We start from the raw sequence: 111,453 nt of genomic DNA, 5'->3' as shown, positions 1-111,453 counted from the left end.
TCGTCAACCTGATCCTGGACAAGACCCGGCGCATGCTCGCCGCCCAGGACATCGATCTCGAGATCAGCGAACCGGCGGTGGACTGGCTGGGTGAGCGCGGTTTCCAGCCCGAGTTCGGTGCGCGGCCGCTGCGGCGCACGGTGCAGAAGGAGCTCGACAACCGGATCTCGCGGCTGCTGCTCGACGGTGGGCTGACATCGGGTGCCACGGTGCGGGTCGAGGTGGTCGACGACGACCTGGTCGTCACCGCCGCGGAACCGGCGGGCACGGCGGGCACGGCGGGCACCAACGGGTCGGACCCGAAGAAGCCCGCGAAGAAGGCGAGCAAGAAGAAGGCCGACGCCAAGAAGTGATACCTGGTAGACGACAACCGGCCCGGTCCGCGAGGGACCGGGCCGGTGGTGGTGTGCCGGATCAGCCGCCGGTGACCACGCAGTTCTCGCCGAAGTGGTAGCCACGGCCCACCGACACCGTGGCGCTGCTGCCGATGCCGTCCTGGTAGGCGGTCAGCGTGTGGACGCCCTCGTAGGCTGGCACCCAGTTGTACATGGCGACACCGTCGGTGGGGGCGACCACGGCCAGCAACTGGCCGTTGTCGTAGTAGGACACGGGGACGATCCCGATACTGAGCCGCGCCAGCAACTGATAGGTGCACCCGGTGCCGTAATTGGTCGACGACCCGACACTGATATTCGGTTTGACGGTCAACTGCGAAACACCCGCCGAGGCGTCGGGTGCGCCGATCGTCATCGCCAGTACCGTCGCGCCGGTGGCCGCGATGGCGAAAGCGAACTTCCTGTCACTCATCTCTCACGTCCCTTCGAGTCGTCCCAATCCTCACCCCATCGGCGCGTTCATGGTGGGAGAACACACACGATTCATGCGCGCGACCAGAGGGCGGGGGTGTTCGGGGGCGTCCAGTTGGGGTCGTGCACAGTGTGCGCCTGTCGGCAGGTGTAGGTGACGCCCTGATAGGTGACCTTGTCGCCGACGGCGTAGGTGGCGCCCTGGCGCCACGCGGAGGAGGCGGGCGCGGTGGTCGTCGGGTGGTGGTGACCGCCGCCGGGTGTGGTGGTGGCAGGCGGATTCGTGGTGGTGGCAGGGGGTTTCGTGGTGGTCGGCGGAACCGTCGTGGTGGGCGCGGGCGTGGTGGTGGTCGGTGTCGGGCTGGTGGTCGGGGTGCTGCCGCCGCCACCGATCTCGAGGTCGACGCAGCTGTAGAACGCGGCGGCGGTGTCGCCGATGTTCCAGACCGCGCGCAATTTCTGGCGCCCGGAATACGGTGAGAGATCGATGGTGTGGGTGACTTCCATCGGCGGCTGTTCATTGCGGCCGTCGATCACGGCGATCCTCGTGTTCCCGAGGAAGTATTCCCAATTCAGGGTGCGGTGATTGGCCGTGTTCTTCCACGTGAAAGTGGTGGCGCCGGAGACTTTCTGTGGTATCCAGCCGAGCGAGTCGTCGTCGAGTTCGGGATATTTGTTCGCGCTGCACGAGGTGAGCCCCTTGGGACCTTCCACGCTCTGGGGTTCGTATTTCACCGCACCGCAGGACACCAGTCCGCGGGCACACTGTTCCTGCCTGCTGGCGGGGCCGGTGACCCAGCCGTGCGCCTGGGCATTTCCGACGGGGACGAGCAGCGTCGCGAGGGGCGCCACCACCATCGCACCGGCGAGGAACAGAAATCGACTTCTCACGTGAATACTCCTTGGAAACGCATACGGGGGACGGCAGGGGCCGGCGTGCCGTCCGGAAACATTTCGAGCGAGTGGGACAGTAGGGCGGCGAAGATCAACCGTCAAGGGTCGCTTTCGCTCCGAAATGCCGTTACCAACCGGTATTCCGGGGCCGAATCACCACGGTGCGAATTCGGCGAATCATCGCCCGCCGAACCAACCGGTATCCACCCACCGCAATCCTCCGGTTAACCCCGCTGCTCGGAGCGTTCCCGGGATTTGCCGGAGTTTGCGGATAGGACCACCGGTTCGCAACAAGAGCACTTTTCGTGGTTGTGGTCGGGGCGGGCGGGTCGCCGCGGCGAACTTGCGCGACCCGCGCCGAATTCGTCGGGTTCGGTGCCCCGGCTCAGCGTGGAGTGACCAGCAGTGGCAGGCTCGCGTGCCGCCGGACGAACAGGCTCGGCACCCAGCGCGGTGGGGCGTCGGCGCGCAGGCAGATGTGCGCGGTGCGCTCCAGCAGCAGGGTGATCGCGGCGGTGGCTTCCAGGCGGGCCAGGGTCGAGCCGATGCAGAAGTGCGCGCCGGCCCCGAACGCGGTGTGGGATCGTCCGCGCGGGCGGGTCAGGTCGACGGTGTCGGGATCGGGATACCTCGCCGGATCGCGGTTGGCCGCACCCCACAGCAGGAGCAGGTGGCTGCCCGCGGGCAGGTCGACACCACCGAGGCGGGTGTCGGCCACGACGTGCCGGTGATGACCGCGGAACGGCGATTCCAGGCGCAGCGCCTCGTCCAGGAAGGCCGGGACCAGGTCCGGGCGCGCGCGCAGCGTGGCCTGCAGCGCGTGGTCGGTGGCCAGGATGCGTGCCGCCGCGGCGATCAGGCCCGCGGTCGACTCCCCGCCCGCGCCGATCAACTGCACCAGGATCAGCACCGCCTGCTGCTCGTCGATACGCCCGTCCGCCACCGCCGCCACGAGGACGGCCAGCAGCGTATGCGGTTGCGCACCACGCGCTGTCGCCTCCTGCAGGGCCAGGTAGGCGTAGTGGGCGAGTTCGGCGGCCGAGGTGACCAGCGCGGCCATCCGGCCCTCGGCGACCACCCCGCCCAGCATCTCGGTGGAGTCGTAGGCCCAGGTGAGCAGCCGGGGCACGTCCCGGGCCGGGAATCCCACCAGTTCGGCGATCACGGCCAGCGGCAGGCGGTCGGCCATGCCGGTGGCCCAGTCGATCCGGTCGCCGTCGAGTTCCTCGGTCCAGAGCCGGTCGGCGAGCGCGGTGACGACGGGCCCCAGCGCGCGAACGCGTTTGGCCAGGGCCGGGCCGACGAGGCCGCGATGCGCGGCGTGCGTGCCGCCGTCGGCGGTGGCCAGGACATGGACGGCCTCGCCCGCCGCGTCCAGGTCGAAGGTCACCGGCGCCGCACCGGGGTTCGCGACGAGCACGCCGGTCAGGTGCGAGGAGAAGTCCGTGGTGCGGGCGGCGGCCTCGGCGACCGCCGCCCAGGAGGCGACGAGGAAGAAGTCCGTGCCCGGTACCCGGTACACCGGCGCGTGGGTGCGCAGGGCGCGATACAGCGGAGCGGGGTCGTCGAGGACGGCCGGGTCGAACAGGTCGAACGCCGCGAGGTCGGTGGTCATGGCGGCCTTTCCGGGTCTGGGGTGTCGGCGCCCACCGTGCGCCGCCGCGGTCATCCGGTCAACGACTGTCTCGCACTGAGACGGCGCCGCCACGACCACCATCCGGCGGTTTCCGCGGAAACGCCGACCTTCCAGCGCTGATTCGGCTAGACAGATTCGCGAATGCGTCTCATCTCGAGACACGAGGAGGACCGATGACCGGACACGACGACTGGCTGACCGGTGGTGACCGCCGGGCCGCGGCCGTCGACCGCATCGAACGCGTGGCGCTGGCGCTGTTCCTCGAACACGGCATCGACAGTGTCACCGCCGAGGACATCGCCGCGGCGGCGGGCTGCTCGCGCGCCACGCTCTACCGCCACGTCGGCGGCAGATCCCAGCTCGTGCGCGCGGTCGTGCTGCGCGCCGCGGGCGGCGTGGTCGCGCGCATCGACAAGGCCGTCGACAAGGTTCCCGCGCAGCGCAGGCCGGTCGAGGCGATCCTGGCCGCCGTGGCCGCCCTGCGCGCCGATCCGGTGCTGCACCAGTGGCTGACCCGGCACCGCTCCCCCGGCACCGACGGATTGCTGGCGTCCGCACCCGAACTCGGGCACCTCGCGACCACGCTGACCCGCATCGCCCCCGACGACGCGGCCGCGGGCTGGATCGTGCGGGTCGTGCTGTCGCTGCTCACCTGGCCGCTGCCCGACGCGGCCGCCGAACGCGCGCTGGTCGAACGCTTCGTCGGTCCGGCGCTGCGTCCACGGTGACGGCTCAGGGCATCGGCAGCGGCGGCGTCTTCGGGAACTCCACCGGCAGCGCGGCCAGCGAACGATGGAACGGACCGGGCCGCCACACCAGTTCCTCGGCGGGCACGGCCAGGCGCAGTTCCGGCAGCGCGTCGAGCAGCTGGTCGATCGCGTCCTGCACGATCAGGTAGGCCACCGACTTGGCCGGGCACCCGTGCGGGCCCGCGCTCCAGGCCAGGTGCGCCCGGTTGTCGACCACGTCGCGGCCCGCGATGGCCGGATCGTTGTTGCACGCCGACATGGAGATCACGACGGGTTCGTTGGCGGGCAGCCACATCTCGTCGATCAGGACGGGCTGGCGCGGATAGGTCATGCAGAAGTTGGCCAGCGGCGGGTCGGTGAAGAGCACCTCGTCGAGCGCGTCGCGGGTGGACAGGCTGCCGCCCAGGACGTCACCGGCGAAGCGGTCGTCGGTGAGCATCAGCCGCAGCGTGTTGACCACCAGGTTGAGCATCGGCTCGATCCCGGCGCCGTAGAGCACCAGCAGCTGGTGCACCATCTCCTCGTCGGTGAGCGCGGCGGGGTGGTGCAGCAGCCGGGTGGCGACATCGTCGCCGGGCTCGCGCTGACGCAACGCGACCAGGTCCGACAGCGCGCTGGCCAGCAGATTGTTGCCCGCCTCCGCGTCGTCGCCCTCGAAGATCTGGGCCATGCCGGTGGCCACCTGCTGACCGATCTCGGGCGTGCACCCCAGCATCGAGTTCAGCGCCTGGAAGACCAGCGGAAACGCGTACTGGCTCAGCAGATCCGCCGAGCCGGTGGCGCAGAAGCTGTTGATCAGCGGGATGGCGAACTGTTCGATGGTGGCGTGCATCGCGTACAGGTCGACCCCGGCGATGCCGGCCACATTGGCCTGCCGGTAGCGCGCGTGCTCGGCGCCGGTGGTGCGCAGCGCGGCAGGCCGGAACTGCAGCATGGGCAGCACCGGGCAGTCCTGCGGGATGTCGCGCTGCCACAGCCGCGGGTCGGCCGGGAAGTGCTCGGGATCGTTGAGGATGCGTACCGCGGTGTGATAGCCGATGACCAGCGTCGCCCGGATCCCCGGCGAGAGCTCCACGGGCACCACGGAACCGAAGCGGCGCCGCATCTCGCGGTAGGCCGCCTGCGGATCGGCGGCGAACTCGGGCGCGTACATCGGCACGCGCTCGTCGATCGAGAGATCCAGCGTCATGACGCCGCCACTTCCTGCCGGTGGAACAGGAACTCCGCCAGCGTGATCAGCGCGCGCAGGCCGTGGTCGCGGCGGCGCGCGTCGACGGCGACCACCGGCGTCTCCGGCGCCAGGTCCAGCGCCTCGCGGATCTCCTCGAGCGGATAGCGGCGGAAGCCCTCGAACTCGTTGACCGCCACCGCGTACGGCACGCCACGCTGCTCGAGCGCGGAGAGCACGTCGTCGGCCTTCTCGATGCGGCGGGTGTCGACCAGTACCAGCGCGCCCAGCGCGCCGCGGGCCAGTTCCTCCCACAACGGGGCGAAACGTTCCTGGCCCGGGGTGCCGAACAGATACAGCGCCAGCTGCGGATTCAGGGTGAGCCTGCCGAAGTCCAGCGCGACGGTGGTCTGCACCTTGGTACCCAGGCCCGCCATGTCGTCGACGCCGATACTGGCCTCGGTGATCGTCTCCTCCGTGCGCAGCGGCCTGATCTCGGACACGGTTCCGACGAAGGTGGTCTTCCCGACGCCGAAATTGCCTGCCACCAGGATCTTCACCGAGCGCGTCACGGTATCCGCGACGTAATCGACCTCAGCCCGCGAGGGCACGGAGCCCATGCAGCACCTCCTTGATCAACGCTAGTTCCGGCTTCACCTCGGCCGGAGTGGGGCACTGTAGATGTCCGCTGTCGAGCAGATCGGACACGAGGATCTTCACCACCGAGGCGGGCAGATCGAGATAGGCCGACAGCTCGGCGATCGAGAGCGCGCCGCGGCGGCTCAGCAACGCCAGCACCCGGCGCTGGTCGGGCCGGTGGTCGGGCCGCGGGTCGGCGACCGCGCGGATCAGGGTCACCAGATCCAGTTCCCGCGCGGCCTTGACCCGTCCACCGGCCCGCACATAGGACCGGACCAGGTCGGGATCACGCCTGCCGCGCGTCATTACCTGCCACCGTGACGGGGCGCGCTGCCGATCTCGTGGCCGACCCGGGAGGCCAGCTCGTTCATCCGGTGGGCGACCAGCGCGACGTCGACGTCGAGCGTGGTCGCCACGCCTAGGAGCGCACCGGTTCCGGCGGCGGTGATCATGATCATGCCCTCGTCGTACTCGGTCATGTTCTGGCGCACCGCGTTCTGCGAGCCACCGCAGAACTCGCCGAGCGCCTTGCCGAGCGAGCGCAGGCCCGAGGCCGCCGCGGCGAAGCGTTCGGCGTCGTCCTTGGCCACACCACGGGAGTGGGCGATGCGCAGTCCGTCCTCGGACAGCAGCACCGCGAAGCGGACGCCGGGGATCTCCAGATCCCCGAGCAGCCACGCCAATCGGTTCGTGCTATCGGCCACCGGTGTGCTCATCGGCTGTTCCTTCCGTGGTTCGCTCGGCCGCAGCGGTACGACCGCTGCGGGAACCGCTGTGCCAGGCAGCGGCGAGTTCGGGGCGAGCCTGCCCCGATTCGGTGACTGCCCCCGCCGAATCCGGGGCAACCGGCCTGCGGCGGCGCTTGGGCAGCCCGCCGCTGGTGATCTCGTGCACCTCGGCGCCGCGTTCGGGCTCGACGAGGTCGGGCACCGGCACCGGAACGTGCGCCGGCGCGGTGAGTTCGGGTTCGGGCAGGCGCGGGGCCGCGCCCGAGACCAGCAGCGCGGCGGGCACATACACCATCGCCCGCATTCCGCCGAAGATGTTGGGGCCGTCCACGTGCACGGAGAAGCCGTAGCGCCGGGCCAGCGCGGCGATGCCGGGGAAGCCGACCTTGGGCGCGGGGCCCAGATCGTGGATGTCGACGGGCCGTTCACCGCTGAGCACCTGACGGGCGTCCTCGAGCTGTTCGGGACTCATCCGCATGCCCGCGTCGTCGATGATCACGGTGACACCGTGGTGGCCCTCCTGGAACCCGACCTCGACGAACGACGACGGCGGCGAATACCGCAGCGCGTTGTCGAGCAGGGTGGCCAGCGTGTGCACCAGCGGTTCCACCGCGCGGCTGATCACCACCCGGTCGGACTGGCCCGAGCGCACCCGCAGGAATTCGCGGACCCGGCCGGTCGCGCCGCCGACGACGTCGGTGAGCGACTGCTGCGGCCACCGGCGTCCGGGCAGGCCGCCGGAGACGATCACATAGGACTGCGCCTGGCGGATCATCTGCTGCACGGTGTGGTCGATGCGGGTCAGCGTCTCGTAGATCGCGTCGTCGCGGTGCTCGCGCAGCGCGGTGCTCACCACCTGACCGAGGTCGGTACCGAGGCTGACCACCGAGGTACCGAACGAGCGCACCGCGGCGCTGGTCGCCGCACGCGAGGCGGCCGAGAGTTCGTTGCCCGCCTGCTCGTGGGCGGCCTGCACCTCGGCGGTGCGGCGCTGTTCGCTGTAGCGCTCGACCATCGCCCTGGTGTCCTCGGCGACGGCACGCAGGTCCTCGGCGTGCCCGGTCGCGATCCACTGCAGCGCCTGTCCGGGTCGCGATTCCGCCAGCTCGGCGGGCATCTCGACACCGACCTGCGGGATCTCGTGCCTGCGCACGGCGTCGGTGATGGCGGGCAACGTGGTCTGCGCCAACCCGACCACGGCCTCCTCCATCGCGAGGCGTTCCCGGACGGCGGCATCGGTGCGCAGCCGTTGCTGGCGTTCGTTGCGCATCGCCAGGACGGCGACACCCATCGCGAGCAGTAACAGCGGAGCCCCGATGATCAGTAACAGCACCGCGATTCCTGAGTTCATCAGATCTTTCGTCGTCATCGACCACTGGGCACCCTGGTCGGTGGGCCCTCACCGGCCGGCCCGGGAGGCATTCGCGGAGCCGGGCGATGTATCGGTTACCCGATACACACACTCCGGTTCCAGCGACCCGCACACCCTAGCAGCACCATGATCGTTCCCGAGGCCGGATCGTCCTGTCCGCCATCAGATTTCCGGCCGAAAGCCGCCCGTGGTATTGGGCAACTGATCTATTCTGGTTTGCTATGCCTCGAGCCGCCCGGAACGGAACCCCGGGTACCGGATACTATCCGGGCGTGGCGAAACTCCAGCTCTCCGTCGATGTCCCCGTCCCGCCGGACGAGGCATGGGCCCATGCCTCCGACCTGCCCCACCTGGGCGACTGGCTGACCATTCACGAGGCGTGGCGCGGCACGCTGCCCGAGGAACTGACCGCGGGCACCGTGCTCGTCGGCATCGCGCGGGTCAAGGGTTTCCGCAACAAGGTCACCTGGACCGTGCGCACGGCCGAACCGCCGCGGCGCCTGGAACTGCGCGGCACGGGCATCGGCGGCACCAAGTTCGGTCTCGGCATGATCGTCGAGCCGCACGGCAGCGGCTCCAAGGTGAAGGTCGACATCGACCTGGGCGGCGCACCGCTGTTCGGCCCGATCGGCTCGGCGGTGGCCAAGGCACTGCGCGGCGACATCGAGCGCTCGCTGGAAGCCTTCGTCAAGCTCTACGGCTGACCCCACCGACGACGAAAGCCCGGGCCGAACTGCGCTGTTCGGCCCGGGCTTTCCGCGATGTCCGGGGTCAGACCATCATCGCGGCCTCGGGGTCGACCGGGGCCTTCGGTTTGGTGCGGGGCAGGAAGAACGCGGGGATCAGGGTGAGCGCCGCGAGGATCACCGTCACCCAGTAGGTGTTGCTGAACGCCTCCGCGGCCAGCTGCCTGCCCTGCTCGATCACCGCCGCCGGGAACTGCGACGCGAGTTCGGGATTCACGGTGGCCGCGATCCCGATGCCCGCCTCCTCGTGATTGTTGAGCTGGGAGGCCAGCACCACCGACATGGTCGCGGTGCCGATCGAGGCGGCGGTCTGGTTGATGATGTTCATCAGCGTCGAGCCGCGGGCCACCTGCGCGTGGGTGAGTGTCTGGATCGCGGCCGTCATCACCGGCATCATGGTGCAGCCCATGCCCAGACCCATCACGAACAGCGCGCTGCCGATCATCAGGTACGAGGTGTCCGCGCCGAGCTGGGTGAACCCGGCCAGGCCGATGGTGATGAAGGTGATGCCGAACATGACGATCTTGCCGGGGCCGATCTTGTCGACGAGGAAGCCCGCGACCGGCATGGTGAGCATCGCGCCGATACCCTGCGGTGCCATCAGCAGACCGGAGTCGAAGGCGGTCTCCCCGCGCACCTGCTGCAGGTAGTTGGGCAGCAGGAAACCCGCGCCGAAGAACGCGGTCGCGAACAGCGACATGGTCAGCACCGAGAAGCGCAGCGACGGGTTGCGGAACAACCGCAGATCGATGAGCGGGTGCTCGGTGCGCAGTGCGTGGAACACGAACGCCACCAGCAGGATCGCGCCGACGATCACCGGGATCAGGACCCGCGCGGCGAGCACGGTGCCCTTCTCCGGGATCGAGGAGACACCGAACAGGAACAGGGCCAGGCCCGGTGAGGCCAGCAGCATGCCGACGAAGTCGAACGATTCGGAGGGCTTGGGCTTGTCGGCGGGGAACACCACGAACGCCAGCACCAGCGCGAGCAGGCCCAGCGGCAGGTTGATCAGGAAGATCCAGTGCCAGCTGAAGGAGTCGATCAGCCAGCCGCCCAGGATCGGGCCGCAGATCGGGCCGAGCAGCATCGGCACGCCGAGCACGGCCATCACCCGGCCGATCCGCTGCGGGCCCGCCGCGTGGGTCATGATCGTCATGCCCAGCGGCATGAGCATGCCGCCGCCGATGCCCTGGACGACGCGGAAGGCCACCAGCGACTCGATGCTCCACGCCATCGAACACAGCACCGAGCCGAGGATGAAGAACGTCAGCGCGGCCATGTAGAGGCGTTTGGTGCCGAAGCGGTCGGCGGCCCAGCCGGTCATCGGGATGACCGAGGCCAGGGCCAGGGTGTAGCCGGTCATGGTCCAGGCGACGACCTCGACGGAGGCGTCGAAATCCGCCATGAAGGTCGGGATCGCCACGGTGACGACGGTGATGTCGAGGATCGACATCACCGCGCCGAGGACGACCACGCCGGCGACCTTCAGTACGGCGGCGTCCAGTTTGTCGGAAGTGGGATCGGCGGCGCCGATATCCGGAGGTTTCGTCACCGCTTGAGCCTGACACCTTTCGGCGCCGATGACCAGCGAAATCTGATGTTCGTGGTCAGACAGGGTGCTGACCAGCGAAGATCGTGTCATCGCTGACGAGTGCCTCCGCGACGAGGGCAGCCGTCGTCGCGGACTCGGAGGCGGGCAGCAGGGGCAGCCGAACCGCGGGACTGGGGATGTACCCCTGGGCGGCCAGGACCGCCTTGACGACCGTCGGGTTGGGTTCGGCGAACAGCGCCGCCCCGAGCGCGTCGAGACGGTGACCCACCTCGCGAGCCCTGAGCAGATCCCCGGCGCGCCAGGCGGCCACCAGCTCGGAGTAGGCGGCGGGAGCGACATTGGCGGCGGCCAGGATGCCGCCGTGGGCGCCGAGGCCGAGCAGGGCGGAGGCGAAGCGGTCGTCCCCGGCCAGCACCGTCGTGGTGGTTCCGGCGCGGGCCATCAGTTCCACGGTGGCCGCATCGATACCGCCGACGCTGTGCTTGAACCCGGCGATGTTCGGGATCGCGGCCAGGCGCACCAGGGTGTCGCCGGCGAGCGGGCGGGCGGTGCGATACGGGACGTCGTAGACGAGCACGGGAACGGGGCTGTGCGCGGCGAGTTCGGTGAAGTGGGCGATCACGCCCTCCTCGCTGGGCCGCACGTAGTACGGCACCACCGAGAGCACCGCGGCCGCGTCGACGGGCAGCGCGGTGATCGCCTCGACCGCCGCCGCGGTGGCGGCGCCGCCCACGCAGACGACCAGCGGCGTGCCGCGTTCGGCGCTCACGGTGGCGCAGATGTCGAGGACCCGCGCCCGCTCGCCAGGGGTGAGCGCGCCGGGCTCGGCGGTGGTGCCGAGGGCGACCAGGCCGGTGGCGCCCGCGTCGAGGACGCGGTGGGCGTGGCGGGTCAGCGCGTCGGCGGCCAGGGCGCCATCGGCGGTGAACGGGGTGATCAGCGGGACGAAGAGTCCGTGGAGCGAAGTCATGACTCCTATGCTCGACCCCGTGATACATCAGGTCCAGTTCACATTCTTGACGAAACACCTAAGCTGAACTGATGCTCGATGTCCGCAAGCTGCGCCTGCTGCGCGAACTCGCCCACCGCGGCACCATCGCCGCCGTCGCCGACGCGCTCAGCTACACCCCCTCGGCGGTCTCCCAGCAGCTCACCGCCCTCGAACGCGAGGCGGGCGTCCCGCTGCTCGAACGCACCGGCCGCCGGGTCGCCCTCACCCCCGCGGCGCACCTGCTGGTCGGCCACACCGAGACCATCCTGGCCGCGCTCGAACACGCCGACGCCGAATTGGCCTGCGCCCGAGACGATCTCGTGGGCACCCTGCGCATCGGCGCCTTCCCCACCGCAGCCCGCGGCCTGCTCTCCCCCGCCCTGGTCGCGCTGAGCACCGAACACCCCCACCTCGAACTCACCGTCACCGAGATCGACCCCGCCGACGCTCCCGACGCCCTGCGCGCGGGCACCCTCGACATCGCCCTCACCCACGACTACGACCTGGTCCCCGCCGACCCCGGCCCCGCCCTCCAGACCGAACCCCTGCACACCGACACCGTCCACCTGGCCACCCCCCACCCCGTGTCCGCCCCCGACCCCCTGCTCGCCCAGCGCACGGCCCCCTGGATCGCGGGCACCGCGGGCACCCTCTGCCACACCATGACCCTGCGCGTCTGCCAGGCCGCCGGGTTCACCCCCCACATCCGCCACCACGCCGACAACTTCGACACCGTCCTGGCCCTCGTCGCCGCAGGCGCAGGCACCGCCATCGTCCCCGGCATGGCCCTACCCACCCACCCCCTCGACGTCACCCTCACCCCCTTGACCACCCGCCGCCGCACCCACCTCGCCTACCGCAACGGCACCGCCACCCACCCCGCCATCCACGCCGCCCGCCGCGCCCTCCACACCGCGGCACGAGCCCACCCGACCACGACCTGACAACGGCCGACACCGGTGTGGCTTCGATCACCGGACGCGAGTAGCCATGCGGGCGCAGGGTTTCCGGGCCTAGCGTCTGAGGGATGAGCTGGTCTCCATCGATCTCCTCGTCGGGCGACTCGTACTACACGCTGCCGAACACGTGGGAGCTCGCGGACGAACGCCTGGCCCTGCTCGGTGCGGCCTACGACCCGGCAAGCATCGCGCTCGCTCGACGGCTGGGCGTGCGCGCGGGATGGCGGTGTCTGGAAGCCGGTGCCGGTGGCGGGTCGTTCGCGCGCTGGCTGTGCGGTGCCGCATTGCCGGGCGGCCGTGTCCTCGCGGTGGATGCCGACCCGCGCCACCTCGCCGATCTGCCCGGTCTCGGTGGCGAAGTCGCCGAGCTCGATCTCGTCTCCGGCGACATTCCCGAACGCGCCTTCGATTTCGTCCATACCCGGTTCGTGCTTCTGCACATCGCCGAGCGCGAGGACGTGCTGGAGCGATTGGTCCGCGCGCTGGCACCCGGCGGCGTTCTCCTGCTGGAAGAAGGCGACGGGCTCGGTGTGCTCGACGTGATGCCCGGTGCGTTCGGCGCGGTCTGGCGCGCGTTCGCGCGTTCGACCGAGCAAGCCGGTGCCAGCCAGTCGTGGGCCAGGAACCTGCCTGCGCGCTTGGCGTCGCTCGGGCTCGTCGACATCCACGCCGAAGCCGACATCCCGATCTTTCGCGGAGGTTCGCCGATGGCACGGATGTGGGACCTCACCTGGACGCAGGCACAGGACACACTGGTCGGCCTCGGTGTCGCGCCGGAGACGATCACCACCGCGCACGCGGAGCTGGCGGACGAACAGGGATGGTTGTACGCCCCGCCCACGATTCGGGTGTGGGCCCGCAAGGGCGACTCGCCCTCATCGTGAGGTCGTAGACTCGGCGCCGACCGCACTCACCAAGTCCGGCGGCACCCGGGGTCGACGGCATCGGAACGGAAGTGGGCTCTGGCGATGACCGCACTCACCGAGATCGACGGCATTCATCTGCGGCGGGCTGTCGAGCTCGCGGGGCAGGCTCTGGCGCTCGGGGACCGGCCGTTCGGGGCGGTGGCCGTGGATGTGGACGGGAAGGTGCTGTCGGAGGGGGTCAACGCGGTCAACACCACCGGGGATGTGACCACGCACGCCGAGCTGGTCGCGATCACGGTGGCGACGGCGGCGGGCAAGGCCGAGGGGCTGCGGGGTGCCACCGTCTACGCCAGCGGGGAGCCGTGCCCGATGTGCGCGGCGGCGATGGTGTGGGCGGGGGTCGGGCGGATCGTGTTCGGCGCGGCGGCCGCCGAGTTCGGGCGGATTCTGCCGGGTGGGCCCGCGTTCACGATCACCTGTGCCGAGCTGGTGGCCACCGCGACGGTGCCGGTGGAGGTCAGCGGTCCGCACCTGGGTGAGGACGCGCTGACCGTCTTCCGTGCCGCCGCGCGGCTCTGACTACTTCACCGGGGTCAGTTCGGGCTCGGGCAGATCGCCCAGTTCCTTCTGTTCCTCGATGGCCTCCGGCGTACCGGGCACCTGGGTGCCGCGCAGCGAGACACCCTTGGTCTCGATCAGGAAGAACGCCGCGATCAGGCCGATGAGGCAGGCACCGAACATGTAGTACGCGGGGATCAGGTGATCGCCGGTCGCGCTGATCAGCGCCTCGTTGATGACCGGGGCGGTGCCACCGAACATCGAGGTCGCCACGTTGTAGCCGATCGCCACACCCGCGAAGCGCACGATGGTCGGGAACATCGCGGGGAAGGTCGCCGAGATCGTCGCCAGCTGCGGCGCGTAGAGCAGGCCCAGGATCGCGAAACCGACGATCGCGCCGGTCAGCGAGGTACCGATCAGTTTGTAGACCGGGATCACCGCGATCATCATGGCCGCGCAGGAGAACATCCACATGGGCCTGCGCCCGATCCGGTCCGACAGCGCGCCCAGGAACGGCAGGGTGAACAGCATGACGGCCTGGCCGATCAGCGGCACCAGCAGCGCGTCGGACTGTTCCATCCCCAGCGCGGAGCCGAGGTAGGTCGGGGTGTAGCTCAGCAGCGAGTAGTTGACCACGTTCAGGGCGATGACCAGGCCGAACAGGGTCAGCACCGGACGCAGGTACCGGGTGAGCAGGTCGCGGTAGACGCCGACGGTCTCCTCGGTCTCGTCCTTGCTCTCGACCTCGCGGAAGACCGGGGTGTCCTCCACCCGGCTGCGCAGGTACATGCCGATCAGGCCCAGCGGCGCGGCGATCAGGAACGGGATGCGCCAGCCCCACGAATGCATGGACGCGTCGTCGAGCAGGTTCACCAGCAGCAGTGCCACCAGGTTGCCGAGGGTGAAACCGGCGAGCGTGCCGACCTCGAGGAAACTGCCGTAGAAACCGCGTTTGCGGTCGGGCGCGTATTCGGCCATGAATGTCGCGGCGCCACCGTATTCACCACCGGCCGACAATCCCTGGATCATCCGCAGTGCGTAGAGCAGAATCGGCGCGGCGATGCCGATCATGTCGAAACTCGGGATCAGGCCGACACAAAGCGTGGAGCCTGCCATCAGGATGATCGTGGTCGCGAGCACCCGCTTGCGGCCGATCCGGTCACCGAGCGGGCCCCAGATCATGCCGCCGATCGGCCTGATCAGGAACGAGAGGGCGAAACCGAGAAGGGTGAACACCATTCCCGACTCGCCGTCGCCGGGAAACAGTGCGGTGGCGATATAGGTGGCCAGATAGGCGTAGACACCGTAGTCGAACCATTCGACCGCATTTCCGATCGCCGATGCACCGATTGCGCGGTGCAGCACCGATTTCGATTCCTGTGACATGCACATACCTCTCGTCGTCGCCTATTCGGACTACCCGGACGACATCCCGGACAAACGTGACGACTGCGCGAAGATCGCTGTGGAATAGCTCTACACTGCGGAAATGGTGCTGCGACACGGGGTGTATCTACCGCCGTTCGGGGAGCTCGCCGACCCTCGGGTGCTGGCCGAGATCGCGGCCGAGGCCGAGGCCGCCGGATTCGACGGCGCCTTCGTCTGGGACCACGTGGCCAGGCCGAACGACCCCGGTCTGCCCGTCGGCGACGCCTGGATCGGGATGGCCGCCATCGCCGCGGCGACCACCCGGCTGGTGTTCGGCCCGCGGGTGACCCCGCTGTCGCGGCGGCGCCCCCAGGATGTGGCCCGCGAGACCGTCGCCCTGGATCTGCTCGGCGCGGGCCGCTTGGTGCTGGGGGTCGGCCTGGGTTCCGACGAGACCGGCGAGTTCACCCGCCTGGGCGAGATCATCGCCCCCGGTGAGCGCGCCCATCGGCTCGACGAGGCGCTCGAGGTGCTCACCGCGCTGTGGTCGGGCGAGGTCGTCGAGCACGACGGACCCGCCTACCGGATCGACGGCGTGCAGTTCCTGCCCCGCCCGGTGCAGCGTCCGCGGATCCCGATCTGGGTGGGCGCCCAATCGGTCCGGCAGGCCCCGCTGCGACGCGCGGCCCGCTACGACGGCCTGTGCCCGGAGGCCACGCCGGGCGAGCTGGTCGACATGCTCGGGATCGTCGCCGAACACCGCGGTGACCTCACCGGATTCGAGGTGGCGATCGCGGCGGCCACCGACGAGCAGCGCGATGCCTACGAGAGCGCGGGTGCCACCTGGTGGCTCGTCGCGCTGCCCAAGATCTGCTCGCGCGCCGAGGCACTCGACCGGGTGCGTCGCGGTCCCGCCTGATCAGTCCGGGCCACGAGTCAGTCCAGGGCTGCGAGTTTGCCGCGCAGGACCGAGCATTCCCGGTCGTTGCCGCACAGCCGCACGGCCGCGGCCAGTTCGCTCCTGGCCTCCTCGACCCGCCCGAGCCGGGTGAGCAGTTCGCCGCGCACGCTCGGCAGCAGGTGCGAGTTGGCCAGCGCGCCACCGGCGACCAGCGCGTCCACCAGGGGCAGTGCCGCGGCCGGGCCGCTGGCCATCGACACCGCCACCGCGCGGTTCAGCTCGACGACCGGCGAGGGCGCCAGCCTGCCCAGCGCCTCGTAGAGCACCACCACCCGGTCCCAGTCGGTCTCCGCGACCGAGGGCGCGACGGCGTGGCATTCGGCGATGGCGGCCTGCAGCCCGTAGGCACCGAGCCCACGGCCCACGTCCCCCGCCTTGACCAGGGCGGCCCGGCCGCGCCGGATGGCCGAGCGGTCCCAGCGCCGCCGGTTCTGCTGCTCGAGCAGCACCGGCTCACCGTCGGGGCCGGTGCGGGCCGGGAACCGCGCGGCGGTCAGTTCCAGCAGGGCCAGCAGCCCGTAGACCTCCGCCTCGGCGGGCATCAGCCGCGAGAGCACCCGCGCCAGCCGCAGCGCCTCCCCCGCAAGATCCACCCGGATGAGGTCGCCGCCGCTGCTGGCCGAGGAGCCCTCGGTGAAGATCAGGTAGATCACCCCGAGCACCGACCCCAGCCGCGCGCCCCGCTCGGCCGCGGGCGGTACCGCGAAGGGCACCCGGGCCGCGCCGAGCGTCTTCTTGGCCCGGGTGATCCTGGCCTGCACGGTCGCCGTGGGCACCAGGCACGCCCGCGCGATCTCGTCGCTGGTCAGACCACCGACGACGCGCAGGGTGAGGGCCAGCCGCGCCTCCCGCGACAGCACCGGATGACAGGAGACGAAGATCAGCGCGAGCACATCGTCGTCGATCTGGTCCGGGTCCCACAGCACCTCCGCCGCCGCCCGCGCCGGATCGGCGGGCTCGCCCCCGGTCAGCACGCCGCCCTCGCCGAGGGCACCGGCGAGGGCGGCGTAGCGCTCGTCGAGCGCGGCGCGGCGGCGGAACGCGTCGATCGCGCGCCGCCGCCCGACGGTGAGCAACCATCCGGCCGGGTGCCGGGGCACACCGGTGCGCGGCCAGGTCACCAGGGCCTCGGCCAGCGCCTCCTGGGCGAGATCCTCGGCCAGCGCGAAATCACCGGTGTAGCGGGCCAGCGCGCCGACGATGCGGGCCGAGTCGATCCGCCACACCGCGGCGACGGCCTCGCGGCCGGTGCGCTCGCTCATCGCTCAGAGCTGGCCGGTGGCCTCGCGCCAGGCGCGTTCCTTCTGGATCCAGACATTGTCCTGCGGGAACTCGTCGATGCTGCTCACCCGGCGGATCTCGGTCTTGGTGCCGGGTCCGGCATAGGGCATGCGCTTGGCCCACTCGACCGCCTCCTCCTGGGAGGCCACATTGAGGATGTAGTACCCGCCGAACAGTTCCTTGGTCTCGCCGTAGGGTCCGTCGGTCACCACGGGCGTCTCCGAGGAGTAGTCCACGACCACGCCCTCGGCCGCGTCGGCGAGCCCCTCGGCGGCGACGAGCACCCCGGCGTTGATGAGCTCGTCGTTGAACTTGCCCATGGTCTCCAGGATCTCGTCGAAATCGACGTTCGCCATGGCGGCCCAGGCCTCGTCGGTCGCGCGCATGATCAGCATGTACTTCATGATGGTCTCCCTCGGATCGGTGCGGACCCGCGTGCCGGGCCCGGTGTTCATCCCTAGGTCGAACGGGCACCCGCACGGATCGACACCCGGCCGAATCTTTTTTCGCGACGTCCCGGCAGCCTACGACGCCACGGCGGGACGAGCCCGCTGACCGGGACGAACGGCCTGTCCGCGCGGAGCGCGTGGTAGATGTCGAAGACGCCCGTCCCCCGGCGGGCCGCCCGTACGGACAAAGGAGTCGTTTCGTGAGCGCAGTTCTGGTCGAGCAGCGCGAGCATGTGCTCGTCATCGTCATCAACCGGCCGCAGGCCATGAACTCCGTCGACGCCGAGGTCAGCGCCGGGGTGGGCGCCGCGCTCGAACAGGCCGAGGCCGACCCGGCGGTGCGCGCGGTGATCATCACCGGCGCCGGTGACCGATCCTTCTGCGCCGGTGCCGATCTCAAGGCGATCGGGCGTGGCGAATCGATCCTGGCGCCGGGCCATGAGGAGTGGAATCTGGCGGGCTATGTCCGTCATCCGATCAGCAAGCCGACCATCGCCGCGGTCAATGGTTTCGCCCTCGGTGGTGGCACCGAACTCGTGCTGGCCAGCGATCTCGCCGTCGCCGCCGAGACGGCCACGTTCGGCCTGCCCGAGGTGGCGCGCGGCCTGTTCGCCGCCGCCGGTGGCGCGTTCCGGCTGCCCGAACAGCTGCCGCGCAAGGTCGCCATGGAGATGATCCTGACCGGCGAGCCGATCACCGCGGCCCGCGCGCTGGAACTGGGCATGATCAACCGCGTGGTCCCCGCCGACCAGGTCCTCGACGCCGCGCTCGCGCTGGCGAGCCGGGTCGCGGCCAACGCGCCGCTGGCGGTGCAGGCCAGCAAGCGGGTGGCGCTGGGCATCGTCGACGGCAAGCTCGCCGACGACGCCTCCTGGGATCAGAGCAACCGCGAGATCGTCGCCGTCGCGGGCACCGAGGACGTCCGCGAGGGCACCCTCGCCTTCATGCAGAAGCGCAAGCCCGAATGGCAGGCGCGCTGAACCACACCCGCCGCCGGCGAACTCAGCGGGGTTCGCCGGCCTGGGCGCTGATCGCGGTGCCCATCCACCGGCGCAGGTAGCGCCGCAGCTCGTCCTCGCCACGCGGCGGATCGCCCGGCGAGAGGAAGAACGACTGCATGGTCCGCAGCGCGTATTCCACCAGTTCGCGCAGCGCGGGCTCGTCGTAACCGGCGCCCGCCCAGTCGACGTCGAAACGCCCGATCATGGTCATGCCGAACGCCTGCGCCTCCTCGGAGGTCAGGCTGTCGGTGTGGGCGCTGGCCGAATACGAACTCGACAGCAGGATGCCCAGGTGCGGTGTCCGGCGGACCTCGGTCAGCGTGTAGACCACCGCCTCGGTCATCGCCTCGGCCGGATCGCGCAGGCCCCGCACATGCGCGGCCAGGCGGTCGAGGAAACCGTCGACCGAGGCGATGGCCGCGGCCGTCATCAGCGCGTCGGCGCTCGGGAAATACCGGTAGACCGTCTGACGGATGACGCCGAGCGATTCGGCGACGTCGGCGATGCTGATCTCCGCGCCGGTGCGGCCGATGAGTTCCACTGCGGCACCGATGATCCGGCGCGCGGCTTCCTCGTCGTCCCCCGGCGGACTCCCGCCCCATCCACGTCTACGCGCCACCGCCTGGACGCTAGCACAACCCCAGGTCAGGGCGAATTCCGTCAAAGTGATCATACACTCAGTGGCCCATTCGTATGATTGCCTCACCATCCGAGCAGCACCGTGCGCGCCCGACAACGAGGTACACCACCGTGACCGATCTCCATGTCCGCAAAATGGACTTCGCCTTCTCCGACCACGACGTGCCGTTCCTGTGGAATCCACAGAACCCGGCCTTCTCCTCGATGGCCAACGCGGTCTCGTTCCTGGCCATCGGCTTCGAGAAGATGATCGTGCAGCTCATCACCCAGGCGAAGCCGCAGATCACCGACCCCGAGGTGGCCGAGGAGGCCGACGCGTTCATGCGGCAGGAGGGGCAGCACTCGACCGCCCACCGCCAGCACGTCAAGGCGCTGATCCGCCGCTACCCCGGCCTGCAGCAGACCCTCGACGCGGTGATCGGCGAGTTCGACAAGCTCACCGCGAGCACGCCGGTGAAGTACCGGCTGGCCTACACCGCCGATCTCGAGGCCACCTTCACCCCGGTCTTCAAACTCATGCTCGACAACGACTCCACCCTGTTCGCCCCCGGCGACGACCGGGTGGCCTCGCTGTTCATCTGGCATTTCGTCGAGGAGGTCGAGCACCGCAGCTCGGCACTGATCATCTTCAACTCCGTGGTCGACAGCGAGCTGTACCGGATGCGGGTGGCGCCCTCCATCTTCCGGCACGTCTTGCAGGTCATCCGGGTGGCGTGCGAAGGCTTCAACGAGCATGTGCCCCTGGAAGACCGGCAGGTCGACGCGCTGTCGATGTTCGCCAACTACCGCCGCGGCCAGACCCTGCGCCGCTGGCTGCCCGGCCTGCGACCCGCCGACAACGGCACCATGCCCCGCGCCTTCGACGACCTGGGTCTGGGCGAACAGCTCGTCGCACTGGGCGGCATCATCCGCAGCCAGATGCCGCATCACAATCCGGCGCACGAGAACCTGCCCGCTCTGGCCGACGAGTGGTTCCGCCGCTACGACGAGGGCTACGACGTGACCCGGTGGTACACCGCCGATTCCGTGAACTCCTGAGGAGCGCGCCATGGCCGAGCACTGCTCCCCCACCTTCGCCGAACTCGCCACCCGACTCGGTTTCTCCTGCGAGGAGGCGGGCGGTCTCGTCGAATTCCGCAGCCCGTTCGCGCTGGAGAACTGGACGCTGCCGGTGCTGGAACTCACCATCGTCGTCGGGGCCGTGCTGGCCCTGTGGTTCGCGATCGCGCGGCTGCGCCGCCAGGGCGACCCCACCGATCTGGTGCTGTGGTTCGGCGCGACGGCGTATCTGTTCGTCATCGAACCGCCGCTGTACTTCCCGGCCGCGTTCGGCATCGAGGACCACGTCGACACGATGTTCGCGCACAACGTGTTCACCGTCGACTTCCTCTGGGGCCGCCTGCCCCTCTACATCGTGGCGATCTATCCGCTGATGGCCACGATGGCCTTCGGCCTGGTCCGCATGCTGGGTGTGTTCCGGCAGTACGGCACGCTCGTCGGTGCCGCCTGTGTCGGATTCGTGCACCACGCATTCTACGAGATCTTCGACCACCTCGGTCCGCAGTTGCGGTGGTGGGAGTGGTCGCTGGACAATCCCGTCAACCAGCCCATGTTCGACTCCGTGCCGATGGGCTCGGTGGTGGTCTTCGCGGCGCTGTGGCCGATGTCGCTGGCCTTCTGCGTGCAGTACTTCGTCGGCCGTCACGTCGACGCGGGCAGGCATTTCGGCGGCGGCGAACTGGTCTGGCGCACACTGGTCATCGGCCTGCTGGCCTCGGTGGGCACCTTCCTGCTGCCGCTGCCCGCGACGGTGATCGGGCTGGCCGGTGACACCGTGCGCGGTGTGGTCTACGCGCTGGAACTGCTGGCGTTGTCGGTGGTCGCGGTCGTGGCGCTGGTCCGCCGGTGGCGGCAGTTGCGCGCGGGCGCGGCGCCGGTGGCCTACGTCAACCGGTTCGCGCAGCGCTACAGCGCGGTGTATCTGCTCGTGTTCGCGGTGCTCTGGATCGCTTCGCTGCCCGCGTATCTCGGTGCCGTCGACGGCGTGACCACGCACGGCGATCCCATCGGCAATCTCTGGTACACCCTGGCCTGTTTCGTGGTCGCCGGGCTGACGGTCCTCGCGACGCTGACGGTGCCGCGGACCGCGCCGAGCGCACCGGCGACGGAAGTGGCCGCCGTCCCCGGATAGACCTCACCCACCCGACACACGACACAGCAGCGCCGGCGCAGGAACTTTCCCGCGCCGGCGCTGTCGTGTGTCACCAGGGGCCGGGTGACCAGCTATTAAGTTACTGTTCATTTCAGCTCTGAGTGTCAGAATGCCCCGAAGTGCTCCACCGCCTTGCGGTTCGCACGTCCTCGAAGATCTCCTGTCAGTGGGCATTGATCGGTCCTGACGTGCGAGTTCTCCACCGAATGCCGGAACCGCGGCCGACCGACCACCCCCGGTGTTAAGTTACTCACCATTCTCAGGTTGACGGAGAAGGTCGCAGCCTTCCCGCCCGGCCGGACACCGTACTCGACGAGGAGTGGCGTCATGGACGCGATCAACAGGCGCAACGCAATGAAAATCGGCGGAATCCTGGGCGCGGCAGGCGCCTTCGCCGCCACCGGACCCGCCCGCGCGCAGCCGTGGACCTGGTCGCCGGACGGCTCGGTCGCCGGCACCGGGACGGGCGCCGATCCGATGACGGTGTGGGACCCCGAGGCCGACGCCCTGGTGGCCGGCCTCATCGACCGGGGCGAGGTCCCCTCGATCAACGAACTGTTGCGCACCTGGAAGACCAACGGCCAGCCGCTGCCCGCCGGACTGCCCTCGGACCTGCGCGATTTCATGGAGTACGCCCGGCGGCTGCCGCAGTGGACCGACCCCGCCCAGCTCGACGCCGCCATCCGGTTCAACAAGAAGCGCGGCCTGTATCTGGGCGTGCTCTACGGATTCGCCAGCGGCATGATGAGCACCGTCATCCCGAAGGAGGCCCGCGCGGTCTACTATTCCAAGGGCGGACACGATCTCAAGGACCGTATCACCAAGACGGCCAAGCTCGGATACGACATCGGCAATGCGAATGCCTATGCCGCCGACGGGGAGATGATCGTCACCTGTGTGAAGACCCGGCTCGTGCACGCGGCGGTGCGGCACCTGCTGCCCCAGTCACCGCACTGGGTGAACTCCGCCCAGGAAGACGTGCCGATCAGCCAGAACGACATCATGGTCACCTGGCACAGCCTGCCGACCACCGTCATGAAGCACCTGACCGCGTGGAACGTGCCCATCCCGGCCGACGAGTCCGCGGGCTTCCTGCACTCCTGGCAGGTCGCCGCGCACTTGCTCGGCGTCCGCGACGAGTACATCCCCCGTTCCTGGCCCGCCGCCGACGCGCAGGCCGCGCAGGTCCTCGACCCGATCATCGCCGTCACCCCGGAGGGCGTGAAGCTCGCCGACCGGCTGCTGGGCCTCGGCGCGAACATCGACTTCGCCCTGCTGAGCAAGCCCGTCCTCGGCGCGTTCACCCGGTTCCTGCTCGGCGACACCATCGCCGACGGCCTCGCCATCCCCCGCGAACCCGTCTGGGACCCGCTGCTGCGGCTGAGCTGGGGCCCGTTCATCGCCGTCCGGGAGGGACTGCTCACGGCCGTCCCGCCGATCGGCGATCCGTACTGGCTGCTCGACGAGTTCCTGCGCAAGGCCGCGCTGATCTATCTGGCCGAACTGCGCATGCCGATCAGCATCGAGATCCCGACCATGAACCGCGACATGACCCAGCCCCACCGCTGACAAGGACACCCATCATGCGTACTTCGATCACCCTCGCCACGGCGCTCACGGCCGCGACCCTGCTCGCGAGCGCACCCGCCGCCGCGGCACCCACCGACGCGGTCCGGCCGGGTCTCGTCGCCGAGGCCGGAACCGGTTCCGCGGCAGCCGATTCCGGCTCGGCCGCCGCGCGTTCGGCCGGGGAGCTGGCGCAGCGCGGTGACGTCATCGGGTTGCTCGTGCTGCTGGCCATCACCCCGGTCCAGATGCTCACCGGTGGCATCTGCGACCTGGTCACCGGGGCGGGCTCGGCCAACCCCTGTAGCCCGACCCGTTACTGACCGTCCCACGACGAAAGGGGTGGTACCGCAATCGCGGTACCACCCCTTTTCGGCTACGGATCAGATGAGCGCCTTCTGCTTCCGGATGCGGCGGCGCACATCGCGCATCATGGCGTGCGTGCCCGCGAACCGGATGAACTTCGGGATGAAGCGGTTGACGAAGCCGACGAACAGGAACAGGTGCTCGAAGCGGCGCTGATCCGACTCGCCCCACTCGATACCCATCTCGTCGCGGAAATGCGGCGGCAGGAAGCCCGCGGTGAGGAACTCGAGCAGACTGCCGAACAGGATCCGCAGCGACCAGTGGATCATCCGCAGGTGCACGAGATCGTCGATGTAGGCACGGAATTCGTCGTCGCACACCACGCCCTTGCACGCCTCGAGCCAGTAGGCGTCGAAGTCGGCACGGGTCTTGGGCCACATGTCCGGGTGGACCTGCAGGGTGGTGCCGAAGGTGTCGGCGCCCTGGTAGAAGGCCTCCAGCTCGTCGTCGGTCATCTTGCCGTGCAGCAGCTGGTGGGTGTCCTCGAAGCCGATGTAGATGGCGGCGGCCACATACATCTGCAGGTGGCGGTCGAAGGCGTTGTACTTCACTTTCGACCCCGGGCGCGAACGCACCTGGCGGTGCGCGACATTGACGGCCTCGCGCATGGCCTTCTTGTCCTCGTCGGTGCCGAGCACCGCCGTGGCGAGGTAGGCCGCGGTGGTGCGCAGCCGTTTCCACGGATGCACCATCAGCGCGCCGGACTCGACCTGGCTCTCCATCACCCCGGCGGCCACACCCTGGTGCGCGAACTGCATCGCCACATTCGCCGCCGCGCCGGCGAACATCCAGAAGTCCAGCGCCTCGGCCAGATGCGCGGGCTTCTTGCGCGGGGAGCGGTAGATGTCGGGGATGTGGATGCGCACGCGATCGAGAGTCAGTTCCGTGCCCGCGGGCCGCGCCGCGGGGTCCTGCGCGAATCGCCACTGTGGCGCAGGACCCTCCTCGACGTAGCCCGCACTGGACGGGTCGCTGTACTCGGGGTCGCCGGGCTTCGTTGCCGTGGTCATCGTCATCCTTTCCCTTCAGGGGTCCGCGCCCCCCGGATCTCGCGAACGCGGATCGACGCCAAGTACTCATCGACCCCATTATGTTACCGCCCATTCTCGCGATTGACAGGGAGATTCGACAGAAGCCGACGATCCTATGTTGGTGTCAGTTCACAGATGTCGCCCTCAGATGAGCCGTGCTCCCCTGCCGCGGCGCTTGCGCATATCGCGGAGGTAGAAGTCGAAGGGCTGCATGCGCACCGAGGCGGGCAGCACCGCGAGCAGACGGCCCGCCGTGCGCAGCAACCCTTCGAAGACCCGCTGCCTGCGCGGGCTCCATTCCAGGCCCAGCTCGTCGCGGAACCACTGGGGCAGGAATCCGGTGGTGAAGAACCGATTCGCGCGCCGGAACACGAACCGGGTGTGCCTGCGATACGGCCCGAGGCCGACGACCTGTTCGAGCAGATAGGCCCGCACCTCCTCGTCGAAGGACAGACTGTCCTGCATCGAATCCCAGTACTGGGCGAAGGCCGCGCGGTCGGCGGGCCACAGCTCGGCGGGCATCTGCAAGGTGGTCCCGAAACGGGCCGCGTCGCGATACAGCTCTTCGGCGAAGGTGTCGTCGAGACCACCGTAGAGCCAGGTCAGCGAGTCGAGGGTGCCCCGGTACAGGCACGCGGCCACCCACAGCTGCAGCCGCGGGTCGAAGGCGTTGTAGCGCACCGGACTCCGCGGCCCGGAGCGCACCTGACGGTGCGCGGTGCCGACCGCGGCCCGGTAGGCGGCGCGGTCCTCGTCGGTCCCGACCATCGCGACGGCGAGATAGGTGAGCGTGGTGCGGCCGCGCTTGACCGGATGGGCGGTGAAGCTGCCGGATTCGACCACGCTCTCCACCACGCCCCGGCCCACCGGCGGCAGGCTCAGCTGCATGATCACATTGGCCGGGCCGCCGAGCGCGGCCCCGAATCCGGTGAGATAGCGGCGCCGGCGCGCCAGATCGGCGGCCATGTCCTGCGGCTCGGCCGCCTGCTCCGAACGGGTCACGACCGACCTCCACGCTGAGGTGATGAGAGATTCATTCACCCATACTCTCATCGCGCCCGAGGTGAGACAACGATCGACCCGGCACAAGTTACCGAATATTCCGCTACTTCACGCAAGACATCGCCCGAGCAGACATCAACCACCTCGGACTACTCCGCAATAAGTTACCAATGATTCTCACTCCGGCTATGCTCGGCGGCGAGGCGTCGGCGCACTGCTCCGACCGCGCCCTCCCCCGCTGCTCCCTCTCGGAGGTATCCGTGTCGATCGTCCCCGCCGCGCCGACCGCCGTCGTCCGCGCTGTCGCCGATGCCCTGTCGGCCACCCTGGTCCTGCACCGGCGCGGCGCCCTCGAGTTACGGCGTCCGATCGAGCTGGTCCGCACCGCGCGCGACGCCACCACGCTGGGCCCGGTCGTCACGACCCTGGCCCACGCGACCCGTGGCGCGAGCACGGCCACCGCCCTGATCGACGACCGCGGGCCGATCACCTTCGAGCAGCTCGACCAGGCCTCCAACCGGCTCGCCAACGGCCTTGCCGCCCAGGGCGTCACGCCGGGGACGGTGATCGCGGCACAGTGCCGCGATCACCGCGGCTTCGTCCTGTCGCTGCTGGCCGCGGGCAAGCTCGGCGCGCGCATCGTCCTGCTCGACACCGCCATGTCCGGGCCACCGCTGACGAGCGTGCTGGCGCGCGAGCGGGTCGGCATACTGCTGGTGGACGCGGAATTCGCCGATCGCTTCGACGATCTCCGGCCCGGCCTGCCGATCGTGCTCACCCGGGCGGGCGACACCAACCGGCGGGGGCTGCCCACCGTTCACGGCATCGCGGCCTGGCGCTCGGCGCTGCCGCTGCCCCCACCCGAGGACCCGGGCGGCATCGTCGTGCTCACCAGCGGCACCACCGGAACACCGAAAGGCGCTCCGCGCGGGAAGGTCTCGCCGCTGCAATCGGCCCAGTTCCTCGACCGGATCCCGCTGCCGAAGGCGAGCACCATCGTGCTGGCCGCGCCGCTGTTCCACGGCACCGGGCTCTCGCAGCTCATCCTGGGCTGGGCCCTGGGCAACACGATGGTCGTGCTACCGGACCGGTTCGATCCGCATCGCACCCTGGACGCGGTCGCCCGGCACCGCGCGAGCGCCCTGGTGCTGGTGCCCGCCATGCTGCAGCGGATCGTGGACCTGGGCGCGCAGGAGCTGGCCCGCTACGACACCGCCGCGCTGTCGGTGATCTTCTCGGCGGGTTCGGTGCTGTCGCCGGAACTGAGCAGGCGTACCGCCCTGCTGTTCGGCGAGGTGCTCTACAACCTCTACGCCTCGACCGAGGTGGCCGTCGCCGCGGTCGCGACCCCGCGGGATCTGCGCGAGGCGCCCGGCACCGTCGGCCGTCCACCGGTGGGCTGCCGGGTCGCGCTCTACGACGAGCACCGCCGCCGGATCACCACACCGCACGTGGTGGGCACCGTCTTCGTGGCCAGCGGCCTGAGTTTCACCGGGTACACCGACGGGTCCGGGGCCGAGGTCGTCGACGGCATGCAGTCCAGCGGGGATCTCGGGCATTTCGACGACGATGGCCGCCTGTTCGTCCACGGCAGGCTCGCGGACGGCCACCGATCGTGACACCGCCACCCGCCGCGGGCGAACTGCTGCGCCGTCACCTGGGTGATCGCCGGTTCCTGCTCATGCTGCCGCGCGCGGTCGGCCTGCAGGTCCTGCACCCCGCCATCGCGTCCGCCCTCGTCGAGCATTCGCCGACGCGGCTGTGGGAGCACAAGAAGCGGGCGGTATCGCAGATGATCTATCTGGCCTGCGCCTCGCACGACACCGCCGCCGCGATCCGCTTCGCGCACGAGCACATCAAGGGCCACGACGACCGCGGCCACCGCTACCACGCCCTGCATCCCGGGACCTTCCTGTTCCAGCACGCGACCTACGTGGACACGCTCATGACCGCGGCCGAGGTCTTCGGGCCACCGCTCACCGGCGAGACCCGCGCGCAGCTCTACGACCAGTGCTGCCGCTGGTACCGCAGCTACGGAATCAGCGACCGCGGACTGCCGGAGACCTGGCCGGAATTCGTCGCCTACTTCGCCGACGCGTGTGCCACGAATCTCCGGATGACACCTGCCGCAACGGAACTCGCCACCCAGGTGCTGCGCCCCGACGCCTGGATCGTCCGGCGTCTCCCGGCCGGCGCGGTCCGGGCCATGCAACACGAGCGAGCCGCCGAACTCTACGACCTGGCACCCCGATCCGGCGACGCGGCGGCTCTCCGCGTCGTCGCGCTGGCCACCCGCGCGGGCTTCACGGCGGCACCGCGCCGTCTCCGGGTCGTCGCTCAGGCACGCTGACCCAGGCAGCCGGAAACATCCGAGCAGACAGGGCGAATCCAGTCGCGTGTGCTCACAGCAGGTGACGCACGGCTTCGACGACCGCGCGGCGGCGGTCCTCGGCACCCGTGCCGACGGTGGCGGGCAGGCCCGCCACATTGCTCGGGTTCCATGCCAGCGCGATGCCCAGGACGAAGGTCAGCAATTCCTCGGGTGAGAAGTCCGCGCCGAGCCCGTTCTTCTTCTGCACCGCGGCGAGCGCTTCCAGCTTGGCCTCGCGCGCCGGTGACGCGCCGCCGGTCAGGTCCAGGTCGGCACGCTCCAGGCGGTGCCAGGTGGCCAGGCGGATGACCTCGGGGTGCTCCGTGCAGTAGTCGAAGATCCGTCCCGCGTATCCGGGCAGGTCGTCGGGGGTGAAGGGGACCGAGTCCAGGCCGTGGGTGACGTGGGCGTCGAGGACGGCGTCGAAGAGTTGTTCCTTGCCGCAGAAATAGACGTAGATGAGGTTCTTGTTGGCCGAGGCCGCCTTGGCGATCCGGTCCACCCGGGCCCCGGCGATGCCGTACGCGGCGAACTCGTCGGTGGCGGCCTGGAGGATGCGGGCCTTGGTGGCGTCGGCGCGGGACATGGGGCAATCGTAATTCCGGCCCGGTGTCAGCCGATTCCGAAGACGGCGAAGGCCGCGTTCGACGCGAACAGCAGCACCGTGCACCACAGCGCGATCCCGGCCGTCAGCCAGCGGATCAGCCGCCAGCGCGGGATGCCCAGCGCGGCACCGAGCAGGGCCGAGCCCCAGGTGCCGAACAGGGCGGGTCCCGCGATACCGAAGCCCACCACGCCGTACCGGTCGAGAACCCGCCGGGCCCGCCGCCCCGCCCCGCCGGAGAGGCGGGCATCATCGCCGGTCGCCACACCGACGGCGGGTGGACCGTCCCCACCTTTCGCGAAAACCACTGGTGCCGCAGCCGAATTCCGGCGGGCACGCCAGGACTGCCACCGCAACCGGACGCGTTCCATGGCGAACACCGCGAAGACGACGCAGCACGCCGCCCCCACCAGCACCGCGACCAGGGTGACCGGCCCGGGCAGCGACAGCGAGAGGCCGACGGGAACGGCGGGGGTGCCCAGGGCGAAGCCGGCGAGCAGGGTCCAGACGAATCGCCCCAACGGATTCCCTCCACGGCCTCGTACGCACGACAGAATTAACTAACTGGTTAGTATCATGCCATGGAACGCATCGACACGGCGCTGAGTCAGTTGGCGGCCGGAAAATATCTGCTGCTCACCACCTTTCGCCGGGATGGCACCGCGGTCCCCACCCCGGCCTGGGTGATGCGCGACGGCCGGACACTGGCGGTGTGGAGCGCGGCGGACACCGGCAAGGTGAAGCGGATCCGCAATGGCGGCCGGGTGACGGTCGCCCCCTGCGACTGGCGCGGAAAGCCGCTCTGCGCCGCGATACCCGGATTCGCCGAGGTGCTGACACCGGACGCGAGCGCGCACTTCCCCGCGCTGATGACACGCAAGTACGGGCTGGTCGCGCGGGTCGGACTGTGGGGCAGCAGGCTGCGTGGTGGTCCCGAGCGCATGGCGGGCATCCGGATCCGGCTGGACGAGTAGGGCCGGCGGAAGTCCGGTGCGGCGACTTCCACCGGCCGGGTCTCACAGCCGTTCGATGATGGTGGCGTTGGCCAGTCCGCCTGCCTCACACATGGTCTGCAGGCCGTAGCGCCCGCCGGTCTGCTCGAGGTGATTGACCATGGTGGCCAGCAGGCGGGTGCCCGAGGCGCCCAGCGGGTGCCCGAGGGCGATGGCGCCGCCGCGCGGGTTCACCCGCTCCGGGTCGGCGCCCAGCTCGTGCTGCCAGACCAGCGGGACCGGGGCGAACGCCTCGTTCACCTCGAAGGTGTCGATGTCGTCGACGGTCAGCGAGACGCGATCGAGGGCCTTGCGGGTCGCGGGGATCACCGCGGTCAGCATGAGCGTCGGGTCGTCGCCGGTGACGGCGAAGGAATGGAAGCGGGCGCGCGGGGTGAGGCCCAGCTTCGAGGCCATCGCCTCGCTCATGATCAGCGCGGCCGAGGCGCCGTCGGTGAGCGGTGAGGAGTTGCCCGCGGTCACCGACCAGCCGATCTCCGGAAAGCGTTCCAGCGCGGCGGGATCGGTGAACGCCGGGCGCAGGCCCGCCAGTCCCTCGACCGTGGTGCCGGTGCGGATGGTCTCGTCGGCGGTGAGTTCTCCGGCACCGACCAGTTCGGCGTCGAAGCCGCCCGCCGCGGCGGTCGCGGCGGCCAGGCGGTGCGAGCGGGCGGCGAACTCGTCGAGGGTGGCGCGGTCCAGTTTCCAGCGCGCGGCCAGGATCTCCGCGGCGATGCCCTGCCCGATCAGGCCGTCGGGGTAGCGGGCGGCCAGCGGCGCGCGCAGGGAGTCCTTGCCCTGGGTGTTGGAGAACATCGGCGCGCGGCTCATCGACTCGACACCGCAGGCGATCGCCACATCGTAGGCACCGGCGAGCACTCCCTGCGCGGCGAAATGCACGGCCTGCTGGCTGGACCCACACTGCCGGTCGACGGTGGTGGCGGGAACCGACTCGGGGAATCCGGCGGCCAGTACGGCCGTGCGGGAGATGTTGTTGGCCTGTTCGCCGCTCTGGGTGACGCACCCGCCGATCACGTCGTCGACCAGGGCCGGGTCGATGCCGGTGCGCGCCACCAGCTCGGCCAGCACGCCGGCCAGCAGCGTGGCCGGATGCACGGACGAGAGCCCGCCGCCGGGCTTGCCCCGGCCCGAAGGGGTGCGAACCACATCGACGATCACTGCGGACATTGCGTTCCTCCTGCACCGTCGCCGACCGTCGGCGACGCCGGAATTAAGTTACTCATGATTCTCGCCGTCGACAACCAGCCCGGGTTTTCTTCCCGCGACCTGTAGGCAATCGGAGATCCATGCGCTATGTTACCCGTAATTCTCGTCACATCGGCGAGAATTTAGAGTAACTTAGCCCGAGTGCGCCCGGCAGATCGCCGCAGGCAGCACGTAGCAGTCCGGGGATCACGGGGAGGATCGACGGACGTCAAGCACCCTTCCCCAAGAATGCTCGGCAACATCACCTGACCGTCGACGACGATGTCGGCCACCGCCGCCTCGCCACGAACGGTCCCCGCAGGAAGGAACACCGGTACCGCCATGTTGCGACGGCTGGACAGGTTTCTCAGCTACGAGATGAAGGTGTCCGAGTTCCTCGGCACGCTCATCATCATCGGCATCCCCTACGGCCTCGTCGGGGTCGTCTGGTCACTCACCCACACGAGCCATCTCGGCGATCTGCACGGCGTCGATCTGGTCGTCTCGTTCCTCGGCTCGATCGTGTGCTGGCCGGTGCTGCTCTTCGCGAACGTGACGATGACCTGATGATGGCGCTGGTCTGGGTCATCGATCTCGTGGTGATCATCGTCAAGATCCTCGGCGGGCGCACGCGGGTGAATCCGGTGCTGCGCTTCGGCATGTGGCTGGCCGTGCTGTGCGTGCTCGTCCTCGGCCTGGCGGCCCTCGCCGGCCTCGTCGCCCTGCTCCACCACTGGCTGAGCACGCTCTAGCCCAATCCCCGCAGCAAGAAAGGATCGGTGCAGCGTGACGCCGCAACCGGCCACCGAACCGTCCGAACTCGGGCGGATCATCGACAGCGCCACCGGGCTCTGGCGACGACATCCCCAGCAGTCGGTCGAGACACTGGGCAGGCAGGTCCTGCTCGGCCGGGCCGCGCTCGCGCAGCTGTTCCTGTCGCTGGTGCGACGGCGATTCCCATTCCAGGAGTTCGTCAAACAGTGCGCGTTCATGGCCAATGTCTCGGCCCTCCCGACGGTCTTCGTCGCCATCCCGGTCGCGGTGGTGGTCTCGATCCAGGTGGGCGCGCTGGTCAACCAGGTCGGTGCCACCACGTTCATCGGGGCGGTGGCCGGGCTCGGGATCATCCGCCAGGGCGCGCCGCTGGTCACCTCGCTGATGATCGCGGGCGCGGTCGGCTCGGCCATCTGCGCCGATCTCGGCTCGCGCACCATCCGCGAGGAGATCGACGCGATGAAGGTGATGGGCGTGGACCCGGTGCGCAGGCTGGTCGCCCCGCGGCTGGCGGCGGCGGTGCTGGTGAGCATGCTGCTGTGCGGGTTCATCGTGTTCGTCGGCTTCGCGACGGCGTACATGTTCAATGTCTACGCCCAGCACGGCACGCCGGGCTCGTTCATCAGTTCCTTCGCCTCCTTCGCCGTGGCGAACGATCTACTGGTGGCGCTGTTCAAGGCCGCGATCTTCGGCGCGCTCACCGCGATCATCGCCTGTGACATCGGCCTGCACACCAAGGGCGGCCCGGGCGGGGTGGCCAATTCGGTGAACTCCGCGGTGGTCACCTCGGCGCTGATGCTGTTCGCCACCAACATCATCGTCACCCAGCTCTACAACAGCTTCTTCCCCTCGAAGGTGGTGTGAGATGGCCGCCGAATACATTCCGCCGGCACTGCGGCCGGTCCGCGCGATCGGCAACACCGCCAAGATCCCCATCGAGGTCAATCAGCGCATCGGCCACCAGGCGATCGTGTTCTTCCAGGCGCTGCTGGCCATTCCGTTCACCCTGCGCCACTACCGCAAGGAGGTCGCGCGCCTGGTCGCCGATGTCGGCTGGGGCAACGGGTCACTCATCGTGGGCGGCGGCACGGTCGGCGTGGTGGTCGTGCTGTGCGCCTTCGGTGGCATCACCGTGGGCGTGGAGTCCTACACCGCGCTGAACCTGCTGACCATGGGACCGCTGACCGGTGCCATCTCAGGCTTCGCCACCACCCGCGAGATCGCGCCCATCCTGGGCACCCTGGCCTTCGCCATCCAGTCCGGCTGCCGCTTCACCGCCCAGCTCGGCTCGATGCGGATCTCCGAGGAGATCGACGCGCTCGAGTCCATCGCCATCCGGCCGCTGCCCTACCTGGTGACCACCAGGATGCTCGCGGCCACCATCACCATCATCCCGCTCTACACCCTGGGCCTTGCGGTGGCCTATGTGGCGACCAAGCTGTCGGTGCTGTTCCTCGGTGGCACCACCGCGGGCACCTACGACCACTACTTCTTCCAGTTCCTGCTGGGCGGAGACGTGTTCTTCTCGCTGTTCAAAGTGGTGGTGTTCGTGCTGATCGCCGCGTTCATCCAGTGCTACTACGGCTTCGTGGCCACCGGCGGCCCCGAAGGCGTCGGGGTGGCGGCCGGACGCGCGATCAAGATGGTCATCGTCGTGATGGTCTTCACCAATCTGTTTCTCACCCTTGCGATCTGGGGCATCGACCCCGGATTCCGGATCTCGGGATAGGTCGATCGAATGATTCTCGATCCCAGCGGCCGCGGCCCCAAACCCCTGCAGCTCACGCTCGCGGGGCTGGCGGTGCTCACCGCCTTCGCGGTCGCGCTGTATCTGCTCGCGCTGCGCTACAACGGCGAGTTCGAGGACACCGTCGTGGTCGGCGCCGACCTGACCAGCACCGGCGACGGGCTACCCCAGCGCGCCGACGTGAAGTTCCGCGGCATGGTCGTCGGGGTGGTCGGCTCGGTGGAGATGGTGGCCAAGGGCGAACGCCAGCGTGCCACCTTCGAACTGAAACCCGGCCTGGCCGAGACGATTCCGGATACCGTGACCGCGCGCGTGGTCCCCGACAACATCTTCGGTGTCTCGTCGATCCAGCTGGTCGACAACGGCACCGCCACCTCGACGCTGCGCGCGGGCGCCACCATCGCCGAGGACACCAGCGAGGCCACCGTCCAGCTGCAGTCCACCCTCAACACCCTGCGTGACGTGCTGGCCACCATCCAGCCCGAGAAGCTGGGCCGGGTGCTGGCGACGCTGTCGGCCGCGCTCGATCCGGGCGCGCGGGTGCCGGGGTCGACCATCGAGCGGCTCGACCAGTGGCTGACGACCGTGCACCAGATCCCCGAGATCGGCGGCCTGCTCGGCGATCTCGGCCGCGCCGCGACGGCGCTGAGCGCGTCGGCACCCGAGCTGGTCGGTGTGCTGGCCGATTCGGTGACCTCGGCGCGCACGCTCAACGAGCACCGCGCGCAGCTGGTGGACCTGCTGGTGCAGGGCAACGCGACGATCGACTCGGTGAACGCGCTGTTCGCCGCGAATCCGGATTCGGGCAAGGAACTCGTCGCCGGGCTGGACGGGCTGATCGGCGGTATCGCCAAGGACCCCGGCGCGTTGCAGTCCACGGCGGCCAATCTCAATGCCTCGTTCCGAAAACTGCAGCAGACCTTCACCTTCGGTCCGCGCAAGCAGATGACCTGGCGCATGGACGTGACCTTCACACCGTTCCAGCAGTACACCGCGCAGGACTGCCCCCGCTACGGCGAGATGACCGGCCCGCGCTGTGGCGGCCCGACCGTGCCCGAAGTCGCTCCGCCGCAGGAGTATCCGGCCTCGATGCTGCCGCAGTGGCTCGATGCCGCCGGGCCCGCGCCGGTGGCCCCCACGGTGACACTGCCCGGCCTGCCCACCCTGCCCGGGATCACCCTGCCGACGCTGCCCGGCCTGCCCGCGCTCCCCGGTCTGCCCGCCATTCCGGGCATCACCGCTCCGGCGGCGGCCGTCGATCCCGCGCCCGCCGCCCCGGCCTCGCAGCCCCGGCTGACCGGCATCGCCGCGGTGTCGGCACTGGTCGGTGGCACACCGACCTTCAGCCAGCTGCTGCTGCTCGGATCGATCCTGGGCAATGTTCCCGTCGTCCCCGACACCGAAGGTGGTGTCCAGCAGTGAGATACGGCAAGTCACTCATCGGTTTCAGCCTGTTCGTCGTGCTGGCGACCGTGCTCACCTACACGATCTGGTCGACGTTGCAGCGCAGCGTCCCGGGCAACACCTCGAGCTATTCGGCGGTGTTCACCGATGTCCTGGGCCTGCGGGTCGGTGACGACGTGCGGATGGCCGGGGTGCGGGTCGGGCGGGTCGACGGGATCGACTTCACCGACGACTATGCCGCCCGGGTCGAGTTCCGGATCGAGTCGCGGCAGCATCTGACCGACACCACCAAGGCCCTGGTGCGCTACCAGAACCTGATCGGTCAGCGCTATCTCGCGCTGGCGCCCGGCACCGAGGCGGGAGCGGTGCTGGCGCCGGGCACGGAGATCCCACTGGAGCGCACCGAGCCGTCCTTCGACGTGTCCGCGCTGCTGTCCGGGTTCGAGCCGCTGTTCAGCGTGCTGCAACCCGACCAGATCAACTCGCTGTCGGAGACGCTCATCCAGGCCCTGCAGGGCAACGAGGTGTCGCTGTCGGCGCTGATCACCCAGGCCGCGCAGCTGGCGGGCACCTTCGGCGAGCGCGATCAGATCCTCGGCGACGTGCTGAGCAATCTCAGCTCGGTCATGGCCGGTCTGGCCAATCGCAGCGGCGAACTGGAGACGCTGATCACCCAGACCCGCAGCCTCATGGACGGGCTCTACGCCGAGGGCGAGGCACTGAAGAGCTCGGTGGAGCGGGTGGCCGGGGCGACGGATTCGCTGGTCTCGCTGATCGGGCAGGTCAAACCCGGTATGGCCGATGCCCAACGCAACGCCACCACCGGCGTGATGATGCTGCTCTACAACGGGGCCGCGCTCGATCGCATGGCGCTCGAGTTCCCCGACTTCCTCAACGGCGTGGCCCGGTTCACCCAGTACGGCACCTACGGCAACGCCTACATCTGCCGCCTCGACGTCTCGCTGTGGGGCGTCCTCCTGCCGGAGGGTCTGTTCTCGCAGGTCGGCGGCACCTCGCAATCGGGAGTGTGTCGATGATCAAGCCACGCGTTCCAGCGTTCCTGCTGCACAACCGGCATCTGCGGCTCGGCCTGATCGCCGCGGCGTCCGTGCTGGTCCTGCTGGGGGCCTCCAGCCTGCTCACCCAGATCCGGCTCGGTGATGTCACCGTGCACGCCGAGTTCGCCCAGGCCGCCGGCCTGCAACCGGGCGCGACCGTCGACATCTCCGGCATCGAGGTGGGCGCGGTGCAGTCGGTGAAACTGGTGAACGACCGGGTCGATGTCGCGCTGCGCATCCGCCACGACATCCGCCTGGGCGCCGACGCCCGCGCGGCCATCGAGATGTCCACCATTCTCGGGCGCCTGCACATCGACCTCGATCCCGGTGACGGAAAAGGGCTGCCCGGCAAGCGGATCGGGATCGAGAACACCTCGGTGCCCTACAACCTGAGCAAGGTCATCCAGGACCCGAAGTACACCTCCTCGTTCGAACGGATCGAACGCATCGACCCGGCCAAGCTGCGCACCGCGCTGGATGTGTTCAGTGCCCAGCTCGGTGACTCGCCGGCGATGGCGGTGCAGGCGCTCGACAGCATCGGCGCGCTGGCCCAGGTGATCAACAGCAGGCGCGACGAGGTCGACTCGCTGTTGAAGAACATGGACCAGGTCTCCCAGCTGGTCTCGGACAACCGCAACAGCGTGCTCGTCCTGCTCACCAGGGGCGAGGCCATCGGCGCGGCGGTCCAGCAGCGGCAGACGCTGCTGGCCCAGCTGCTCGACAACGTGGCCGAGATGTCGAAGCTGCTGCAGGACATGGGCATCGAGAACAACGGTGAGCTCGGTCCGCTGATCACGAACCTGAACACCATGTCGGACGGGTTGACCGCGAACAAGGAGAACCTGGACCGGCTCTACGAGATCGCGCCGGTCACCTTGCGCCAGTTCAACAATCTGCTGGGCAACGGCCCGTACGGCGAGATCTGGGCGCCGTGGATCCTGCCGGACAACTGGCTGTGCTTCGCGCAGGCCGTACAGGGGTGCAACTGATGAGGACAGGCAAACTCGCGGCGCTGTGCCTGACGGCGCTGCTCGCGTCGGGCTGCGCGCTGCTGCCCGACAGCGTCACCGGGCTCGGTGACCGGATGCTGAGCGAACAGAAACGCATCAGCGCCGATTTCGAGAACGTGGCCGGGCTCTACGCGGGCAACGAGGTCTCCGTCCTCGGCGTGCCGGTCGGCGTGGTCGACTCGGTGACCCCGCGCGGCAGTTACGTCGAGGTGGTGATGTCGGTCGATCGCGACGTGCGTATTCCCGCCGACGCGATGGCGGCGCTGATCTCGCCCCAGCTGATCACCAACCGACACGTCGAGCTGGCCCCGGCCTACACCGGGTCGGGCCCCGAACTCGCCGACGGCGCGCACATTCCGCTGGCCCGCACCAGGACACCGGTCGAACTCGACCGCATCCTGGCCAATTTCGATCAGCTGGGCGAGGCGCTCAAAGGCGACAGCGAGAACGGGCCGATGGCCAGCCGGGTGCTGTTCCCGCTGCTCGACGGCAACGGCGACCGGTTGCGCGAGACCCTCGATCAGCTCTCGGCGGCCTTCGAGGTGACCTTCGCCAACAAGGACCAGATCGCCAACACGATCGTGAAGCTCGGCGAGATCACCCAGGTCATCGCCGAGAACGACCAGACGGTCCGGGATTTCAGCGGACGCATCACCGAACTGGTGGCGCTGTTCGGGCAGCAGTCCCCCGGCCTGCAGGCGGTGCTGGCCCAGCTCGACGGCTTCATCACCAACACCTCCTCGGTGGTCGGGCAGAACCAGGACCAGCTCGCGGGCGCGCTCACCAAGTTCGTCGCGATCGCGGCCCAGATGCGGGCCAACGCGCGCAATCTCACCGAGATCATCGACGTCGGCCCGCTGATGTTTCAGAACTTCGACAACGCCATCAGCCGCGAACACCAGGCGCTGCGCCTGCACGGACTGCTGGACAAGATCGTGCTCGACAGCGAGGTGATCGCCACCTTCTGTGAGCGCGTGCAGATGCGTCTGGACGGCTGCCGCACCGGCAAGATCTCCGATATGGGCCCGGATTTCGGGTTGACCGCCGCGCTGTTGGGACTGACGAAATGACCCTGCGCACCACGCTGGCCGCGGCCCTGTGCGCCGCCGCCGTCACCGTGTCGGCCACCGGCTGCTCGATGACCGTGGCCGAACTGCCGATGCCCGAACCCGGCATCGGCGGCCCCGGCTACACCCTGCACGCCACCTTCCGTGACGCGCTCAACCTGCCCGACCGGGCCCACGTGAAGATCGGCGGCACCGATATCGGGGTGGTCACCGGGATCTCGACGACCTCGTTCCTGGCCGATGTGGAGATGCTCATCCGCACCGACATCCAGCTGCCCGAGGGCACCACGGTGGAGCTGCGCCAGGCGACCCCGCTCGGTGACATCTTCGTGGCCGTCACCCTGCCCAGCGCCGAGCAGGCCGGGCCGCCGCTGCGTCCGGGCGCGACGATCGGCGCCGAGCACACCGCCTCGGCGGCCTCGGTCGAACAGCTGATGATGTCGGTGTCGATGCTGATCAACGGCGGCGGCCTCAACCAGGCCGCCCGGATCACCGCCGAGCTCGACTCCATCTTCGCGGGCAAGGCACCCCAGCTCCAGCACCTGATCGGCGAGATGACCTCGGTGATCACCGCGCTCAACGAACGCACCGGTGACCTGGACGCCACCCTGCACGGGCTGTCGGTGCTCACCGGCGAACTGGCCCGGCGCAAGGCCGAACTCGGCGCGGCCGCCGACAGTTTCCCGCAGCTGATCGGGTTGTTCGCCGAGAACAACCAGGCCATCGTCGATCTCATCACCAAGGTGGCGGTGACCATGGACGCGCTGGGCGATTTCAGCGCGAGCAACGGGCCGCAGTTCGTCAGCCTGTTCCAGAGCATCCAGAACCTGATGAACGGGTTCGTGCAGATGGGCGACGATCTCACCGGCGCCCTGGACGGCTTCCACCAGATCTATCCCTCGGTGATGGACAGCATGCGCGGCCCGAACCTGTCGGTCGGGGCGATCCTGTCCTACCTCGACATCGGCGCGATCACCGATCCGGCCGGCAGCCGCTGGCCCGACGGCACCGACATCCCCGCCTTCGTCGGCAGCATCACCGACGTGATCGCCAAGGTGACCGGCCGCCTCAACAGCACCCCGCAGCAGCCGCCGCAGGAGGGACCCCGATGAACTCACCGTTGTGGCAGTGGCTGGTTCGCCGCCGCGTGGCGGTCGCCAATGCCGGACTGGTCGTGGTGCTGGTGCTGGGCAGCCTGTATCTGGGTGGCGCGGTGCTGCGGATCGACCCGACCGGGTCGCGGTACGCGGTCACGGTCGAACTGGCGACCTCGGGTGGGCTCACCACCGGCAGCGATGTCACCTTCCGTGGGGTGCGGGTCGGCCGGGTGAAGGACGTGCGCGTGGACGGCACGGGGATCGTGGCCGTCGCCGAGATCGAGGCGGGCACCCGGATTCCGGTCGGCGGCACGGTCGCGGTCGCGCGCCTGTCGGCGGCCGGTGAGCAGTATCTGGACTTCCGGCCCGACACCGACACCGGGCCCTACCTGCGCGAGGGCGCCGTGGTCGCCCGTGCCGACACCGCGGTGCCGGTGCAGGTGCAGTCGGTGCTGGGCAATATGGCCGGACTGGTCGGCGGGATGAATCCCGAACGGCTCAATGTCATCGTCGACGAACTCGACAAGGCACTGGCCGGTGGGCCCGACGGCCTGCGCAACATGATCTCCGGGCTCAGCCGCGCGATGGCCGGGCTCACCGAGCTGCTCCCGCAGACCGAGCACCTGCTGCGCAATCTCGTGGTCATCGCCGAGACCACCTCGCACGCCCAACCCGACCTGGGCACCCTCACCGGCGCGGGCAGTGCCCTGTTCCAGCAGTTCACCGTCGCCGACGCGGAACTACGGCACCTGCTCGAGCAGGGTCCCGGCCAGCTGGCCACCCTGGGCGGGTTCATCTCCCGCACCCACGATCCGATCACCGATCTGGTGACGAACTTCGTCGCGATCACCCGGGCCGCCAAGCTGCGCCAGCCCGCCATCGAGCTGCTGTTCCCCACCCTGAGCCGCTTCGCCGAGGCGGTCGGCGTGCCCGCCCACGACAATGCCTTCTTCACCCTGGTCGATCCGTGGCCGCGCCCGACCTGCGACTACGACACGGTGCCGATCGTGCCGACCACCGTCACCACCGACACCAGGGTGCGTCTCTACAACTACTGCGTCACCGACAATCCCGCGCTGCAGGTGCGCGGTTCGGCCAACGCGCCCCGCCCGCCGGGCCCCGACAACGGCGCGGGCCCGCCGCCCGGGGTGACCGGCGACGAACTGTCCCAGCCCGCTGTCCCCGCACCCCGATGAGGAGCCAGACAATCATGAGCAACGACGAAACACCCACCACCGACGACACCACCGAGCCCCCGGCACCGGCCGGGCGCAGGTGGTGGGCCGTGGATCGCCGGACCCTGGGCCTGCGCGGCGCCGCGGCCGTGGTCCTCGGCGCTTCGGTGGCGACCTCGGTGTTCCTGTTCGTCGAGAACAAGGACAGCAAGGATCTGCTGGCGGCCCAGCAGCAGGCCCGCGAGGCCGCCTGCCGGTACGGGCCGGTGCTGGCCGACTACGACAGCAAGAGCCTCGACACCTACTTCGCCGCCGTCCTCGACGGCGCGACCGGCGACTGGAAGAAACAGTTCGAGGCGACCAGCACCGAACTACGCGACGCGCTCACCCAGGGCGAGGTGGTCTCCAAGAGCACCGACACCCAGTGCGCGCTGCGCGGCGGTGACGAGTCCTCGGCCGAGGCCATCGTGGTGATCGGCACGACCATCTCCAGCCTCGGCACCGAGCACAAGGCCAAGCCCGGCCAGCTGTCGATGGTGTTCAGCCTGCGCCACGACGACGACCGCTGGCTGGTCGAGAAGGTCAACTCCCCACTACCGGCGGTGCCCGCCCAGTGACGGAATCCGGTGCGCCCGGCCTACCGGGGCAGGCGATAGCATGACGGGCAAGATCATCGGGAACGTGCGCTCCCCGCGAGGAACAAAGGGCAAGACGACGAGCAAGCAGGCAGACGAAGCAGCGCCGCAGACACCGGCCCGCCCGATCCGGCGCAGGCCGAAGAACCGGCGTGCGCAGATCGCGGCGGAATCGGCGGCCGCGTTCGGCGCGCACGGCTATCACGGCGTCAGCATGGACGACATCGCCCGCAGGCTCGACATCAGTTCCACCGCGCTCTACCGGCACTTCCCGAGCAAGTACGCGCTGTTCCGCGAGGAACTGCTGCGGCTGTCCGGGCTGGCGCTCAGCGCCACCGAGCTGCCTGCCGAAGCGGCCGACTGGTCAGCCCGTGAGCGCGTGGACCACGTCGTCGACGCCATCATCTCCCTGACCATCGCGAACCGGCCGACGGTGGCGCTGGTGCGCTGGGAGCGCCGGTATCTGGAGCCCGCCGATTTCGACGAGCTCAACGCGCAGTTCACCGCGGCCATCGCGGCCCTGCGCACCCTCATCGGGGACGTGCGGCCCGAACTGGATCGCCGCGACCTCGCCATCCGCGCGGTCTCGATCTTCGCCGTGGTGAGCAGCATCGGCGACCACCACGCGACGGTGCCCGCCAAGGCTCTCGCGCCGTTGCTGAAGGCGACGAGCCGGGCGCTGATCGACGCGGATCTGGTCCGCCTCGACGCCACCACGGCGACCGGGTCCACCAAGGAGCGCTACCAGCCGTTCAAGCACGATCTGCTGCTGCGCAAGGCGGTGGAACTGTTCCACGAGCGCGGGTATCCGAATGTCAGCATGGAGGACATCGCCGGCGCCGCGGACCTGTCGGCCGCCTCGGCGGTCTACCGCTACTACCGCAGCAAGAGTGATCTGCTGGTGGCCGCGTTCCGGCGCGCGGCCGACCGGGTCTCGGCGGCGATCGCCCCGGCCATCGCGGCCGCGGACACCCCGGCCGGGGCGTTGGCGACGCTGATCGAGCTCTATGTGGCCGGTTCGTTCGACGAGCGCGCGCTGACCTTCGTCTACTACGCGGAGTTCAGCCACGTCGACCACGCCGATCAGGTGACGCTGCGGCACCTGCAGCAGCTGATCATCGCCGAGTGGGCCAAGCTGGTCGTCGCGGCCCGGCCGGAACTGTCGATGGGTGAGGCCCGGATTCTGGTGCACGCCGCGTTCAGCCTGGTCGTCGACCTGGGCCGCGCCTTCGGCGACGACACGGTCTGCCCGCAGGAGACGGTGGTGCAGTTGCTCGAGACGATTCTGCTGGGTCAGCCGCTGCCGCGCTAGATCTCCACGGGCGCCCGGCCGGAATCTCCGGCCGGGCGCCCGTCCCCCTCCTGGATCAGAGGCCGAAGGTCTTGCCGATGATGTCGCGCTGGATCTCGCTGGTGCCACCGAAGATGGTGGAGACCAGGGCCCCGCGCACGTGCTTCTCCATGTCGAACTCGCGGGCGTAGCCGTAGCCACCCATCATCTGCATCCCGGCCAGGGCGACCTGCTTGGCGGTCTCGGTGGCCTTGAGCTTGGCCATCGACGCCTCGCGGGCGAAGGTCTTCTTCGGGTCGGCGTCGACGGCGGCCGCCACGCTGTAGACCAGCAGCTTGGTGCATTCGATCTCGGTGGCCAGGTCGGCGACGCGATGACGCAGGGCCTGGAAGGAACCGATCGGCCTGCCGAACTGCTTGCGCTCGCGGATGAACTGCAGGGTGTCCTCGAAGGCGCGCTCGGCGGTGCCCAGGCTCATCGCGGCCAGCACCAGCCGCTCGAAGTTCAGGCCCGTCATGAGCTGGCGCCAGCCGTTGCCCACCTCGCCGACCACCGCGTCCTCGGGGAGCACGCAGTCGGTGAAGTACAGGTCGTTGGTCTCCTTCTGGTTGCCCATCAGCTCGATCGGGCTGATCTTCAGGCCGGGGGTGTCGGCGGGCACGTGGAACATGGTGAGTCCCTCGTGCTTGCCGCCGCTGCGGTCGGTGCGCGCGACCAGCAGGATGTTCTCGGAGATGTGCGCGTTGGAACACCAGGTCTTCTGGCCGTTGATCAGCCAGCCGTCACTGGTCTTCTCCGCGCGGGTGGTGATGTTGCCGACGTCGGAGCCCGCCTCCGGCTCCGACATCGAGATCGACTGGGAGGCACCGCGCACGATGCCGCGCAGCACGCTGTCCTTCTGCGCCTCGGTGCCGAACTTGGCGTAGGCGCCGCCGGTGATCAGGGTCGGGCCGATGGCCCCGATCGGCAGCAGCCCGCGCAGGCTCTCCTCGAGCAGGATGCACATGTCGACCATCGAGGCGTCCGAGCCGCCGTACTCCTCGGGCACGGTCAGGCCCAGCCAGCCCAGCTCGGCCATCTTGGCGTAGACGCCGGCGTTGTGCTGCTCGGCGTCGTGGTCGGTGAGCGCGTCGCGCTTCTCCCTGGTGCCCGCCTCACGCTTGGCGAACGCGGCGACCGCCGCGGCGAAATCCTGCTGTTCCGGGCTGAATTCGACGCCCATGAGTGTGTTCCTCTGCTTTCGTGGGTGGTGGGTGGACTACTTGGCGCGCCCGAAACGGCGGGCGGTGAGCGTGCGGACCATCGACATGGTCGATGCGGTGCGGGCGAACGACAGCAGCGCCATGCCGGGGACGGCGAAGCGCTGTCGCGCGATCGAATGCGGCCGGGTGAAGCCGAGCAGCCCGGCCGCACCGTGAATCCGGCCGATGCCGGACTCCCCCACCCCGCCGAAGGGCAACGCCGGGATGGCGGCGTAGGCGGCCGCGCTGTTCACCGAGGTCGCGCCGACGCGCAGCTGCCGGGCGATCTCCATGCCGCGCCTGCGGGAGAACACCGTCGAGGCCAGGCCGTAGCGGGAGGCGTTGGACAGCCGGATGGCCTCCTCGACATCGCGGACACCGCGGATCGTGAGGGTGGGTCCGAAGGTCTCCTCGGTGACCGCCACCGAGTCCTCGGGGGTGTCGAGCAGCACGATCGGGCTCACGAACGGCGCCTTGATCGCCTCACGACCGCCGACTACGGCCTTTGCACCCTTGGCCAGGGCGTCCTCGACGTGTTCGGTGACGATGTCGAGCTGGGCGGGCAGGGTCATCGGCCCGTAGGCGGCGTCGGGGCCCGAGCCCGGCGTCAGGTCGGCGACGCGGCGGGTGACCTCGGCGACGAACTCGTCGAGCACCGAGTCCACCACGTAGCAGCGTTCGGTTCCGACGCAGGTCTGCCCGGAGTTGGCGATGGCCGACCAGACGATGGCGTCGGCGGCCGCGGCGACATCGGCGTCCTCGGCGACGATCGCCGCGTCCTTGCCACCGCATTCGAGGACCACCGGGGTCAGCTTCTGCGCGGCGGCGGCCATGATCCGCTTGCCGGTCGCGGTGGAGCCGGTGAAGGCGATCATGTCGACCTCGGACTCGACCAGCGCGCGCCCGGTCGCGCCGTCGCCGCTGACCACGCTCAGGATGCCCTGCGGCAGCTCGGGATTGGCCTTGGTGAACGCGTCGGCGAACCAGTGCCCGACCCCGAGGGTGAGCTCGCTGGGTTTGAACACGACGGTGTTGCCCGCGGCCAGCGCGTAGGCGATCGACCCGTTCGGCGTGTACACCGGGTAGTTCCACGGCCCGATCACACCCACCACGCCGTGCGGGCGCTGTTCGATGACGGCCTCGTGGTTGGCCATCATCAGGCCGGGGTAGACCTTCTTCGGCTTCAGCACCTTGCCCGCGTTCTCGGCGGCCCAGTTCAGGTGCTCGACGGCGGTGATCACCTCGAGGTAGGCGTCGTCGAGCGGCTTGCCGTTCTCGGCCTTGATCAGCGCGCAGAACTCGTCGATGTTGTTCACGATGCTCGCGGCCCAGCGCTGGAGTGCCCGCTTCCGCCCGGTGAACCCGAGTTCACTCCACGTCTGCGCGGCCGACCGGGCCCGGGTGACCGCGGCGGCCACGCTCGCCGCATCGTCGACGGCCCAGCTGCCGACCTGCTCGCCGGTGGCCGGGTCGACGGTGTGGATCATTGTCGCAGAAACAGGGGCGGTAGTGGGGGTTTCGGTCATTCTCGACCATCCTTCGGATTGCTCGGTGGCAGCCCCGCACCGCGCAGCTCAGGCAGGGCGACCACGGGACCCGGCGAACCGCGCGGCCTATTGACACGCCGCGCCGGCCACCGTTAAGTTAATCGTAATTCTCAATAAGTTAATCATGATTCTCCTCGGTTGCAAAGAGCTGTCGCGGCACGGCGCCACCGCGGGGAACGACGAATCCGGAGGGAGAGCGCAAATGCTGCGCACCCGATTCACCGAGGCCTTCGGTGTCGAGCACCCGATCGTGCAGGGCGGGATGATGTGGGTCGGCCGGGCCGAACTCGCCGCCGCCGTGTCCGAGGCGGGCGGCCTGGGCATCATCACCGGGCTGACCCAGCCGACGCCGCAGGCGCTGCGCGAGGAGATCGCCCGCACCAGGGACCTCACCGACAAGCCGTTCGGGGTGAATCTGACGATCCTGCCGTCCATCACGCCGCCGCCCTACGAGGAGTACCGGCAGGCGATCATCGACGGCGGCGTCCCGATCGTCGAGATCGCGGGCGGCAATCCGGCCACCCATCTGCCCTTCCTCAAGGACGCGGGCATCAAGGTGCTGCACAAGTGCACCAGCGTCAAGCACGCGCTCAAGGCGCAGCAGGTGGGCGTCGACGCGGTGAGCATCGACGGCTTCGAATGCGCCGGGCACCCCGGCGAGAACGACACCCCCGGCCTGGTCCTGATCCCCGCCGCGGCGCGCGAGCTGGAGATCCCGATGATCGCCTCCGGCGGGATCGCCGACGCGCGCGGGCTGGTCGCGGCCATGGCACTGGGCGCCGACGGGGTCAATATGGGCACCAGGTTCCTGTGCACCGTGGAGTCGCCGATCGCGCACGCCGTGAAGGAGAAGATCGTGACCAATACCGAGCTCGACACCAAGCTGATCTTCCGCACCATGAACAACACCGCCCGGGTGGCCGACAACGCCGTGAGCCGCGAGGTCGTCGAGATCGAGCGCGCGGGCGGCACGTTCGCCGATGTGCGCGAGCTGGTCGCGGGCGCGCGGGGCCGCAAGGTCTACGAGAACGGCGATCTCGACGCGGGCATCTGGAGTGTCGGCCAATGTCAGGGGTTGATCCACGACATCCCCACCTGCGCGGAGCTGGTGGGCCGGATCGTGCGCGAGGCCGAGGATCTCATCGCGGGCCGTCTGGCCGGTGCGCTGGTCGGGGCGGTGGCCCGATGAGCGAGAGCGTGCTGATCGAAGAGGAACGCGGGGTCCTGCGGATCACCGTCGACCGCCAGGCCCGGATGAACGCCATCGACCTGGCCACCATGGACGAGCTCGGTGAGCTCATCACCGCGGCGCACACCCGGCCCGACACCCGGGTGATCGTGCTGACCGGCGCGGGCAAGGCGTTCTGCACCGGCGCCGATCTGGCCGCCGCGGCCGCGGCCGGGGGCAACGAGGCCGCGCCCGAGCGGGTGATGGACAGCGCCAACGCGGTGATCCGCGCGATCGTGGCCTCCCCGCTGCCGGTGATCGCGCGCGTCAACGGACCGGCCGCCGGGGTGGGCACCTCGATCGCGCTGGCCGCCGACCTGATCTACGCGGCCGAGACCGCCTACCTGCTGCTGCCGTTCACCTCCATCGGCCTGATGCCCGACGGTGGCGCCACCGCCATGGTCGCCGCCGCCATGGGCCGCGTCCGGGCCGCCGAACTGGCGCTGCTCGGAGCCCGGCTGCCCGCGCCCGAGGCGGCCGCGGCGGGGCTGATCACCCGCAGCCTGCCCGCCGATCAGCTCGACGCCGAGGTCGACGCCGTGGCCGCCAAGCTCGCCGCCGGTCCGCGCCGTTCGCTGGAGTTGACCAAGGCCGCGATCAATGCCGCGACCCTGACCGAACTCGACGCCGCGCTCGACCGGGAGAAGACCGGTCAGTCCGAGCTGCTGGTCTCGCCCGACTTCCTCGAGGGCATGACCGCCGTGCTCACCCGTCGCCCACCGCGTTTCGCCGGTGCGCCCGCTCCGATCACCGACCCGGCCTAGTCCCGCTCCCGAGGAGACGCTTTCCATGACCACTGCCGTCGAACCGCTGCGCTCGCGCCGCAATCACTGGATGAACCAGATCGCCCTGCACGCCACCACCATCCCGGACGCGCCCGCGCTGCGGTTCCTGGGCACGACCACCACCTGGGGCACCCTGCACGCGCGGGTCCAGCGCCTGGCCGACGCGCTCGCCCGCCGCGGCGTCGAGCCCGGCGACCGGGTGATGATCCTGATGCTCAACAACACCGAGTACATCGAATCGGTGTTCGCCGTGAACACCCTCGGCGCCATCGCGGTGCCGGTGAACTTCCGGCTCACCCCGCCCGAGCTGGTCTATCAGGTGAACGACAGCGGCAGCGCGGTCCTCATCACCGACGCCGTGCTCGCGCCACTGGCCGCCGCCGTCGCGACGGGCACCGACACGCTGCGCACGCGGATCGTGGTCGGCGCGCCCACCGGCGACGGTGTGCTCGGCTACGAGGACCTGATCGCCGAAGAGGGCCTACCGCACGAACCCCGTGACGTGCCCGAGGACTCGGCCGCGCTGATCATGTACACCTCCGGCACCACCGGCAGCCCCAAGGGCGCGGTGCTGACCCATCTCAACATGCAGGCCCAGGCACTGACCTGTATCCGGGCCATGCGCTACACCGACGACGACATCGCCTTCTGCGCCTCGCCGCTGTTCCACATCGCCGGATTGGGCAGCATCGCCTGCTGTTTCGTCCTCGGCGCGCTCACGGTGATCCACCCGCTGCAGGCCTTCGACGCCACCGAGGTGCTCGACGCGTGGGAGCGCGAGCGGGCCACGTCGGTGTTCCTGGTGCCCGCGCAGTGGCAGATCGTCTGCGCCGATCCCAGTGTGGCGCAGCGGGATCTGCGGCTGCGGGTGATCAGCTGGGGTGCCGCGCCCGCCTCCGACACGGTGCTGCGGGCGATGGCCGAGACGTTCCCGCGGGCGCTCAATGTCGCGGTGTTCGGGCAGACGGAGATGTCACCGATCACCTGCGTGCTCGACGGCGAGGACACCATCCGCAAGCTGGGCTCGGTCGGCAAGCCGATCCCCACCATCGCCACCCGCATCGTCGACGACGAGATGAACGATGTGGCGCCGGGCGAGATCGGCGAGATCGTCTACCGCGGACCGACTCTCATGCGCGAGTACTGGAACAACCCGCGCGCCACCGCCGACGCGTTCGCCGGCGGCTGGTTCCACTCCGGTGATCTGGTGCGCCGCGACGAGGAGGGCTTCGTCTACGTCGTCGACCGCAAGAAGGACATGATCATCTCCGGCGGCGAGAACATCTACTGCGCCGAGGTGGAGAACGTGCTGTTCGCCCACCCCCGCATCCGCGAGGCCGCGGTGATCGGGCGGCCCGACGAGAAGTGGGGCGAGGTGCCGGTCGCCGTCGTCGCGGTGGACGACGCCGAGGCGATCGAACTGGCCGACCTCACCGAGCACCTCAACGCCCATCTGGCCCGCTACAAGCACCCCAAGGCGCTGGTCGTGGTCGAGGCGCTGCCGCGCAATGCCGGAGGCAAGGTCGTCAAGCACGAGCTGCGCGCGCGGCACGGCGCGGCGACCGCGATCAGCGGCTGAGGAACTCCTCGATCGCGGGGTAGGTCGATGCCGCGGCGGTCGCACTGGCCAGCAGGCCCAGGTGACCGCCGCGGACCTCGACGAAGCGCGCCTCGGCGGCGTGTGGCAGCACGTCCAGGCCGCGGCGCACCGAGGTGGCGGGCACCACCACATCACCGCGGCTGCCGATCAGCAGCACCCGGCAGGTCACCTTGGCCAGCTCGATCACCAGGTCCGAGCGCAGCCGCACCGAGCCGGTGGCGAGTTCGTTGCGCAGCACCAGGCTGCGGTGGATCTGCCAGTACGAGCGGCCCGGATAGCCGGGCATGCTGGACATGAAGCGGTCGGTGGCCTCCATCCGGGCCAGCGCCTCGGTGTCGAGGGCGTTGCGCGCCAGGAACATCGGCCGCGCCAGTTCCCGGTCGAAGGCCTGCAACCGGAACCCGATCCGCACGAATTCCTGCGGGATACCGCCCATGATCCGGGTGGCCAGGGCCATCTCCCGGCCGCCGGTGACCTTGCCGACCAGCCGCAGCGGGGTCAGCATGGCGGTGCGGCGCTGATCGATGGGCGGGGCCAGCGCGGTGATCGAGGCGATCGGCAGGTCGGCGTGGGCGGCCGCGGTCAGCAGCGACATCACCCCGCCGAGCGACCAGCCGATCAGGTCGACCGGGCCGTCGTGGTCCTCGGCGACCCGGCGGACGGCCTCGGGCAGGATGTCGTGGGTCCAGTCCTCGATGCCGAGATCCCGGTCGGCGTAACCGAAGTGGCCGTAGTCGATGACATACGGCTGCCTGCCCTGCCCGAGCAGGTAGCGCACCAGGCTCTGCCCGGGACGCAGGTCGAAGCAGGACGGGGTGACCGCCAGCGGCGGCACCAGCAGCACCGGGTTCCCGGTGGCCGGGGCCGCGCGGTCGTAGCGCTTCAGATGACGGTGACTGCCCTGGTAGACCGTCGTCGACGGCGCCGGGTCGTCCGGCTCTATGCCACCGCCGAACGACACCGACCACACATTGCGCACCGCGCGCGGCACATCGGCAACGAACCCCACGAACCTGTCCCCTCACTCCACACCACAACGCACCTGCCGGGCGGCAGGCTCCGAAACTCGTTGCCCGCTCAGGCGGCCGGGCGGGCCGATTCCTTGCGCACCACGTCGTCGCGACGGCTCGCCGACGGCGTGAGCGGGCGCGCGAACAGCGCCTGGGCCGCACCACGCACCAGGTCGCCCAGTCCGCGGTTGCCCGCGGGCAGGCGCAGCAGGCTGCGCACCGTGGTGGTCGCCGAGGGCGTCGGCCGCTGCCCGGCGAACCGGTCGGCCAGCCAGTTCAGGCTCAGCGGGGCCGAGATCGGCAGCAGGCTCAGGTGCTCGCTGCACCGGTCGCGCAGGTAGGTCACCTGGGCGCCGTGCGCGCGGTAGCGGTCCACGAGCGTGTCGATGCCCTCCGCGGCGATGATCTGGTCGTGCACCGACTGCACCACCAGCAGCGGCACCTCGGGCGCGACGGTTCCCATCTCCAGGTCCTCGAACATGGCGACGAGTTCCGCGAGCGCGAGGACCTCGGTCAGCGGGAGCGAGGTGGTGTGCAGGTCCAGGTTGTACCGGATCAGCCGCAGCACCGCGGCGCCGGTGGTGCTGCGCGCCGCGCGGTCGAGGATCGCGCGCCCCTGGTCGGAGATGTGCGCCTCGATGGCCGCGTCGAAGGCGGGGTAGACCCGGCGCAGTGCCGCGACGACCAGCGTCGGCAGGCCCGCGTGCAGGCCGCCGTTGAGCCGGTGGAAGGTCTCGACCAGATCGCCCACCGGCGAGCCGAGCACGGCGCCGGCGATATCGAGCTCGGGTGCGTAGGTGGGCGCGACCTCGGCCGCCCAGGAGGTGGCCAGGCCGCCGCCGGAGTAGCCCCACAGGCCCACCCGGCAGTCGGCGGCCAGCCCCAGCGGGGCGAATCGCTGGGCGGCGCGCACGCCGTCGAGGGTGCGGTAGCCGGGTTCGCGCGGGGCGCCCCAGGCGCCGAGCATGCCCTCGTGATCGGGGATCGACAGCGCCCAGCCGCGCTTGAGCGCGTCCACGAAACAGAGCATTTCGACATGGGCGAAGGTGCCGATCGCGCGCGAGCCCCGCTGCAGCGAGTAGGACGGGAAACCGCGCGTGGAGATGGCGTCGATGGCGCACTGGAACGACAGCAGCGGGGTGTCGGCGGTGATGCCGCCCACCGGCGCGATCACCGTGGTGACGGTCGCGTCGGGCTGTCCGTTGAGGTCGGTGGTGCGGTAGAGCAGCTGCCAGGCGGTCGCCCGCAGCGGCACCAGGCCGAACGCGGCGAGTTCGACCGGTCGCCAGCGCAGCACGGTGCCCTCGGGCGCCTGCTCGTAGCCGGGCGCGGGCCGGTAGAACGGGTCTTCGTCGGGCAGGGTCGCGCGGGTGGGCGCGGGCCAGCTCTCGGCGCGCAGGTCAGCCGAGCCGGGGGCGGACAGCGTCATCGATGTCTCCTAATCGCGGGTACATCGACCAGATTAATGGTACCCGGGGTACCACACAAGCTTAGCCGCTACTTCTTGTCACATCTATTTCGCGGGAGCCGAGACGAGATCGGCGATCGGGGTCAGCGGATTGAGCATGACACCGGCCTTGCGCAGGCTGTTGTCCACGATCGCCCAGATGGCCTCCTGCAGGTAGGACGACAGTTCCGCGGCTGCCATCGGCTGCATGGACTGGCTCAGCCACCGGTTGACGCTGCCGTCGACGAAGCCGACCAGGCCGAAGGCCATCGGTTCGGCGATCGTGGTCGGGGCGCCCTGAGCCCGCAGCGCGTTCTCGAAGACCTCGCGCACGGTGCCCGCGATGGCGATCTTGGTGCCGGACACCAGCGGCGAGTTGCGCCGCCCGTCGCGGCCCTCCGACCCGGCGCCGAGGAAATAGTGCAGCCGCGGATTCACCGCGATCCAGCCCACATAGGTGTCCACCGAGCGCGCGATCGCCTCGGCGACGGTGCCCTCGGGGTTCAGCGTGGGTTCCAGCACGGCCATCAGGTCGTCGAGGATGCGGGCGCGCAGCTGCTCGTCGAGATCGCGGCGGTCCTTGAACAGCCGGTAGAGCACCGAACGCGGGACTTCGGCGAGGTCGGCGATCTCCTGGACGCCCACCGAGGCGCCCTTGGCCTGCACCGCGGTGAGGGCGGCGGCGAGGATGCGTTCGCGGCGGTCGGCGCGATGCCGATCCCACCGGCTCGCCCGCCCGTCGGCGTGCTGAGTGGTCACATTCCTCCTGTGTTCTCGGAGCGCTGGTGCGCTCGGGCGGGGCCCTTCGGGCCCCTGCGAAAAACACTAGACACATCAGGTTTCGCGGTGGTTCCCGGCTCCCGGGGGCGTGTCCGGGAGCCGGGGCTCAGCTAGTTGTTCACCGACTAGCTGTTCACCGATGCGTCGCGTGGCAGGCCGAGCATCCGCTCACCGATCACATTGAGCTGCACCTCGGTGGTGCCGCCGTAGATGGTGGTGGCACGACCGGCGATGAGCTGTTCCATCGCGTGGTCGCTGCGCTCGCCGGGCACCGAGACCACCCCGGCGATGCCGAGCTCGGCGACGACGAACTCCGAGATGGCCTGTCCCAGCGCCATGCCCAGCAGCTTGCCGACACTCGAGGTGGTCGACACGTCGATCCCGGACAGCTGCTTGAGCACCACCCGCGAACCGATCACGTCCACCGCGCGGCTCTCGGCCATGAGCTCACCGACCCGGTCGCGCGCCACCGGCGACAGTTCCCGGCCCACCGCGAAGCGCAGCAGGTCGGTGTCGGTGGCGTAGGCCTCCATCTTCTGGCTCAGCGCCACCCGCTCACCGGCCAGCGTGGTGCGGGCCACGTGCCAGCCGTCGTCGACGGCCCCGACCACGTTCTCGTCGGGGATGAACACGTCGTCGAGGAAGACCTCGTTGAACAGCGCGGAGCCGGTCATCTCGCGCAGCGGGCGCACGGTGATCCCGGGCGAGGACATGTCCAGCACGAAGTAGGTGATGCCCTCGTGCTTGGGCTTGTCCGGGCTGGTCCGCGCGATGAGCATGGCCCACTCGGCGAACTGCGCGACCGTGGTCCAGATCTTCTGGCCCGTCACCTTCCAGCCACCGTCGACCTTGACGGCCTTGGTGGTCAGGCTCGCCAGGTCCGACCCGGCACCGGGCTCACTGAACAGCTGACACCACACCACCTCACCGCGCAGGGTCGGCACGACCAGGTCGCGCTTCTGCCGCTCGTCGCCGTGCGGCACGATCGCCCCGACCGCCCAGGTGCCCATGAGCAGCTGCGGCATCGGGATGCCGGAGGCCTTGATCTCCTGGGCGATGACGACCTGCTCGAGCGGGGAGGCCGAGCGGCCGTAGGGGCGCGGCAGGTGCGGGAGGTTCCAGCCGCCGTCGCCCAGGGCGACCAGCTGGTCGTCCTCGTCGTCGATCGCCGCGATCACCGCCAATTCGGCCCTGACCTCGGCCCGGATGCGTTCCGCCTCGGCGGGCAGCTCCAGTTCGCTCGACAGGGTCAGCCCCGACAGCGCGTACCCCGCCACCGCCTCGGCCCGTTCGTCGCGTGCGCCGAGCAGGCCACGCAGTGCCAGGGTGCGCCGGTAGTACAGGTGCGCGTCGTGCTCCCAGGTGAACCCGATGCCGCCGTGCACCTGGATGCAGTCCTGCGCCACCTGCACCGCGGCGTCGGGAATGATCAGCCCGGCGATCGCGGCGGCGTAGTCGGCGGTCTCGTCGGCCCGGTCCAGGGCGAACGCCGCGTCCCACAGCACCGCGCGCGCCTTCTCCAGCGCGATGCCCATCTGGGCGCACTTGTGCTTGACGCCCTGGAACTGGCCGATCGGACGGCCGAACTGCACGCGGGTCTTGGCGTACTCGGCCGCGGTCGACACACACCACGACATGACGCCGACCGCCTCGGCCCCGAGCACCACCGCGGCCACCGAGCGCACCCGCTCCGCGGAGACGGCGAGCACCCGTTCCCGCGGGACCTCGACCGCATCCGCGTGCAGCCGGGCCGAACCGCGCAGCACGTCGATGCCGTCCTGGGCGGTCACGGTCAGGTCGGTGTTCTCGAACGCCACCCACCGCTGCTCGCCGTCGACGGTGACCGGCGCGAGGACCACATCGGCCCCGAGCACGCCGAGCACGCCGTCGGCGGTGCCGTCCACGACGAGCACCCCGTCGCGCGCGGTGCCGGTCAGCGCCGAGGAAGTCGCGACGGCGCCGGTGCGCGAGCCGTCGGTGAGCCCGGGCAGCTGCGCCGCCGCCCATGCCCCACCCGCCTGGGCGAGCACGGCGCTCGCCAGCGCGGTCGGCACGAACGGGCCGGTGTGCAGGCCGCGGCCGAGCGGTTCGAGCGCGACGGCCAGGGTCAGCAGGCCCGCGCCCTGCCCGCCGGATTCCTCGCCGACGTGCAGGCCGAGCAGATCCTGCGCGACCAGCGCGTCCCAGTAGGGCAGGCGCTTGCCCGCGTCGCTGGATTCCACGGCGGCGCGGACACTCTCGGGGGTGATGGTGCGCTCGACGAAGCCACGCACGGCCTCGGCGAGGGCCAGGTGGTCCTCACTGACGCCAACGCCGAGCTCATAGCTGGTGCGCGCCATGGCTAGCTGGTCTCCTTCAGCCGCGCCGCGACCTCGTCGATGGTCCACGGGCCGTCGGTCTCCACCGTGCGCACGTCGTGCCACCCGGCCAGTTCCACGATCGCCCCGCCCTGCACCGCGAACACCTTGCCGGTGATCGGGCAGTCGGCCTCGGCCAGGTGGGCCACCAGCGGCGAGATGTTCGACGGCGCGAACGCGTCGAACTCGCCCTCGGGGACCTCGGCGGCGAACAGCGCGCCCATGCCGGGGGTGGCCAGGGTGAGCCGGGTGCGCGCGATCGGCGCAATCGCGTTGACCCGCACGCCGTAGCGCTCGAGCTCGTCGGCGGCGACCAGGGTCAGCGCGGCGATACCGGCCTTGGCGGCACCGTAGTTGCCCTGCCCGGCATTGGGCATGAAGGTGCCCGAGGCCGAGGCGGTGTTGATGACCGAGGCGTTGACCGGGTTGCCCGCCTTGGCCTGGGCCTTCCAGTAGGCCGCGGCGTGGTGCAGGGTGGCCGCGTGGCCCTTGAGGTGCACCGCGATGACGGCGTCCCACTGGGATTCGTCCATCCCGGCGATGAAGGCGTCGCGCAGGATGCCCGCGTTGTTGACCACCACGTCGAGGCGGCCGTACTCCGCGACCGCCTGGTCGACGAGTTCCTTGGCGCCGTCCCAGGTGGCGATGTTGTCGGTGTTGGCCACGGCCTTGCCACCGGCGGCGACGATCTCGTCGACCACCTGCTGGGCCGGACCGGCATCGGTGCCGGTGCCGTCGTTGGCGCCACCGAGATCGTTGACCACCACCGCCGCGCCCTCACGGGCGAACAGCAGCGCGTGTTCACGGCCGATACCGCGACCGGCGCCGGTGACGACAGCGACGCGTCCGTCGAGCTTTCCCATCAGTGTTGTCTCCTAGTTGAATTCGACGCGGCCGTCGGTGATGGCGAGCTCGCCCGCCGCCTCGGTCTCGAAGGCGTAGGCGTTCGGTTCGGTACGCCAGAAGGTGGTGGTGATGTCCTGACCGGGCAGCACCGGCTTGGCGAAGCGCACCGCGAGACGGCGCAGCCGGGCGGTGTCGCCGCCGGCGAGTTCGGTGAGCGCGGCCCACGAGGTGAACGCCATGGTGCACAGCCCGTGGTTGATGATCCCGGGCAGACCGGCCATGCGGGCGATCTCGTCGTCGAGGTGGATCGGCATCGGATCACCGGAAGCCGGCGAGTACCTGAAGGTCTGGTCCTCGTCGATGTGGGCGGTGACCCGCGCGGCCTGCTCGCCGGCCCGGTCGGCGTCGGTGATGCGGTGCCCGGGCGCCTGTTCGCCCTCGCCCGGTCCCGCGTCGACCTTGCGGAAGAACGCGGTCATCCACTGCTCGTTGACGAGTTCGCCAGCGGCGTCACGGGTTTCGGCGTAGATGACCACCGTCGACCCGTTCGGCTTGCCCGCGTACCCGATCGGCTTGGCCCGCACCACCAGTTCGTCACCGGCCACGATCGGCCGGTGGAACCGGAAGTCCTGCTCGCCGTGGACCAGTTTCATCAGCAGTTCGACCGGCGCCACCGACAGTGCGGCGGGCGCCATCGAGGTGAACACCGGCACCACCGCGAACACCGGCGGGGCGACCTGCCCGCTGCGGTGCGCCTCGATCGGATCATTGGTCGCGGCAGCGTATTCGGCGATCCGCTCGGCGGTGACCGAGAACCGTTCCTCGTCGGTCCACTCCCCCAGCGCGGAGCCGTCGAAGACGACTCCGGCCGATTCCGAGGTGGTCATGCCGCCGAGCCGACGAGCTCGGTGAACTTGGCCATCGACTCCTTCAGGTCGGCCTCGGCGTGCTTGGCCACGGCCTTGCCGATCGGTCCGACGATCATGGTGCCCTTGAAGCTGGCGTCGAACTTGGCCGAGGACCCGGTCGCGGTGGGCTCCACCTCGAGCGCGAATTCGACGGTGACCCCGGCCATGCCGGTGCCGGTGATCTTGAGGAACTTCTGCGGGTCGACCTCGGCGACGGTCCACTCGATCTTGTTGGCCATGTTCATCACCGACACGACCTCGATGAACCGCGCGCCCGCGGCGAGCTCGGCGGGCAGCTCGCTGCGCCAGCCCTGGTGGATGGTCAGCCACTGCTCCCAGTTGGCCAGGTCGCTCAGACGGGCCCACGCCTGCTCGGGGGTGACGGGAAGTTCGGTGGAAACGGACACGGATGCCATGGGGTTACTCCTCGTTGAGTGGGAAAGGTGGGCGGGAAAGGATCAGCGGACGGCCGGACGGTAGGCGGTCACCACGACCGCTCCGCCCAATCCGATGTTGTGCTGCAAGGCGATTCGGGCACCCTCGACCTGACGGGCGTCGGCGGTGCCGCGCAGCTGCCAGGTGAGTTCGCTGCACTGCGCCAGGCCGGTGGCACCGAGCGGGTGGCCCTTGGAGATCAGGCCGCCGGAGGGGTTGACGACCCAGGTACCGCCGTAGGTGGTGGCGTTGTCGTCGACGAGACGGCCGCCCTCACCGGGGGCGCACAGTCCCAGCGCCTCGTAGGTGAGCAGTTCGTTGGTGGAGAAGCAGTCGTGCAGTTCGATGACGTCGACGTCCTCGGGACCGATCCCGGCCTGCTCGTAGACCTTGCGCGCCGCGGTGCGCGACATGTCCGAGCCGACCAGATTGATCGCGGTCGGGTCGGTGAAGGTGGAGCTCAGGTCGGTGACCATCGCCTGCCCGACCATCTCGACCGCCCGGTCGGCCAGGTCGTGCCGGTCGACGAACGCCTCGCCGGCCAGGATCACCGCGCCGGAGCCGTCGGAGGTCGGCGAGCACTGCAGCTTGGTGAGCGGGCCGTAGATCTGCTTGGCGGCCAGCACTTCCTCGAGGCTGTATTCCTTCTGGAACTGCGCGTACGGGTTGTTCACCGAGTGTTTGTGGTTCTTGACGCCGATCTTGGCGAACTGCTCGGCGGTGGTGCCGTAGCGCTCCATGTGCTCTTTGCCGGCGGCGCCGAACATGTACGGCGCGGGCGGCATGGCGAACTCCTGGAGTTCGGCCAGCGCCAGCAGGTGCCGCATCATGGGCTGTTCGCGGTCGTCGAACGTCGAACCCAGCGAACCCTTCTGCATCTTCTCGAAGCCGAGGGCCAGGGTGCACTCGGCCAGTCCGCCCCGGATCGCCTGCGCGGCCAGGTAGAGCGCGGTCGAACCGGTGGAACAGTTGTTGTTGACGTTGACGATCGGGATCCCGCTCAGCCCCAGTTCGTAGACCGCGCGCTGCCCCGAGGTGGACTCGCCGTACACGTAGCCCACGTAGGCCTGCTCGACCTCGTCGTAGCCGATCCCCGCGTCCTCGAGTGCCTTGGCCCCGGCTTCCCGGGCCATGTCCGGGTAGTCCCATTCGAGCTCGCCCGGCTTCTCGAACTTCGTCATGCCGACGCCGACGACGAACACCTTCTGTGTCATGTACGCACTCCCGTGTCCCGTGTGTCCCGAATACCTGGGACACCGTGTCCCTGCAATTTAGGTTGGACACGTCGTCCAGGTCAATAGATTGGACAAAACCCGTCATCCACCGGTCACAGCAGGGAAAAGGTTGCGCGATTCCCGCCCGCCATGGGCATGCATGGGATATATGTCCCGGATACTGGACACGACGAACGGCCCGGCGCATCGCGTCGCCGGGCCGTGGTCGGAGGACGAATTCGCCTACCCGACAGTGCTTCCGGTGCGGGAGGCGACGATCCGGTCGAGATCGCGGAGGGTTTCGGAGTACGCGACCGCGGGCACCCGTGTCAGCGGCACGGTCGCGCCGTCGCACAGGAAGCGCAGGTCGCCGATCTCGACCTCGGACTCGGCGAAATAGCCCGAGAAGCCGCAGCGCAGTGCGGCGATCAGGCCGTCACCCACCGGCTTCGTGGCCTGGTACTCGTTGTATTCGCCGTGGGTCGACCAGCCGCGGGCCGACAGCATCGGCACCGCCACCTGACCCTGGACGGTCTGTCCGACATATCGGGCGGAAGTGTCACCGGCCAGTTCGTCCGGCGTCGCGACGAAGAACACCCGCTCGACCTGCTCGACCGGTTGCGCCACCCCGCGCCGCGCGAGCTCGTCGCGCCACTGCGCCAGCAGGCCCTCCCGGTCGAGTTCGAGGGGGTGGACGGCGGTGACCGGACCCGCGCGGTCGATGTCGTCGAGCAGCCCGATCGCGCCGGTTCCGTCGCGCCAGAGCAGGGCGGGCAGCATGGCGGACCCGGCGGGCAGCGTCAGCAGCCGGGTGAGTTCGGGCGCGGTGAGGGTGCCCACGGTGGCGACCAGCCGTTCCACCAGGCCGGAGCGCATGCGGCGGGCCTGGTCGCGCAGGCGTTCCTGGTGTTCGCGCAGTTCCTTGTACGCGGGGTCGGCACGCACGGCCGAGGGCACCGATTTCAGGGTCTTCCCGGCGCGGTCGACGACGAGGTCGACATCGGCGCCGGTGACCCGCAGGCTGACGTGGTAGTCGCCGATGGTGGCCGCGGTGGGTGTCGCGGTCGCGATCCGCGCCTCACAGTCCCATTCCAGCCGGTCCGCGCCGTCGACCCCGGCCACCTGCGCGAGATGTTCGAGCGCCACCGCGACGGCGGCGGCGTGGCTGATGCGCCGGTTCGGGCCGAGTTTCGGACCGCGCCGGGCGCATTCACGCAGGGCCAGATACCGGTCGAGGACGGTCTCCCCCGCGTCCAGCGGGAGCATGCCGAAGGCCGCGATGCCGTGCAGCGCATTGCTTTTCACGCGCTTGACGACCTTGGCGCGGTTGTCGCCGAGGACGGCGGAGACGAGTTCGTTCGGTTCCAGCGCCAGGATGCGCCGTGCGTCGTCGGGCCCGGTCCGCTCGATCGCGCGCAGCAGCGCGGCGCGGTCCTGCCGGACGACCTCGCCGGTGGGCAGTGCCTGGATCATCCGCAGCAGGTCCGCACCGTGCCCGAGACCGAAAAGCGGCAGCAGGACGTGCGCGTCGCCCGCGGCCCTGCGCCACTCGAAGACCCGTCGCTGATCGGCGACCGGCCGCGCCCGCAACTCCTCGAGCAGTTCCGCCCGTTCGCCGTCGGTCAGCTCAGCCGCACCGAAGTAACCGGCGCCGTCCGGCTCGCCCGTCCAGCGCAGTGCCAGCTGGACGAAACGCAGTCCGCGCGGGGGGAATCCGATGGGCACACTGTCCCACGTCACCGGTTCGGGCCCCGACACCCGCTGCCAGGTGCGTTCGTCGACCAGCGCGCGCACGGCATCCGCGCAGGCCAGGGGTGTGCCGGTGATCTCCCCGCTGCCGTCGCGCCCGACGATCGCGTAGCCGAGATAGCGGTCGTCGGCGAAGGCCCGTTCGACCACGGCGGCATCGAGCGCATCGGCCCGGTACAGCGCGTCGAGGATCGCGGCGACCGTGCCCCGGTCCAGCCACCCGAGCGGCTTGAACACCAGCAGGCGCAGCAACGCGAGGTCCCCGGCGGAGTCCGCTCGCCTGGCCACCTCGTCCAGCAGCAGCCTGTGGCGTACATCGACGCCGAGATAGCGAGCGACCAGTGTCCTGATCCGCGCCGAGGCCCAGGGCGCGGCCAGCAGACCCGCGATATCCGCCGAGTCGTCGACGGGAAAGGCGGCGTCGTACACCTCGTCGAGTACGGCCGTCAGATCGCCGACATGGTGTTCCAGATGTCCGAGGGCCCGGTCATCCCCCTCCTCCAACTGAACGCGGACCCGATCCGCGATCACCCTGAGCCGGACCGGGTCGCCCGCGCACTGCCGCGCCTGCTCGACCAATTCCCCCAGCGCGCGCCGCTCGTCCTCGACCACACTCACGTACTCCGCGGGGATCGGCCACGGCGCCGGCTCGTTCTCGACCACGCCCGCCACGCTACAAGCGGCCACCGACATCGGTGACTACGGTGGATTCGTGATCACCGTGCCCGAGGAGTTCGCCGGTAAGAAGCAGTACAGCGCAAGCGAATCGGGCAGGCGGTGGATCGCCGCCCTGCCGCGGATCGTGGCCGAGCTGACCGACCGCTGGTCCTGTGTGCCCGACGGCGCGATCCGCTACGGCGAGGTCGGCCTCGTCGTCCCGGTCCGCCACCGCGACCTGCCGCCCGCGGTCATCAAGGTGTCGTTCCCACACCCGGGCAATGTGCACGAGCCCGACGCGTACGCGGCGTGGCAGGGCACCGGCGCCGTGCACCTCTACGAGCGCGCCGACGAGCACTTCGCCATGCTGCTCGAACGCGCCGAGGACACCCTCGCCACCGTCACCGACAACGACGCGGCCCTCGTCGTCCAGGGCACCCTCACCCGCACCCTCGCCGTCGCGGCACCGGCCGACCTGCCGAGGCTGGAGGACCGGATGGACGAGTGGGCCGACGACATCACCCGCACCGCGGCCGCGTTCGGCCACCCGATCCCCCACCGCGTACTCGACGCCGCCCTGGCCACCCTGCGCGAACTGGGCGGCGACCAGCCCGCCCTGCTGATCCACGGCGACCTGCACGACGGCAATGTCCTCGCCGGGCAGCGGGCACCGTGGCTGGCCATCGACCCGAAGTGTTTCGTCGGCGACCCTGCCTACGACGGGCTCAATGTCATCCGCAGCCCCCGCTTCGCACCCCTGTTCTTCGCGCCGGACCCGAAGCCACAACTTCTGCGCTACATCGAGATCTACAGCGACGCCGCCGAACTCGACCCGGTCCGGGTCCGCCGCTGGATTCAGGCGGGGGCGGTGAAGGAGGCCCTGTGGGGCCGTGAGCACGGCGATCCCGATTGGCTGATCCAGGCCACCGACTGGCTCGCGACGGCGCTGACCGGCACCCAATAGCGCACGGCGCCACTACTTTTCACTCGCCGTGACATTCCTGATACCGTTTCCGGCGATGCCGGTTCGGTGAGTCATGCAATGGAACATGTTGCAGGACACAAGGTTCACTCTGCTCGGATCGGTGGCTCCACCGTCTTCACCCCTGTGGCACCCGGTGCCACGGCTGCGCGACGACGCGCGATGACCATCGTTGTCTCCGACAGGAGTACGTGCTGTGATGCCCCAGACCTCGGCCGCCCCCGCGCAGACGCCGCCGGTGCCGAACTCGCTCAGCGACATGGACCGGGTGCCGCTGTACTCGCCGGAGTTCGCCGCCGATCCGCAGGCCACCTATCGCGAGATGCGCAGGCGCTTCGGCTCGCTCGCCCCGGTCGACCTGGTGCCCGGCGTCCCGGCCACCTTGGTGATCGGCTACCGCACGGCGGTGCAGATCCTCAACGATCCCGACCACTTCCCCGCCGACGCCCGGATGTGGCAGCGCACCGTTGCGGCGGACTGCCCGATCCTGCCGATGATGTGCTATCGCCCCAACGCGATTCGCACCTCCGGCCTCGAGCACACCCGCTACCGGCAGGCCACCGTCGCCGGGATCGCCGGGGTCGACCTCTACCGCCTGCACAGCACCGTCGAGCAGATCGCCATGCCGGTGATCAACTCCTTCTGCGCCGACGGCAGCGCCGACCTGCTGAGCCAGTACGCCTATCCGGTCATCTTCGCCACCATCAACGCGATGCTCGGGGTCGGCGAGGAACTCGGCGCGCGGATCGCCACCGGCATGGCGCAGATGTTCGAGGGCGGCGACACCGCGGTGCAGGGCGCGCAGATGCTCGAGGACTCCCTCTACGACCTGGTCCGGCAGAAACAGGCCGAACCCGGCGACGACATCGCCACCCGGCTGGTCCAGCATCCCGCCCAGCTCGACGACGAAGAGCTGATGAACCAGCTGCTCACCATCTACGGCGCGGGCATCGAGCCCATGCTCAACCTGATCCTCAACACGGTCCGGGTGATGCTCACCGATCCGCGTTTCGCGGGCAGCCTGCTCGGCGGCAGCCTGTCCACCCGCGACGCCCTCGACGAGGTGCTCTACACCGACCCGCCGATGGCCAACTTCTGCACGACCTACCCCCGCCAGCCGATTCTGGTCGACAATGTGTGGCTGCCCGCGCACCAGCCGGTGGTGATCAGCATGGCCGCCTGCAACAACGATCCGGCCATCGGCACCGGGGAGTTCCTGGACAATCGCGCGCACCTGGCCTGGAGCACGGGCCCGCACAGCTGCCCGGCCAAGTCGCCGGCCTACCTGATCGCCCAGGAGGCCATCGATCAGCTGCTCGATGCCCTGCCCGAGCTCGAATTGGCCGTTCCGCCCGAGGAATTGGTGTGGCGGCCGGGGCCGTTCCACCGCGCGCTGGCGGGCTTGCCGGTGGTCTTCCCGAAGACCGCCCCGCTGCCCCTGCCCTGAGCGCTGTCCGGCCGGACCCCACCCGGCCGGACAGCGGGGCCTGGTTACGCGCCGTCGATGATCGCCGGCAGCTGCCGGTGCCCGTTGGAGATGAAGCTGGGCACCGTGCCGAGCTCCTCGACCGGCACCGCCAGGCTCATCTTCGGGAACCGCTCGAACAGCGCGGGCAGCGAGACCAGCGCCTCGAGGCGGGCCAGCGGCGCGCCGAGGCAGTGGTGGGCTCCGTGGCCGAAGGCCATGTGGGACTGGTTCTCCCGGCGCGGATCGAACTCGTCGGCGGTGGGGCCGTGCCGCTGCGGGTCGCGGCCCGCTGCGGCGTAGCCGGCCAGGATCGCCTCGCCCGCGGCGATGCGCACGCCGTCGATCTCGATGTCGGACACCGCGTACCGCAGCGGCAGGTGCGCCACCGGCGACTCGAATCGCAGCGTCTCCTCGACCACCTCCGGCCAGGTGACCGTGCCCTCGCGCAGGTCGTCGAGCACCTCGGGCCGGGTGAGCAGCACGGTGATGGCCTGGTCGAGGAGGTTGACGGTGGTCTCGTGACCGGCCGAGATCACCAGCAGCAGCGTGGCGATCAGCTCCTCCTCGGTGAGCTGGGCGTCGTCGCCCTCGTCGTCGCGCTGGGCGATGAGCAGGCTGGTCATGTCGTCACCGGGCTGCTCGCGGCGCAGCGCGACGAGTTCGCCGAGGATCCGGTACATCTCCATGTAGTTGGCCTGCGACTCCTCCGGGCTGAGGGTGGTGTCGAAGATGCCGTCGACGCACGTGCGCAGCCCGGGCCCGAGCGATTCCGGCACGCCCATCAGCTCGGAGATCACCTGGATGGGCAGCGGGTACGCGAAATGCTCACGCAGATCCACGGTTTCGCCCGCGGGCACCTCGTCGAGGGCATCGAGCAACTCGGCGGTGATCCGCTCCACCTGCGCGCGCATGGCCTCGGTCCGCCGCGCGGTGAACGCGGGCGCCACCAGCCGGCGCAACCGGCGATGGTCGGGGCCGTAGGCGGTGAACATGTTGGGCACCGCCACCCACAGGTACAGCGGCCAGTCGGCGGGGATCTCGCCCGCGACGAACGGCGGCCAGTGCTGCGCGGCGTCCTTGGACACCCGCGGGTCGATGAGCAGCTTCTCCAGCAGGGCCGCGTCGGTGACCGACCACGCCTGGACCCCGCCCGGCAGCTCGATGAGGGTGGCGCGCCCGCGCTCGCGCAGCAGTACGTTCTCGCCTTGGATGTCGTTTCCCGTCGGATCGATTACCCACCGATTCGTCACCGATTCCACCATGAAGCCTCTCGATCACCGGTGTTCCGTGGACCCGTGCGCAGCGGCCGCAGCGAAACATGTTGCTGGACTAGACCTTCCGGTCCGTTAAGGGATGCTACCGCTCCGCCCGTGGCCCTGCAGCGCCTCGAGCGGAACGGTCCGAATCGGCTGTCCAGGTGCCGCTCAGCGCAGCGTGACGGTGGTGGGCAGGGACGCGAAACCCCGGTTGTTGGAGGAGTGGACGCGCACCGAACGCTCGGTGTCGACCTCGAAATCGGCGACGGCGGAGACGATCTCCTCCAGCGCCACCCGCAGCTCGAGCTGGGCCAGATTCGCGCCGAGGCAGTGGTGCCTGCCCGAGCCGAAGGCCAGCGACGCACCGGTGTCGCGGCCGAGATCGAAGGTGTCGGGATCGGCGAAGACCGACTCGTCACGGTGCGCGGACCCGGTCAGCAGGAGGATACGGGCGCCGGCGGGGATCTCGGTCCCGTGCAGTTCCAGCGCGACGGTCGTGGTGCGCAGCTGGGACTGGGTGGCCGGGTCGTAGCGCATGGACTCGGCGATCCAGTCGTCGATGCGGCCCGCGAAGGCCGCGCGGCGCTGGTCGGGGTGCGCCGCGGCGGCCGCCCAGGCATTGCCCAGGGTCAGCATCACCGTCTCGATGCCCGCGCCGACGAGCAGGATGAGCACGCCGACGATCTCCTCGGGGCTGAGCCGGTCGTCGCCGTCGGCGGCGTCGAGCAGCCCGGAGAGCAGGTCGCCGGTGCGCTCCTGGCTGCGCGCGATCGTCAGTTCGGTGTAGTAGCCGACCAGCGCGCCGATCGCCTGCATGGCCTCCGGACGCAGATCGGCCGACTCGGCGTCGGTGTACATGATCTCCATGCCCAGCTTGCGCACCAGATCCCGATCGGCCTCGGGGACCCCGACCAGCTCGGAGATCACCTCGGTGGGAAACGGCCCGGCGAACTCGGCCATCAGGTCGAAGCTGCCCTTGGCCAGGGCGGGGGCGAGGGTGCGCCGGGCGATCTCGCGTAGTCGCGGCTCGAGCGCCTGCACCCGGCGCTGGGTGAACGCGCGGACGACCAGTTCGCGCATGCGGGTGTGCTTGGGCGGGTCCATCGCCACGAAGGAGAACAGTTTCTCGGCCTGTGGGCCCCAGAACGCGGGCTCCATGCGCAGGCCGTTGGCGCTGGAGAAGCGCTCGGAGTCGCGCAGGGCGGCGCGGACGTCGGCGTGGCGGGAGAACGCCCAGAAGTCGTCGGCCTCGTTACGGTAGACGGGGGCCTCGGTACGCAACCTGGCATAGTACGGGTAGGGATCGGCGTGGACGTCGAAATCAAAGGGGCTGAACTGCAGGGGCATGGTCGTGCCTTCTCGAGTCGGGCTGATCCCGACGACGGTAGTCGAGCGAAAGGAAGGGCGCCGTGGACTTCGAATCCGCCGCCGACCGGGTGGATGTCACCAAACCCCACCCGGCCCGCCGGTACGACTACTGGCTCGGCGGCACCGCCAATTTCGAGGCCGACCGCAAGTCCGCCGACGCGGTGGCCAAGGCCTTCCCGTCGATCCATTTCGCGGTGCTGGAGAACCGCCGCTTCCTGCGCCGCGCCGTCGACCACCTCGCGCGGGCCGAGGGGGTGCGTCAGTTCCTCGACATCGGCACCGGCCTGCCCACCGAGGGCAATGTGCACGAACTGGCCCAGGCGATCGCGCCGGCGGCGCGCATCGTCTACGTCGACAACGATCCGATCGTGCTCTACCACGCGCGCGACCTGCTCGACAGCTCGCCGAGTGGCGCCACCGCCTACATCGACGCCGACCTGCGTGATCCCGCCTCGATCCTGACCCACCCCGCGCTCACCGGCACCCTGGATCTGGACCAGCCGGTCGCGCTGATGCTGTGCGCGGTGCTGCACTTCCTCACCGACGACGAGCAGGCCTACGCGGTGGTGCGGGAACTGCGCGAGGCGCTGGCGCCGGGCAGCTACCTCACCCTCACCCACGCCACCGACGATCACCTCTCCGCGGAGGACCGCGCCGAGACCGACGCGGCCAACCTGCGCAGCGGCGTGCCCTTCCGGACCCGCTCGACCGCCGAGTTCGCCCGGTTCTTCGACGGGCTCGAGCTGATCGAGCCCGGCATCACCTCGGTCATCGACTGGCGTCCCACCGAGTGGCGTCCGCATCCGCGCCGGGAAGCCGTCTCGATGCTCGGCGCGATGGCCAGGATCCCCTAGGCGTCGATCAGCAGGGCGAAGCGGAACCCGCAACTGGTTTCCAGCGACTCCGAGCGGCGGTCGACCTCGGGTGCGCTGCGCACATCGATGCTGAGGTCGATGTCGTCGATGTCCTCCCGGAACCGGTCGGCCATCCAGAATTCGGTGTGCCAGGCCGTGCGCCCGGCGAGCGCGTCGCCGGGCTCGGGCCGGAAGTCGGTGCGGCGCACACAGATCGGGGTGCGCCCGTCGGTGTCGGGCGCCAGGTACAGCACGACCGGGCCGTGCATGGCGGTCATCAGCTGGAGCACGTCGCCGGCGTCCTCGGTGGCCGCGACGGCGCGGTGACGGTGCTGTACTGCGGCGTGGTCGAGCATGGTGCACTCCTTGCAGATCTCTCGACGTGTGGTCGGGTTGCCCGACACTATGGGTGGGCAAGGTTGGTTCAGGGTTGGTGCGGATCGAACGTTGCGAAGTTCCGCACCGATTCCGCCGGGTCGGCTCAGTTGACCGCGGCCTCGGTCCAGGCGCGGGTGAGGATCTCCTCGACGGTCTGTTCCGGGGTCTGTTCGGAGGTGTCGAGCCAGAGTCCCAGGCGCGGTGTGTGATCGCGCAGCCCGGCGTCGAGCGCCTCGACGGTCCACTCGTCGTAGGCGTCCTTGCCGCGGGCTGCTTCCCTGGCCGCGATGGCGGCGGGGCTCGGCGCGAGCACGACCACCAGCAGCGGCCGGTGCCGGACGGCCTCGGCCAGCTCGCTCAGATGCTCGCCGAGCACGACGTCCTGGGCGACCACGGTGAAGCCTTCGCGGAAGTACTCGTCACAGGCCAGTGCGGTCAGCCGGTGCCGCAGGCGCAGCTGACGGACCGCCTCGCCGGAGGGGTCGGGGGTCATGTCGGCGCGTCCGTTGATCACCATGCGCCGGAACAGGTCTCCGCGCAGATGCACCGAACGCGGCAGCCGCTCGGCCAGCAACTGGGCAATGGTGGACTTGCCCGCCGCCTGAATCCCCGTGACGAGGATGATGGCCTGCTGCATCGATGCTTTTCCTCCTACGACAAATTCCACGCGGGTATTTCGGCGTGCGAAACAACGACGCCGGACCGGCCGACCTATTCGCTCGCCGGCCTTTCGTGAGGTCCCTCACGGTAGACCAACCATACCGAGCCACTCACGCCCTGCCAAAGTGGCGAAATCGCCGGGTAGCTGATTCGTTGCCAGGTTCGCATCACAGCGGATCATCCAGGGCGTCAGACCCGGACGGCCGATAGCCGAATTTCCGAAACTCCCAGTTACACATAGTGGTCGCCAGGGTTCCTCACATCGATTCGACGCATCGCTTCGTCACCGATCACAGGGTTACTCTTCCGTAGCGTTCGATCGCATCGGCGATCCGAATCCCCCCGAGGCACCCTTCCGACGTATTCAGGAGTTCCCGTGTCGCATTCGCGTTTCGAGTCAATCGGCGCCTATCTTCCGTCGAATATCGTGTCGACCGAGGAATTGATTTCGCGTCTGTCCGTGCCGCCGTCGTTCGATCTGGAGAAGATCACCGGGATCAAGGAGCGCCGGGTCCGCGACACCTCCCCGGAGAACCAGGAGGATTCCTTCGCGCTGGCGATCGCGGCCGCGCAGGACTGCCTGTCCCGATCCCGGTACGCCCCCGGCGAACTGGAGGTGATCATCTCCTGTTCGATCACCCGCAGCGACGAGGGCACCCGGATGTACATGGAGCCCTCCTTCGCGTCCAGCATCGCCAAGCACCTCGGCGCCGGGTCGGCCATCACCTTCGACGTCTCCAATGCCTGCGCGGGGATGCTCACCGGCACCTACCTGCTGGACCGGATGATCCGCTCCGGCGTGGTCCGCAACGGCATGGTGGTCAGCGGGGAGTCCATCACCCCGATCGCCGACACCGCCGTGAACGAGATCTCCGAGAAGTACGACCTGCAGTTCGCCTCGCTGTCGGTGGGCGACTCCGGCTGCGCGGTGATCCTCGACGAGGCCGTCGACGACGCCGACAAGATCCACTACATCGAATTGTTCACCGCCGCCGAGCATTCGCACCTGTGCCTGGGCATGCCCAGCGACAAGTCCTCGGGCGTCGCGCTCTACACCGACAACCGCAAGATGCACAACGAGGCGCGGTTCCTGCTCTGGCCGGACGCGCAGGGCGACTACCTCGCCGCCCAGGGCCGGGCCTTCGCCGACGAGGGATTCGACTACATCATCCACCACCAGTTCGGCGCGGCGGCCGTGCCGTACCTGAACGCGGTGGCCGCGCGGGAGTTCGGTGTGCCGATGCCGCCGGACCTCAATGTGATCGAGAAGTACGGAAACACCTCGACCACTTCGCATTTCATCGTGCTGCACGATCAGCTCTCCGACCAGAACATCGCGGCGGGCTCCAAGCTGCTCATGGTCCCGGCCGCCTCCGGTGTCGTCGCCGGCTTCCTGTCCACCACCATCTCCTCCCTGAAGGTCTGAGGTTCGTCATGGGCGTTCGTATCCGAACCACCGGCACCAGTACGGTCACCGACACCCACAGCGTGGTGGAACACAGCGGCAGCGCGGCGCGGGAAGCCGTGCGGCGCGCCGGGATTCGCACCGACGAGGTCGGTGTGCTGATCAACACCGGCATCTTCCGCGACTCCAACACGGTGGAGCCGGCCGTCTCCGCGCTGATCCAGAAGGCCGCGGGCATCGGCCTGGACTACGTCAAGAACGACGCGCGCACCTTCTCCTTCGACCTGATGAACGGCGCGGTCGGCGTGCTCAACGCCGTGCAGGTGGCGGGCTCGATCCTGACCACCGGCAGCACCGGGCACGTGCTGATCGTCGCGGGCGACACGCACCCCTCGCTGACCCGCTCAACCGCCGACGCCGAATTCCCCTACGCCACCGCGGGTGCCGCGCTGCTGCTCGAGCACGTCGACGGGCCCGAGGGCTTCGGTCCGGTGCACACCGCGACCGCGCCGGGCACCGCCGCCGAACGGGCCTATGTCGACACCGCGACCATGGGCACCGTCGGCCGCGGCCTCATGACCATCGAGCGCGAACCCGATTTCGAGGACCGGGTCCTTGCCGTGGCCACCGAGGTGGCCCGCACCGCGCTCGCCGGTGCCGACACCGCGCGCGTGGCCCTGATCGCCTCGACGCCGAGCCCGCAGTTCCCCAAGCTGCTCGCCGACGCGCTCGGCCTGGACCAGGACGCGGTGCGTGTGCCCGACCTGTCCGCCGGTGACCCGCACACCGCCACCCTGCCGCTGGCCTACGATCGCGCCGTCGCCGAGGGCTCGCTGGCCGGATACACCCATGTGCTCTTCGTCGCCGCGGGGGCGGGCCCCTCGGCCGCGGCCACGCTCTACCGCCTGCCCGCGGAGACGGTGTGACCACCGCGACCTACTGGGAGACCATCGACGGATTCCGGCAACTCGCCGCCACCCACCCCGATCGCGCGGCGGTGATCTACCCGGACGGGACCACCCCGGGCGGGCTGCCGGACTACCGGCAGATCACCTACCGCGAGCTGGACCAGTGGTCCGACGCGGTCGCCGAACAGCTCCTCGCCTCGGGTGTGGGCAGCGGGACCCGCACCATCGTGCTGGTGCTGCCGAGCCCGGAGCTCTACGCGATCCTGTTCGCGCTGCTCAAGATCGGCGCGGTGCCGGTGGTGATCGATCCGGGGATGGGTGTGCGCCGGATGGTGCACTGCCTGCGGGCGGTCGAGGCGGAGGCGTTCATCGGCATTCCGCCCGCGCATGCCCTGCGGGTGCTGTTCGCCCGCAGCTTCCGGCACGTGCGGACCACGGTCACCGTCGGGCGCCGCTGGTTCTGGGGCGGGCCGACCCTGCGGTCCTGGGGCCGCAGGCCCGCCGGGGTACTGCCCGCCCGCACACCGGCGTCGGCCGACGAGCTGCTGATCATCGGGTTCACCACCGGGAGCACCGGCCCGGCCAAGGCGGTGGAGCTGACCCACGGCAATCTCGCGGCGATGGTCGAGCAGGTGCACACCGCGCGCGGCAACACCCCGCCGGAGACCTCGCTGATCACGCTGCCGCTGGTCGGCGTGCTGGATCTGCTGCTCGGTTCGCGCTGTGTGCTCCCGCCGCTGATCCCGAGCAAGGTCGGCTCGACCGATCCGGCGCACGTGGTCGACGCGATCGAGCGTTTCGAGGTGCGCACGCTGTTCGCCTCCCCCGCGCTGCTCATCCCGCTGCTCGCGCATCTGCGCGCGCGGCCGACCCCGCTGCCGTCGCTGGCGAGTGTGTTCTCCGGTGGTGCGCCCGTGCCGGACTGGTGTGTGGCCGGGCTGCGTGAGGTCCTGCGCGCCGACGCCGAGATCTACGCCGGGTACGGGTCCACCGAGGCGCTGCCGATGTCGACCATCGAGTCGCGGGAGCTGCTCGACGGCCTGGTCGAGCGGGCCCACACCGGGGACGGCACCTGCATCGGCCGACCGGCCGACCGCGTCGAGGTGCGGTTGCTCGGGATCACCGACTCCCCCGTGTCCTCCTGGGAGGGCGCCGAACAGCTCTCCGGGACACGGGAAGTCGGCGAACTGGTGGTGGCGGGCCCGAACGTGAGCACCCGCTACTACTGGCCCGCGCGGGCCAACACCGAGGGCAAGATCGCCGACGGTGACCGGATCTGGCATCGCACCGGCGATCTGGGCTGGATCGACGAGCAGGGCCGGATCTGGTTCTGCGGGCGCAAGAGTCAGCGGGTGCGCACCGCGCGCGGACCGATGTTCACCGTGCAGGTCGAGCAGGTCTTCAATGTGGTGCCCGGGGTGGCGCGGACCGCGCTGGTCGGGGTCGGCGCGCCCGGTGCGCAGCGTCCGGTGCTCTGTGTCGAGCTCGAGGACGGCGCCGATCAGGTCGCGGTGCTCACCCGATTGCGCACGCGCGCGGTCGATTTCGCGGTGACCGCGCCCGTCGCGGATTTCCTGGTGCATCCCCGTTTCCCGGTCGACATCCGGCACAACGCCAAGATCGGCCGGGAGGAACTCGCCCGCTGGGCGACCGAGAAGCTGGAGTCGGGCCGATGAAGATCCTGGTCACCGGAGCCTCCGGGTTCCTCGGCGGCAGCCTGGTGCGCGCGCTGGTCGCCGAGGGCACCCACGACGTGGCGATCCTGGTGCGGCGCACCAGTGTGCTCGACGATCTCGGCGACGCGCTGGATCGGGTGGAGGTCGTGCACGGCGATCTCACCGACGCGGCCTCGCTGGTGCGGGCCACCGCGGGCCGCGATGTCGTGGTGCACAGCGCCGCCCGCGTCGACGAACGCGGCACCCGGGCCCGGTTCTGGGCCGAGAACGTCCGCGCGACCGAACTGCTCCTCGACGCCGCCCGTCGCGGCGGGGCCACCCGGTTCGTGTTCGTCTCCAGCCCCAGCGCGCTGATGGACCGCGACGGCGGCGATCAGCACGACGTGGACGAGTCGCTGCCGTATCCGCGGCGCTACCTCAACTTCTACTCCGAGACCAAGGCCGCCGCCGAACGCGCGGTGCTGGCCGCGAACGCGCCCGGCTTCACCACCGTCGCGCTGCGGCCGCGCGCGATCTGGGGCGCGGGCGATCGTTCCGGGCCGATCGTGCGGCTGCTGGGCCGCACAGCACAGGGCAAACTGCCCGATCTGTCCGCCGGGCGCACGATCGAGGCCTCGCTGTGCCATGTCGACAACATCGTGCGCGCGTGTGTACTGGCGGCGACCGCCGAGACCCCGGGCGGCAAGGCGTACTTCGTCGCCGATGCCGAGAAGACCGATGTGTGGCGGTTCCTCGGGGAGGTGGCCGAGCGCCTGGGCTACCAGGCACCGAGCCGGCGGCCGAATCCGCGCGTGCTGGCCGCGGTGGTGACGGTCATCGAGGCGATCTGGCGCATTCCCGCCGTCACCGATCGCTGGTCGCCGCCGCTGTCGCGCTACGCCGTGGCCCTGATGACGCGCAGCGCCACCTACGACACCACCGCCGCGCGCACCGACCTCGGCTACGTCCCGGTCGTCGACCGCGACACCGGGCTGGCGGAGTTCCTGCGCTGGCTCGACACCCAGGGCGGCATCGAGACGCTCACCCGCACCCTGCGCTGACCCCGCACGACCTTCCGAAGGCATTCATGAACGCCCGCACCGTCTTCCGCCGTCCGCTCTCGACCACCGAACGCATGTACTTCCCCATGCGCGAGCTGGCACCGCCGTTCCTCATGCAGCTCGTCGTGCCCGGTGAGGGCGATCTCGATCCCGAGCTGCTGCGGCGCGCGGTCGCCACGGCGGCCGACGCGACACCGGGCGCGCGGTTGATGCGCCAGGGCGGCGACTGGGTCGACACCGGTATCGCCCCGGCTGTACGGGTGCTGCCCGGACATCGGCTGACGTATCCGGCGCTGGAATCCGACCCGGTGCTGACCAGCCCGATCGGCCCGACGCCGGAGACGACCGTCGAGGTCCTGCTGCTCACCGGCGCGCCGACCACGCTGGTGTTCCGCGTGTTCCACGGCGTGATGGACGGCATGGGCATGGTGCTGTGGGTGCGCAATGTGCTGCGCGCCCTGCGCGGGGAAGAGCCTGTCGCGCAACGTGATCCGGTGGCGGATCAGGAGCTGGTCGACCGGATCGGCGCACCGGGCAAGCCGACGCCGATGGTGCCGCGCTATCGCAGCGCGGTCGGGCGGGGCCGTCAACGGCGCGGGTTGCCGCGGCATCTGCTGCGGCACCGGCGCATCGAGGTCGCCGGGCCGGGCGCGCTGGCGCGGGTCTGCGCGCTGCTGGCCGCCGAGACCAAGGGCACCTCGCGCATCATGATGCCGGTCGATCTGCGCCGCCACGACCCGGCGCTGCGCTCGACGGCGAACCTGGCCCTGCCGCTGTTCCTCGACATCGCTCCCGGCCAGGACTGGACCTCGATCAAGGAACAGATCAAGACCGGTCTGGGCGAACAGCGGGAGCTGAACCAGCTGGCCAATACCAAGATCACCCTGGTACCCGACGCGGTGAACCGCGGCGTGCTGCACACCACCAACTGGCTCGGCGCGCGCACCGGCCGGAATCTGGCCTCGGCCACCGTCTCCCATATGGGCCGGTTCACCGGCGAGGAACTGGCCGTGCCGGGCTTCCGGCCGACCGGGCTGTTCGTGCTGCCCCAGCACAGTGTCGCCATGCCGCTGCTGTTCGGGCTCACCGAATTCGACGGGCACACCGACCTCACCGTGTCCGCCCGCAACGGCGCCGGTATCGAGGTGCGCCTCGAGGCACTGCTCGACCGGATCGTGGCGATGCTGGCGAGCGAACTGCCCGTACCGAACGCGCGCCGGTGACCGCGCTCGCCCGGCTGGTCATCGCCCGGCCCCGCGCGGTGCTGGTGGTGGTCGCGGTGTTCATCGGGCTGTGCGCGGCCTACGGTGCCGCGGTCACCGAGCGGCTCAGTGCGGGCGGATTCGCCGATCCGCACAGCGAATCCGCGTTCGTGGACCGGCTGGTCACCGAATATCTCGGACCGCAGAGCCCCGATGTGGTGGCCCTCTACACCGCGCCCGAAGGCAGCGGCATCGACGACCTGGGACCTCGGGTCCGCGAGGCGGTCGACCGGATCGATCCGGCGCTGCTGGCCCGGCCGGTCGACAGCTACTGGACCTCGATCCCGCCGCGCAAGAACTTCCTGGTCTCCGAGGACCGCCGCCAGGCGGTGGCGGTGGTGTTCACCGCCGGGGACGACACCGCGCGCATCGCCGCCTATCCGTCGATCGCCGAGGCACTGCGCGTGCCCGGGGTCGAGGTGCGGATGTCGGGATACAGCGCGCTCAACACCGAGATCATCGAACGCTCCCAGCGCGATCTCATCGTGGCCGAATCGATCTCGCTGCCGCTGACGCTGCTGGTACTGGTGCTGGTGTTCGGCGGCGTGCTGGCCGGTGCGCTGCCGGTGGTCGTCGGCATGCTCGCCGTGGCCGGTTCGCTGGGGGCGATCCGGCTGCTCACCGAGTTCACCGAGGTGACCACCTTCGCCGTCAACATCGCCTCGCTGCTGGGACTCGGCATGGCCATCGACTACGGGCTGTTCCTGGTCAACCGGTTCCGCGAGGAGTACGCCGAGAGCGAGGACGTCCACGCCGCGATCACCCGGACCTACGCGACCGCCGGGCGCACCGTGGGTTTCTCCGCCCTGCTGCTCATGTGCGCGTTCGCGGGCACCTTCGTCTTCCCGCAGGCGGTGCTGCGTTCGCTCGGTATCGGCGCGGTCGCCGCGGTCGCGCTGGCGGCGGCCCTGTCGCTGACGGTGCTGCCCGCGCTGCTGGTGCTGTTCGGCGCCCGGATCGGGCGGGCCAGGTCCACCGCCCGCACCGAACGATTCTGGGCCCGGGTGGTCGAGGCCGTCCTGCGCCGCCCCGGCACGGTCACGATCGCGGTCGGCGCGATCCTGCTGCTGCTAGCCGCCCCGCTGACCGGCATCCGGCTCAGCGAAGTCGATCAGCGCGCCCTGCCCGCGGACAGCGAAATGCGGGCCACCGCCGAAGAACTGACCACGAAGTTCCCCGCCGCGGCCAGTGGCGCGACCGTGCTGCTGCGCGGAATCGACGGTGTCGCACCGCAATCGGCGGCCGTGTCCGCCGCGCTCGCCGCGGTGGAGTCGGCCCCCGGCGTCCGCCAGGTCCTGCAGATGGGCCGCGACGACGACTTCGTCGTGCTGCACGCCTTCCTCACCGACGCCGACCGCAGCGATGCCGCCACCGCCACCGTGCGCGCGCTGCGGGCACTGGAACCACCCCCGGGCACCACGTTCGGCGTCGGCGGGGACACCGCCGCCACCCTCGACACCGTCGACTCCACGGTCGACCGGCTGCCGGTCATGATCGCGGTCATGGTGCTGGCCACCCTGATCCTGCTGACGACCGCGTTCCGCTCGATCATGTTGCCGCTCAAGGCCGTTGCCATGGCCTTCCTGAGCCTGGGCGCCAGTTTCGGTGTGCTGACGTGGATCTTCCTCGACGGTCACTTCGCCGGGATGCTCGGAATCAGTCCCGGCCCGCTGCCCGCGGGCATGCTGGTGCTGATCATCGCCGTGGTCTTCGGCCTGTCCACCGACTACGAGGTCTTCCTGTTGTCGCGGATGGCCGAGGCGCACCGCGCGGGCGCCGACACCGCCACCGCGGTGCGGGTCGGGACGGTCAAGACCGCCCGGGTCATCACCGCCGCGGCGGTGCTGCTCGTGCTGGTCACCGGCGCCTTCGCGCTCTCGCCGCTCACCCCGATGCGGCTGCTCGGCATCGGCATGATCATCGCCCTGATCCTGGACGCGACCCTGGTCCGGATGCTGCTCGTCCCGGCCCTGGTGCAGCTGATGGGTCCGGTGAACTGGTGGCTGCCGGTGCGCCGCTCAGTGGCAGCCGAGGACCGACTCGAACGCGCGCAGTAGCTCGGTCGGCGCGAAGACCTCGGGTTCGGGGGCGTCGGCCCGGGAGACGAGATAGCGGACGGCGTACTGGCTCGGGCGGCCCGAAGCCTCCCGGGCGTGGGCCCGCGCGAGCACACTGGGGCACCGCGCGCATTCGATCCACGGGAGCACTGTCGTGCCGTCCTCGACGGCGGAGCGCACCTCGCTGTCGGGAACCAGACGCACGGTGGCGGCCCGGTCGGGGTCTTTCGCGCAGGCGTCGACGCGATGATGGACCGAGAGCCGTTCACCCCAGTGTTCGGCGAGCACCTCGATCTCGGCCAGTGTCGCCTCGTCGACCGGGACCGCCAGGTCGGCGAGGCGTTCGAGCAGGAACCAGAGCCCGGCTTCCTGCTCCCCGATCTCGCGGCTGTCGCGGAAGCTCTCGGCGTCCTGCGCGGCGGGCAGCAGCCGTGCCAGCCGCTCCCACAGTCGCGCTTCCCACTCCTCGAACCGGCTCCTGTCACCCATGGGGTGCGACTGTACTGATCAGAAGCCCGCCAGGGCGGAGGCGAGGTCGTCGGTGCCGAAGGCGGCGATCGCCTGATCACGCACGTCCGGGCAGTTCTCGGTGGTCACGGTGTCGATGACCTCCCGGTTACGGGTGACCGCGGCATTGACCGCACCGTTGCGCAACGCCCAGTTGTGCACGGTGCCGTTGAACGACACCTTCGCCACCGTGGTGCCCTGCTGCTGCCAGTTGCCGATCTCGGCCCGCATCATGTCGCAGAGCTGCGCGGCTGCCTCGGGACCGATCTGCGGCGACTCGGCCGTGGTGGACACGGTCGGACCCTGCGGGTCGGTGCTGGCTCCGCAGGCGAGCAACGTCGCCCCGGCCAGTGCCGCCAGTCCCGCGGCGACCACCGTGCGTGGCCACCGCTTCGCGTGGTCGGCGTATTGCCGTTCGATCCATGCTTGCTGCGGCATGCCACACCTCCTGAGCTGGTTCGATCCGTCGTCAGGGCGGCTACCCGGTATCGCCCGGGGGAAACCGGTGGTGATCAGGCGGTGAGGTCGACCGGCCGGTCGTGCGGGGCCGGTTCGGCGAGCGCCTGCTCGCGCAGTGTGCCCAGGGTCCGGGAGAGGATCCGCGAGATCTGCATCTGGGACACACCCAGCTCCTCGGCGATCTGGCTCTGGGTCTTGGCTTCGTAGAACCGCATGATCAGCACCTGCCGCTGCTCGGCCGACAGCCCGGCGATGAGCGGGCGTACCGCCATCGCGTCCTCGGTGAGCTGGTAGCAGGGCTCGTCGGCGCCGAGGGTGTCGGTGATCGGCTGGGTGGCGTTGTCGCGGCCGTCATGGGTGATGTCGTCGATGGAGTTGGTCTGGTAGCCGTTCGCGGCGACGAGCGTGCGGGTGACCTCCACCAGGTCGACGTCGAGTTCGTCGGCCAGTTCCTGGGCGGTTGGTACCCGGCCCAGCCGCTGGGACAGCTCTTCGGTGGCTGGCCCGATCCGCAGCTGCAGCTCCTTGAGCCTGCGCGGCACGCGCACAGCCCAGGTCCGGTCCCGGAAATGCCTGCGGACCTCGCCCATGATGGTCGGGATCGCGAAGGACAGGAACGAGGAGCCGCGGGTGACGTCGTAGCGGTCGACCGCCAGCACCAGCCCTACCCGGGCGGTCTGCTCCAGATCGTCGAATTGTTCGCCGCGGCCGGTGAATTTCCGGGCGATATGGTCGGCCAGCGGCAGGCAGCGGCCGATGATCTCGGCGCGGACCTCGTCGTGACCGGGGTCTTCGCGCGGTATCGTCCGCAATTTCTCGAACCACGGCTCGATATTGTCGTAGCTGTCGCCGCGCGAATGGGACCGTCGCGCGGTCGGGTGATCGATGGTGTTCGTTTCCCCTGTCATCGCCGGTGTGCCTCGCTTCCCGGACGGTTGATCGAACTCCTGGGTGTCTTCTTCGGGTACCCGGCGGGCCGTTCGCTAACCTTTTCGCGGATATCGGCTCAGGAAACGGCCGTACCTCGCGAACGCCGGATCCACCCGAATTCCACCGTAGCGGGAAAACCGCCGCAGGCCGAGTCGTAATCTCCGTAGTCGGTGCGCAGGGCGTCGGTCAGGGTCGCCACCACGTGCCAGCCGAAGGCGTCCTCGTCGATCGATCGCGGCGCGCGGGTCACCGTGGTGACGCGGGCACCCAGCACCCCGTCACCGCCGGTGAACGCGCAATCGATCCTGGCTCCCGGCACCGCCGCCAGCACCAGCGCGGTGGTCACCTCGTCCAGTGCCAGCAGCAGGTCGGTGACCTCGTCGAGAGCGAAACCACTCACCAGCAGGATCGTCTCCGCGACCGCGTGTGCCATCGTCAGCTGGTCGAGTTCGGCGGGGACCTGGAATCCGACCGTCGACTGCCGGGGTACGGGCTCGTGCTGTTGGTCGTGCACGCTGCCTGCCTTCCCCGGTCACCGGGACATCCCCGGCGGCCGTCGTCGCTGCTCCCGCTGCGCTTACCCCAGGGGAGAGATGTCAATCGCGCGGGTTCGGACGCGGTGTCGCGGTCCACGCACGGCACGGATGCTACGGCGTGCGGCGTGCCAGGGGCGTGGTTCGGGTCCTAGGGTGGGGTGATGAGCCGTCACGTCCAGATCACGTTCGACGCCCACGATCCCCGCGCCCTGTCCCGCTTCTGGGCGGCGGCGCTCGGGTACGTACACCCGGCCCCACCGGGAGTGGAACTGCCCGAAGGCGCCGATCCCCTGGCCGCCTGGGACGAATTCCTCACCCGTCTCGGAATCCCCGAAGATCAACACAATTCCAATTCCGCGATCGAGGACCCCGACGGGCAGGGACCGCGCGTTTTCTTCCAGCAGGTGCCCGAGGACAAGATCGCGAAGAATCGCGTCCATCTCGATATCCGCGCCGCTCCCGGAGCCACCGGCGCCGACCGGATGGCGGCCCTGGAAACCGAATGCGAACGCCTGGTCGCCCTGGGCGCGACACGGGTCCGCCGATTCGAACCGGCACCGCCGATGAGCGCCGGATTCCTGGTGATGGCCGACCCGGAAGGTAACGAATTCTGCCTGGATTGAGACCGGGAACGTTTCGTCGTCCGCAGTGGATCGACCGGTGCTGTCGGGCTATTTCCCGTCGATCGAGCTGAACGCAACGGTTGACACCGTGTCTGACCATCGCCGACCAGGCGCGATCGCGCCCGGCCGCTCCCCCGAAACCGCTGTCGCCGTGTGCCGATGACAGCGCGGTGTTGCACAGGAGACCATTCACCGCAGCACAGAAACGGCACACGATGGCACCGAATCCCCTGCATCTGGGTGTGGCGCTCGACGGGGCGGGCTGGCACCCGGCCGCCTGGCGCGCCCCGGACTCGCGCCCCACCGAATTGTTCAGCGCCGCCTACTGGACCGACCTGGTCACCACCGCCCAGCGCGGCCTGCTCGACTTCGTCACCATCGAGGACAGCCTGCGTGTCCCCGGTGACGCCCACACGCCCACCGCCGACGCCGTCGACAGGGTGCGGGCACGTCTGGACGCCCACCTGATCGCCGCCCGGCTCGCGCCGGTGACCCGGCACATCGGCCTGATCCCGACGGTGACGACCACCCACACCGAACCGTTCCACGTCGCCACCGCGCTGGCCACGCTCGACTACACCTCGCGGGGCCGGGCGGGCTGGCAGGCCAGGGTGTCGGCCACCGCGGAGGAGGCCGCGCACTTCGGCCGGCGTGAGATCACCGATCCGAGCCCCGCCGAGATCGCCGAGGTGCTCGCCACCGGCACCGTTCCGCCGCGGGCGCGGGAGCTGTTCGGGGAGGCCGCCGACGTGGTCGAGGTGGTGCGGCGGCTGTGGGACAGCTGGGAGGACGACGCGGAGATCCGCGACGTGGCCACCCGGCGGTTCATCGACCGCGACAAGCTGCACTACGTCGATTTCGAGGGCAGTCACTTCTCGGTGCGCGGCCCGTCGATCACCCCGCGGCCGCCGCAGGGCCAGCCCGTCGTGACCGCGCTGGCGCATGCGCCGCTGGTCTACGAATTCGCCGCCGCCGGTGCGGATCTGGTGTTCGTCACACCGACGCGCGCGGACGGGCCCGCGCCGATTCTGGAGCAGATCGCCACCGCGAGCGCGACGCGGACCGGGGAACCGCTGCGTGTCTACGCCGACCTGGTGGTCTTCCTCGACACCGAGGAGAGCACCGGCCGGCAACGCCTGGATCGGCTCGACGAGCTCGCTGGTGCCGAATTCAGCTCCGACGCCGCGGTTTTCGCGGGCAGCGCCGAGGATCTGGCCGACCTGCTCGCCGAGTGGGGCGCGCACGGCGTCGACGGGTTCCGGTTGCGTCCCGGCGTCGCGGTCGACGACCTGCCCGCGATCGCCGACCGTCTGGTTCCCGTCCTGCAGAGTCGCGGGCTGTTCCGCACCGGCTATCCCGACGGCTCCCTGCGCGAGCTGCTCGGCCTGCCCGCCACCGTTCCCAACCGCTACGCGACAGTGTGAGGTCCGTCGATGAGCAATACACCCCGTAAGCAGGTCATCCTGGGCGCCTACCTCGGCGGCGTCAACCACCACACCGCCTGGTGGCATCCCGAGGCGGGCAGCCAGATCGATTTCAGTACCTTCGAGCACACCGCGCGCACCGCCGAACGCGGCAAGTTCGACTTCTTCTTCCTCGCCGAGGGACTCATCCTGCGCGAACGCGCCGGACAGATCTTCGACCAGGACATCATCGGCAGGCCCGACACCTTCGGGGTGCTGGCCGCCATCGCCGCGGTCACCGAGCATCTGGGCCTGGCGGGCACCATCAACGCCACGTTCAACGAGCCCTACGAACTGGCCCGTCAGTTCGCCAGTCTCGATCACCTCTCCGGCGGCCGGGCCGCGTGGAATGTGGTGACCTCCTTCGACGCGTTCACCGGGCAGAACTTCCGTCGCGGCGGGTTCCTCGACCCAGCCGACCGCTATGTGCGGGCCGAGGAGACGTTGAATGCCGTACGGGCCCTGTGGGATTCGTGGAATGCCGAGGACATCGTCGCCGACAAGGAGAGCGGGCGGTTCCTGGCCCGTCCCGAGGCAGGCGAGTTCGCTTTCCGTGGGCAGCAGTTCGACATCGCGGGCCGGTTCACCGTTCCGCGCAGCCCGCAGGGCAGACCGGTGATCCTGCAGGCCGGTGTCTCCCCGCAGGGCCGCGATTTCGCCGCCGCCAACGCCGACGCCATCTTCTCGCCCTACGGCAAGCTCCCCGAGGCGGCCGAGTTCTACCGCGACATCAAGGCGCGCGCGGTGGCGGCGGGCCGCTCGGCCGACGACATCAAGATCCTGCCGTCGGCGAGTTTCGTGCTCGGCGACACCGAGGCGGAGGCGATCGAGAAGTATCACGCGATCCGCGACGAACAGGTCACCGGCCAGACCGCCCTGATCCTGCTCGAGCAGATCTGGAACCGCGACCTGTCCGGCTACGACCCCGAGGGCCCGATCCCCGACATCGAGCCCGATCCCGACGGTCCGCCGATCATCCAGGGTCGCGCCTTCCTGCATCAGGACCGCTTCGCCACCGTGCGCAGGCTGCGCGAGGTGTCCGAGGCGAAGAAGCTGACGCTGCGGGAGACCGTGATAGACCAGTTCGAACGCGGCCCGATCGTCGGCACCCCGGCCCAGGTCGCCGAGAAGATCGATTCCTTCGTCCAGCAGGACGGCTCCGACGGTTTCATCCTCGGCTCCCACCTGGTCCCCACCGGCCTCGACGAATTCGTCGACCGCGTGGTCCCCCTCCTCCAGGACCGCGGCGCCCTGCGCACCGACTACACCGGCACCACCCTCCGCGACAACCTCGACCTCCCCGCAGTCCCCTCCTCCACCGTCCCCGCCTGAACCCCCGCGGTGGGCATCCCCCCGATGCCCACCGCACCCCCTACCTCCACCACCACCGACGGCGGCGCTCCGGTGACAGCGACTCGACGACGATCCCCCCGAGCCGCGCCTCCCGCATACTCACGGGCTGCCCGTCGAGGAAACACCTCTCGCTCTGCGTGACCTCCACACACTCCTCCCGCGCCGACCCGCCGCCGTCCGAACCGTCGAGCGTGTCCGTGAAGTAGGCGATCATCCCGCCGCTGAGGCCGGTATTGAAACCGGTGACCAGCCGGCCGGCCCGATCGGTGGTCCGGCTCCGGCACCGATCACACACCGCCCGGGGATAGCTGGCCTCGTAGACCGCCGGGCACGCACAGTGCGGGCACGGTTGCGTGTACCGCCGCCCAGCCACCGGACCCCGCATCAGAAAGTCGTTGTGGGCCACAATATTACGCCCGGAGTGCGCGGAATTGCGGTGGCGCCGGAAGCTGATGAGGAGGAACTCGGCGTAATCGGCCGTCGCGGCATCGACCCGGCCCCGCCCCGGCAGTTCCGCGATACGCGACAGTCCGGCGTCGTAGGCCGCGATCGCCAGCCGGTGCGCCGGGGAGAGCTCGCGGTCGGGGATGTACCGGTTGACATGCTCGGCGCGGGCCAGGTGCTCGGCGATCACCGTGTCGATGGTGCGCCCGGCCGCCGACAGCAATCCGCTCCCGTAGCCGGCCGTGCTCACCAGGACGTAGCCGTCGAGATCGCCAGAGTCGGTCTCGATCGTGTTCAGGAAGGCGAATCCTCGTCCGTGACGGGCATTCTCGAGGCTCTCGTGTGGGTAGGCGACCAGTGAGTCGGGGTTCTCGGTCAGGTCGCGGGCGATGCGGAGGGCGTCCTCGCAGCTCGACAGGGAGCTCACATCGTGCTGCTTCATGGGCGCCAGCTTATCGAGCCGGAGCGTGCGAGGGGTCAGTCGTGTGGGAGGCGTTGCAGGACGATCAGGGGGGTGCGGTAGTGCTCGCGGACGGTGCCGCCGAGGTGGTCGACCGCGCGGGCGGCTTCGTCGACTTCGAGGGGGGTCCAGTCGCTGAATGTGGTGAACAGGTCGCGGATCTGGGGGGATCGGAGGTCGATCGACCAGCGGAATTCGGCGACGTGGACCGCGTGGAAGTGGCCGGTGTGGGTGAGGGTGCGGGCCCAGGCGGCGGTGTCGGATTCGGTGGGGGCGGGCCGGGGTGGGGGTGGGTCGCGGCGGGCGGTGATGGCGGCGACCCGGCGGCGGAAGGGGGTGGGTGGGATCGTCGGGTCGCCGAAGGTGGTGCGCCACACGGCGAAATGGCCGCCGGGGACCAGGGCGCGGTGCACTCTCGGGAGGACTGTGTCGAGGTCGAACCAGTGCACGGCCGTCGCCGCGACGGCCAGGTCGAACGCCGCAGGCCGTAATGGGGCCGTCTCGGCGGTGGCCACGTGGACGGTGACCGTGGGCAGGCGTTGCCGGAGCCGGTGGGCCAGGGTGGCGCCGGGTTCGACGGCGGTGACCGTCGCGCCCGCGCGTACGAGCGGTTCGGTCGCCAGTCCGGTGCCCGCGCCGAGGTCGACCGCGCGGATGCCGGGGCGCAGGACGCCGAGTTCGCGCAGCCGCGTCCAGAGTTCTGCGGGGTAGGGCGGGCGCGCGCGGTCGTATACCTCGGCGTGCGTGTCGAAATGGCGCGGGCCGGGCATCGGGACCTTCCGGGGTGCCGGCACGGTCACCGGTTGGGGATATCAGGCGGCTTCGTCGACGATCGCGGGCTTCCAGCCCAGTTCGGGGGCGATCAGGGTGGCGGTGTCGTGCAGGATCTGCTCGTAGTCGGCGCGGTCGAATTCGTAGGGCAGTTCCAGGCGCAGCTCGCTGGTGTGGGCCAGCACCGGGTCGGCGTGCAGCTGTTCGAGGATCTCCTCGGCGGTGCCGACCACATCGCGGGCGAACAGCACCCGGCGCTCGCCCTGGGGGCCGAGGGTGCGGTCGTGGCGCTCGGCGGCGTAGGCGCGGTAGCGCTCACGGGTGGCCCGGTCGGCGCTGTCGAACGGCACGATCACCCGGCCGATGGCGACCCGGGCGGGGCGGGACGCGTCGATCCGGCGGCGGTAGTCCTCGATCAGCGAGAGCTGGGCGGTGCCGAAATCGTCACTGGGAGTGCCGTGCAGGATATTGCCGCTGAGCAGGTTCAGCCCGTTGTCCGCGGCCCAGCGCACCGAGCGCACGCTCGCCCCTCCGTACCAGACACGGTCGGCCAGGCCGGGACTGTGCGGTTGCAGCCGGGGACGCTGGACATTGCCCGGCGAGTGGATGACGGTGCCGGCGTCGCCGAGGTAGTCGCCGCGCAGATTCTCGATCAGCCGGGCGACCCGCCCGTAGGACAGGTCGAAATCGCGCCAGTCGCCGTCGAAGACCAGATGCCCGATCAGGTCGGCGTGCGGCGGGACGCCCGCGCTGAATCCGGGCTGCAACCGGCCCCGCGAGAGCACATCGGCCAGCGACAGGTCCTCGGCCAGCCGGAACGGGCTCTCGTAGCCGATCGGGATGACCGCGGTGCCCAGCTCGACGCGGCGGGTGCGCTGGGCCGCGGCGGCCAGGAACACCGCCGCCGACCCGACACCGTGCTCGAGGTGCCGCTGCCGGATCCAGGCCCCGTCGAAGCCGATCCGCTCGCCGAACTCGAACAGCCGCAGCGTGTCCTCCAGCCCGCTGTACGGGTCTTCGTCCAGATAGTTGCCCGGCGTCAGGAACGCCAGACTGCTGATCCGCGGAGTGCTCATGCCCGCCGTGCCCGTACTGCCCGCATCGCCATGACTCGATGGAACCCCAGTCGCGGGCCGACGGCCAGAATTGCGCTCAGCCCGATCGGGAGTCGGCTAGTGTCCGAGCGGATTCGGCTGAAAGGATTCCGGTGTCCCTGTCCCGTCGACGATTGATCACCGCGGCCGCCGCGGGCGGTGCGCTCGCCGCGCTCGGCATGCCCCACGCCCGCGCCGCCGACCCGGTGCTCGGCGCGGGCGACGCCCGCTATCTGCCGCTGACCCTGCGCGGCTACAACCGCCGCTTCCAGGCCCGGCCGGACCGGATCTACGTGCCGGGCACCACCGAGGAGGTCCGCGCGGCGGTCGCCCGCGCGGTCGCGGAGAACTCGACCATCGCCGTGCGCTCGGGCGGACACTGCTTCGACGGCTTCGTCGACAGTGCCGAGACCCGCTCGCTCATCGACCTCGGCGAGCTCACCGCCGTGCACTGGGACGAGCAGCACCGCGCCGTCTCCGTCGGCGCGGGAGCCGATCTGGGCAGCGTCTACGAGGCGCTGTACAGCCGGTGGGGGGTGACGGTGCCGGGTGGTATCTGCCTGGGTGTCGGGATGGGCGGGCACGTCACCGGCGGCGGCTACGGTCCGCTGTCGCGGAAATTCGGGCTGGTCGCCGATCACCTGGCCGGGGTGGAGGTCGTCACCGTCGACGCCGACGGCTCCGCGCGCACGGTGACCGCCATCAAGGACGGACCCGAGCACGACCTGTGGTGGGCCCACACCGGTGGCGGCGGCGGCAATTTCGGTGTGGTGACGCGATTCCTGCTGCGCTCCCCCGATGCCGACGGCACCGATCCCACCCGCGCGCTGCCCACCCCGCCGCGCCGGATGCTCAATGCCCGGCTGATCCTGCCGGTCGCCACCGAGGACTCCTTCGTGCGGTTCCTGAGCAACTATCTCGGCTTCTTCGCCCGGCACAGCGCTCCCGGTGACGAGTTCGCCGGCCTGTACGCACCACTGATGTTCCGGACCACCGGCACCGCCGCGGCCGAGATGCTGATCCTGCTCGACGCCGACAGCCCCGACGCCCGCGCCCGTTTCGACGCGTTCGTGGCGGCGGTGTGCGACGGGGTGGCACCCGGTGCGATCGTTCTGCCGGTCACCGAGCTGCCCTACCAGGACACCGTGCGCCAGGTGTACTACGCGAAGGGCGCGAACTCCACGCGCGTGAAGGTGAAAGCCGCCTACCTGCGCAACCCCTACACCCCCGAACAGCTGCGGATCTTCTACCGCTATCTCACCGATCCGGCCTTCCTCGGTGAATCCCAGCTGGAATTCCTGCCCTTCGGCGGCGCGATCAACGCGGTCGCCGCCGACGCGACGGCCATGCCCGTGCGGGATTCGTTCATGAAGATGCTCATCCACGCCTCGTGGCGGCTGCCCACCGACGACGAGCGCTACCTGCGCTGGGCGCGCGAGATGTATCGCGAGGTGCACGCGGGCACCGGTGGCGTGCCCGTGCCCGGCGCGAACTACGGCGGCAGCTACATCAACTATCCGGACCCCGACCTGGCCGACCCGGCATGGAACACCTCCGGATTACCTTGGCACGCCTTCTATTACGGCGAGAACTATCCGAGGCTGCGGCAGGTCAAGGCGACGTGGGATCCGCGCGACACCTTCCGCCACCAGCTCTCCATCGGCACCTGACGACGCTCAGGTGAGTGCGAGCACGCGGCACGGTCCGCCGGTGCCGCCCGCGTGTTTGGGCGCGCCGACCACGACGGTCGCGCCGCTGGGCGGCACCGAGCCTAGGGCGGCCAGCATCTCCACGCCGTAGCAGCCCGCGCCGAGCAGGGCGGTGTGGGCGCCGTAGTCGGGGTCGGCGCCGCAGTCGAGGCTGAGGGTGTCGACGCCCGCGCCGACGATGCCGCACTGGGTCACCAGGTATTCGGCGGCCTCACCGGAGAATCCGGGGGCGTGCGGGCGGCCCTGGCCGTCGAGGTTGAGGAAGGTCGCCGGGTCGGTGAGGCGATGCTCCCAGCCGGAATACAGGGCGACGAAGGCGCGCTCGGGGATCTCGCCGTGGGCCGCGCGCCAGCGGTCGATGTCGGCGACGGTGGCCACCGCGTCGGCGTCGTCCGCGGCTCTGGCGCTGATGTCGAGGACGACCAGCGGGGCCACCAGGTCGGCGGCGGCCAGCGCCTCGGTGGTGGCGGCGCCCGGAATCCGGTGTGCCGGGGCGTCGAGGTGGGTGCCGGTGTGCTCCCAGTAGCCCAGCGCCAGCTGACCGAAGCCGCCGGAGGCGTGCCAGGCCACGGGGACCATGGTGATCGGCGGATTACCCGGCCAGACCGGGAGTCGCGGTGTCAGGGTGTGGGTCAGGTCGACGACACCGCCGGTGCGGGGTGTGGCCGCGGCGGGCGCGGGCACCACCGCGGCGGCCGCGGCCAGCCCCGCCAGCCCGAGCAGGGCACGGCGGTTCGGGCGCGGCGCGGCCTCGCGGACGTGACGGACGATCTCCGGGGCGCACATCGGCTCAAGATAGCCGAGCCGGCCGCTGTTCAGTCCTCGTTCTGCAGCACGCGGCGCAGCCGTTCGGTGTCGGCGGCCGTCCAGCCCGGGGGTTCCAGGATCGCGGCCCAGGCGTCGGCGATCGCGGCGTGGAAGGTGTGGCCGTGACCGTCGGGGACATCGGTGGAGACGGCCATGTCGGCCGAGAGCTGCAGGAAGGTCACCACCGGAATCCAGCGGGTGCCCGCGAGTACGTCGGGCCCGCGCGGTTCGCGCAGCCAGTCGGGTTCCTGGAACAACAGCTGCGGTGTCCACCAGGTGATCGGGTCGGAGGCATGCTGCAGGTAGACCACCCGCGGGGCGGGCCACGGCCGGGCCGGGCGGGCCAGATCGGCTGCGCCCGCGGCGAATCGGACCGTCTGGCCGTCACGGTAGATCGGCAGCCACTGCGGGGAGCCGGGGTCGCGGCGGGCGGTGGCGTCGCGCCACACCGGGTTGGTGGCGGTGGGGCCGACGAACAGGACGCCGTCGGTCCGCGCGGCCATGTCCTGGATTCCGGAGAAGGCGGCCTCGCCCCCGAAGGAGCCGAGACTCTCCCCGAAGACGACCAGCTTCGGGCGCCGGTCCGGCGGGAGGGTGTCCCACTCGGCGTGCACCGCCTCGAACAGGGCCTGGCCCGCCTGCCCGGCCCGTTCCTGGTCGACCAGGAACGACAGCCAGCTCGGCAGATACGAGTACTGCATGCTCACCAGCGCGCTGTCGCCGTTGGCGAGGTATTCGATGCCCGAGGCGGTCGATTCGTTGATCCACCCGGTGCCGGTGGTGGTCGCCACGCCGAGCACGGACCGTTCGAAGGCGCCGGTGCGCCGCAGTTCGGCGACCGCGAGATCGGCTTCGGCCCGGACGTTCTCGGCCGAGGCCAGACCGGTGTAGACGCGGATCGGTTCGCGGGCGGGCTTGCCGCTGAAGGCGGTGAGTTCGGCCCCGGTCGGTCCGTTGGCGACGAAGATACGGCCCTGCCTGCCCAGCGATTCCCAGCTCACCAGCGAGCCCGGACCCCCGGACCGGTCGCGGGACTCCGGTTGCGGGGTGTCCTCGGAGATCTCCTCGTTCACGGCCTTGAAGGTGTTGTTGAGCGCCGCCATGGCGACCTCGGCGACCACGCCGTTCAGCAGCGCGATGGCGAGCGCGACGACCGCGATGCCGCCCAGCAGCGCGGCCACCCGCGGCGGCAACACCCGCGACAGCACCGTGTCGAGTCCTCGTGCCGCCGCCCGGCCCACGCGTGCCACCACCAGCAGCACCAGGAAGACGACGGCGGCGATGGCCGCCAGGATCGGATAGGCGTGCCAGGGCAGATCGGACACGCCCATGAGCGTGCGCAGTTCGTTCTGCCATCCCGCATACCAGAAGAGCACGCCCACGGTGGCGGCGCAGGCGAGAATGCCCAGCCCCCAGCGCACGATTCGCGGCGGGCCGGGGAGCGGGCGTTGCAGCAGCCAGCCGATCAGCGCGGCCACGGCGACCCCCAGTCCGTAACCGACCGCCGCCGCGGCACCGGAGACCAGGCCCTGGAACAGCGGTCCGCGTGGCAGCAGCGAGGGTGTCAGCGACAGCCAGACCAGCAGTACCGCACCCACCGCCCCGCCGAAACCGGCACCACTACCCCGGGCCGCGACAGCGCGCGCCGCGTGGTGTTCGCGGGCCGAATCGTCCTCGGCGCTCCCGGTTGTCATGAGCCGCAGCCGTTTTCCCGCACGGCGGGCACGGTGGCGAAGCCTGGCGAATCCGATCGTCTCGATATTCTTGCGGCGCGGCGCATTTCTGCACTATACGGCCATGAAACACGGGATATTCGGATTCGCGGCGTTCGGGATTTCCGCGTCGTACCCAGCTGTCATCGACGCTTCGCGGCCCCCGGAGCCGAACAGTTCCGCCGGGCCTAGCAGCAGTTCGGGTCCAGCACCGCGCACAGCGCGGCGAGCGCGTCACGGCGCGCCCGATGCACGGTGTTCATCCCCCGCCGCTCGGAACTCACCAGCCCCGCCTTGCGGAGCTGCCCGAGGTGATGCGACACCGTGGATTCCGCCAGCCCGACCGCGGCGGCCAGCTCCCCACCGTTGCGCTCGCCACCGGGGGTGGTCAGCAGCAGCGAGATCAGCTTCACCCGCACGGGATCGGCGATCGCCTTGAGCCGCAGCGCCACCGCCAGGGCGGCGTCGTCGTCCACCGGTTCCGCCGCCACCGGCGCGCAACAGACCGGCGCGGACATGTCGATCACGGGAAGCGCCTTGGGCATGGCAGCCACCCTACGCGCGGTATTGACATATGTCGAAAAGGTGGCGCAGACTCGAGCCGCAAGTTCTTCGACATATGTCTCACAAGTGGAGGTTCGATCATGTCCCGCATCCAGCTCGCCCTCAATGTCGACGACCTCGACACCGCCGTGCAGTTCTACTCGACCCTGTTCACCACCGAACCGGCCAAGCGCAAGCCCGGCTACGCCAACTTCGCCATCACCGAACCCCCGCTGAAGCTCGTACTGATCGAGAACACCGGGCAGGGCGGATCGATCAACCATCTCGGGGTCGAGGTGGACTCCTCCGAGCAGGTCCACGGCGAGATCGCCCGACTGTCGGAGGCGGGCCTGTTCACCGAGGAGCAGATCGCGACCACGTGCTGCTTCGCGACCCAGGACAAGGTGTGGGTGACCGGGCCCGGTGGCGAGCGGTGGGAGGTCTACACCGTGCTGGCCGACAGCGAAACCTTCGGCACCGCACCCGAACTCCCACGCGCCGCGACCGAATCGGCCGGTGTGTGCTGCGGCTCCACCGCCGAAGCGGACGCGGAGAACGCGTGCTGCGGGACCGAGGCCAAGGCAAAGGCGGTGGCCTCCGGCGCACGCTGCTGCGTCTGAGCGAACCCCGCCCGTCGGCGAGTTCACGCGGTGTTCGTTTGCTTTCTCGATTCGATATCCGTCAATATCGATGGATGTCGAATCGAGAGTTGCCGCTGAGTGTGGCCGCGCCCGGATGCGCGGCCACACCACGCACGCGTCCCCCGATGAGCGGCGAGACCGCGGTCGAGCTGGCGGGGCTGTTCAAGGCGCTGGCCGACCCGGTCCGGCTGCGGTTGCTCTCCTCGATCGCTTCGCGGGCCGACGGGGAGGCGTGCGTGTGCGATCTTTCGGCCGGAATCGACGTGAGTCAGCCGACGATCTCGCACCACCTCAAGGTGCTGCGCGAGGCCGGCCTGCTGACCAGCGAACGCCGCGCGTCGTGGGTGTACTACCGGGTCGTGCCGCACGCGCTGGCGCGGCTGTCGGAGGTACTCGCGGTCGAGGCCGGGACGGCGGTGACCGCGTGAGCGACACCGTCGAAGCCCCGTCGGTGGTCGGCGGGCTCTCGAGGCCGGACCGCTTCCTGCCGGTCTGGATCGGGGTCGCGATGGTCGCGGGACTGCTGCTCGGGCGGGCGATTCCCGGCCTGGGCGACGCGCTCGGCGCCGTCGAACTCGACGGCATCTCGCTGCCGATCGCGCTCGGTCTGCTGATCATGATGTACCCGGTGCTGGCCAAGGTCCGCTACGACCGGCTCGGTACCGTCACCGGTGATCGCCGGTTGCTGCTCGGTTCGCTGGTGCTGAACTGGGTGCTCGGTCCGGCGCTGATGTTCGCGCTGGCCTGGCTGTTGCTGCCCGACCTGCCCGAGTACCGGACCGGGCTGATCATCGTCGGCCTGGCCCGCTGTATCGCCATGGTCGTCATCTGGAACGACCTCGCCTGCGGCGACCGTGAGGCCGCCGCCGTCCTGGTGGCGCTGAATTCGCTGTTCCAGGTGGTCATGTTCGCCGCTCTCGGCTGGTTCTACCTCACGGCACTGCCCGGCCTGCTCGGCCTGGAACAGACCACCATCGACACCTCGCCCGGCCAGATCGCGCGATCGGTGCTGATCTTCCTCGGGATTCCGCTGCTGGCCGGATTCCTCACCCGCCGCGCCGGCGAACGCGCCAGGGGCCGCGACTGGTACGAGTCGCGGTTGCTGCCGCGCATCGGCCCGCTGGCCCTCTACGGGCTGCTGTTCACGATCGTGATCCTGTTCGCGCTGCAGGGTGAGCAGATCACCGCGCGGCCGTGGGACGTCGCCCGGATCGCGGTACCGCTGCTGGCCTACTTCGCGATCATGTGGGGCGGCGGATACGTTCTCGGCGCCGCGCTGGGACTCGGCTACGCGCGCACCGTCACCCTGGCGTTCACCGCCGCGGGCAACAACTTCGAACTCGCCATCGCCGTCGCGATCGCCACCTACGGCGTCACCTCCGGCCAGGCACTGGCCGGGGTGGTGGGTCCGCTCATCGAGGTCCCGGTGCTGGTCGCGCTGGTCTATGTCGCGCTCGCGCTGCGCGAACGATTCCCGACGACCGAAAGGCCCAGCGCCCCATGACATCCACACCCAGCGTCCTGTTCGTCTGCGTGCACAATGCCGGACGCTCCCAGATGGCCGCCGGATTCCTCACCCACCTGGCGGGTGACACCGTCGAGGTCCGTTCCGCGGGCAGCGCACCGGCCGACACCGTCAACCCGGCAGCGGTGGCCGCGATGGCCGAGCTCGGGATCGATATCGCCGGACAGCGGCCGAAGATTCTGACCTCCGACGCGGTCGAGACCTCCGATGTCGTCATCACCATGGGCTGCGGCGACACCTGCCCGTTCTTCCCCGGCGTCAGCTACCGCGACTGGGTGCTCGACGATCCCGCCGGACAGGGCATCGACGCGGTCCGCCCGATCCGGGACCGGATCAAGATCCTGGTCGAAGCCCTGATCGCCGAACTGGTACCGGTCGCGCGCTGATCGAGAACCCGATGGACCCACAGGCCCGGCCGCACTGCCGCGCAGACGCGGGTGAGCAAGGGTGGACGGTCCACGGCCAGCCACCAGCTCACGGCGGCCACGGCATACCCGGCGAACACCGATCCCACGGCCAAGGCGGCGAGCGCGCCCAGCACGAGCAGCGCCATGCCGCTCATCGCCACACGTCCGGATCGGCGGGCCGGTTCCGTGGCCGGTCGGAGCGGGCGCGGCGCGCGGCGTCCGCGAGGTCGACGATGTCGTAGGCCATCGCGCATCCCTCCCACATCACGTCCCGGCCGGAGGTGGCGGCCGCGGCGCGCCGGATCCGTTGCTGCCGGGTGAGCACCGCCGCCTGGACCTCGCGGGCGAGCTCACCCAGGGCACGCAGGTCGTCCGCGGCCGTGTCCAGCCAGGCACCTACCGATGTCTGCAACTTCATTGTCGCCACCCCGCCCGGATGTGTTGAGTGAACATTTGTACACTGAATACATCGAGGCTATCCGGTGACGACGGTACCGGCAACTCCCCTCCCGGAAGTCCCGGCCGGACAGTGAGGCTAGCGGCTCGCGGGCAGGAAGCGATAGTCCAGGGCCGTGGCGTAGTCCGGCAGCGTGGTGCTCGCGGGAATCTTGCCCTGGCCCTTGGCCCAGGTACCGAGTTCGCCGAGTTTGGCGGCCAGCTCCGGGGTGAGCTGGAGCGTGAAGTCGAACTGCGGCAACACCGTTCGCAGCAGCCCCGGTTCGAGCTGAGTCGCGGTGGCGACGGCCGCGATCGCCGGGTCGGACAGATTCCGCAGGTCCTGCCCGGCCTCGTCGAGCGCGGCGAAGAACGCCGACAACGCCGTGGCCTTGGTGGTGACCGCGCGCTCCGCGGCCAGATACAGGCTGTGCTGGCGGTAGCTGCCGCCGGTCAGCTCGACCGCGTCGGCGCCGAGCGCCTGCACGACCTGGGCCTGATAGGGCTGGAAGATCGACACCGCGTCCACATCGTGGCGGGTCGCGGCGGTCACCGTCGCCGACGGCGCCACCTGGACCAGCTCGGCCTCGATGCCGTTGTCGGCCAACGTATTCGCCGCGAAGTAGGCCGCACTGGTGCCGATCGGCGTCCCGATCTTCTTGCCCGCCAGATCCGCCACGGTGCCGATGCCCGCGTCGCGGCGGGCGATGATGCGCGAGCCCTCCCAGCGGGCGCCGTCGCCCACCACGCGCAGCGACGGCGACTTGCTGAGCACGGCGGCGCTGGGGACATCGGCCGCGGTGGCCACGTCGAGCTGACCGGCCGCGACGGCCTGCAGGGCCTCGATACCGGACGGGAAGTTCACCACCTCGACCTTCACACCGTGCTTGCCGAAATAGCCGGCCGCGGCGGCCACCGGCACCTGGGCCCACGACGGGTCGACCACGAAGCCGACGGTGAGGGTGGCCGGGTCCGCGGCGGTACTGTCGCCGCAGGCCGCGGTGGTGAACGCGAGGGCGGTCGCGGTGATCGCGGCGGTGACGAGCCGCGTCAGAGATGTCTTCACAGGTGTTCCTCGGGGGTGATGGGGTTCAGCGGGTGGGCTGGGCGATGCCCAGCCGGTGGTGCAGTCGCTTGCGGATCTCGCTGTAACCGGGGCGGTCGGCGAGGGTGTCCGCGGGGCGGGGACGGTCGAGCGGGTTGGTGATGCGCTCGGTGAGGCGGCCGTTGTCGAGCACCTCGACGGTGTCCGCGAGCCGGATCGCCTCGTCGATGTCGTGGGTGACGAACACGATGGTGCGCCGCGCGCGGGTCCACAGGTCGGTGAGCAGGTCCTGCATCTTCAGCCGGGTCAGCGCGTCGAGGGCGGCGAAGGGCTCGTCCATGAGCATCACGGCGGGTTCGCCGGCGAGCAGGCGGGCGATGCTCACCCGCTGGCGCATGCCGCCGGAGAGTTCGCTGGGGCGCCTGCCCGCGACCGTGCGGGCCAGTTCGACATCGTCGAGCAGGGCGGCGACGCGAGCGGGCCGGTCGGTGGCGCGGACACCGCGGGCGCGCAGGGCGAAGCCGATATTGTCGGCCACGCTCATCCACGGGAAGAGCACGTCGCGCTGGAAGGCGACGCCCCGGCGCGGGTCCGGGGCCGTCACCGCGGCGCCGTGGTCGGTGACCGTGCCCGAGGTCGGGGTGATGAGCCCGGCCAGGCAGTGCAGCAGGGTGGATTTGCCCGAGCCCGAGGCGCCGAGCAGCACCGTGAACGATCCGTCGGGGATCGTCAGCGAGATGCCGTCGAGGGTGGGGGCCGGGTTTCCCGGGTAGTGCACGACGAGATCGTCGGTCCGGATGGCCATGTCAGTGCTCCTCCGCGGCCCAGCGGGTCAGCGGGGCGGTGGTCGAGGCGATGGCCAGGTCGGCCAGGGCGCCGAGGACACCCAGCACGATCAGGCAGGCGATCAGCCGATCGGCCTGGGAGAACAGCTGGGCCTGGTAGATGCGGTAGCCGAGTCCCGCGGTGGTGCCGCTCATCTCGGCCACGACGATGAGCACGAAGGCCATCGCGGCGCCGACCCGGAGCCCGGAGACGATGTCGGGCGCCGCCTCCGGCAGCACGACCTCGCGCAGGATCTGGCCGCGGCCCGCACCCAGGCAGCGAGCGGCCCGCAGGTAGTCGCGCGGGGTGCTCGCCAGGCCCGCGTGCGTGTTGATCCACACCGGCACGAACACACCGAGCGCGATCACCAGCGCCTTGCTGCCCTCACCGAGGCCGAACCAGAGAATGGCCAGCGGCACCAGGCCGATGGTCGGGATCGGCGAGAGCAGCCGCAGGACGGGCTGGAGCAGGTTCCGTCCGAGGGTGGTGTTCGCGGTGACGACGGCGGCCCCGATCCCGGCGACGGCGCCGAGGGCGAATCCACCGACCGCCCGGCGCAGACTCGCCAGCACATCGGCGGCGAGCAGGTCCTCGCGCCCGAGTTCGGCGGCGGCGCGCAGGATCTCGGGCACACTGGGCAGCAGTTCGCGCGGGAACTGCCCGGACGCCACCAGCAGCGTCCAGGCGAGTCCGGCCAGGACCAGCCCCGCGACGGTCCAGCCGAGCGACCCGCCGCGCGAGATCCACGAGGCCACCGGCAGCCGCCGCGGATTCACCGCGGCGGGCCTGCGCACGGTGCCGGTCATGCGGGGACCCAGGCGAAGGGCACCGCGTAGGCCCGGTAGACCAGCGGAGTCAGGGTGAGCCGGTCGACGCCTGGCACCCGCGGCTCGCGCACCTCCGGCTCCCCGCCCACGCCGTAACCCACGTACGGGCTGTGGTACTCCCAGACCACCTCGCCCGCCGGGGTCACCTGGAAGATCCGGCCGTGCATGCCCTCGGTGATCAGCGTGTTGCCGTTGGGGAGCCGCTGGGCGTTGCTGACGAAGGAACTGAAGAACGTCCACGACGGCCGTCCGGAGTCCTCGGCGGTGTACTGCCAGACGATCTCGCGCGTGACCGGGTCGATCTCGAGCACCCGCGAGCCCGCGTAGATGCCCAGTGGCGCAGGCGGATACCCCGCGCCGCCCTGGTTGTCGAAGACCAGGATATTGCCCGCGCCGGGCAGCCCCTCGGGGATCAGGTGCGGATTGTGCTGGCCGGAGATCTGGTCGACCGGACGCGGCACGGCGTGCGCGTTGATCCGCTGGTGCTGGGCGCCCGGCGCGGCCTCGAAGTAGGGCCCGAGCCGCCAGAGCACCGCGCCGGACCCCTTGTCGATCAGTGCGATCACATTCGCCTTGCGGAAGCTGACCAGGATGTTGTCCGGATGGAAGACGCTGTCCGGGTCGGCGTCGTGCCAGCGGTTCGGACCCAGCGGGGTGGCGCTGTTCATCTCCAGGTAGCCCCACGGGTCCTCGGGGTCGCGGGCCGCGGTCTCGCGCAGGGCCTCGAATCCCGCTGCGGAGAAACCGAATTCGTCGAGATGGTCCCCGGCGAGCCACTGCCAGACTATCTCGCCGTCCGGCGCCACCTCGTAGAGTCCCTGGTCGCCGACGGTCGCCGGAATGCCGAGCTGGGCGACCACGCGGGGCACCGTCACCAGCAGCAGCCGGTTGCCGTTGGGCAGCAACTGCCAGTCGTGGTTCTGCCGGGCCGCGCCGCCGGGCGCCCGGCTCCCCCACTCCCACACCCGTTCGCCGGACCAATCGAGTTGCCCGACAGTGCCGTTGGCGTAGATCCCGCCGCGCCCGTCACCGCTCTCACCGAACTGCACCCCGAGATCGCCGAGCCTGCCGCCGTTGAGCGCCGGGTCGATGATGCGCGGCGGCACGCCCGCGTAGGGCCATTCGCGCACGACGGTTCCGTCGAGGGCGAGCAGACGGGTGACCGAGTCGGCACCGGTGAACAGCACCAGGCTGTCGTGGGCGGCGCCCGGTTCGTGATGGGTGACTCCCGTGAGTCGTGCGTAGGACATGTCGTCTACTTCACCTGTCGGTTGTTGCGCCCGTGGGTCGCGTCGGTAACGGATCTAATCGATTAGCGTAGAGACGGACACGGAACGGAACAGGGTAGGAATCGCGATGAACGAAAACCTTCGGCACCGGCGGCCGGGCGGGCAGACTGCCCCGGATGTGACCGCCAAACGACCCACCCTCGCCGACGTGGCGGCCCGCGCGGGCGTCTCCACGGCCGTGGTGAGCTATGTGCTCAACGACGGTCCGCGCCCGGTCTCGGAAGCGGCGCGCGCCAAGGTGATCGCCGCCGCCGACGCGTTGCGGTATCGCCCCGACCGGCTGGCCAGGGCGCTGCGCAGGCCCCGCCGGTGGCGGCAGATCGGGCTGCTCGTGCCGGATCTGACCATGCCCCTGTTCGCGGCCCTGGTGGGCCGGGTGGAGATCGAGGCCAGAGCCCGCGACCACCTCACCATGATCGGCAACACCGGCTACGACCCCGACCGCGAGATCGAGTTCACCACCGCGTTCACCGAGGTCGGGATCGACGGCCTGCTGGTCGCCGGCGCAGTGGATCCGGCCGGGACCAGCGCGATCTGCGCGCGGGCCCGGCTGCCGGTGGTGTGGGCGCACAACACCCGCACCCCCGTCGACGCGCCGCTGGTCCGGGCCGATCACGTGGCCGCGGGCAGGCTCGCCGCCGAGCATCTCGCCGAGGTCCACGGCTGCCGTGAACTGGTCTTCGTGGGCGGCTTCACCGCCGCCGACGTCCACTACGGCGACCGCGAGACCGTCGCGCAGCGGCACCGCGGATTCGCCGCGGTCGCCGGGGAGTCCGCGCCGGTCGTGCGCACCGATCTCACCGCCGCCGGGGCCTACGCGCAGGTCAGCGCGTATCTGCGCACCTGCGCGCGGCTACCGCAGGGCATCGTCGTGGGCACCAACGCCCAGGCCGCGGCCACGCTGCGGGCGATCACCGACGCGCAACTCGCTGTCCCGGAACAGATCCGGGTGGTCGGCTTCGACACCGACGCGGCGCGGCAGTTCGCTCAGATCACCCTGGCCTCGGTGCAGCAGCCGATCGAGGAGATCACCCGGCTCGCCCTGGACCGGCTGCTCGGCCCGTCGACGGAGACGGCGAACGCGCCGGAGCCCATGCCGGTCGTGCTGGCTCCCGGGGAATCGTGCGGGTGCGCGGGGCCGCTGTGACGACACCGCGTCCGGGGTATCAGCCTGCGCGCGAGCGGGTCTCACGGTCGGCGCGCGCGGTGCGCTCGCGTCCGGAACCGCGATGCGCGCGGATCAGCAGGGCGGCGCGCAGATAACAGAGTCCGGTGATGTCGTTGAGGTCGAAGCCGGTCAGCTGGCCGATGCGCTTGAGCCGGTAATCGACGGTATTGGTGTGCACGAACAATTCGCGCGCGGTCTGTGTGCGCCGCATGTTCGAGGCCAGATATACCTCGAGCGTTTGCAGCAATTCCGGGTGCGATTCGAGGGAATCGACGACCGAACTCAGATAGTCGCGGGCAGGTCCCTGACGGGTGAGCTGATATTCGAAGGCCAATTCGTGCGGCCGGTAGACCTTGCTCTCACCATCGAGCCGGTGCACTATTTCCACCAGTTCGTGGACCTGTTCGGCGGCGCGCGGTATTTCGGCGGGAGTGGCGGGCATCGTCACCGCCCGGACCGGCACCTGGGCCGCCGCGGACAGCGCGGTGATCAACTGATCCAGTTCGGGTTCGGAGAATTCGGAACAGGGCAGCAGCAGGGTGCCGCCGTCGACACTGAGCAGCGACAGCACCTTGCCCACGCACTGATTCGCCAATTCGGCCTGCACGCGCCGCAATTTGCGGCGGGCGACCACATTCGCGTCCAGCGAGGGGTCGAGTTCCTCGGGATGCGGCGGCAGGGCGAGCGCGATGACGTGATAGCGCTCGGCGACCTCGATCCCGCATTCCCTGGCCATGGTGGAGGTGTTCTGGCCGCCCAGCAGGGCCGAGGTGAGGGTGTGCACGGCGGTGTGGTGCTCGCTGACCACGGAGCGCAGCTCGCGCACGTAGGCCATCGAGACCGCCGAGGTGATCATGCTCTGGACGTCGGTGAGCCTGCGGGCCACGCCGACGACGGTGTCGTGGTCGTGATTGGTCACATGGGCGGTGACCAGGTCGAATCCGAGTTTGAAGCCCTCGTGCACGGCGGTGTGGATGGTGTCGATCGGGATGCCTTCGCGAGCCCAGCCCGCGGCTGCCGCCTGGATGCGCTCCAGGCGCCCGGGTAGGTCGCGGCCGTCGAGCACGCCGCCGGTGAGCTCCAGGCACACCCTGGTCACAGCGGTGACGTCACCGTCGAGGACTTCGCCGGGCAGTGTCGCGCAGGGCACGACATTCTCGATGAAATGCCCGACCATCTGGCGGGAGATCGCACGCACGTCCTTCAACGGGGTCGATACCGGACGACCGGCAGCGGTCAGGAACGGAGCGATGGATCGTGTGCCTGCCATGGTGAATCCTTCCCACCCAGATCAACTGGGCAAGGTCCCAACTTACCGCGTGCGGCACAGCGCCGCCTCGCCTTTGCCTGTGACGAACGGCAACGTCGATCCGGATCGATTGGGGGTTCCTACAAAATCGGGGCCACCCGGCGACGGCGAATCGCGGCGGGACCGCGCAATCCCGCGCACAGGGCGGTTCGCCACCGCCGGGGGCACTCCGGCTGACCCGTTACAGGCAGAAGCTCAGTTCGATCGGGCCGACCGGGATGGGCAGGCACACTTCCACCGAACCCGCGACGGGTTCGGGCGCCGCCGCGGTGGCTGTTCCGGCGCTCAGCGCGCCCGCGGACAGTACCAGGGCGACGACGGCGAGCGGACGGGCAGTTCTGGATTTCATAACGTAGACCTCGATTGCATTGTGTGACACATCCCCATCTCGGGGACATCTCGATCAGATCACAATGGACACGTCGAGCGGTGAAATCTCTTGAGTTTCTGACTTTCTCCGCACAATGCGCGGAATCGTCATGGATACCTACAACGCCGATCGCCGCCCGTGTCAGCCACGCCGACGACCCCCTCCCCCTTTCAGTTTATACACGATTCCGGGTCCTCATGACGCGCCGATTTCTGGTCCATAATCGCTGCCGTCGTCACGAAACCACCAGGTGAGGAGCAAGGATGAGCTATGTGCTCGACTTCGGCGAGGTCGATCGCACCCAGGGCGCGCTCGTGGGCGGCAAGGGGGCCAATCTCGGCGAGCTGACGCGCGTGGCGGGGGTCGCGGTCCCGGCGGGCTTCTGCGTGACGACCGAGGCGTTCACCCGGGTCCTCGCGGACGCACCGGAGCTCGTCGGGCTGATCGCGGTGCTCGCGGATCTCGCCCCCGGGGATCGCGACGCCGTCGCGACGCTCAGCGCGCGGATCCGGCACACGATCGAGAACCTGCCCGTGCCCGGCGAGGTGGCCGAGCAGATCCGCGCGGCGCACGAGCGCCTCGGGGTGACGGGTGCGTACGCGGTGCGTTCCAGCGCGACGGCCGAGGATCTGCCCACCGCGTCCTTCGCCGGGCAGCAGGACACCTTCCTGAACGTCGTCGGTCCGGCGGCGGTGCTCGCGCACGTCAGCCGGTGCTGGGCCTCGCTGTTCACCGAGCGTGCCGTCGTCTACCGGCTGCGGAACGGCTTCGGGCACAGCGTGATCCGGATGGCCGTCGTGGTGCAGCGGATGGTGCCCGCGCGGGCCGCGGGCATTCTGATGACGGCCGACCCGGTGACCTCCGACCGGCGGGTGGTGTCGGTCGACGCGGGCTTCGGGCTCGGCGAAGCGCTGGTGTCGGGACTGGTGAACGCCGACAACTATCGGGTGCGCGACGGGGTGATCGTCGACCGGACGGTGGCGACGAAGAAGCTCGTCGTCGAACCGGTGGCGGGCGGCGGGACACAGGTGCGCGAGATCGCCGGAGCCAGGCGCGCGGAGCCGGTGCTCGCCGATGCCGAGGTGCTGCGGCTGGCCGAGCTGGGCCGCCGGATCGAGGCCCATTTCGGCAGCCCGCAGGACATCGAATGGTGCCTCGACGGCCCGGAGATCCGCGTGGTGCAGAGCAGGCCGATCACCACGCTGTTCCCGATTCCGCGGGCCGCCGACGACGGCAACCACGTCTACATCTCGGTGGGGCATCAGCAGATGATGACCGATGCGATGAAGCCACTGGGGATCTCGTTCTGGCAGTTGACCAGCAGCGCCCCCATGCGCGACGCGGGCGGCCGGCTGTTCGTCGACGCCACCCGGATGCTGTCGTCCCCCGCGGCCCGCACCGCGCTGGTCGACGGGTTCGCCACGTCCGATCCGCTGATCGCCGACGCGCTGGCGACCGTGCTCGCACGCGAGGACTTCCTCCCCCTGCTCCCGGAGGCCGAGGCCGTGCGTGCACCGGCCGGGACCGTGCCCGCGGACCCCGCCGACGACCCCGATCCCGCCCTCGTCGGGGAACTGATCGCGAGCAGCGAGACCTCCCTCGCCGCGCTGCGGGCGAAGATCGCCGCCCTGACCGGCCCCGCGCTGATCGACTTCGTCCGCGACGACATCGCCGAGCTGCGGCGGGATCTGTTCAGCCCGCAGAGCATCCGGCTGATCATGGTGGCCATGGGCTCCACCCAGTGGCTCAACGACCGGCTGTGGGAGTGGCTGGGCGAGAAGAACTCCGCCGACGCGCTCACCCAGTCGGTGCCGGGCAATGTGACCTCGGAGATGGGGCTGGCCCTGCTCGATGTCGCCGATGTGCTGCGGCCGCACCCGGACATCGTGGCCTATCTGCGCCGGGTCGAGGAGACCGGGGCCGATGGCGATTTCCTCGACGAGCTGGCGACGCTGCCGGGTGGTCCGCCGGCCCGTGCCGCGATCGAGGACTTCCTCGCCCGGTTCGGGATGCGCTGCGCCGGGGAGATCGACATCACCCGGCCGCGCTGGCACGAGGAACCCACCACGCTCGTACCGATCCTGCTCGGCAACATCCGCAACTTCGGGCCCGGCGCGGCCGAACAGCGCTTCCAGGACGGGCTGCGCGACGCCGAACGGCAGCGGCGGCGACTGCTCGACCTGCTGCGCGCACAGCCCGACGGCGAGCGCAAGGCCGCCGAGACCGACCGGATGATCCGGCGCCTGCGCGCCTTCTCCGGCTACCGCGAGTACCCGAAATACGGGATGGTGAGCCGGTATTCGGTCTACAAGCAGGCGCTGCTCGGCGAGGCGGACCGGCTCGTTGCGGCCGGTGTGCTCGATGCCCCCGACGACATCTACTACCTGCGCTACGACGAACTCGCCGAGGTCGTCCGCACCCAGCGGGCCGACCCCGCCCTGCTCGCCGAGCGCCGGGCCGAGTTCCGGATATTCCGGACACTCACCGCGCCGCGGGTGCTCACCTCCGACGGCGAGGCGCTCACCGGTACGTACCGGCGCGCGGACCTGCCCGCGGGCGCGTTGCCCGGCACGGCGGTGTCGGCGGGGACGATCGAGGGGCGGGCCCGGGTGGTCACCGATATCGCGCGGGCCGATCTGGATCCGGGCGACATCCTGGTCACCGCCTACACCGATCCCAGCTGGACCCCGCTGTTCGTCGCCGTCGCCGGGCTGGTGACCGAGGTCGGCGGCCTGATGACCCACGGTGCGGTGATCGCCCGCGAATACGGGGTGCCCGCGGTGGTCGGCGTGGAGCACGCCACCGCGCGGATCCGCGACGGGCAGCGCATCCGGGTACACGGCACGGAAGGGTACGTCGAGATCCTCGGGTAGCCGGGGCAACCGTTTCCGATCGCGCCGAGTCCGTGCCCTGTGCCGGGCGGCGGTCTCTGCGACGATGGGCCGATGAGCACCGCCACCCGACCGGGTGTGATCACCGCAGGCACGCTGGTTCTGTTGTCGTCGCTGTACTTCGCGCAGGGCCTGCCGTTCGGCTTCTTCACCCAGGCGCTGCCGGTGGTGCTGCGCGAATCGGGCTATTCGCTGGTGGTGATCAGCGCCTCGGGGGTGCTGTTCCTGCCGTGGGCGCTGAAGTTCCTGTGGGCGCCGTATGTCGACCGGTACGGCACCCGGCGCACCTGGCTGCTGACGCTGCAGCTCTCGGCCGCGGCGGTGGCGGCGGTGCTGGCCTGCCTGGATCTGTCCTCGTCGCTGCGCTGGCTGTTCGCCGGGATCGTGGTGGTGAATCTGCTGTCGGCGACCCAGGACGTGGCGACCGACGGGCTCGCGGTGCGGATGCTCGGGCCGCGCGAACGCGGGCTGGGCAACGGTGTCCAGGTGGGCGCCTACCGCGTCGGGATGATCGTCGGCGGAGGTGCGCTGCTGTGGGTGTTCGCGCTGGCGGGCTGGCGGCTGGTGTTCGTGGCCATGGCGCTGCTGATCGTGCTCACCACGGTGCCGGTGTGGCTGCTGCGCGAGCCGGTCGCCGACCGTCCGGCGAGCCCGCGGCCCACCGAGCTGCTGGGCACCTGGTGGTCGCGGCTGCGCCGCCCCGGCATGCTGACCTTCATCGCGCTGATCGGCGCGTTCAAGTTCGGTGACACGATGGCCTCGGCGCTGACCGGCCCGTTCCTGTCCGACCGTGGCCTCGACCTCGGGCAGATCGCGCTGATCAAAGGCGTGCTGTCCTCGGCGGGCGCGCTGGCGGGTGCGGCCTTCGGCGGCTGGCTGGCGTTTCGCTTCGGCCGTCGGCGCGCGCTGCTGATCGGCGGGATCACCCAGACCGCGAGCATCGCGCTGTATCTGGTGGCGGCCCTTGGCGCCGGTGGCTTCGAACTGCTGGTGGCCGCGAGCCTGGCCGAACACGTCTTCGGTGGCGCGGCGACGGTCGCGGTGTTCGCGTTGATGATGGACGCCGCCGACCGGGAGTACGCGGGTAGCGACTACACGCTGTTGGCCTGCGCGATCGTCGTCGTCCAAGGGGTGGCGGGAATGGCGGCAGGGATCGTCGGCGAGACGGCCGGTTATCCGGCATTGTTCGGCACCGGTCTGGTGCTGTCCGGCCTGGGCTGCGCCGCCCTGGTGCTGGGTCTGGCGCGTGGGCTGGGACCCGCCGGACTGCATCGCGCCCTCGCGACGGCGGACACGGATTCCGGCACCCACGCGAGTACTATTCGTTCTGGTGCCTGAAATGGGGTTTCGACCGTCGTCGAAGGGATTGTCATGGCCATCGATTCCAGCAATCGGATCGACTCCGACGACAGTCCGGAGTTCTCGCCCTATCACCATCCCGCCGCGGGCTGGGGTGCCGCGAAATCGGTGACCGAGTTCATGATCGGGAAAGAGAAGGAACCGATTCTCGGTTCCCGCGCCATTCTCAAGATGAACCACGAGAACGGCGGTTTCGACTGTCCCGGCTGCGCCTGGCCCGATTCGATCAAGGGCATCCATCTCGATATCTGCGAGAACGGCATCAAGCACGTCACCTGGGAGATGACCCACAAGCGGGTGGGGCCGGAATTCTTCGCCCGGCACAGTGTCTCGGAACTGGCCACCTGGAGCGACCGCGAGCTGGAGGACCAGGGCAGGCTCACCGAGCCGATGAGCTACGACCCGGCCACCGACCATTACGTCCCGATCAGCTGGGCCGACGCGTTCGCCCTGGCGGGCACGGCACTGCGCGAACTCGACGATCCGGATCAGGCCGCCTTCTACACCTCCGGCCGCCTCGGCAACGAGGCCACCTTCCTCTACCAGCTGATGGCCAGGGAACTGGGCACCAACAACCTGCCCGACTGCTCCAACATGTGTCACGAGGCCAGCGGCCGCGCCCTGCAGGCGGCGCTGGGCACCGGCAAGGGCACCTGCGACCTCGAGGACTGGGAGACCACCGACGCCCTGTTCATCCTCGGCGTCAACGCCGCGTCGAACGCGCCGCGCATGCTGACGGCGCTGGCCGAGGCCGATCGCCGCGGCGCGCAGATCGTGCACATCAACCCGCTGGTGGAAGCGGGCGCGACCCGCACCATCATCCCGCACGAGTTCCGCAACATGGCCACCTTCCACGCCACCAGCACCTCCACGCTGAACCTGCAACCACGCATCGGTGGGGACTTCGCGCTGCTGCGCGGCATGGCCAAGGCCGTGCTCGAGGAAGCCGAGACCGACCCGCACGCGCTAGACCAGCAGTTCATCGAGCGCTACACGCACGGATTCGACGACTACCGGGCCGCGGTGGCGGCCACCCCGTGGTCGCTGATCGAGCAGCAGTCCGCGCTCACCGAGGCGCAGGTGCGCAAAGCGGCACGGGTGTACTGCGACGCCGACCGCAGCATCATCAGCTGGTGTCTGGGCGTGACCCAGCACGAACACGGCGTCGACACCATTCGCGAGATCGTGAATCTGCTGCTGTTGCGCGGCAATCTCGGCCGCGAGGGCGCGGGTCCGTCACCGGTGCGCGGGCACAGCAATGTGCAGGGCAACCGCACCTGCGGCATCGACAACAACCCGCCCGCGCACTTCCTGGACCGGCTCGACGAGGTCTGCGGGATCACCTCGCCCCGTGCCGACGGCTACGACGTGGTGGCCACCATCGAGGCGATGCAGGCCGGGAAGCTGCGGGTGTTCATGGCGATGGGCGGCAATTTCGCCCTCGCCGCCCCCGACACCGCCTACACCTGCGAGGCGCTGCGCAAATGCGAGCTCACCGTGCAGGTGAGCACCAAGCTCAATCGCAGCCACCTCGTGCACGGCACCCGCGCGCTGATCCTGCCGTGCCTGGGCCGCACCGAAAAGGACGTGCAGCGCGGCGGCCTCCAGCAGACCTCGGTGGAGGACTCGATGGCGATGGTGCATCTGTCCAAGGGGATGAAGAAGCCCGCCTCGCCGCATCTGCTCTCCGAGCCCGCGATCGTGGCCGGGATCGCCCGGGCCGCCCTGCCCGGCAGCGCGACCCGCTGGGAGCACTATGTGGAGGACTACGACCGCATCCGCGACACGATGGCGCAGGTCCTCGACGGTTTCGAGGACTTCAACCGGCGCGTGCGCCTGCCGCTGGGATTCCGGATCAAGCAGCCCGCCCGCGAACTGATCTTCCTCACCCCCAGCGGCAAGGCCGAGTTCTCGGCGGTGCGCCTGCCCGACACGCTCCACGAACCCGGCACGCTGGCCCTGGCCACGGTGCGTTCGCACGACCAGTGGAACACCACGATCTATTCCGACGACGACCGCTACCGGGGCATCAAGAATCTGCGCACACTGGTTTTCATGAATACCGACGATATGCGTGAACGCGGGCTGTCGGAATTCGACGAGGTCGACATCACCAGCATCGCGCGCGACGGCAGCAGGCGTTCGGTCCAGCGGTACAAGGTGGTGCCGTACAACATTCCGCGGGGCTGCGCGGCCGGATACATGCCGGAGCTCAATGTGCTGTGCGCGATCGGCGATTTCAGCACACAGAGCGATCAGCCGATCATGAAGAACCTGAAGGTCGTCATCGAACGCTCGGTGTGATTCCCGCGGCGCTACGTTTTTCCGGTCACCACGCCGACCGCGACGCCGATCACCGCGGCGTTGTAGAAGAATCCCAGCACCGAATGCACGAGAACCTGGGCGCGGATGGCGCGCCCGGTGGTCTCCACGTCGGAGACGGCGAACGACACCCCGATGGTGAACGAGAAGTACGCGAAATCCAGCAGATTCGGGCGGTCGGTGCCGGGGAAGGCGAGCACGCGGTCGGGCAGGCGCTGGTAATAGGTGCGGGCGTACTGCTCGGCGAAGCCGAGGTGTAGCAGGAACCACGCCAGCAGCGCCGCCGTCGCGGCGACGCCCTTGGCGACCGGACCGAATTCCTCGTCGATGTCGGCGACCATCGAGACGACGGCGGTGAGCCCGATGGCGCTGGTCAGACCGGTCGCGAGCAGGGCCGTCCAGGTGCCCGGGATCGTGTCGAGCCAGTCGGCGGGATCGTCGGCGCGGCCGTTGCGCCGCAATCGCAGCATCCACAGCCCGACGCAGACGAGCGCGAGCACATTCCAGACCAGCATGCCCCGGCCCGGTTCGCCGGACCACAGCACCATCAGCCCGACGACCACCAAGGCCGCCTCGAGCACCCGGCCCGCGAGCACCATCGCTCTCATCCGCGTGATCTTCCTCCGCCGCCCCCGCGATCCGGCGGCGACAGGCCGTCGGACCTCAGGAACCCGGGCGGCCGAGGATCTCGGTGGCGGCGCGCAGGCCGGAGCGCACGGCGCCGTCCATGTAGCCGTTCCAGACATCGGAGGTCTCCGCGCCCGCCCAGTGGACGCGCCCGACCGGTGCGGCCGGCGCCGCGCCGTACTGCGTCCACACCCCGGCGCCCAGGCGGCCGCCGTAACAGCCGCAGGTGAATTCCCACGAACTCAGTCGTACGTATGACTGTACGATAGGTCACTCCGGCAGGGTGTGCGACAGTTGTGGCGACATTCGTGCGCCGTGGACATGAGGAGATCGGGTGGTTTACGTCAGGGCTTCCGAGCGCGAGGAGCAGATCGTCGCGGCGGCCGTCACCGTGCTCAGCGAGGTGGGCGTGCCCGCGACCACCCTGCGCGCGGTCGCCGCGCAGGCGGGCGTCCCGCTCGGCACGTTGCAGTACGTGTTCCCCAGCAAGGACAAGCTACTGCGCGCGGTGATCACCCGGCTCATCGACGACATCGCCGCGGCGCTGAAGGGACAGGGCGTCCTCGACCGAGGGGTCGAGCACGCGCTGCGCCACGGGGTCACCGGATTCTGGGAACGCCTGGTGGACGACCACGCCGGCCTGCAGATCATGCAGTACGAGCTGATGACGTATTCGCTACGCAGCGAGTCCGACGGCAGCCTGGCCCGGTTGCAGTACGAGCGCTACACCGCCGCCGTCACCGAGTTCTGCGAACAGGCCGCGCTGGCCGCGGGCGAACGTTGCGCCGTCGGCTTCGAGACCATCGGGCGCCTGGCGCTGGCCCAGATCGACGGGCTGATCCTGCAGTACGCGGCCAACCCCGATCCCGACCGCGCCCGGCGCGATCTGGAGCAGGCCATCGAGATGCTCGTCCTGTTCGCCGACCCGCAGCCGGTCACCCGCCGCGCCCGCCCGCGCACCCCGGCGGAATAACTCCGCCACATCTCCCCTCTTGCGGCGCCGGTCACACTCGACCTATCGTGACTCATACAGCCGTATGACTTATCGGCCCCGATACGCCGCTGGAGTGAGACGAGATGACGCAGCAGAATTCCCATCCACAGGCCGTCGTGGTCGGCGCGGGCATGGCCGGGCTGGTCGCGGCCCGCGCACTGCACCGCCGGGGTGTCGACGTGGTCGTGCTCGAGGCCGCGTCGCGGCCCGGCGGACGCGTGCTGGCCGAGACCACCGTGCTGGGTTCCCGGGTGGATCTCGGCGGGCAGTGGATCGGCCACGGACACCACCGCTTCGCCGCCCTGGCCGCCGAACTCGGCACCACCGTCTATCCGATGCGCACGCCAAAGGTGCCCGCCATACTCGACGGCGACACACAGGTGGCCACCGTCGGGCCGACCGCGGTCACGGCCACTGCGGTCCTCGCTGTCTGGGAGATCGCGTCACGGCTGGGTGTCCCCGGATCGTGGAAGTCCCAGACCGTACGGGAGTGGCTCGAGCGGGTGCCGGGACGGCGGACGCGACGGCTGCTGGAGGTCGCCACGGCCGTGGCCACCACCGCCGATCTCGATCGGCTCTCGGTACACGGCATGCTCGAGATGGTCCGCTTCCAGGGTGGGCTGCGCGGGATGCTGACCACCAGCGGCGGCGCGCAGGACAGCCTGATCGTGGAGGGCGCGGGCACGCTGGCCGAACGGCTGGCCGCCGAACTCGGTGACCGGGTGGTACTCGACAGCCCGGTGACCGCGCTGCGTCGCGACGCGAGCGGCGTGACGGTCGAGTCGGCGTCCGGGACCTATCGCGCGGCGCGGGTGATCGTCACCGTGCCGCCGCCGACGGCCGCTCGCATCGAGCACCACCCGGCCCTGCCGGACACCCGAATCCGCTTGCAGGACAACACCTATATGGGGTCGGTGTACAAGGCGATCGCCGTCTACGACCGCCCGTTCTGGCGCGAGCGCGCCGAGGCCGAACTGATGACGCTCACCGAGCCGGGAATCGCGTTCTTCGACACCTCCTCCCCCGGCGGCCCCGGCCACCTGTGTGTTCTCATCGGCGGTGCCGACGCGCGCTCGCTCGACGACCTCACCCCCGAGGACCGCCGCGCCCGGATCCTGGGCACGGTCACCGGACGGCTCGGCCCCGAGATCCTGACGCCGCGCGGCTGGTACGAGAAGTCCTGGCACCGCGACCCGCACGCGGGCGGCGGCTACACGGTCCTGCCCGAGCCGGGCCACACCGACGGCCATTTCCCGCTTCCCGCGGCACCGTCGGGCACCGTGCACTGGGCCGGCGCGGAAACCGCGAGCGAGCACGCCGGATACATCGAAGGCGCCATCGAATCCGGGGACCGGGTCGCGCGCGAGGTCCTCGCCGCGCTCGCCACGGCGGAGCCCGCCGGGCGCTGACGCTACGGCGTGGCGGGATACTGCTCGCCGTCGGTGGTGAATTCCGGATTCCCGTACTCCGCGAGGCGTTTGCGCAGGACCCGGTTGGTGTAGGCGTCCACCGCACGGCGCAGTCCTGGCCGGTTCTCGGCCAGGGAGACGGCCAGGAAACGGCCGAGGACGAACGGCGCGGTCAGCGCGATCCGGATCGCGTCACCGGCACGGAACTCCACGCTCATCTCCGCGGCGGCCTTGCGGTTGCCCCCGCAGAAGCCGAGGAAGAACACCCGGCTCCAGCTGCGTTCCACCGCGTCGGCGACGCGGTCGACGGGACCGCGCCCGGGGCGCAGGTAGGCCGACATGGTGGAGCGGACCAGTTCGCCGCAGGTCGCGTCGTCGAAGCCGTCGCGCAGCAGGGCGGCGCGGCCGTGGAAGACCTCGAGGATGCCGGTGACCGTCGTGGGCAGCAGTTCCTCCGGCAGGCCCAGCAGGAAACACCGGTAGCGGCTGAACTCGAGGATCGCGCGGTCGCGCCGGGAGAACTCGGTGCGGCCGCGCCGGGTGGCGAGAACGGCCAGCAGGTACATGTTGATCAGCCCGGCGGGCATCTGGTCGACCTGCGGCACGGGGATGCCGTAGACCGCCGAATCCCAGTGTCGCGACCGGACGAGCGCGTTGTAGCGGACCATCGAATGCATCAGCCGCACCATGGCGGCCGCCTCGAAGCCGGGACCGTGCCGGTGCAGCGCGTGCTCGACGGTGGTGACCGCGAAGAAGCTCGCGGTCTCGTGGACCCGGCGGGCGGCGCGGCGGCCTGACAGCGCACCGGTCAGTGTCATCGGCAGGGCCGCATAGGTATTGAGGAAGGTCGCGAGGAAGGCGCCGCGGATCAGGAACGGCGAGAGGAAGGCGGCGGCCGTGCGCGAGTACCGGGCGCCCTCTTCCACCAGGGCCGTGTCCACCCACGCCGGGGTGTCCTCCATGGCGGCGAGGAACGCGCGCAACTCCTCGGGCGCCTCCGGCACCGCATCGACGCCCGAGCGGCACGCGCGCAGGAGCATGTCGATCAGGCCGCGTACGCCGTAGCGGTCCACCAGCGCGGCATAGGGATCGGCGACGGCGTCGCCGAGCATCGTCGCGGTGCGCATGAGTTCGACGACGCGCTCGTCGCGCAGCAGTGGTGCGCGGTCGGCGACCCAGGTCGGCAGCATCGCCTTGTCCCGGGGGTCGTCGGTGAAGCGGTACGGCGTGCGGTCGAAGTCGATCGCACCGTAGAGGCGGGGTTGGCGTTCGCGCTGGCTGCGGACCCGCTCGGCGAGTTCCAGGTAGTGCGTGGTCATCGGGATCCTTAACTTTCACCTTGTCAGTTAGAGACTGACAGGTTGTCAGTTAGGGTGTCAAGGGTGACGACCCCGCCCGGTGCCCGCAGACGGATGAGCGCGCAGGACCGGCGCGAGCAGATCCTCGACATCACCCACGGGATCGTCACCGCGGAGGGCTTCCACGCGGCCACGCCCAACCGGATCGCGGCCACGGCCGGGATCACCCGTCCGGTGCTCTACCAGCAGTTCGGCGATCTCGCGGGGCTGTTCGTCGCCCTGATCGACCGCGAACAACAGCGCGCGGGGCGCCAGTTCGCCGAGGCGGTCGCCCAGCACACCGATCCGCGCGAGACCGACCGTTTCGTCAACGCCTTCACCGCGATGCTGCACGCCGTGGACGCCCATCCCGACACCTGGCGCCTGTTCCTGTTCCCGCCGGAAGGCGCGCCGCCCGAGCTGTATCACCGGCTGGCGGAGTCCCAGCTGTTCGTCCAGCAGTTCTTCCACACCGAACTGCTGCGGACCTTCCCCGGACTGCCCGATCCCGAGTACACCGCGCGCATCATCCACGCCGCGGTGCGCGAGCTGCTCCAGTTGCGTCTCACCGATCCCGCCGAGGCGACCGTCGACCGGCTCGGCTCCCTCATCCGGCGGATCCGGGCCCGCGTCATCGGCGACTGAGCGATGCCGTCTCGCCCGGTTGCTAGCATGGCCCGGCCCGCGGCGGGGTCGACCCCGGGCGGACACCCGAGGGAAGGGATCGCGGTGCGGGACGAGGTTCGACGCGACGACGCGACGCCGTCGAGTGCGGTGACCGCCTGGACGGTCGGGCTGCTGTGCGTGTCCGTGGTGGCGTGCGGGGTGATCGCCGGTGGGCTGCTGCACGAGACCGAGCCGGAGCTGACGACCGCGCCGCCCACGAGTACCCGGGTTACTTCCTCGCCCGTGCACACGCCGACCTATCGGACACCCGAGGTCGTCTATCCGGTGGCGATCCCCGGCTGCGATCAGGTCGAACCGGCCGCGGACGGCGGGCTGACGGGCTGGGTGGCCACCTCCGAGTCCAGCTACGACGATCCGGATTTCCCCTGGCTGTCCGGACCGAAGGCGGGCGCGATGTCGGCGGCGGCCCGCGCGGCGTTGCCCGCGGCGGTCACGGTGGACTGGGCCTCGGTCGACCGGTCGCTGGTGTTCCAGCCCATCCTCGGGGAGCCGGACGACCCGTTCGGTGGCGTCACCCGTGCCACCGCGTCCGTGCACCGGGGCGAGCGGGCCGGGTCGCTGGCGCTGTCGGTGCGTGCCGACGGGTGGCCGCTCCCGCCGTGTCGCGCGGGCGGGCTCGACGAGCGGCGGACCCTGCCGGAGGCGACCGTCGACCTGCACGACACCTGGTCGGAGACCGACGGGGTGCGCACCCTGTCCCGTAGCGCCACCGCCTATTTCGCCGACGGCGGCACGGTGAGCGCCTACGCCACCGATGCCGCCGACCACGACGCGCGGCCCACGGGGGCGGTGCCGTTCGAGCGCGACGAACTGGTCGCGCTCGTGACCGCGCCGGGTCTGCGGGCGAGCGCGCCGGTGCCGCCGGGGACACCGGCGCCGCCCGAATCGTGCGGCTTCCCCGGCGACGATTCCGACCCGGTGTCCGAGGCTGAGGCGCGCAGGCTCGGGGCCGTCCTGGCCGCGGTCCCGCTCGACGGCCATGTCCTCGACCGGCCGCTCACCGACCTGCGCCCGCGCGGCTACGGTGACGGCGGGGTGTGCCAGGTCGTCCGGGTGGACACGGGCGAGCTGAGTTCCCGGCTGACCGTGTCGATCAGCAGGGGTGAGCCCGCGCAGACGGCCGACCCCCGTGACGGCACCACCGTCCGTACGCTGCCCGACGGGTCGGTCGTGGAGACCCGCGAGAACGCATACACCACCTGGCCGAGCACCGGTTCGCGGTCCGAGAACTCGCGGACGGTGACCGTCACCCGGCCGTCCGGCACGCGGATCCGGCTGAGTTCCACCGCCGCCGAACCGGCGCAGCCACTCCCCTTCGACCAGCTCGAGGCGATCGCGCTGACGCCCGGATTGGAGGTCGCCTCGTGAGGCTCGCACCCGGAGTCCGGGGTCTCGTGCTCGCCGCCGTGGCCGCGGTGGTGACCAGTGCGGGCGCGGCCGCGGTCCTGCTGACCCCACCCGACTCGTTGCGCAAGATCACCGGAAC

The 111,453-nt window shown here is 70.1% G+C and carries 109 protein-coding genes and 1 pseudogene (2 of these 110 running past the window's edge); 56 read left to right on the top strand and 54 right to left on the bottom strand.

Features of this window, described 5'->3' with window-relative positions; all coding sequences use genetic code 11:
- Positions 1–353: the 3' end of an ATP-dependent Clp protease ATP-binding subunit gene (locus ACFC06_RS01870; RefSeq protein ID WP_375926709.1), read on the top strand. It extends 2,215 nt beyond the left edge of the window; 353 of the gene's 2,568 nt are visible here — the last part of the coding sequence; its start codon lies off the left edge, out of view; it ends in the stop codon at positions 351–353.
- 61 nt (positions 354–414) lie between these two features.
- Here ACFC06_RS01870 and ACFC06_RS01865 read toward each other — a convergent pair whose 3' ends face one another.
- The 3 genes from ACFC06_RS01865 to ACFC06_RS01855 all read right to left on the bottom strand — a co-directional run bounded on the left by ACFC06_RS01865 (position 415) and on the right by ACFC06_RS01855 (position 3,315).
- Complete coding sequence (locus tag ACFC06_RS01865; RefSeq protein WP_375926706.1) at positions 415–807, bottom strand: hypothetical protein; 393 nt, start codon at positions 805–807, stop codon at positions 415–417.
- A 71-nt stretch (positions 808–878) separates the two neighbouring features.
- Entirely contained in the window at positions 879–1,697 is an 819-nt protein-coding gene (locus ACFC06_RS01860) for a carbohydrate-binding protein (RefSeq protein ID WP_375926703.1), read from the bottom strand.
- A 388-nt stretch (positions 1,698–2,085) separates the two neighbouring features.
- A complete protein-coding gene (locus ACFC06_RS01855) occupies positions 2,086–3,315 on the bottom strand; it encodes a cytochrome P450 (protein WP_375926700.1) in 1,230 nt (409 codons plus the stop codon).
- A 194-nt stretch (positions 3,316–3,509) separates the two neighbouring features.
- On the opposite strand from ACFC06_RS01855, the gene ACFC06_RS01850 reads away from it, so the two are divergent.
- Positions 3,510–4,064, top strand: a complete 555-nt coding sequence (locus tag ACFC06_RS01850; RefSeq protein ID WP_375926697.1) for a TetR/AcrR family transcriptional regulator — start codon at positions 3,510–3,512, stop codon at positions 4,062–4,064.
- Positions 4,065–4,068: 4 nt separating this feature from the next.
- Here the strand turns inward: ACFC06_RS01850 and ACFC06_RS01845 are convergent, their stop codons facing one another.
- From ACFC06_RS01845 to ACFC06_RS01825, 5 genes are read right to left on the bottom strand one after another with little or no spacing between them, the layout of a single operon-like run.
- Positions 4,069–5,274 (bottom strand): cytochrome P450, encoded by a 1,206-nt coding sequence (locus ACFC06_RS01845; RefSeq protein ID WP_375926694.1) that lies wholly within the window; start codon positions 5,272–5,274, stop codon positions 4,069–4,071.
- A complete protein-coding gene (locus ACFC06_RS01840; RefSeq protein WP_375926691.1) occupies positions 5,271–5,873 on the bottom strand; it encodes an ATP/GTP-binding protein in 603 nt (200 codons plus the stop codon). The genes ACFC06_RS01845 and ACFC06_RS01840 overlap by 4 nt, the downstream gene beginning before the upstream one ends.
- The gene (locus ACFC06_RS01835) at positions 5,848–6,198 is read right to left on the bottom strand and encodes a DUF742 domain-containing protein (RefSeq protein WP_375926688.1); all 351 of its coding nucleotides are present in this window, start codon (positions 6,196–6,198) and stop codon (positions 5,848–5,850) included. Before ACFC06_RS01835 ends, ACFC06_RS01840 begins: the two co-directional genes overlap by 26 nt.
- Positions 6,198–6,608: a roadblock/LC7 domain-containing protein gene (locus ACFC06_RS01830; protein ID WP_278262022.1), complete on the bottom strand. Its 411-nt coding sequence runs from the start codon at positions 6,606–6,608 to the stop codon at positions 6,198–6,200. The genes ACFC06_RS01835 and ACFC06_RS01830 overlap by 1 nt, the downstream gene beginning before the upstream one ends.
- The gene (locus ACFC06_RS01825) at positions 6,586–7,989 is read right to left on the bottom strand and encodes a sensor histidine kinase (RefSeq protein ID WP_375926685.1); all 1,404 of its coding nucleotides are present in this window, start codon (positions 7,987–7,989) and stop codon (positions 6,586–6,588) included. Before ACFC06_RS01825 ends, ACFC06_RS01830 begins: the two co-directional genes overlap by 23 nt.
- 275 nt (positions 7,990–8,264) lie before the next feature.
- Here ACFC06_RS01825 and ACFC06_RS01820 point away from each other — a divergent pair, with 275 nt between their 5' ends.
- Positions 8,265–8,696 (top strand): SRPBCC family protein, encoded by a 432-nt coding sequence (locus ACFC06_RS01820; protein ID WP_375926682.1) that lies wholly within the window; start codon positions 8,265–8,267, stop codon positions 8,694–8,696.
- 67 nt (positions 8,697–8,763) lie between these two features.
- Here ACFC06_RS01820 and ACFC06_RS01815 read toward each other — a convergent pair whose 3' ends face one another.
- Both ACFC06_RS01815 and dapA read right to left on the bottom strand, forming a co-directional pair.
- Positions 8,764–10,290, bottom strand: coding sequence for a DHA2 family efflux MFS transporter permease subunit (locus ACFC06_RS01815; protein ID WP_375926679.1), 1,527 nt, complete (start codon positions 10,288–10,290; stop codon positions 8,764–8,766).
- Positions 10,291–10,345: 55 nt separating this feature from the next.
- Positions 10,346–11,260, bottom strand: coding sequence for a 4-hydroxy-tetrahydrodipicolinate synthase (gene dapA, locus ACFC06_RS01810; RefSeq protein ID WP_375926677.1), 915 nt, complete (start codon positions 11,258–11,260; stop codon positions 10,346–10,348).
- Positions 11,261–11,331: 71 nt separating this feature from the next.
- Here dapA and ACFC06_RS01805 point away from each other — a divergent pair, with 71 nt between their 5' ends.
- The 3 genes from ACFC06_RS01805 to ACFC06_RS01795 all read left to right on the top strand — a co-directional run bounded on the left by ACFC06_RS01805 (position 11,332) and on the right by ACFC06_RS01795 (position 13,685).
- Positions 11,332–12,225: a LysR family transcriptional regulator gene (locus tag ACFC06_RS01805; RefSeq protein ID WP_375926674.1), complete on the top strand. Its 894-nt coding sequence runs from the start codon at positions 11,332–11,334 to the stop codon at positions 12,223–12,225.
- 83 nt (positions 12,226–12,308) lie between these two features.
- Positions 12,309–13,124 carry a class I SAM-dependent methyltransferase gene (locus ACFC06_RS01800; RefSeq protein ID WP_375926671.1) on the top strand — a complete coding sequence of 272 codons (816 nt, stop codon included), beginning with the start codon at positions 12,309–12,311 and terminating at the stop codon, positions 13,122–13,124.
- 84 nt (positions 13,125–13,208) lie between these two features.
- On the top strand, positions 13,209–13,685 hold the full coding sequence (locus ACFC06_RS01795; protein WP_375926668.1) for a nucleoside deaminase: 477 nt from the start codon (positions 13,209–13,211) through the stop codon (positions 13,683–13,685).
- Here the strand turns inward: ACFC06_RS01795 and ACFC06_RS01790 are convergent, their stop codons facing one another.
- On the bottom strand, positions 13,686–15,050 hold the full coding sequence (locus tag ACFC06_RS01790; RefSeq protein ID WP_375926665.1) for an MFS transporter: 1,365 nt from the start codon (positions 15,048–15,050) through the stop codon (positions 13,686–13,688). It abuts the gene before it with no gap.
- Between the two features lie 103 nt (positions 15,051–15,153).
- On the opposite strand from ACFC06_RS01790, the gene ACFC06_RS01785 reads away from it, so the two are divergent.
- Positions 15,154–15,951 carry an LLM class flavin-dependent oxidoreductase gene (locus tag ACFC06_RS01785; RefSeq protein ID WP_375926662.1) on the top strand — a complete coding sequence of 266 codons (798 nt, stop codon included), beginning with the start codon at positions 15,154–15,156 and terminating at the stop codon, positions 15,949–15,951.
- Between the two features lie 17 nt (positions 15,952–15,968).
- Here the strand turns inward: ACFC06_RS01785 and ACFC06_RS01780 are convergent, their stop codons facing one another.
- Together ACFC06_RS01780 and ACFC06_RS01775 are read right to left on the bottom strand one after the other, a co-directional pair.
- On the bottom strand, positions 15,969–17,255 hold the full coding sequence (locus ACFC06_RS01780; protein WP_375926659.1) for an RNA polymerase sigma factor: 1,287 nt from the start codon (positions 17,253–17,255) through the stop codon (positions 15,969–15,971).
- Between the two features lie 3 nt (positions 17,256–17,258).
- Positions 17,259–17,678 (bottom strand): YciI family protein, encoded by a 420-nt coding sequence (locus tag ACFC06_RS01775; protein ID WP_375926656.1) that lies wholly within the window; start codon positions 17,676–17,678, stop codon positions 17,259–17,261.
- A 245-nt stretch (positions 17,679–17,923) separates the two neighbouring features.
- Between ACFC06_RS01775 and ACFC06_RS01770 the strand changes: the two genes are divergently transcribed.
- Entirely contained in the window at positions 17,924–18,703 is a 780-nt protein-coding gene (locus tag ACFC06_RS01770) for a crotonase/enoyl-CoA hydratase family protein (RefSeq protein WP_375926653.1), read from the top strand.
- 22 nt (positions 18,704–18,725) lie between these two features.
- Here ACFC06_RS01770 and ACFC06_RS01765 read toward each other — a convergent pair whose 3' ends face one another.
- Positions 18,726–19,343 carry a TetR/AcrR family transcriptional regulator gene (locus tag ACFC06_RS01765; protein ID WP_375926650.1) on the bottom strand — a complete coding sequence of 206 codons (618 nt, stop codon included), beginning with the start codon at positions 19,341–19,343 and terminating at the stop codon, positions 18,726–18,728.
- A 131-nt stretch (positions 19,344–19,474) separates the two neighbouring features.
- On the opposite strand from ACFC06_RS01765, the gene ACFC06_RS01760 reads away from it, so the two are divergent.
- The 4 genes from ACFC06_RS01760 (at position 19,475) to ACFC06_RS01745 (ending at position 23,464) form a co-directional block, all read left to right on the top strand.
- Positions 19,475–20,401, top strand: coding sequence for a metal-dependent hydrolase (locus tag ACFC06_RS01760; RefSeq protein WP_375926647.1), 927 nt, complete (start codon positions 19,475–19,477; stop codon positions 20,399–20,401).
- Positions 20,402–20,411: 10 nt separating this feature from the next.
- A complete protein-coding gene (locus tag ACFC06_RS01755) occupies positions 20,412–21,554 on the top strand; it encodes a hypothetical protein (protein WP_375926644.1) in 1,143 nt (380 codons plus the stop codon).
- 348 nt (positions 21,555–21,902) lie between these two features.
- On the top strand, positions 21,903–23,144 hold the full coding sequence (locus ACFC06_RS01750; RefSeq protein WP_375926641.1) for an oxygenase MpaB family protein: 1,242 nt from the start codon (positions 21,903–21,905) through the stop codon (positions 23,142–23,144).
- 14 nt (positions 23,145–23,158) lie between these two features.
- Positions 23,159–23,464: a hypothetical protein gene (locus tag ACFC06_RS01745; RefSeq protein WP_375926638.1), complete on the top strand. Its 306-nt coding sequence runs from the start codon at positions 23,159–23,161 to the stop codon at positions 23,462–23,464.
- A 60-nt stretch (positions 23,465–23,524) separates the two neighbouring features.
- Here the strand turns inward: ACFC06_RS01745 and ACFC06_RS01740 are convergent, their stop codons facing one another.
- Together ACFC06_RS01740 and ACFC06_RS01735 are read right to left on the bottom strand one after the other, a co-directional pair.
- Positions 23,525–24,517, bottom strand: coding sequence for an oxygenase MpaB family protein (locus ACFC06_RS01740; protein ID WP_375926635.1), 993 nt, complete (start codon positions 24,515–24,517; stop codon positions 23,525–23,527).
- Between the two features lie 165 nt (positions 24,518–24,682).
- Positions 24,683–25,540, bottom strand: coding sequence for an oxygenase MpaB family protein (locus ACFC06_RS01735; RefSeq protein WP_375926632.1), 858 nt, complete (start codon positions 25,538–25,540; stop codon positions 24,683–24,685).
- A gap of 260 nt (positions 25,541–25,800) precedes the next feature.
- Between ACFC06_RS01735 and ACFC06_RS01730 the strand changes: the two genes are divergently transcribed.
- A complete protein-coding gene (locus ACFC06_RS01730; RefSeq protein WP_375926629.1) occupies positions 25,801–27,159 on the top strand; it encodes an AMP-binding protein in 1,359 nt (452 codons plus the stop codon).
- Positions 27,156–27,890: an oxygenase MpaB family protein gene (locus ACFC06_RS01725; RefSeq protein WP_375926626.1), complete on the top strand. Its 735-nt coding sequence runs from the start codon at positions 27,156–27,158 to the stop codon at positions 27,888–27,890. Before ACFC06_RS01730 ends, ACFC06_RS01725 begins: the two co-directional genes overlap by 4 nt.
- Positions 27,891–27,942: 52 nt before the next feature.
- Here the strand turns inward: ACFC06_RS01725 and ACFC06_RS01720 are convergent, their stop codons facing one another.
- Positions 27,943–28,497, bottom strand: coding sequence for a TetR family transcriptional regulator (locus ACFC06_RS01720; RefSeq protein ID WP_375926623.1), 555 nt, complete (start codon positions 28,495–28,497; stop codon positions 27,943–27,945).
- Between the two features lie 26 nt (positions 28,498–28,523).
- Positions 28,524–29,036 (bottom strand): hypothetical protein, encoded by a 513-nt coding sequence (locus ACFC06_RS01715; RefSeq protein ID WP_375926620.1) that lies wholly within the window; start codon positions 29,034–29,036, stop codon positions 28,524–28,526.
- A 60-nt stretch (positions 29,037–29,096) separates the two neighbouring features.
- Between ACFC06_RS01715 and ACFC06_RS01710 the strand changes: the two genes are divergently transcribed.
- On the top strand, positions 29,097–29,489 hold the full coding sequence (locus tag ACFC06_RS01710; RefSeq protein WP_375926617.1) for a PPOX class F420-dependent oxidoreductase: 393 nt from the start codon (positions 29,097–29,099) through the stop codon (positions 29,487–29,489).
- A gap of 42 nt (positions 29,490–29,531) precedes the next feature.
- Here the strand turns inward: ACFC06_RS01710 and ACFC06_RS01705 are convergent, their stop codons facing one another.
- A complete protein-coding gene (locus ACFC06_RS01705; RefSeq protein WP_375926614.1) occupies positions 29,532–30,695 on the bottom strand; it encodes a thiolase family protein in 1,164 nt (387 codons plus the stop codon).
- Between the two features lie 360 nt (positions 30,696–31,055).
- Between ACFC06_RS01705 and ACFC06_RS01700 the strand changes: the two genes are divergently transcribed.
- Genes ACFC06_RS01700 through ACFC06_RS01645 form a run of 12 tightly spaced genes read left to right on the top strand, consistent with a single transcriptional unit; the run spans position 31,056 to position 41,992 of the window.
- Positions 31,056–31,280 (top strand): hypothetical protein, encoded by a 225-nt coding sequence (locus ACFC06_RS01700; RefSeq protein WP_278262000.1) that lies wholly within the window; start codon positions 31,056–31,058, stop codon positions 31,278–31,280.
- On the top strand, positions 31,280–31,465 hold the full coding sequence (locus ACFC06_RS01695; RefSeq protein WP_375926610.1) for a hypothetical protein: 186 nt from the start codon (positions 31,280–31,282) through the stop codon (positions 31,463–31,465). The genes ACFC06_RS01700 and ACFC06_RS01695 overlap by 1 nt, the downstream gene beginning before the upstream one ends.
- A gap of 34 nt (positions 31,466–31,499) precedes the next feature.
- Complete coding sequence (locus ACFC06_RS01690; protein WP_375926607.1) at positions 31,500–32,351, top strand: MlaE family ABC transporter permease; 852 nt, start codon at positions 31,500–31,502, stop codon at positions 32,349–32,351.
- 1 nt (position 32,352) lies between these two features.
- Complete coding sequence (locus tag ACFC06_RS01685) at positions 32,353–33,216, top strand: ABC transporter permease (protein ID WP_375926604.1); 864 nt, start codon at positions 32,353–32,355, stop codon at positions 33,214–33,216.
- A 9-nt stretch (positions 33,217–33,225) separates the two neighbouring features.
- Positions 33,226–34,656 (top strand): MCE family protein, encoded by a 1,431-nt coding sequence (locus ACFC06_RS01680; protein WP_375926601.1) that lies wholly within the window; start codon positions 33,226–33,228, stop codon positions 34,654–34,656.
- A complete protein-coding gene (locus ACFC06_RS01675; protein WP_375926598.1) occupies positions 34,653–35,675 on the top strand; it encodes an MlaD family protein in 1,023 nt (340 codons plus the stop codon). The genes ACFC06_RS01680 and ACFC06_RS01675 overlap by 4 nt, the downstream gene beginning before the upstream one ends.
- Positions 35,672–36,685, top strand: a complete 1,014-nt coding sequence (locus tag ACFC06_RS01670; RefSeq protein WP_375926595.1) for an MCE family protein — start codon at positions 35,672–35,674, stop codon at positions 36,683–36,685. The genes ACFC06_RS01675 and ACFC06_RS01670 overlap by 4 nt, the downstream gene beginning before the upstream one ends.
- Positions 36,685–37,776 carry an MCE family protein gene (locus ACFC06_RS01665; protein ID WP_375926592.1) on the top strand — a complete coding sequence of 364 codons (1,092 nt, stop codon included), beginning with the start codon at positions 36,685–36,687 and terminating at the stop codon, positions 37,774–37,776. The genes ACFC06_RS01670 and ACFC06_RS01665 overlap by 1 nt, the downstream gene beginning before the upstream one ends.
- Positions 37,773–38,885, top strand: a complete 1,113-nt coding sequence (locus ACFC06_RS01660; protein ID WP_375926589.1) for an MCE family protein — start codon at positions 37,773–37,775, stop codon at positions 38,883–38,885. Before ACFC06_RS01665 ends, ACFC06_RS01660 begins: the two co-directional genes overlap by 4 nt.
- Entirely contained in the window at positions 38,882–40,066 is a 1,185-nt protein-coding gene (locus ACFC06_RS01655; protein WP_375926586.1) for an MCE family protein, read from the top strand. The genes ACFC06_RS01660 and ACFC06_RS01655 overlap by 4 nt, the downstream gene beginning before the upstream one ends.
- A gap of 14 nt (positions 40,067–40,080) precedes the next feature.
- Positions 40,081–40,662 carry a hypothetical protein gene (locus ACFC06_RS01650; protein WP_375926583.1) on the top strand — a complete coding sequence of 194 codons (582 nt, stop codon included), beginning with the start codon at positions 40,081–40,083 and terminating at the stop codon, positions 40,660–40,662.
- A 40-nt stretch (positions 40,663–40,702) separates the two neighbouring features.
- Entirely contained in the window at positions 40,703–41,992 is a 1,290-nt protein-coding gene (locus ACFC06_RS01645) for a TetR/AcrR family transcriptional regulator (protein WP_375926580.1), read from the top strand.
- Positions 41,993–42,047: 55 nt separating this feature from the next.
- Here the strand turns inward: ACFC06_RS01645 and ACFC06_RS01640 are convergent, their stop codons facing one another.
- Both ACFC06_RS01640 and ACFC06_RS01635 read right to left on the bottom strand, forming a co-directional pair.
- Positions 42,048–43,193, bottom strand: a complete 1,146-nt coding sequence (locus ACFC06_RS01640) for an acyl-CoA dehydrogenase family protein (protein WP_375926577.1) — start codon at positions 43,191–43,193, stop codon at positions 42,048–42,050.
- A gap of 36 nt (positions 43,194–43,229) precedes the next feature.
- Positions 43,230–44,699 carry an aldehyde dehydrogenase family protein gene (locus ACFC06_RS01635; protein WP_375926574.1) on the bottom strand — a complete coding sequence of 490 codons (1,470 nt, stop codon included), beginning with the start codon at positions 44,697–44,699 and terminating at the stop codon, positions 43,230–43,232.
- 262 nt (positions 44,700–44,961) lie between these two features.
- On the opposite strand from ACFC06_RS01635, the gene ACFC06_RS01630 reads away from it, so the two are divergent.
- Genes ACFC06_RS01630 through fadD5 form a run of 3 tightly spaced genes read left to right on the top strand, consistent with a single transcriptional unit; the run spans position 44,962 to position 48,351 of the window.
- A complete protein-coding gene (locus tag ACFC06_RS01630) occupies positions 44,962–45,948 on the top strand; it encodes an NAD(P)H-dependent flavin oxidoreductase (protein ID WP_375926571.1) in 987 nt (328 codons plus the stop codon).
- Positions 45,945–46,751 (top strand): enoyl-CoA hydratase, encoded by an 807-nt coding sequence (locus tag ACFC06_RS01625; protein ID WP_375926568.1) that lies wholly within the window; start codon positions 45,945–45,947, stop codon positions 46,749–46,751. The genes ACFC06_RS01630 and ACFC06_RS01625 overlap by 4 nt, the downstream gene beginning before the upstream one ends.
- Before the next feature lie 25 nt (positions 46,752–46,776).
- The gene (fadD5, locus tag ACFC06_RS01620) at positions 46,777–48,351 is read left to right on the top strand and encodes a fatty-acid--CoA ligase FadD5 (RefSeq protein ID WP_375926565.1); all 1,575 of its coding nucleotides are present in this window, start codon (positions 46,777–46,779) and stop codon (positions 48,349–48,351) included.
- Here the strand turns inward: fadD5 and ACFC06_RS01615 are convergent.
- The 9 genes from ACFC06_RS01615 to ACFC06_RS01575 form a co-directional block, all read right to left on the bottom strand.
- The gene (locus ACFC06_RS01615; protein ID WP_375926562.1) at positions 48,341–49,381 is read right to left on the bottom strand and encodes an alpha/beta fold hydrolase; all 1,041 of its coding nucleotides are present in this window, start codon (positions 49,379–49,381) and stop codon (positions 48,341–48,343) included. The two genes, fadD5 and ACFC06_RS01615, sit on opposite strands and share 11 nt — an antisense overlap.
- A gap of 68 nt (positions 49,382–49,449) precedes the next feature.
- Positions 49,450–50,811, bottom strand: a complete 1,362-nt coding sequence (locus ACFC06_RS01610) for a lipase family protein (RefSeq protein ID WP_375926559.1) — start codon at positions 50,809–50,811, stop codon at positions 49,450–49,452.
- 84 nt (positions 50,812–50,895) lie between these two features.
- Complete coding sequence (locus ACFC06_RS01605) at positions 50,896–51,588, bottom strand: TetR/AcrR family transcriptional regulator (protein WP_375926556.1); 693 nt, start codon at positions 51,586–51,588, stop codon at positions 50,896–50,898.
- Between the two features lie 146 nt (positions 51,589–51,734).
- A complete protein-coding gene (locus ACFC06_RS01600; RefSeq protein ID WP_375926553.1) occupies positions 51,735–53,948 on the bottom strand; it encodes an acyl-CoA dehydrogenase in 2,214 nt (737 codons plus the stop codon).
- A 2-nt stretch (positions 53,949–53,950) separates the two neighbouring features.
- Positions 53,951–54,829 carry an SDR family oxidoreductase gene (locus ACFC06_RS01595; RefSeq protein WP_375926551.1) on the bottom strand — a complete coding sequence of 293 codons (879 nt, stop codon included), beginning with the start codon at positions 54,827–54,829 and terminating at the stop codon, positions 53,951–53,953.
- A 12-nt stretch (positions 54,830–54,841) separates the two neighbouring features.
- Complete coding sequence (locus ACFC06_RS01590) at positions 54,842–55,699, bottom strand: MaoC/PaaZ C-terminal domain-containing protein (protein ID WP_375926548.1); 858 nt, start codon at positions 55,697–55,699, stop codon at positions 54,842–54,844.
- On the bottom strand, positions 55,696–56,136 hold the full coding sequence (locus tag ACFC06_RS01585) for an SRPBCC family protein (protein ID WP_375926545.1): 441 nt from the start codon (positions 56,134–56,136) through the stop codon (positions 55,696–55,698). The genes ACFC06_RS01590 and ACFC06_RS01585 overlap by 4 nt, the downstream gene beginning before the upstream one ends.
- A gap of 42 nt (positions 56,137–56,178) precedes the next feature.
- The gene (locus ACFC06_RS01580) at positions 56,179–57,369 is read right to left on the bottom strand and encodes a lipid-transfer protein (protein WP_375926542.1); all 1,191 of its coding nucleotides are present in this window, start codon (positions 57,367–57,369) and stop codon (positions 56,179–56,181) included.
- Positions 57,370–57,612: 243 nt separating this feature from the next.
- Entirely contained in the window at positions 57,613–59,781 is a 2,169-nt protein-coding gene (locus ACFC06_RS01575; protein WP_375926539.1) for a DUF4132 domain-containing protein, read from the bottom strand.
- Positions 59,782–59,830: 49 nt separating this feature from the next.
- On the opposite strand from ACFC06_RS01575, the gene ACFC06_RS01570 reads away from it, so the two are divergent.
- On the top strand, positions 59,831–60,739 hold the full coding sequence (locus tag ACFC06_RS01570) for an aminoglycoside phosphotransferase family protein (protein ID WP_375926536.1): 909 nt from the start codon (positions 59,831–59,833) through the stop codon (positions 60,737–60,739).
- Positions 60,740–60,956: 217 nt separating this feature from the next.
- Complete coding sequence (locus tag ACFC06_RS01565) at positions 60,957–62,204, top strand: cytochrome P450 (RefSeq protein WP_375926533.1); 1,248 nt, start codon at positions 60,957–60,959, stop codon at positions 62,202–62,204.
- A 44-nt stretch (positions 62,205–62,248) separates the two neighbouring features.
- Here ACFC06_RS01565 and ACFC06_RS01560 read toward each other — a convergent pair whose 3' ends face one another.
- Together ACFC06_RS01560 and ACFC06_RS01555 are read right to left on the bottom strand one after the other, a co-directional pair.
- Positions 62,249–63,487, bottom strand: coding sequence for a cytochrome P450 (locus ACFC06_RS01560; RefSeq protein WP_375926531.1), 1,239 nt, complete (start codon positions 63,485–63,487; stop codon positions 62,249–62,251).
- A gap of 162 nt (positions 63,488–63,649) precedes the next feature.
- The gene (locus ACFC06_RS01555; protein ID WP_375926528.1) at positions 63,650–64,828 is read right to left on the bottom strand and encodes a cytochrome P450; all 1,179 of its coding nucleotides are present in this window, start codon (positions 64,826–64,828) and stop codon (positions 63,650–63,652) included.
- Positions 64,829–64,890: 62 nt separating this feature from the next.
- Here ACFC06_RS01555 and ACFC06_RS01550 point away from each other — a divergent pair, with 62 nt between their 5' ends.
- The gene (locus tag ACFC06_RS01550; protein WP_375926525.1) at positions 64,891–65,703 is read left to right on the top strand and encodes an SAM-dependent methyltransferase; all 813 of its coding nucleotides are present in this window, start codon (positions 64,891–64,893) and stop codon (positions 65,701–65,703) included.
- Here the strand turns inward: ACFC06_RS01550 and ACFC06_RS01545 are convergent.
- Both ACFC06_RS01545 and ACFC06_RS01540 read right to left on the bottom strand, forming a co-directional pair.
- Positions 65,700–66,059 (bottom strand): DUF779 domain-containing protein, encoded by a 360-nt coding sequence (locus tag ACFC06_RS01545; RefSeq protein WP_375926522.1) that lies wholly within the window; start codon positions 66,057–66,059, stop codon positions 65,700–65,702. The genes ACFC06_RS01550 and ACFC06_RS01545 overlap by 4 nt on opposite strands.
- A gap of 125 nt (positions 66,060–66,184) precedes the next feature.
- Positions 66,185–66,718, bottom strand: a complete 534-nt coding sequence (locus ACFC06_RS01540; protein ID WP_375926520.1) for an AAA family ATPase — start codon at positions 66,716–66,718, stop codon at positions 66,185–66,187.
- A gap of 399 nt (positions 66,719–67,117) precedes the next feature.
- On the opposite strand from ACFC06_RS01540, the gene ACFC06_RS01535 reads away from it, so the two are divergent.
- The 6 genes from ACFC06_RS01535 to ACFC06_RS01510 are packed head-to-tail and all read left to right on the top strand — an operon-like array spanning position 67,118 to position 75,089.
- Entirely contained in the window at positions 67,118–68,167 is a 1,050-nt protein-coding gene (locus ACFC06_RS01535) for a 3-oxoacyl-ACP synthase III family protein (RefSeq protein WP_375926517.1), read from the top strand.
- Between the two features lie 8 nt (positions 68,168–68,175).
- A complete protein-coding gene (locus tag ACFC06_RS01530; RefSeq protein ID WP_375926515.1) occupies positions 68,176–69,072 on the top strand; it encodes a hypothetical protein in 897 nt (298 codons plus the stop codon).
- Entirely contained in the window at positions 69,069–70,730 is a 1,662-nt protein-coding gene (locus ACFC06_RS01525) for a fatty acid CoA ligase family protein (RefSeq protein WP_375926512.1), read from the top strand. Before ACFC06_RS01530 ends, ACFC06_RS01525 begins: the two co-directional genes overlap by 4 nt.
- A complete protein-coding gene (locus ACFC06_RS01520) occupies positions 70,727–71,770 on the top strand; it encodes an NAD-dependent epimerase/dehydratase family protein (protein ID WP_375926509.1) in 1,044 nt (347 codons plus the stop codon). The genes ACFC06_RS01525 and ACFC06_RS01520 overlap by 4 nt, the downstream gene beginning before the upstream one ends.
- Before the next feature lie 26 nt (positions 71,771–71,796).
- Positions 71,797–72,993, top strand: coding sequence for a peptide synthetase (locus tag ACFC06_RS01515; protein WP_375926506.1), 1,197 nt, complete (start codon positions 71,797–71,799; stop codon positions 72,991–72,993).
- Positions 72,990–75,089 carry an MMPL family transporter gene (locus ACFC06_RS01510; protein ID WP_375926504.1) on the top strand — a complete coding sequence of 700 codons (2,100 nt, stop codon included), beginning with the start codon at positions 72,990–72,992 and terminating at the stop codon, positions 75,087–75,089. Before ACFC06_RS01515 ends, ACFC06_RS01510 begins: the two co-directional genes overlap by 4 nt.
- Here the strand turns inward: ACFC06_RS01510 and ACFC06_RS01505 are convergent.
- The 4 genes from ACFC06_RS01505 to ACFC06_RS01490 all read right to left on the bottom strand — a co-directional run bounded on the left by ACFC06_RS01505 (position 75,051) and on the right by ACFC06_RS01490 (position 77,499).
- Complete coding sequence (locus tag ACFC06_RS01505) at positions 75,051–75,578, bottom strand: hypothetical protein (RefSeq protein ID WP_375926501.1); 528 nt, start codon at positions 75,576–75,578, stop codon at positions 75,051–75,053. The genes ACFC06_RS01510 and ACFC06_RS01505 overlap by 39 nt on opposite strands.
- 18 nt (positions 75,579–75,596) lie before the next feature.
- Positions 75,597–76,034: a hypothetical protein gene (locus ACFC06_RS01500; protein ID WP_375926499.1), complete on the bottom strand. Its 438-nt coding sequence runs from the start codon at positions 76,032–76,034 to the stop codon at positions 75,597–75,599.
- Positions 76,035–76,108: 74 nt separating this feature from the next.
- Positions 76,109–76,963, bottom strand: coding sequence for an RNA polymerase sigma factor SigF (locus ACFC06_RS01495; RefSeq protein ID WP_375926496.1), 855 nt, complete (start codon positions 76,961–76,963; stop codon positions 76,109–76,111).
- 98 nt (positions 76,964–77,061) lie between these two features.
- A complete protein-coding gene (locus tag ACFC06_RS01490) occupies positions 77,062–77,499 on the bottom strand; it encodes an anti-sigma factor (RefSeq protein ID WP_375926494.1) in 438 nt (145 codons plus the stop codon).
- Between the two features lie 183 nt (positions 77,500–77,682).
- Between ACFC06_RS01490 and ACFC06_RS01485 the strand changes: the two genes are divergently transcribed.
- The 3 genes from ACFC06_RS01485 to ACFC06_RS01475 all read left to right on the top strand — a co-directional run bounded on the left by ACFC06_RS01485 (position 77,683) and on the right by ACFC06_RS01475 (position 80,939).
- Entirely contained in the window at positions 77,683–78,144 is a 462-nt protein-coding gene (locus ACFC06_RS01485; RefSeq protein WP_375926491.1) for a VOC family protein, read from the top strand.
- Positions 78,145–78,359: 215 nt separating this feature from the next.
- Complete coding sequence (locus tag ACFC06_RS01480; protein WP_375926488.1) at positions 78,360–79,568, top strand: LLM class flavin-dependent oxidoreductase; 1,209 nt, start codon at positions 78,360–78,362, stop codon at positions 79,566–79,568.
- 9 nt (positions 79,569–79,577) lie between these two features.
- A complete protein-coding gene (locus tag ACFC06_RS01475; protein WP_375926486.1) occupies positions 79,578–80,939 on the top strand; it encodes an NtaA/DmoA family FMN-dependent monooxygenase in 1,362 nt (453 codons plus the stop codon).
- A 40-nt stretch (positions 80,940–80,979) separates the two neighbouring features.
- Here the strand turns inward: ACFC06_RS01475 and ACFC06_RS01470 are convergent, their stop codons facing one another.
- Genes ACFC06_RS01470 through ACFC06_RS01460 form a run of 3 tightly spaced genes read right to left on the bottom strand, consistent with a single transcriptional unit; the run spans position 80,980 to position 83,711 of the window.
- On the bottom strand, positions 80,980–81,846 hold the full coding sequence (locus ACFC06_RS01470; RefSeq protein WP_375926483.1) for a hypothetical protein: 867 nt from the start codon (positions 81,844–81,846) through the stop codon (positions 80,980–80,982).
- 35 nt (positions 81,847–81,881) lie between these two features.
- A complete protein-coding gene (locus tag ACFC06_RS01465; RefSeq protein WP_375926480.1) occupies positions 81,882–82,664 on the bottom strand; it encodes a class I SAM-dependent methyltransferase in 783 nt (260 codons plus the stop codon).
- 12 nt (positions 82,665–82,676) lie between these two features.
- Positions 82,677–83,711 (bottom strand): LLM class flavin-dependent oxidoreductase, encoded by a 1,035-nt coding sequence (locus ACFC06_RS01460; RefSeq protein ID WP_375926477.1) that lies wholly within the window; start codon positions 83,709–83,711, stop codon positions 82,677–82,679.
- A gap of 131 nt (positions 83,712–83,842) precedes the next feature.
- On the opposite strand from ACFC06_RS01460, the gene ACFC06_RS01455 reads away from it, so the two are divergent.
- Positions 83,843–85,399: an FAD-binding oxidoreductase gene (locus ACFC06_RS01455; protein WP_375926474.1), complete on the top strand. Its 1,557-nt coding sequence runs from the start codon at positions 83,843–83,845 to the stop codon at positions 85,397–85,399.
- 6 nt (positions 85,400–85,405) lie between these two features.
- Here ACFC06_RS01455 and ACFC06_RS01450 read toward each other — a convergent pair whose 3' ends face one another.
- From ACFC06_RS01450 to ACFC06_RS01440, 3 genes are all read right to left on the bottom strand, one after another.
- Entirely contained in the window at positions 85,406–86,224 is an 819-nt protein-coding gene (locus tag ACFC06_RS01450; protein WP_375926471.1) for a cyclase family protein, read from the bottom strand.
- A gap of 29 nt (positions 86,225–86,253) precedes the next feature.
- A complete protein-coding gene (locus ACFC06_RS01445) occupies positions 86,254–87,939 on the bottom strand; it encodes an alpha/beta hydrolase (protein WP_375926469.1) in 1,686 nt (561 codons plus the stop codon).
- 206 nt (positions 87,940–88,145) lie between these two features.
- On the bottom strand, positions 88,146–88,502 hold the full coding sequence (locus tag ACFC06_RS01440; RefSeq protein ID WP_375926466.1) for an Rv2640c family ArsR-like transcriptional regulator: 357 nt from the start codon (positions 88,500–88,502) through the stop codon (positions 88,146–88,148).
- Positions 88,503–88,601: 99 nt separating this feature from the next.
- Between ACFC06_RS01440 and ACFC06_RS01435 the strand changes: the two genes are divergently transcribed.
- From ACFC06_RS01435 to ACFC06_RS01420, 4 genes are all read left to right on the top strand, one after another.
- Entirely contained in the window at positions 88,602–89,120 is a 519-nt protein-coding gene (locus ACFC06_RS01435; protein WP_375926463.1) for an ArsI/CadI family heavy metal resistance metalloenzyme, read from the top strand.
- Positions 89,121–89,194: 74 nt separating this feature from the next.
- Positions 89,195–89,569, top strand: coding sequence for an ArsR/SmtB family transcription factor (locus ACFC06_RS01430; protein ID WP_375926460.1), 375 nt, complete (start codon positions 89,195–89,197; stop codon positions 89,567–89,569).
- Positions 89,566–90,645: an ACR3 family arsenite efflux transporter gene (gene arsB, locus ACFC06_RS01425; protein ID WP_375926459.1), complete on the top strand. Its 1,080-nt coding sequence runs from the start codon at positions 89,566–89,568 to the stop codon at positions 90,643–90,645. Before ACFC06_RS01430 ends, arsB begins: the two co-directional genes overlap by 4 nt.
- The gene (locus ACFC06_RS01420; RefSeq protein WP_375926456.1) at positions 90,642–91,052 is read left to right on the top strand and encodes an arsenate reductase ArsC; all 411 of its coding nucleotides are present in this window, start codon (positions 90,642–90,644) and stop codon (positions 91,050–91,052) included. Before arsB ends, ACFC06_RS01420 begins: the two co-directional genes overlap by 4 nt.
- Positions 91,053–91,224: 172 nt before the next feature.
- On the opposite strand, the gene ACFC06_RS01415 is transcribed toward ACFC06_RS01420, so the two are convergent.
- The 5 genes from ACFC06_RS01415 to ACFC06_RS01395 all read right to left on the bottom strand — a co-directional run bounded on the left by ACFC06_RS01415 (position 91,225) and on the right by ACFC06_RS01395 (position 95,455).
- Entirely contained in the window at positions 91,225–91,491 is a 267-nt protein-coding gene (locus tag ACFC06_RS01415) for a hypothetical protein (protein WP_375926453.1), read from the bottom strand.
- A 117-nt stretch (positions 91,492–91,608) separates the two neighbouring features.
- Positions 91,609–92,574 carry an ABC transporter substrate-binding protein gene (locus tag ACFC06_RS01410; protein WP_375926450.1) on the bottom strand — a complete coding sequence of 322 codons (966 nt, stop codon included), beginning with the start codon at positions 92,572–92,574 and terminating at the stop codon, positions 91,609–91,611.
- A 25-nt stretch (positions 92,575–92,599) separates the two neighbouring features.
- Entirely contained in the window at positions 92,600–93,358 is a 759-nt protein-coding gene (locus tag ACFC06_RS01405) for an ABC transporter ATP-binding protein (RefSeq protein ID WP_375926447.1), read from the bottom strand.
- Position 93,359: 1 nt separating this feature from the next.
- Positions 93,360–94,184: an ABC transporter permease gene (locus ACFC06_RS01400; RefSeq protein ID WP_375926445.1), complete on the bottom strand. Its 825-nt coding sequence runs from the start codon at positions 94,182–94,184 to the stop codon at positions 93,360–93,362.
- Positions 94,181–95,455, bottom strand: coding sequence for an aryl-sulfate sulfotransferase (locus ACFC06_RS01395; RefSeq protein ID WP_375926442.1), 1,275 nt, complete (start codon positions 95,453–95,455; stop codon positions 94,181–94,183). The genes ACFC06_RS01400 and ACFC06_RS01395 overlap by 4 nt, the downstream gene beginning before the upstream one ends.
- A 106-nt stretch (positions 95,456–95,561) precedes the next feature.
- On the opposite strand from ACFC06_RS01395, the gene ACFC06_RS01390 reads away from it, so the two are divergent.
- Positions 95,562–96,641, top strand: coding sequence for a LacI family DNA-binding transcriptional regulator (locus ACFC06_RS01390; protein WP_375926439.1), 1,080 nt, complete (start codon positions 95,562–95,564; stop codon positions 96,639–96,641).
- Between the two features lie 19 nt (positions 96,642–96,660).
- On the opposite strand, the gene ACFC06_RS01385 is transcribed toward ACFC06_RS01390, so the two are convergent.
- A complete protein-coding gene (locus ACFC06_RS01385; protein WP_375926437.1) occupies positions 96,661–97,932 on the bottom strand; it encodes a PucR family transcriptional regulator in 1,272 nt (423 codons plus the stop codon).
- A 220-nt stretch (positions 97,933–98,152) separates the two neighbouring features.
- Entirely contained in the window at positions 98,153–98,320 is a 168-nt protein-coding gene (locus tag ACFC06_RS01380) for a hypothetical protein (RefSeq protein ID WP_278261941.1), read from the bottom strand.
- A 284-nt stretch (positions 98,321–98,604) separates the two neighbouring features.
- Here ACFC06_RS01380 and rph point away from each other — a divergent pair, with 284 nt between their 5' ends.
- From rph to ACFC06_RS01365, 3 genes are all read left to right on the top strand, one after another.
- Positions 98,605–101,214 carry a rifamycin-inactivating phosphotransferase gene (rph, locus tag ACFC06_RS01375; RefSeq protein WP_375926433.1) on the top strand — a complete coding sequence of 870 codons (2,610 nt, stop codon included), beginning with the start codon at positions 98,605–98,607 and terminating at the stop codon, positions 101,212–101,214.
- 72 nt (positions 101,215–101,286) lie between these two features.
- Positions 101,287–102,570 (top strand): MFS transporter, encoded by a 1,284-nt coding sequence (locus ACFC06_RS01370; protein WP_375926430.1) that lies wholly within the window; start codon positions 101,287–101,289, stop codon positions 102,568–102,570.
- Between the two features lie 33 nt (positions 102,571–102,603).
- Positions 102,604–104,895: an FdhF/YdeP family oxidoreductase gene (locus tag ACFC06_RS01365; protein ID WP_375926427.1), complete on the top strand. Its 2,292-nt coding sequence runs from the start codon at positions 102,604–102,606 to the stop codon at positions 104,893–104,895.
- An 11-nt stretch (positions 104,896–104,906) separates the two neighbouring features.
- On the opposite strand, the gene ACFC06_RS01360 is transcribed toward ACFC06_RS01365, so the two are convergent.
- A complete protein-coding gene (locus tag ACFC06_RS01360; RefSeq protein ID WP_375926424.1) occupies positions 104,907–105,521 on the bottom strand; it encodes a DUF1345 domain-containing protein in 615 nt (204 codons plus the stop codon).
- Between the two features lie 55 nt (positions 105,522–105,576).
- Positions 105,577–105,774, bottom strand: a pseudogene (locus ACFC06_RS01355) (FAD-dependent oxidoreductase); the annotation flags it as partial.
- Between the two features lie 100 nt (positions 105,775–105,874).
- On the opposite strand from ACFC06_RS01355, the gene ACFC06_RS01350 reads away from it, so the two are divergent.
- Together ACFC06_RS01350 and ACFC06_RS01345 are read left to right on the top strand one after the other, a co-directional pair.
- Positions 105,875–106,513, top strand: coding sequence for a TetR/AcrR family transcriptional regulator (locus ACFC06_RS01350; protein WP_375926422.1), 639 nt, complete (start codon positions 105,875–105,877; stop codon positions 106,511–106,513).
- Positions 106,514–106,617: 104 nt separating this feature from the next.
- On the top strand, positions 106,618–107,943 hold the full coding sequence (locus tag ACFC06_RS01345; RefSeq protein WP_375926419.1) for a flavin monoamine oxidase family protein: 1,326 nt from the start codon (positions 106,618–106,620) through the stop codon (positions 107,941–107,943).
- Positions 107,944–107,945: 2 nt separating this feature from the next.
- On the opposite strand, the gene ACFC06_RS01340 is transcribed toward ACFC06_RS01345, so the two are convergent.
- A complete protein-coding gene (locus ACFC06_RS01340) occupies positions 107,946–109,262 on the bottom strand; it encodes a DUF2236 domain-containing protein (RefSeq protein WP_375926416.1) in 1,317 nt (438 codons plus the stop codon).
- Between the two features lie 93 nt (positions 109,263–109,355).
- Here ACFC06_RS01340 and ACFC06_RS01335 point away from each other — a divergent pair, with 93 nt between their 5' ends.
- From ACFC06_RS01335 to ACFC06_RS01325, 3 genes are all read left to right on the top strand, one after another.
- Positions 109,356–109,925 carry a TetR/AcrR family transcriptional regulator gene (locus tag ACFC06_RS01335; RefSeq protein WP_375935133.1) on the top strand — a complete coding sequence of 190 codons (570 nt, stop codon included), beginning with the start codon at positions 109,356–109,358 and terminating at the stop codon, positions 109,923–109,925.
- Positions 109,926–110,009: 84 nt separating this feature from the next.
- A complete protein-coding gene (locus ACFC06_RS01330; protein ID WP_375926413.1) occupies positions 110,010–111,335 on the top strand; it encodes a hypothetical protein in 1,326 nt (441 codons plus the stop codon).
- Positions 111,332–111,453, top strand: partial view of a PQQ-binding-like beta-propeller repeat protein gene (locus tag ACFC06_RS01325; protein WP_375926410.1) — the 5' end (the start) only. Its footprint extends 1,276 nt past the window's final position; only the first 122 of its 1,398 coding nucleotides appear in the window; the start codon lies at positions 111,332–111,334; the stop codon falls past the right edge of the window. Before ACFC06_RS01330 ends, ACFC06_RS01325 begins: the two co-directional genes overlap by 4 nt.

This window comes from Nocardia sp. NPDC056064 (assembly GCF_042266925.1).
Classification (GTDB): Bacteria; Actinomycetota; Actinomycetes; order Mycobacteriales; family Mycobacteriaceae; genus Nocardia.
The sequence above is the reverse complement of the archived record's forward strand: the minus strand, read 5'-3'. Positions and strand labels throughout refer to the sequence as shown.

Excerpts from the sequence above, each read along its gene's own strand:
- ACFC06_RS01865 (WP_375926706.1), bottom strand. The coding sequence starts at position 807 with ATGAGTGACAGGAAGTTCGCTTTCGCCATCGCGGCCACCGGCGCGACG.
- ACFC06_RS01855 (WP_375926700.1), bottom strand. The coding sequence starts at position 3,315 with ATGACCACCGACCTCGCGGCGTTCGACCTGTTCGACCCGGCCGTCCTC.
- ACFC06_RS01850 (WP_375926697.1), top strand. The coding sequence starts at position 3,510 with ATGACCGGACACGACGACTGGCTGACCGGTGGTGACCGCCGGGCCGCG.
- ACFC06_RS01845 (WP_375926694.1), bottom strand. The coding sequence starts at position 5,274 with ATGACGCTGGATCTCTCGATCGACGAGCGCGTGCCGATGTACGCGCCC.
- ACFC06_RS01840 (WP_375926691.1), bottom strand. The coding sequence starts at position 5,873 with ATGGGCTCCGTGCCCTCGCGGGCTGAGGTCGATTACGTCGCGGATACC.
- ACFC06_RS01835 (WP_375926688.1), bottom strand. The coding sequence starts at position 6,198 with ATGACGCGCGGCAGGCGTGATCCCGACCTGGTCCGGTCCTATGTGCGG.
- ACFC06_RS01830 (WP_278262022.1), bottom strand. The coding sequence starts at position 6,608 with ATGAGCACACCGGTGGCCGATAGCACGAACCGATTGGCGTGGCTGCTC.
- ACFC06_RS01825 (WP_375926685.1), bottom strand. The coding sequence starts at position 7,989 with ATGACGACGAAAGATCTGATGAACTCAGGAATCGCGGTGCTGTTACTG.
- dapA (WP_375926677.1), bottom strand. The coding sequence starts at position 11,260 with ATGACTTCGCTCCACGGACTCTTCGTCCCGCTGATCACCCCGTTCACC.
- ACFC06_RS01805 (WP_375926674.1), top strand. The coding sequence starts at position 11,332 with ATGCTCGATGTCCGCAAGCTGCGCCTGCTGCGCGAACTCGCCCACCGC.
- ACFC06_RS01800 (WP_375926671.1), top strand. The coding sequence starts at position 12,309 with ATGAGCTGGTCTCCATCGATCTCCTCGTCGGGCGACTCGTACTACACG.
- ACFC06_RS01795 (WP_375926668.1), top strand. The coding sequence starts at position 13,209 with ATGACCGCACTCACCGAGATCGACGGCATTCATCTGCGGCGGGCTGTC.
- ACFC06_RS01790 (WP_375926665.1), bottom strand. The coding sequence starts at position 15,050 with ATGTCACAGGAATCGAAATCGGTGCTGCACCGCGCAATCGGTGCATCG.
- ACFC06_RS01785 (WP_375926662.1), top strand. The coding sequence starts at position 15,154 with ATGGTGCTGCGACACGGGGTGTATCTACCGCCGTTCGGGGAGCTCGCC.
- ACFC06_RS01780 (WP_375926659.1), bottom strand. The coding sequence starts at position 17,255 with ATGAGCGAGCGCACCGGCCGCGAGGCCGTCGCCGCGGTGTGGCGGATC.
- ACFC06_RS01775 (WP_375926656.1), bottom strand. The coding sequence starts at position 17,678 with ATGAAGTACATGCTGATCATGCGCGCGACCGACGAGGCCTGGGCCGCC.
- ACFC06_RS01755 (WP_375926644.1), top strand. The coding sequence starts at position 20,412 with ATGGCCGAGCACTGCTCCCCCACCTTCGCCGAACTCGCCACCCGACTC.
- ACFC06_RS01750 (WP_375926641.1), top strand. The coding sequence starts at position 21,903 with ATGGACGCGATCAACAGGCGCAACGCAATGAAAATCGGCGGAATCCTG.
- ACFC06_RS01745 (WP_375926638.1), top strand. The coding sequence starts at position 23,159 with ATGCGTACTTCGATCACCCTCGCCACGGCGCTCACGGCCGCGACCCTG.
- ACFC06_RS01740 (WP_375926635.1), bottom strand. The coding sequence starts at position 24,517 with ATGACCACGGCAACGAAGCCCGGCGACCCCGAGTACAGCGACCCGTCC.
- ACFC06_RS01720 (WP_375926623.1), bottom strand. The coding sequence starts at position 28,497 with ATGTCCCGCGCCGACGCCACCAAGGCCCGCATCCTCCAGGCCGCCACC.
- ACFC06_RS01710 (WP_375926617.1), top strand. The coding sequence starts at position 29,097 with ATGGAACGCATCGACACGGCGCTGAGTCAGTTGGCGGCCGGAAAATAT.
- ACFC06_RS01705 (WP_375926614.1), bottom strand. The coding sequence starts at position 30,695 with ATGTCCGCAGTGATCGTCGATGTGGTTCGCACCCCTTCGGGCCGGGGC.
- ACFC06_RS01700 (WP_278262000.1), top strand. The coding sequence starts at position 31,056 with ATGTTGCGACGGCTGGACAGGTTTCTCAGCTACGAGATGAAGGTGTCC.
- ACFC06_RS01695 (WP_375926610.1), top strand. The coding sequence starts at position 31,280 with ATGATGGCGCTGGTCTGGGTCATCGATCTCGTGGTGATCATCGTCAAG.
- ACFC06_RS01685 (WP_375926604.1), top strand. The coding sequence starts at position 32,353 with ATGGCCGCCGAATACATTCCGCCGGCACTGCGGCCGGTCCGCGCGATC.
- ACFC06_RS01680 (WP_375926601.1), top strand. The coding sequence starts at position 33,226 with ATGATTCTCGATCCCAGCGGCCGCGGCCCCAAACCCCTGCAGCTCACG.
- ACFC06_RS01670 (WP_375926595.1), top strand. The coding sequence starts at position 35,672 with ATGATCAAGCCACGCGTTCCAGCGTTCCTGCTGCACAACCGGCATCTG.
- ACFC06_RS01665 (WP_375926592.1), top strand. The coding sequence starts at position 36,685 with ATGAGGACAGGCAAACTCGCGGCGCTGTGCCTGACGGCGCTGCTCGCG.
- ACFC06_RS01660 (WP_375926589.1), top strand. The coding sequence starts at position 37,773 with ATGACCCTGCGCACCACGCTGGCCGCGGCCCTGTGCGCCGCCGCCGTC.
- ACFC06_RS01655 (WP_375926586.1), top strand. The coding sequence starts at position 38,882 with ATGAACTCACCGTTGTGGCAGTGGCTGGTTCGCCGCCGCGTGGCGGTC.
- ACFC06_RS01650 (WP_375926583.1), top strand. The coding sequence starts at position 40,081 with ATGAGCAACGACGAAACACCCACCACCGACGACACCACCGAGCCCCCG.
- ACFC06_RS01645 (WP_375926580.1), top strand. The coding sequence starts at position 40,703 with ATGACGGGCAAGATCATCGGGAACGTGCGCTCCCCGCGAGGAACAAAG.
- ACFC06_RS01640 (WP_375926577.1), bottom strand. The coding sequence starts at position 43,193 with ATGGGCGTCGAATTCAGCCCGGAACAGCAGGATTTCGCCGCGGCGGTC.
- ACFC06_RS01635 (WP_375926574.1), bottom strand. The coding sequence starts at position 44,699 with ATGATCCACACCGTCGACCCGGCCACCGGCGAGCAGGTCGGCAGCTGG.
- ACFC06_RS01630 (WP_375926571.1), top strand. The coding sequence starts at position 44,962 with ATGCTGCGCACCCGATTCACCGAGGCCTTCGGTGTCGAGCACCCGATC.
- ACFC06_RS01625 (WP_375926568.1), top strand. The coding sequence starts at position 45,945 with ATGAGCGAGAGCGTGCTGATCGAAGAGGAACGCGGGGTCCTGCGGATC.
- fadD5 (WP_375926565.1), top strand. The coding sequence starts at position 46,777 with ATGACCACTGCCGTCGAACCGCTGCGCTCGCGCCGCAATCACTGGATG.
- ACFC06_RS01610 (WP_375926559.1), bottom strand. The coding sequence starts at position 50,811 with ATGACGCTGTCCGCCCCCGGCTCGGCTGACCTGCGCGCCGAGAGCTGG.
- ACFC06_RS01600 (WP_375926553.1), bottom strand. The coding sequence starts at position 53,948 with ATGGCGCGCACCAGCTATGAGCTCGGCGTTGGCGTCAGTGAGGACCAC.
- ACFC06_RS01595 (WP_375926551.1), bottom strand. The coding sequence starts at position 54,829 with ATGGGAAAGCTCGACGGACGCGTCGCTGTCGTCACCGGCGCCGGTCGC.
- ACFC06_RS01590 (WP_375926548.1), bottom strand. The coding sequence starts at position 55,699 with ATGACCACCTCGGAATCGGCCGGAGTCGTCTTCGACGGCTCCGCGCTG.
- ACFC06_RS01585 (WP_375926545.1), bottom strand. The coding sequence starts at position 56,136 with ATGGCATCCGTGTCCGTTTCCACCGAACTTCCCGTCACCCCCGAGCAG.
- ACFC06_RS01580 (WP_375926542.1), bottom strand. The coding sequence starts at position 57,369 with ATGACACAGAAGGTGTTCGTCGTCGGCGTCGGCATGACGAAGTTCGAG.
- ACFC06_RS01565 (WP_375926533.1), top strand. The coding sequence starts at position 60,957 with ATGCCCCAGACCTCGGCCGCCCCCGCGCAGACGCCGCCGGTGCCGAAC.
- ACFC06_RS01560 (WP_375926531.1), bottom strand. The coding sequence starts at position 63,487 with ATGGTGGAATCGGTGACGAATCGGTGGGTAATCGATCCGACGGGAAAC.
- ACFC06_RS01555 (WP_375926528.1), bottom strand. The coding sequence starts at position 64,828 with ATGCCCCTGCAGTTCAGCCCCTTTGATTTCGACGTCCACGCCGATCCC.
- ACFC06_RS01545 (WP_375926522.1), bottom strand. The coding sequence starts at position 66,059 with ATGCTCGACCACGCCGCAGTACAGCACCGTCACCGCGCCGTCGCGGCC.
- ACFC06_RS01540 (WP_375926520.1), bottom strand. The coding sequence starts at position 66,718 with ATGCAGCAGGCCATCATCCTCGTCACGGGGATTCAGGCGGCGGGCAAG.
- ACFC06_RS01530 (WP_375926515.1), top strand. The coding sequence starts at position 68,176 with ATGGGCGTTCGTATCCGAACCACCGGCACCAGTACGGTCACCGACACC.
- ACFC06_RS01520 (WP_375926509.1), top strand. The coding sequence starts at position 70,727 with ATGAAGATCCTGGTCACCGGAGCCTCCGGGTTCCTCGGCGGCAGCCTG.
- ACFC06_RS01515 (WP_375926506.1), top strand. The coding sequence starts at position 71,797 with ATGAACGCCCGCACCGTCTTCCGCCGTCCGCTCTCGACCACCGAACGC.
- ACFC06_RS01505 (WP_375926501.1), bottom strand. The coding sequence starts at position 75,578 with ATGGGTGACAGGAGCCGGTTCGAGGAGTGGGAAGCGCGACTGTGGGAG.
- ACFC06_RS01500 (WP_375926499.1), bottom strand. The coding sequence starts at position 76,034 with ATGCCGCAGCAAGCATGGATCGAACGGCAATACGCCGACCACGCGAAG.
- ACFC06_RS01495 (WP_375926496.1), bottom strand. The coding sequence starts at position 76,963 with ATGACAGGGGAAACGAACACCATCGATCACCCGACCGCGCGACGGTCC.
- ACFC06_RS01485 (WP_375926491.1), top strand. The coding sequence starts at position 77,683 with ATGAGCCGTCACGTCCAGATCACGTTCGACGCCCACGATCCCCGCGCC.
- ACFC06_RS01480 (WP_375926488.1), top strand. The coding sequence starts at position 78,360 with ATGGCACCGAATCCCCTGCATCTGGGTGTGGCGCTCGACGGGGCGGGC.
- ACFC06_RS01475 (WP_375926486.1), top strand. The coding sequence starts at position 79,578 with ATGAGCAATACACCCCGTAAGCAGGTCATCCTGGGCGCCTACCTCGGC.
- ACFC06_RS01470 (WP_375926483.1), bottom strand. The coding sequence starts at position 81,846 with ATGAAGCAGCACGATGTGAGCTCCCTGTCGAGCTGCGAGGACGCCCTC.
- ACFC06_RS01460 (WP_375926477.1), bottom strand. The coding sequence starts at position 83,711 with ATGAGCACTCCGCGGATCAGCAGTCTGGCGTTCCTGACGCCGGGCAAC.
- ACFC06_RS01450 (WP_375926471.1), bottom strand. The coding sequence starts at position 86,224 with ATGTGCGCCCCGGAGATCGTCCGTCACGTCCGCGAGGCCGCGCCGCGC.
- ACFC06_RS01445 (WP_375926469.1), bottom strand. The coding sequence starts at position 87,939 with ATGACAACCGGGAGCGCCGAGGACGATTCGGCCCGCGAACACCACGCG.
- ACFC06_RS01440 (WP_375926466.1), bottom strand. The coding sequence starts at position 88,502 with ATGCCCAAGGCGCTTCCCGTGATCGACATGTCCGCGCCGGTCTGTTGC.
- ACFC06_RS01435 (WP_375926463.1), top strand. The coding sequence starts at position 88,602 with ATGTCCCGCATCCAGCTCGCCCTCAATGTCGACGACCTCGACACCGCC.
- ACFC06_RS01430 (WP_375926460.1), top strand. The coding sequence starts at position 89,195 with ATGTCGAATCGAGAGTTGCCGCTGAGTGTGGCCGCGCCCGGATGCGCG.
- ACFC06_RS01420 (WP_375926456.1), top strand. The coding sequence starts at position 90,642 with ATGACATCCACACCCAGCGTCCTGTTCGTCTGCGTGCACAATGCCGGA.
- ACFC06_RS01415 (WP_375926453.1), bottom strand. The coding sequence starts at position 91,491 with ATGAAGTTGCAGACATCGGTAGGTGCCTGGCTGGACACGGCCGCGGAC.
- ACFC06_RS01405 (WP_375926447.1), bottom strand. The coding sequence starts at position 93,358 with ATGGCCATCCGGACCGACGATCTCGTCGTGCACTACCCGGGAAACCCG.
- ACFC06_RS01400 (WP_375926445.1), bottom strand. The coding sequence starts at position 94,184 with ATGACCGGCACCGTGCGCAGGCCCGCCGCGGTGAATCCGCGGCGGCTG.
- ACFC06_RS01395 (WP_375926442.1), bottom strand. The coding sequence starts at position 95,455 with ATGTCCTACGCACGACTCACGGGAGTCACCCATCACGAACCGGGCGCC.
- ACFC06_RS01390 (WP_375926439.1), top strand. The coding sequence starts at position 95,562 with ATGAACGAAAACCTTCGGCACCGGCGGCCGGGCGGGCAGACTGCCCCG.
- ACFC06_RS01385 (WP_375926437.1), bottom strand. The coding sequence starts at position 97,932 with ATGGCAGGCACACGATCCATCGCTCCGTTCCTGACCGCTGCCGGTCGT.
- ACFC06_RS01380 (WP_278261941.1), bottom strand. The coding sequence starts at position 98,320 with ATGAAATCCAGAACTGCCCGTCCGCTCGCCGTCGTCGCCCTGGTACTG.
- rph (WP_375926433.1), top strand. The coding sequence starts at position 98,605 with ATGAGCTATGTGCTCGACTTCGGCGAGGTCGATCGCACCCAGGGCGCG.
- ACFC06_RS01370 (WP_375926430.1), top strand. The coding sequence starts at position 101,287 with ATGAGCACCGCCACCCGACCGGGTGTGATCACCGCAGGCACGCTGGTT.
- ACFC06_RS01365 (WP_375926427.1), top strand. The coding sequence starts at position 102,604 with ATGGCCATCGATTCCAGCAATCGGATCGACTCCGACGACAGTCCGGAG.
- ACFC06_RS01360 (WP_375926424.1), bottom strand. The coding sequence starts at position 105,521 with ATGAGAGCGATGGTGCTCGCGGGCCGGGTGCTCGAGGCGGCCTTGGTG.
- ACFC06_RS01345 (WP_375926419.1), top strand. The coding sequence starts at position 106,618 with ATGACGCAGCAGAATTCCCATCCACAGGCCGTCGTGGTCGGCGCGGGC.
- ACFC06_RS01340 (WP_375926416.1), bottom strand. The coding sequence starts at position 109,262 with ATGACCACGCACTACCTGGAACTCGCCGAGCGGGTCCGCAGCCAGCGC.
- ACFC06_RS01335 (WP_375935133.1), top strand. The coding sequence starts at position 109,356 with ATGAGCGCGCAGGACCGGCGCGAGCAGATCCTCGACATCACCCACGGG.